We start from the raw sequence: 114,726 nt of genomic DNA, 5'->3' as shown, positions 1-114,726 counted from the left end.
GATCCGCGGATGGCGCTGGCGGTATGCGCCGACGGCGGCGGGTATGAGCCGGTAGGCCGCCGTAGGCGTGAACCCGATGCGCAGCAGGCCCGCGTCTCCCGTCGCGACGCGCAGGGTCGCGGCCACGGCCGCCTCCCCGTCTTCCATCATTTGTTCCATGGCCTCGCGCAGCAGCGCTCCGGCCGGAGTCAGCCGCACCGTGCGTGTCGAACGCTCAATCAGGGGCGCGCCGATGCGCTCTTCGAACAGGCGCACTTGCTGGCTGAGGGGCGGCTGTGTCATGTGCAGACGCTTTGCTGCGCGGCCAAAATGAAGTTCCTGCGCGACGGCCATGAAGGCGAGCAGTTGTCTTGAATACAGCGCCATATGTTCCGATTAGGTCGATTATCGTATTTATCCTTGCTGAATTTTATATTGGATGGATTGAATCCGACAGCCTAAGATTGATCATGCATATGTCGCAAGCCATGGCCGAGTGGCTTGGCAATACCAGTATTGCCGACGACACCATTATTTTTCAGGAAACATTCATGAACATTCAAGCCCGTGGTTTTGCAGCCCTTGCCGCTGCCCTGACCCTGGCAGTCGCCATAGTGCCCACAGCGCTTGGCCAGACGGCTGCCTACCCCACCAAACCCATACGCCTGATCGTGCCATTCGGCGCCGGCAGCGTGACCGACCAATTGGCGCGTACCGTCGGCGCCGGCCTGGCCGAGGCCCTTGGTCAATCGGTCGTTGTGGAGAACAAATCAGGCGCGGGAGGCAATATCGGCGCCGGCTATGTGGCCGCCGCAGAGCCTGATGGCTATACCTTGCTGATGGGTGCGGCCAGCACCAACGCAATCAACCCCAGCCTGTACACCAACCTGAAGTACGATCCGCTGAAGGACTTTGCGCCGGTGGCCAACTTCGCTTCGGTGACCAATGTGCTGGTGGTCAACCCCGAGGTCAAGGCCCGTTCCGTGCCGGAACTGATCGAGGCGCTCAAGAAGAGCGATGCATATAGCTACGCATCGGGCGGCGCCGGAGGCAGTCAACATCTGTCGGCCGAGCTGTTCAAGTCGATGTCCTCGACCGACATGCTGCACATTCCCTACAAGGGCGGCAGCGAGCCGCTACCCGATCTGATCGCCAACCGCGTGCAAGTGATGTTCTGCAATCTGCCCGTCTGCCTGCCTCACATCAAGTCCGGCAAGCTGGTGGCGCTGGGCGTAACCTCCAGCAAGCGCTCGCCTCTGTTGCCGGAAGTGCCGACGATCTCCGAATCCGGCCTGCCCGGCTATTCGGTCGAAGGCTGGTTTGCGTTGTTCGCCCCAGCTAAGGTGCCGGCCGAAATCCTTGACCGCCTTCATGACGAGACAGCGAAGCTGCTCGCCAAGCCCGAGGTGCAGGAACTGATTCGTCGTCAGGGCGCGGAGCCGAACGGCGGCACTCGGGAAGAGTTCGCGCGCTTCGTGCAGGCCGAGCACGACAAATGGGCAAAAGTCATCCAGGATGCCAACATCCGTATCGAGTAAGCGATCATGCATTCAGGTACTTCGCTTCCCTCGATTGCCCAGGCTTTGAGAGACATCGAGACAGGCGCATTGCGCGCACGTGATTTGGCTGAGCATTGCCTGGCGCGCATCAGCGCACGCAATCCAGAGGTCCAGGCCTTCCTCGCCAGCGATGCCGGACACGTCCGTGCCCAGGCCGACGCGGTGGACGCCGGCTTGCGGCGGGGCGTGCTGCGCGGCATACCGTATGCTGTGAAAGACGTGATCGAAACCGCCGCCTATCCCACGACGTATGGCTCGCCCATCTACTCGGGCCATACCACTGGTCGCGATGCCGCGTGTGTGGCATTGTCCCACGAGCAAGGCGCCGTCCTGCTGGGCAAGGTGGCAACCAGCGAGTTTGCCACGCAGACGCCCGGCCGGGTGCGCAATCCGCTCAATCTTGCGCATACTCCTGGCGGCTCTTCCAGCGGCTCGGCCGCCGCGGTCGCCGACGGCATGGCCATGGCTGCCTGGGGCACGCAGACGACGGGCTCGATCACTCGGCCCGCTGTTTACTGCGGCGTAGTGGGTTACAAGCCAAGCTTCGGGTTTGTCTCGACGGCAGGAGTCGGTGTGCTAAGCCCCTCGCAGGACACGGTGGGCGTTCTGGCCCGAAATGTGGCCGACGCCGCTGCGGTCGTGCTGGGCACCCACGGCCAACGCTACCATGCCCCGTCAGGCGACCTGCGCTACACGGTCGGCATTTGCCTGTCGGCGCAGTGGCGGCACGCCAGCGCCCAGGCGCTCGAGGCGCTCCGAAGCTGGACCGCCAGGCTTGCCGCCGCGGGGATCGGTGTCAAAGAGCTGACGCTGCCGGCTGAATACGAATCCTTGATCGAAGACCAGAGCCGACTGGTCGCCTACGAAGCCCGCCACGCGCTGACGCACGAGCGCATGACGGCCGCGTCGAAGCTCAGTCCCCGGCTGGTCGAGCGTTTGGCGGGGGGTGGCGAGATTGGCCTGGATGAGTATCTTGCCATGCAGCGGCGCGCTTTCAAACTGCGCCACGAGGCCGAAACCCTGTTCGCCGACGTCGATGCGCTGGTTTATCCCGCCTCCGATGACGAGGCGGAAAAAGGCCTGGCCAACTCGGGATCCCCGCGCTTTGGGGCGCTCTGGACCTTGCTTCATCTGCCTACGGTGGCCATTCCGCTGGATGCGGGCCGAGGCGGGTTGCCGTTGGGGGCGCAAATGATAGGGCGGGTCGGCAGTGACGTGGCGCTTTTGCAGATGGCGGAGCACGCGTCGGCGCATAGTCGCTGGCTGAGCGGAACTTAAGGGTTCTCGCGCCCTCGGGGCTCCGGGTTTTCGTGCCGGCTATTGCGCAAGCGTAAATCCGCGGGCTAAGCTAGCGCATGTGGCCATGCCGCCGGCGAGGTTTTGCCCGCACAGGCGGATCGGGGCACGCTCGTTCAAGAACCAGCCTAAAGGTGACTGCTGTGGAACTCAAAAATTCGGGCATTGCACCGGTGACATTCATAGGTTCCGCAGTCATTGCGCTGGGCTTGATCGCCTATGCCTCCTTTGCTCCCGAATCGGCCGCGGCGTTGTTTTCCGGCGCCAACGCATGGATCATTGCGGAAGCGGGCTGGTTTTATATGCTGGTGGTGGGCTTCTTCGTGCTCTTCCTGCTGGGCCTGGCAATGAGTTCGCTGGGCAAGGTCAAGCTGGGGCCTGACGATTCCGTGCCCGACTACAACTTTGGCACTTGGGTTGCCATGCTGTTCAGCGCGGGCATGGGCATAGGCATAGTGTTCTATGGCGTGGCCGAGCCCATCATGCACTTTGCGCAACCGCCCGATGCCGTGCCCCGGTCGGCGCAGGCGGCCCGCGATGCCATGGGAATCACCTTCTTTCATTGGGGTGTCCATGCCTGGGCCATTTACGCAGTCCTGGGCCTGGCCCTGGCTTACTTCGGGTATCGGCGCAACCAGCCCTTGGCCATCCGGTCCGCTTTCCATCCCATCGTGGGTGATCGCATCCACGGTCCCCTGGGCGATTTCATCGATATTTTCGCAGTGGTGGGCACGCTGGCCGGGTTGGCGACTTCGCTGGGTCTGGGCGTGTCGCAGTTGAACGCCAGCATGAGCTATTTGTTTGGCATACCGCAGGACCTGTACACACAACTCATCCTGATAGCGATCGTGACGGCGCTGGCCACCATGACGGTGGCAACCGGGCTGGATAACGGTATCCGGCGCCTGAGCGAATTGATCATCATCGTGTCGTTTGTCCTGATGCTGCTGATCCTGGTCCTTGGCCCGACCCGGTTCCTGTTAAGCGCCCTGGTTGAAAATATTGGCCTTTATCTACACGCGTTTGTGCGCCGCACCTTCCACGTCTATGCCTATGAACCCACGGAATGGGTGGGAACGTGGACCATCTTTTATTGGGGGTGGTGGATATCCTGGGCGCCTTTTGTCGGCATGTTCATTGCGCGCATATCGCGCGGCCGCACCATACGCCAGTTTTTGCTGGGCGTGCTGTTCGCGCCGGCCGGCTTCAGCTTCATCTGGTTCACGGTTTTTGGCGACTTGGCCATTTGGCTGGACATGTTCGTTGCAAAAGGCAAGATTGCCGAGACGGTTTCCAGCAATTTGCCCATCGCGCTGTTTACCGTTTTCGATTACATGCCCTGGTCGCGGACGCTTGCCTGGATTACGGGCTTGCTGGTTGCCGTCTATTTTGTGACGGCCTCGGATGCCGGCGCGCTGGTGGTGTCCATGATTACCTCGAAGGGCGACGAAGAGCCTCCCCTGTGGCTGCGTATTTTCTGGGCGCTCGCCTGCGGCGGCGTGGCGGGCTGCCTGCTGTTGGCCGGAGGGCTGGAGGCCGTGCAGGCGGCGGCGGTGATTGCCGCCTTTCCGCTAAGCATACTCATGCTGTTGATGTGCTATGGAATCTTGAAGGGCCTGCGCGACGAGGTGGCCCTTCAGGCCAGCCGCAACCTGCCCATTGCGCCATTGATGGCCGGCCAGGGCGGGATGTCGTTAAGGCAGCGCCTGAACAATATCGTGACGCATCCGACCAGGGCGCGTGCCGCCGCCTTTATCGGCAAGGAAGTGATGGCGGCGTTCGAGCTGGTGGCTTCCGAGCTGCAAAAACGCGATATTGTCGCAGACATCACGCAACTGGACGATGGCGCGCAACTGGTTGTGCATCATGGCGACGAAGCGGAGAACTTCATTTATGCGGTGCGGCTGGTCAGCCAGCCCATTCCCGCATTTGCTTTATCCGACGCCGCCCGGCGCGAGGGTGAAAAAAGGCGCTTTTATCGCACCGAGGTTTTTCTGAACAACGGCGGACGCGGCTACGATATTTATGGGTATAGCGGGGAACAGGTGGCAGCCGATATCATCAACCACTATGACCGGTTCCGCCATTATCTGTATGTGCTGGATCCGCACACGACCATGTAGCTGTTCAGGTGAACATGCCGCAGTCATGCCATCGCAAGGATCGTGGGACGACCAGCAAGGCGAAGTGCATTGACAGTTGATAAGCGCCCGCTTACTCTGTCCGCCTGCATAGCAGGGCGATCAGCCATCAGAAAGATTCCAGGAGAACGTAATGAAAATGACCCGCTTGTTGAAATCGTTGGCGATTGCGGCCGCGCTGTGTGCAGGAGCGGCGCATGCCCAGGTCAGCGTGATGCTGCCGGCCAATCCGGGCGGCGGCTGGGATTCCACGGGACGGCAGGCCTTCCAGGCCATGAATCAAGCGGGCATCTACAAAGGCACCGTGAATTTCACGAACAAGGGCGGGGCGGGTGGCACGATCGGCCTGTCGGATTTCCAGCGCTCGCAGAAGGGCAAGGCGGATGCGCTGGCGGTTTTCGGCGCCATCACAGTGGGCGCCATCACGCTGAACAAGTCGCCGGTCGACCTGAGCAAATTCAAGCCCGTGGCGCGCTTGACCGCCGAGTATCTGGTGCTGGCGGTCAAGGCCGATTCTCCGTATAAAACCCTGGGTGATTTCGTCGCTGCGCTCAAGAGCGATCCCGGCGCGACAGCGGTTGGCGGAGGCTCCGCCGGCGGCGTCGACCATATCGCCCTGGCGCTGCTGGCGCAAAGCGCCAATGTGCCCGTGCCATCCTTGAACTACATTCCGCAGGCCGGCGGGGCGGACACAGTCATCGGCATCATCAACGGAACACTGAAGGCGGGCATCTCGGGCATTTCCGAATTTCAACAATTTGCGCAAGATGGCCGGATACGTATTTTGGGCATTACCACCGCCGAGCGCATGAAGAATCTGCCAGACGTTCCCACGTTCAAGGAAGCCGGGTTCGACGTGGAAATCGCCAACTGGCGCGGCATTCTGGGTTCGGTCGACATGCCCGAGGCCAATCACAAGGAATGGGTGGAGCGCTTCACCAAACTGAGCGAAAGCAAGGAATGGCAGGCGGTGCTTCAGAAGCAGGGCTGGGATGCTTATTTCCTGCCGGGCGATGAATTCGCCGCCTTCATCCAGAGCGAAAGCAGCCGCATCAATAAAATCCTGAAAGACGCCGGACTGAGCAAGTAATTGCGCGGCACCCGTGAAGGAATGGCGATGACATTGCTGCGCAAGGGACCCTGGTGGCTGGGGCTGGCCGTGATTTTCATGGGGGCGGTCTGTTTCTATGCCTCGACCGAGCTGGCGGCAACCGCGCAATATGCCGCCATTGGCCCCGGCTTGTTCGTTGCCGCTATTGGCCTGGGCCTGATGGGCCTGGGCGTGTTGCTGCTGATCCAGATCGCCCGCGGCGAAGTATTCGAGCCCGACGAGGCGGAGAATGCGGCGCCAGGCCAGCCGATGGACAAGCGTGCTTTTTTCACGGCATTGCTGGCCGCCATCGTGCCTGCGCTGACTATTGAAACACTGGGGCTGCCGGCAACGGCCATGTTGTCATTCATGCTGGTGGCGCGTGCGTTTGGCTCCAAGCGCCTTGTGGCCGATCTGATCGCGGGACTTGTGCTGGGCGGCATAAGCTGGTTCGTGTTCGGCTGGCTGGGGCTGCAGCTGGGCGGCTTCTTTCCCTTGGCGGGTGTGTAATGGATACCTTGGCGCTACTGCTGCACGGCTTCGATGTCGCGCTCACCCCCACCAACCTTATGTGGGCCCTGGTCGGATCGATTTTGGGTACGGCCATCGGCATTCTTCCGGGCATCGGACCCGCGTTGACCATCGCCCTGTTATTGCCGGTGACGGTCTCGGTGGGGCCGGTATCGGCCTTCATCATGTTTGCCGGCGTGCTGTACGGCGCCATGTACGGCGGTTCGACAACCTCCATCCTTATCAACACGCCCGGCGAGGCGGGGTCGATGATGACCGCGCTCGAGGGCAACAAAATGGCGCGTGCCGGCCGCGGCGCGGCGGCGCTGGCCACGGCCGCCATCGGATCGTTTGTCGCGGGCACCATCGCGACCCTGTTGCTGACGTTTGCGGCGCCCGTGGTTGCGGAATTGGCGTTCCTGCTTAAGCCGGCGGATTATTTTGCGTTGACCATACTTGCCTTTACTTCGGTGGCGGTGGTCATGGGCGCATCTCGCGTTCGCGGGTTCGTGTCCCTGTTCATCGGCCTGGCGCTGGGCGTGATCGGCATCGATGCCATGACCGGCCAGCCGCGCATGACATTCGGTATTGCCGCCTTGCTGGACGGTGTGGAATTGACGGTGGTGCTGGTGTCCTTGTTTGCGGTCGGCGAAATCCTGTATGTGGCCAGCCGCTACACCTATGGGCAGGACGAGATCATCCCCATCAAGGGTAAAGCCTTCATGACGCGCGAGGACTGGCGCCGTTCCTGGAAACCCTGGCTGCGCGGCACCGCGATTGGTTTTCCGATAGGCACGATTCCCGGCGGCGGGTCCGAGATTCCAACCATGCTGTCCTATACGCTTGAAAAAAAGCTGGCGCGGCACAGGGACGAGTTCGGCAAAGGGGCCATCGAGGGCGTCGCGGGGCCGGAGGCGGCAAACAATGCCTCCGCGGCCGGGATATTGGTGCCGCTGCTTACGCTGGGGCTGCCCACTTCGGCCACGGCGGCCATCTTGCTGGCGGCATTCCAAAACTACGGTCTGCAGCCAGGCCCCTTTTTATTCACCAGCAATCCGGAACTGGTCTGGGGCCTGATCGCGTCGCTGTACATCGGCAACGCCATGCTGCTGGTGCTGAACCTGCCTTTGGTAGGCATGTGGGTGAAGCTGTTGCAGATTCCCCGACCGCAGTTGTACGCCGGTATTCTGGTTTTTGCCGTCATGGGAATCTGGGGCGTATCGGGTTCGGTGTTCGAGCTGGGCCTGATGGCCGCACTGGGCGTGGTCGGCTATGCGATGCGGGTATACGGCTTTCCCATCCCACCGCTGTTGATCGGCCTGATTCTGGTGCCGCTGGCTGAAACGCAGCTTCGGACCGCTTTGGCGGCGGGTCAGGGCCGTTTGTCCGTCCTGTTCGAGACGCCCATCTCGGTGACCTTCCTGCTGCTGGCTTTCCTGTTTCTGTTCGTGCCTGTGCTGCTGAAGCGTTTGAAGGTGGCCGCATAGCGCGGCCGGCCTGGTTTTGACTTTGCGTCAGATACGAATATACTTACGCCCATCAAGGGGAGTAGCTTTCTTCCGCAGCATCGTCATTACGGCTGTCTTGCAAGGTTTTGCAAGCTCCCGGTGCTCGGGCAACATCGCAATGTTGCAAGCAAGACCTTGCCATTAAGGGCAAGGTCTGTACTCCAGCGATAGCTGTGGCCTGTGTCCTTATGGATCAGGCCATTTTTGCTTTATCCAGCGCCCACCTTGACGACATCCCATGTCACTCAAGCAAGCCGGCCATTGCAAGCGGCTCGATCCGTTTCTTTCGCAACTCTTACTGTTGGCATTTAACGGGTGACTTATGCTTGAATTTTTACAAACACTGAGCTGGGCAGCGGTCTTTCAGATTATTCTGATCGATATTCTTCTTGGCGGCGATAACGCCGTGGTCATAGCGCTGGCTTGCCGGAATCTTCCGCGCAAGCAGCGCATGCAGGGAATCTTATGGGGAACCGCGGGCGCCATCGGCCTGCGTGTAGGTTTGATCGCCTTTGCCCTGACCTTGCTCAGCGTACCCTTCCTTAAGATAATTGGTGCATTGCTACTGGTTTGGGTCGGCGTCAAACTGCTGATTCCGGACGAGGACGCGCACGGCAAGGTCAATGGCGGCACATCCATCATGTCTGCCGTCAAAACAATTATCGTGGCTGATTTCGTGATGAGCCTGGACAATGTCATCGCCATTGCCGGCGCTGCCCAGGGAGCCAACCCCGATCATCAAATGGGCCTGGTCATATTCGGCCTGGTGATCAGCGTGCCTATCATTATCTGGGGCAGCACCCTGGTGCTGAAGCTGATCGACCGCTACCCCAGCGTCGTTACGTTCGGCGCGGCCCTGCTGGGCTGGATTGCCGGCGGGATGCTGGTTACCGACATCGTCATTGTCGAGCAGTTCGGCGAGCCTTCCGGCATGGTCAAGCTGGCGGCCGAAGTGGTGGGCGCCTTGTTCATCGTGGTGATCGGCCGTTGGTGCGCGCAGCGCAAGCGTGCCGCCACGGCCAGCGCATAAGCGGAAAGCCGCGGGCGACAGTAAGGCGAGGGGAGAGTCCCCTCGCCTTTTTTAATACAGTCCCAGGTCTTTCCTGGGCGCAGCGGCGGGGATGGTGAAGTCCAGCCCCTTCACCGCTTCGTCGATGCCGACCCCGCCATTTATGCGCACCCATACCGTACTTAAAAGCGGATCCATAAATGGCTTGAGGCGCAGGTTGATGATTACGCCGATATCTTTGGTGATGGCGGAAAAGAGGTCTTTCAGCGTACCCTCGCTGGGAATGAATTCATCAATGACCAGATAGGCGGGATAGCCGTGCAGAGCCAGGGGAATTTCCAGCAAAGAGACGCCGGGAAAGGCCTGCACGCCGCGGATCTCCATGAACGCCACAGGAAGAGAGCGGTGCGAAAACCAGGCGAGTTTCATCGTGCCGAGTACGCGCATGGCTTTGCTATCGGGATACAGATGCTTTTCGAGATCGAAATAGTAAACACGGCGCTGGGGGCGATTGGATTGCGAATCCAATGAAAACGCCGGGACCTCCGGCAGGGCCAGTGCGGGCCGGTTGCTTAACAAGGGGGTTTCAGGCGCGGTTTCTTCAGTCATTGGAGTAATACGATGTGGGCTGGAGAAGATTATAGGTCAGCCATGCGTAAAAACAGGCAAGCGCGGCCATGCTGGATATTTTTTATAGATAGAAAAAAATAATTTTTGGCCTTCCAAAAAGCGAACTTTGGGATGATGAACATGCAGCTGCGACCGAACATTGATAATTCTTATTAAAGGGACAAGCATGTTACGTAAACCATTCCATCTGAAGCCGGCATTGCTGGCCAGCGGATTTTCCTTGGCCGCCCTGGTGTTGGCCCTGCCTTTGGCCAGCGTATCCCAGGCCGCGGAATCCTATCCCCAGAAGCCCATACGTCTGATCATTCCCTATCCTCCCGGCGGCGCAACCGATGTCATAGGCCGTATCGTGGGCAAGAATCTAAGCGACGAGATCGGCGAGCAGGTCGTCATTGAAAACCGTGGCGGTGCGGGCGGCAATATCGGCGCGGGGGAAGTTGCGCGCGCCAAGCCGGACGGCTACACCCTGTTGATGGGCGCGCTGACCTCGCATTCGGTGATGGCGACGCTGGAAAAGGGCAAGCTGCAGTACGATCTTCGGAAGGACCTGACGCCGGTGGGTATTGCGGGCTCGGTGCCGCTGGTTGCCGTGGTCAATCCTTCCTTGCCGATCAAGTCGCTGAACGAGCTGGTTTCCTATGCCAAAGAAAACCCGGGAAAACTGAACTTCGCCTCGTCGGGCGCCGGAGCGCCGCAGCGCATGGCGATGGAACTGTTCAAACAGATAGCCGGCGTCAATATCGTGCATGTGGCCTACCGTGGCAGCGGTCCGGCCATGACGGACCTGGTGGGCGGACAAGTGGAGACCATGACGGAAACCGTGCCGGCGGCCATCGGCTTCATCAAGGGTGGCCAATTGCGTCCCCTGGCGGTCCTGACGCCCGAACGGATTTCGATGCTGCCCGATGTTCCCACAGCCCAGGAACAGGGCCTGACCGGCTTCAACGTCAGTTCATTGTTTGGCGTCATGGCGCCGACCGGCACGCCTCCCGCCATTGTGCAAAAGCTTAATGCGGCCCTGGTCAAGGCGTTGTCGAAAGAAGAAGTAAAAGCGCAGCTGCTGGAGCAGGGGGTTTATGCAAGCCCCATGGACATCGCAAAGTCGCAAAAGCGGCTGGTCGCCGAGATCGATCAATGGGCCAAGGTTATTCACGACGGTAAGATAACCGTCAACTAATGCAGAAGAGAAGAGCAGGCTATGTCCAAAAGCAAATCGTCCACTCCCGCCACTGATGCCGCCGGCTTGCGCAAGGGTTTGACAAGTTATGGCGATAACGGTTTTTCGCTGTTTTTAAGAAAGGCCTTCATCAAGGGGGCGGGCTATTCCGATTCGGCGCTGGACCGGCCGGTCATAGGCATCGCCAATACCGGCAGCGCCTACAACCCCTGCCATGGCAATGCGCCTCAGCTGATGGAGGCGGTAAAAAGGGGGATTATGCTGGCGGGCGGCCTGCCCATGGACTTTCCCACGATTTCCATACACGAGAGCTTCGCCTATCCGACCAGCATGTACCTGCGCAACCTCATGTCCATGGACACCGAGGAAATGATCAGGGCGCAGCCCATGGATGCCGTGGTTCTGATCGGCGGTTGCGACAAGACGGTGCCCGCCCAGTTGATGGGAGCCGCCTCCGCGGGCATACCGGCGATCCAGCTTATCACCGGCTCCATGCTGACCGGCTCGCACCGGTCAGAGCGGGTGGGCGCATGCACCGATTGCCGCCGCTACTGGGGCAAGTACAGGGCCGAGGAAATCGACGATCAGGAGATTGCCGATGTCAACAACCAATTGGTCGCCAGCGTGGGCACCTGTTCGGTAATGGGAACCGCCAGCACGATGGCCTGTATTGCCGAGGCCCTGGGCATGACGGTTCCCGGCGGTGCGACGCCGCCGGCGGTGACCGCGGACCGCATGCGCATTGCCGAGTTGACCGGGGCGCAGGCGGTCAGTCTGGCGCGGTCGGGATTGACGATAGACAAGATCCTGACGGCCGATGCGCTTGAAAATGCCATGAGGGTCTTGCTGGCCATAGGCGGATCGACCAATGGCATCGTCCACCTGGCCGCCATTGCGGGAAGGCTGGGTATAGATATTGACTTGAAGGCCCTGGATCGCATGGGCAGGGAAACGCCGGTGCTGCTGGACCTAAAGCCTTCCGGCCAGCACTATATGGAGGATTTCCACAAGGCGGGCGGCATGGCGACCTTGCTGCGCGAGCTCAAGCCCTTGCTTAAGCTGAATGCTCTGACGGTGACCGGCCGCAGCTTGGGAGAAGAAATAGACCTGGCCGGGCCGGGCTTTGGGCAGGACGTCGTCAGGCCGGTGGCCGACCCCATCTATCCGCAGGGCGGCATCGCCGTGCTGGAAGGCAATCTGGCGCCCGGCGGAGCGATCATCAAGCAGTCATCGGCCGATCCGGGCCTGATGGAGCACGAGGGCCGGGCGGTGGTTTTTGAAAATGCCGCGGACCTGGCCAATCGGATCGACGCCGACGATCTGGACGTCAACGCCGACGATATCCTGGTGCTCAAGAATATCGGTCCGAAAGGCGCGCCCGGCATGCCCGAAGCGGGCTACATTCCGATACCCAAGAAACTGGCCATCAAGGGGGTGAAGGACATCGTCCGCATTTCGGACGGGCGCATGAGCGGCACGGCGTTCGGCACGATAGTCCTGCACGTTACACCCGAGTCGGCGATAGGCGGCCCCTTGGCCTATGTCCGGAACGGCGACCGCATACGCCTGAGCGTCAAGAATCGCGAGATCTCCCTGCTGGTGGCCGAAAGCGAGATGGCGCGTCGGCATGCGGCCATGCCCATTGTGCCGCCCACGGCCGAGCGGGGCTACAAGAAGCTCTTCCTGCAGTCGGTAACGCAGGCGGACAAGGGCGTGGATTTTGACTTCCTGCGCGCACCCGAAGCGAACGGCAAGACATCCGGGTAAAACTTGTTCATTCCGCGCCGCCGCGAGGGCGGGGGCGCGGCTCAGGCGCTGAATACGGCCTTGGCCTGCTGGTAGATGAATTCGGACATCTTGGCATGATGTCCTTGCGTGTTCCAGATCAACCCGTTTCTTCTGACGGGCGCCCTTTCCGGCAAGGGTATGCGCGTGATCGACATGGACTGCCACATGGACGACCAATCGGGTATGAGCGATACGCCCAGGCCTTCGTGAACCAGCGCGGCGATGGGCAGGATGCCGTCGATTTCCAGCCTTTGCCTTGGATGAAGCTGATGGTCCCGCAGATAGCGGTCGGCGAGCTGGCCGCCGTATATGTTCCGGTCGTAGCGGATGAACGGTTGCGTTTGCAACAAATGGTGGGCGTCCTGCCCTTTCAGGCTGCTGTGTGCGATGACGACCAGGGGCTCTTCCATTAACGGTTGCCAGCGACAGTTCTTTGGAATGCTGAATTGCGGTTCCACCACGACGGCTGCATCCAGCTCTCCGCTGGCCACCTTGTGGCAAAGCTCGACAGAGGCGCCCGGCGTTACAAAAATGGAGATATCGGGGTGCGGATCGTAGACCCGTTTCAGCAGCGGCGGCAGCACGTTGGTCAGGGCAGACACGAAGCAGCCTATCCGGAACTCGCCCAGTTCGTTGCCGTTGGCCGCCATGGCGCGCAGGCCCCGGATATCGCGTATGACCGCTTTTGCGCCTTCAAGAATGCGGACGCCGTTTTCGGTGGGCTTGACCGAGCGGCCCGATCGCTTGACCAGGGTCACCCCAAGGTCGTTTTCGAGGGCCTTGATGCGTGCCGCGATGGCCGCCGATGTCAGGTCAAGTCGCCGGGCGGCCTCCGCGAACGACCCGGCCTCGACGACGGCGACGAAGCTTTGCATGTATTTCGTATCCATGGAACTTAGTGTCCGCGCGGTTGAAGCAAAAAATAACTTTGCTATGAATCAAGCCCGATCTACTTTAACGTAAAAGCGGATTCAGCAATACTTTCCAATTGCCAGATATCAATCCAGAGGAGCAAGCTCATGGCCGGTAAAAAGCTATCCGGGGTGCTGACGCCCGTACTGACGCCTTTCAATGGCGACTATTCCGTCTCCAGGCCGCGCTTCTTGAAGCACTGCCGCGCCTTGATCGAACAGGACGTGGGCCTGGCGGTGTTCGGGACCAATTCCGAAGCGAATTCCCTGTCTGTTGCCGAGAAGCGGCAATTGTTGGACTTGCTGGCGGACGAAGGACTTCCCGTCAGCAGAATGATGCCCGGCACGGGGTGTTGCGCCATCACGGAGTCCATCGAGCTGACCCGGCATGCCGTGAGACTGGGCTGTGCCGGTGTGCTGATGCTGCCGCCGTTCTACTACAAGGGCGTGAGCGACGAAGGGCTGTACAGGAACTATGCCACCATCATCGATGAAATCGGCGATGACCGGCTCAAGATTTATCTTTATCACATCCCCCCGGTTTCGCAGGTGGGCATCAGCCTGAACCTGATCGAACGCTTGCTGAAGGACTACCCCGGCGCGATCGCGGGGATCAAGGACAGCTCGGGCGACTGGAACAATACGGCGGCGATGCTCAAGGAATTCCAGCCCGTGGGGTTCGACGTCTTTGCGGGCAGCGAGGTATTCCTTTTAAGAACATTGCGCCATGGCGGTGCGGGCTGCATCACCGCGACTGGCAATGTGAATGCGGCCGCGATTGCGCGCCTGGCCGCGACCTGGCGGGACGGCGATGCCGCCGCTGACGCGCAGCAATCGGCCCTCGATGGCGTACGGGGCATCTTCCAGAAATACCCCATGATTCCCGCCATGAAATCGGCCATTGCCGGGCAGGCGCAAGACCCGGCCTGGGCGGTGTTGAGGCCGCCGCTGGTGGAATTGACGGCGGATCAAGCCCAGGCGCTGCGCCAGGATCTTTCCGCCGCCGGTTTCCAGATACAGGATGCGCAGGCCCTGGCGCATACCGATGCCTAGTGTCGCCGCGTCCTTCCTGTTGACGCTGGCAGGCCCGGGCGGCGACAGGCCATGATTGCGCCATCGCGGTTTCCGCCGCTGCTCAAGGTCGGCGTATTTCCGGATCCGGTCGAGCAGGCGCTGCGCGACGTGTTTACGCTGGTCGAGCTGGATGAACTGGGGCTTGCGGGCAGGCCCGGGCACGATGAAATTGCCGGAATCGTCACGCGCTCGAATTACCGCATCAGCCGGGAGCTGATCGATCAACTGCCCGGCTTGCGCATCATAAGCACAAATGGAGTGGGCTATGACGGGATCCCGCTGGACTATGCCAGGCGGAAGGGGGTCATTGTTACCAACACCCCGGAAGTGCTCAACGAGGCGGTGGCCGAAATGGCGGTCGGCCTGCTTCTTGCCTTGTTGCGGCATATTCCCCGGGCGGACGCGTTCGTGAAGGAGGGGGCGTGGACGACCATGCCTTTCCCCTTGGGCACGACGCTTGCGGGCAAGAAGGTGGGGATTGTCGGCCTGGGCAGGATAGGGAAGGAAATCGTCAAGCGCCTGCTGCCGTTCCGGGTCGAAGTGGCCTATTTCGGCAGGTCCAGGCAGGACGCCGAATGGATGTATTTCGACGATGTAAACCGCCTGGCGGCGCATGCGGATATTCTGATTCTGTGCTGTCCTGGCGGGCCGGAAACCTATGGAATGATCGATGCCGGGGTGTTGCGGTCGCTGGGGCCCAGTGGCTTTCTGGTCAACATCGCCCGAGGCAGTGTCGTGAATGAGTCCGACCTTTACCGGGCCCTGGCCGACAGAACCGTTGCGGGCGCGGCGCTTGATGTGTTCAATCACGAGCCGCTGGATGCAAGCCCGTTGCGCCGCCTGGACAATGTGGTGCTGGCGCCGCATGTCGGGAGCGCCACGCGAGAGACCCGGATGCAAATGGCCGCGCTGGCCATAGACAATCTATGCCGATTTTTTGATACCGGCAGTGCCGTGACGCCTGTTCCATAAGCCTCTAATCGTCGAAAACGAAGTCGCCCCGCATGGGCGACCAGACCTGTACCTCGCGGGCATTTTCCAGCAAATCCGGTAGAGCGGACCAGAAGGCCTGCCGGTAAGAGCGATGCACCTGGATGTCCGCCACGTCCTGCGCATCGGCCCATGATTCGTACAGCATGTATCGGTTCGATGCGGCCGGGTCGCGATGCAGAACCGCATTGCGGAACGAGAGTTCGTGGCGCATGGCATTCAACACGGGATGCAGCAATTGAAGAAAGGCTTCCTCCTTGCCGTTGCGGATTGTGAAGAATATGAGGTAGGTCACGTCCTGCCGGCTTTCATGGGTGACGCGGCAAGCCTGCCTGGATGGGGAAAGGGGTGCGGCGGTGTTGGAAAGAGGATTTGCGATGGCCATGAATTTGCTCCCAAGAAGGTATGCCGGCGTATCCGGCAATCGAACTATCGCTTCCGGAACGGCATGGTGTCGATTACCTGACAGGTAATGGACGCCGATTCCTCAACCCGGTATTGTTGCGCCATGACCCATATCCCATCCCCCGTCGGCGAGCATTTGCGCTTGTGGCGCCAGCGCCGCCGCCTAAGCCAGCTCGATCTGGCCTGCAATGCCGAAATCTCCACGCGGCACCTGAGCTTTATCGAGACAGGGCGGTCCCTGCCCAGCAGGGAAATGCTTTTGCGGCTTGCCGAACAGCTTGATGTTCCGCTGCGCGCGCGCAATGAACTGATGCTGGCGGCGGGATATGCTCCGCATTTCGCCGAACACGCGCTGGCCGATCCAGCCATGGGCGACGCACTCATGGCGATTGAGCGTTTATTGGCCGCGCACGAGCCCTTCCCGGCTTTAGCCGTCGATAGGCACTGGAATATGCTGCATGCCAACAAGACCGTAGCTCTGTTGCTGGAGGGTGTTGCGCCCGGGCTTCTGGAGTTCCCCGTGAACGTGCTTCGCCTGAGCCTGCACCCTGAAGGACTGGCGCCAAGAATACTGAACCTGGCTGAATGGCGCGCGCATCTGTTGCACCGGTTGCTTCGGCAATACGAACAAACCGCCGATCCCTATCTGGCGGACCTGCTCGCAGAACTGCGGGGATATCCTGTGCCTTGTGCCGATGCGCTGCCGGCAGACGCCAACGCCATCGCCGTTCCCTTGCGGCTCCAAACCGGGGAGGGCGTGCTGTCCTTGCTTAGCGCAACAATGATTTTCGGTACGCCGCTCGACGTGACCTTGTCCGAACTTGCGCTGGAAACCTTTCTTCCCGCCGATGGCGCAACGGCGGCCTTGCTGCGCCGCCTGGCCCCAGGCCATTCGTGACCCGGAGATGTCGTTGCGCTCCACTGTTCTGCATGAACAGGGCGCATCGTTTTATGAGCCTGTTTAAAATAAAGCTTGCATTTAAATAGCGCACTATTTAATATTGCACATATGAAATCGAAACCCGCTAAAAACCAGGCACCGGGATTGCTGCTGGACGAGCAATTATGCTTCGCCCTGTATTCCACAGGCCTGGCCATGACCAAGGTGTATCGCAAGCTGTTGCGCGAGCTGGAACTTACCTACCCGCAATACCTGGTCATGCTGGTGTTGTGGGAGCGCGACGAATTGACTGTCTCGGAAATCGGGGAACGGCTTTTCCTGGATTCGGCCACCTTGACGCCCTTGCTGAAGCGACTGGAGGCGGCGGGCTTGCTGCAGCGGGCGCGGGCCCTTGATGACGAGCGCCAGGTAATTGTTTCGCTTTCCGCAGCGGGGCGTGCGCTTCAGGCCAGAGCCAGGAGCGTGCCGGAATCGGTGATGTGCGCGGCGCAATGCTCGCCCGAAGAAGCGGCGATAACCAAGAAGTCGCTTGAGAAGTTGCGGAAACGCTTGATGAAGAATGTTTGAGTGCCCGGGAAGCCGGGCATATGATGATGTCTATTAAATAGCGTGCTATTTAATAGTGTATATTAATGTAAGCATGCCGGTGTCGGCGGACCGGCTTTCCAAAGATCCGCCGATGTTTCGTCCATTTCATTTGTCAGGAGATTTATCATGTCCATAGAAAAAGTGCTGTACCGTGCCCAAGCCACTGCAAGCGGAGGCCGCGACGGCCGTGCCGTATCGTCGGACGGCGTTCTGGACGTCAAGCTGGTCACGCCTAAAGATCTAGGCGGCGCCGGAGGAGAGGGAACCAACCCCGAACAATTGTTCGCGGCTGGCTATTCGGCGTGCTTTCTTGGCGCCCTGAAGCTGGTGGCTTCCCGTGAAAAGGTGGCTTTGCCGGCCGAAACGAATATACAGGGCACGGTGGGTATCGGTCCTATTCCCACGGGCTTCGGCATTGAGGTTGAATTGAAGATATCGGTGCCAGGCCTGCCGCGCGACCAGGTTCAGGCTCTGGTCGACAAGGCGCATATCGTGTGCCCGTACTCGAACGCCACAAGGGGAAATATCGACGTTACCCTGACCTTGGTGTAAACGACATCAGCCCGGGCTTCCGCCTGGGCTGGATAGCGAGGCCAATTCCGCATGCCGGAAGCAATCGGTGGTGTGATCCATGATGCAGCCGACCGCTTGCAGGTAGGATTGGCAGATCGTTGGTCCAACGAAGGTAAACCCCGCCTTTTTCAAGCTGCGGCTCATGTGCTCGGCTTCGGGGGTGATCAGCGGTATGTCTTGATGGCGCGCGTAATGGTTGATTTTTGGCTTGCCGCCCACGAACGACCAGATCAGCTCCACCGGATCGGCCTGCGCCAGCCAGGCATTGGCGTTCTGGCGGGTGGCGCGCAGCTTCAGGCGATTCCGGATGATACCGCTGTCCTGCATCAGGACCTCGATATAGTCGTCGCTAAGGTTCGCAAGCTGTTCGACGTCAAAATTGAAAAGCACTTCGCGAAAGCGGGGGCGTTTTTTCAGGACGGTAATCCAGGAAAGCCCGGCCTGAAAGCCCTCCAGGATCAGTTTTTCGAACAGATGCCGGGGGTCGCGCGAAGGCACACCCCACTCGGTATCGTGGTAGGCCATATAGATGGGGTCGCTGGAGCACCAGTAGCATCGTTGCATGCTGGAATTCTACAGCGCTTCAGCCCCCGCAGCCTCCGCAGCATGCGCCATCCTCGCCATGAACAGGTTTGGCGATCTGGTAGCCGGCATCTTCAACGGCGACTTTCAGGCGTTGGGTCGAGACCAGCGATTCGTCGAACGACACCGTAGCCTTGCTTTGGTCAAACGATACTTGCGCATCTTCGACGCCGTTAACCGCGTTCAGCGCCTGGGCCAGTTTGGCCGCGCAGTGTTCGTCGCGCATGCCGGCGAGCTTGAGCATACCAATTTGCATCTTCTTTCCTTTCAATGGTGAGGAAAGGCGAAAGCCAGTGTTTCGCCCTTAAAGATGCATATTAAATATATCTTTATTTTCTGGCAAGTGCCCACCAGCTTTTTACGCAGGGGCGATCGGATTGCCTATCCACATATTTCCTGATTTTCTCGGGGACGGGGTCGCCATTGGCGCACAGGCGGTTCAGCATGACCGAAAAATCGACATCGGCAATGGACCACGAGCCGAACAGGTTATTACCCTGCGCGTCGATCAGGGTATCGGCAACGGACAGCAGCTTGTCGGCGGCCCGCTGACCGGCGGCGGACAGGGGCTGAGGATTTCTTTCGCCAAAGATGACAGTGGTCTGCCGTTCTTCGCGCAGTACCCCCAGATCGCTGCGCACCCAGGCTTGAATCTGCCGGGCCCTTGCACGTTCCTCAAGACCTCGGGGATAGACCGACGGAAAGTCGGGCAGGGCGAAAGCATCTTCGAGGTACTCGACGATGGCGGAGGACTCGGACAGCGAAAACTCGCCATGGACAAGGGTGGGCACGCGCGAGGTCAGGGAAATGCGCTGATACTCGGGCTGAAGATTCTCTTGGGTCCCGAGATCGATGGATTTGAGCTCGAAGGGCAGGCCTTTCTCGACCAGGGTGGCGTAGACCGAAAGGACATAGGGACTGGAGTATTCGCGATTGGTGTACAGGATGATGTTTGAGGCCATGCTGTTTCCTGGGGTAGAAAGTTGGGAGGGCCGCGCATTGGCGGTCCAGCCAGTTTATATCGCCCGGGCGAACGGCATGCCTGTCGAGGTGTTGGCTACATCGATTTGCCTGTGCGTCACAGCCTCGCCGAGCACGATGACCGCCGGGCTGCCCAAGCCCCGGTTTCGAACGTCGGAATCCAGGTTCTCCAGCGTCGTGACGGCATGCCGCTGGCTCGCGCAGGACACGCGCTGGACGATGGCGACAGGCAGGCCGGCGGGAAAGCCGGCGGCCAACAGCTCCTTGCCAAGTTGACCTACGCTGCTCATGCCCATGTAGCACACGATCGTCAGCCCGCTCTGCGCCAACGCTTTCCAATTGGGCGGCACGCCGTCGGCGGTGTGCGCGGTGACCAGGGTTACGCCGCGCGATACGGCGCGGTGCGTGAGCGGCAGGCCCAATGCGCTGCCCACGGCCAGGCCGGCGGTGATTCCGCCGACGCTATCGACGGCGATGCCGCGCTCGCGCAGCCAGGCCATCTCTTCCCCGCCGCGTCCGAAGATGAAGGGATCTCCGCCCTTAAGGCGCGCCACATGGTGGCCTTGGCGCGCATAGCGGGCCATGAGCCGCAGGATGAATGCCTGCGAGGTGGACACGCAGCCGCCGCGCTTGCCCACCTTGACGATACGCGTTGTGTCTGACGCCAGATCAAGCACTTCGGAACCGACCAGGTCATCGACCAGCCAGATCCGGCATTCCTTAAGAATGCGCACGGCTTTCAGTGTCAGCAGTTCGGGGTCGCCGGGCCCGGCGCCCACCAGCCAGACTTTGCCGGCCGCAGGGGTGGCGACGTTCATGCGTGAACCTCCTTGAGATGGCTGTCTTGAATCATGCGTTTGATCTGCGGCAGGCAGGAGCCGCAGGTAACGCCGCAGTGCAGGACGGCCTTCAACTGCTCAAGGTCGTGGCCCGCATCGATTGCGGATTGAATGGAGGCGGCGCTTACGCTTTCACAGCTGCACACGATGCGGGTCCTGGCGACAGGCCCGGCCCGGCCCATGAGCGCATGCCCAATGTTCTCCGGAGCCTGTCCCGTATCGGCCCAATGCAGCAGCGTGTCGCCGGCCCGGGTGTCGCCGGCCAGCAGGAAGGCTCTGATGCGGCCATCCCGTCGCTGGATGCGCCGAAGCACGCCGCGCGCGGGATCATCGAAGGCCAGGTCGGCGCCATCTAGGCCAAGATCCCGGGCCAACTCGGCCAGAAGCTCCGCATCTGGCCGAGTTGGCCCGGCAAGGCGCAGCCTTACCCCCTCGCCGCCGATGGCGGTAGGAACGAGCATGGCATAGGGAAACCGCGTGAGCCAGGGCCCAAGCTTGGTTCGCAAGGCGGGAGAGGAGCCCTGCATCCAGGCACTGGCATGCCATTCGTACTTCAGCACATCGATGCCGGCGGCGCTGTGCTTGAGTTCGGGCTGGTGGGAAATGGGGTCGCGCGCGCTGTTGGCCAGGACGTTCACGCCCCCACCGGCCAGGAAACCGCTGCCCCAGTGCATGGGAAGGAAAGCATGACCGGGCTTCAGGCCGGAGTCGCCCTGGGCGGGCACGACGATATGCCCCCGCTTGGTCCTGACCTTGACCAAGGCGCCGTCCTGGAGCCTGTAACGCTGCATATCTTGCGGGTGCAGATGAATGAAAGGCTCCTCCGCATGGCGGGTCAAGGCGGGCACCAGGCCCGTCCTGCCCAGGGTATGCCAATGGTCGCGCAGGCGTCCGGTCGTCAGGCGCAAGGGGTAATGCGCCGACACGCTCTCGGCGACCGGTGTGTAGCCGGTGTCGAAAAAACGCGCCCGGCCGCTGGGCGTGGGAAAGAGGCCATCCGCATACAGGCGCACAGGCGCGCGGGTGGGTGAGCGGTAAGGCCATTGCTGAGGGCCCGCCGCATCGAGGACGGCATGGTCCAGGGCGCTGTAGTCCAGGTCGCGTCCCATGGTGCAAAGAACATGCTCCTTGAATATTCCGGCTTCGTCCTGATAGTCGAACAGCTTGCGTTTCTCGGGCGCGATGCGGTCCGCAAGCTTACGGGCAATGGCGCAGGTCAATTTCCAATCGGGCTGGGCGTCGCCCGGCGGCAGAATGGCGACGCGCACACGGCTGATGCGCCGTTCAGAATTCGTGACGGTGCCGTTTTTTTCGGGCCAGGTCGCCGCGGGCAAGACCAGATCGGCATAGGCCAGGGTTTCGGTGTTTGCAAAGGCTTCCTGGACGATGACCAGCTCCGCTTTCCGCAGAGCAGCCCTGACCTTGGCCTGGTCGGGCATGGACTGAGCCGGATTGGTGGCCGCAATCCACAGGATCTTTATCTTGCCTTGCAGCACGGCGTCGAACATATCCACGGCGGTAAACCCTGGAGCATCGGGCAGGGATTCCACCTGCCATAGCTTGGCGACTTCGGCGCGGTGGGTGGCGTCGGCCGGATCGCGATGGCCTGGAAGCAGGTTGGCCATGCCGCCGGCTTCCCGCCCGCCCATGGCATTGGGCTGGCCGGTCAGCGAGAAAGGGCCGGAGCCGGGGCGGCCGATCTGGCCTGTGGCCAGGTGCAGATGGATGAGCGCGGCGTTCTTGGCGGTGCCGCTGCTGGATTGGTTCAGGCCCATGGTGTACAGGGACAGTGCCGACTTTGCCTTGCCGAACCAATGTGCGCATTGGACGATGTCGGCGGCGGGAACTCCGCAAACATCCTGCGCGGCGCGGGGTGTAAATTCGTGTATGCGCTGCTTCAGCTTGTCGAAGCCCTCGGTATGGCGCTCGATATAGTCCGGATCGACCAGGCCGTCCCAGACCATGACATTGAGCATGGCATGGAACAGCGCCACATCGCTGCCGGGCGCGATGGCCAGGTGCAGGTCCGCGATGCCGCAAGTGTCGCTGCGGCGAGGATCGATCACGATGATCTTCATGTCCGGCCGCCTGGCCTTGGCCTCTTCCAGGCGGCGAAACAGCACCGGATGCGCATAGGCCATGTTTGAACCGGCAATCAATACTGTGTCGGCATGATCCAGATCCTCGTAACAGGCGGGCGGCGCATCGGCGCCCAGCGTAAGCTTGTATCCCGCGACGGCGCTGGACATGCACAGGCGCGAATTGGTATCGATGTTATTGGTGCCCACCAAGGCTCGGGCAAGCTTGTTGAATACGGCGTAGTCTTCAGTAAGCAATTGTCCCGACAGATAGAAGCCCACCGCATCGGGGCCATGCATGGCGATGGTTTCAGCCAGCTTGCCGGCGGCGATGTCCAGGGCGTCTTCCAGTGCAATATCGCGGCGCGGCTGGCTTCTTTCCCTGCGCCATTGCGCCCGAAGTACCCTGCTGTGGCTATCCTGGCGCACCGTTTGGGCCAGTGTCCTGCCCTTGTTGCATAGCTTGCCCAGCGACGATGGATGCCCGGGGTCGCCGGCGACGTCCAGGACGCGCTGGCCGATGCTGCTGATCCGCAGGCCGCAACCGGTCCCGCAATAGCAGCATATCGATGCCGTAATTTTTGGCGGTCCGGCAGGTTCGGCGGCCGGGGCGATGGAGTCCATGATTCACCCCTTTTCCGGCAGGCCCAGGAAGACCTGGCCGGCCTCTACCTTGACGTCCACTTTATGGGCGCAGCCCACGTCGGGAGCCTGTGCCTGGCCGTCTTCAAGGCAGATGGTCCAGTTGTGCAGCGGGCAGGTGACGGCATGACCGTGAACCAGGCCAGCGGACAGCGGCCCGCCTTTATGGGGGCAGCGGTCGATCACGGCGAAGACATGATCGTCCGAGGCGCGGAATACGGCGATGGCTTCATGCCCCTGATGACGCACCACGCGCGAGCCCTGTTGCGGAATGTCGTCGATGCGGCAGATGGAAATCCATTCATGTTGGAGGCAGGAGGTGTTCATGGTGTTCTTCATGCGGTAAGGGATTCGAATTCCCGGCGCACGGACGTTTGTTCCACACGTTCGGCCCAGGGGTCTTTTTCGAAGGAGATCGCGAACTTCAGCCTGGCATACAGCTCTGCGCGATTAGCGGCGTCATCCACGACGCGCGCCTTGGCATGCTCAAGCCCGACCCGCGCCAGATAGTGGCAAGTGCGCTCCAGGTAGAACGCTTCTTCGCGATACAGCTGCAGGAAGGCGCCGGTGTACTCCAGCACGTCATCGTGGGTCTGCACCTTCACGAAAAACTGGGCGACTTCGGTCTTGATGCCGCCATTGCCGCCCACATACAGCTCCCATCCCGAATCCACCGCGATAATTCCGATGTCCTTGATGCCGGACTCGGCGCAGTTGCGCGGGCAGCCCGAAACGGCCAGCTTCACTTTGTGCGGACTCCACATGCCCACCAGGTCTTTTTCCAGCGCGATGCCCATCCCGGTGGAATCTTGCGTGCCGAAGCGGCAGAATTCCTTGCCGACGCAGGTCTTGACGGTGCGCAGGCTCTTCCCATAGGCATGGCCGGAAGGCATGTCCAGGTCTTTCCAGACGGCGGGCAGATCCTCTTTCTTGATGCCCAGCAGATCGATGCGCTGTCCGCCTGTGACCTTCACCATGGGCACATGGTATTTGTCAGCCACGTCGGCAATGCGGCGCAGTTCTGAAGGGTTGGTGACGCCGCCCCACATCCGGGGAACAACGGAGTAGGTGCCGTCTTTCTGAATGTTGGCGTGCACACGTTCGTTGATCAGGCGCGATTGCGCATCGTCGCGTGCCTCGCCGGGCCAGGTCGACATCAGGTAGTAGTTCAATGCGGGACGGCAGGTGGCGCAGCCGTCGGGGCTGCGCCATTCCAGGAAACGCATGGTTTCGGGGATACTGGTCAGGTGCTGTTCGCGGATTGCCTTGCGCAGCTCGCCATGGGTGTAGTCCGCGCAGGCGCATATCGCCTTTTCAGACTTGGGCTTTATGTCGGCCGCGCCGCCTATGCAATTGATCAGTATCTGCTCGACCAGGCCGGTGCATGAACCGCAAGAGCTGGCCGCCTTGGTGTGTTTCTTGATTTCGTCGACGGTGAACAGGCCTTTTTCCCTGATCGCCTTGACGATGGTGCCTTTGCAGACGCCATTGCAGCCGCAGATTTCGGTGGAATCGGGCATGCCGGCGATGCTGTTCTCGCCCGAATGCCCGGTATCGCCAATGGAGCCTTCGCCGAACATCAGATTCTCGCGAAGCTCTCCTATGGATTTGCCCTCTCGTATCAGGCGGAAATACCAGGCGCCGTCAACCGTGTCGCCATACAGACAGGCGCCTATCAGCTTGTCATCGCGGATGACAAGCTTCTTGTATACGCCACCCGTGGGGTCGGCCAGCGTAATGGCTTCGGTGCCGGTGCCGCCCATGAATTCACCGGCCGAGAACACATCTATGCCGGTTACCTTGAGCTTGGTCGATGTGGTGCTGCCCGCGTAGCGTCCTATGCCGTGCAGCGCCAAGTGATTGGCGGCAACCTTGGCCTGTTCGAATAGGGGAGCGACCAGGCCGTAGGCCATGCCTCGATGGCTGACACATTCGCCGACCGCATAGATGCTGGGATCGTAGGTCTGCAATGTATCGTTCACGACGATGCCGCGGTCGGTGTAGATGCCGGCGGCATCGGCCAGGTCGGTATTGGGCCGTATGCCGACGGCCATGACGACCAGGTCCGTCGCCAGCTCGCCGCCGTCCTTGAACCGTATGCCGCACACGGCGCCTTGTCCGTTTCCAAGTATGGCTTCGGTCTGGCGCTCCATCAGAAAATCCAGGCCGCGGCTGCGCAGGCTGGCTTGCAGCAATGCGGCGGCGGGACCGTCCAGTTGGCGATCGAGCAGCGCAGAGCCCAGATGCACGACGCTGACCTGCATGCCGCGCGAGGCCAGCCCATTGGCCGCCTCCAGCCCCAGCAGGCCGCCGCCGATGACCACGGCATTCCTGAGCCTGCCTGCCGCTTCTATCATCAGGTTCACATCGCGGATGTCGCGGAAGGTGATGACGCCCTCCAGGTCCGCGCCCGGCACCGGCAGCATGAAAGGCTTGGATCCGGTGGCCAGCAGCAGGCGGTCGTAGCTGGCGGTTTTGCCATCGTCCGTGGTGACTTCCTTGCGCGCCCGATTGATTTGAGTCACCGTACTGCCGGTATGCAGCGTAATGCCATGCTCTTCATACCAGCCGCGATCATTGAGAATGATGTCTTGCAGAGTCTGTTCGCCGGTCAGGACGGGCGAGAGCAGGATGCGGTTGTAGTTGGGATGGGGTTCGGAACCGAATACGGTGATGTCATACAGCCCGCGATCCAGCTTCAGGAGTTCTTCGATGGTACGGATGCCGGCCATGCCGTTGCCGACGACGACGAGTTTCATTTTTTTCATGATGCGACGATGGTTTCGGGTTGCTCGGATTGCTTTTCGGCATGAGGTGCTACAGAGCCTTGGCCGTCAGCGGCCGGACGCCTGTGGCGCTGGTGCAGGAAACCCAGTACGGCCGCACGGCAGGCCGCATAGCGCGGGTCGGACAACAAGGCGATGCGGTTGCGCGGGCGAGGCAGTTCGACGGACAGGATTTCTCCTATGGTGGCGGCGGGGCCGTTCGTCAGCATAACGATGCGGTCCGACAGCAATACGGCCTCGTCCACGTCATGCGTCACCATGATCGCCGTCGTTTTGGTGGCCGACACGATGCGCAGCAACTCATCCTGCAAGTGCGCGCGGGTAAGAGAATCCAGGGCGCCGAAAGGCTCATCAAGCAGCAGGACTTTGGGCTCGATGGCCAGCGCCCGGGCTATGCCGACGCGCTGCTTCATGCCGCCCGATATTTCCTTGGGCAACTTATGCATGGCATGGCGCAGGCCCACCAGATTCAAGGCGGATGCCGTCCGGGCTTTCAGTTCACCGGGCGTTTCGCTGGCTCCGAACACTCGTTCGACAGCCAGGTACACGTTCTGCTGGCAGGTCAGCCAGGGCAGCAGGCTATGGTTCTGAAAGACCACGGCTCGGTCGGGTCCGGGGCCTGTGATCTCCTTTTCGGCGCATAGCAGAACGCCGTCCGTAGGCCTGGCGAGGCCGGCGATCAGATTGAGCAAGGTGGATTTCCCGCAGCCTGAATGCCCAATGAGCGAGATGAACTCGCCCCGCGCGATGTCCAGATTGATATTGCGCAGGGCGACAAAGGGACCGCTGCGGGTGTCGAAACGCTGCCCGACATACTCTATCCGTACGAACTTTTCCATGGTCTAGGCCTCGCTGTAGTCAAGGCGCTTGGCCAGCGCCAAAAGGATAAGGTCCAGCAGCAGGCCGACGATGCCGATGACCAGCACGGCGATCAGTATGTTCTGGACGTTCAGGTTGTTCCATTCATCCCAAAGCCAGAATCCCAGGCCGGTGCCCCCGGTCAGCATTTCGGCCGCCACGATGACCAGCCAGGCGGTGCCGATGGACAGGCGCACCCCTGTCATCATGTAGGGCAGGACCGACGGGAACAGTATTCGGGTGAATACCTTCCACTCCGACAGGTTCAGCACGCGGGCCACGTTCAGATAGTCCGGGGGGACTCGTTTGACGCCGTCGGCGGTATTGATGATCATCGGCCAGATCGAGCAGATGAAGATGGCCCAGATGGCGGCCGGATTGGCCGCCTTGAACAGCAACAGGCCCAAGGGCAGCCAGGCCAGCGGCGAGACGGGCCGCAGCAGGCTGATGATGGGCGAGAAAATGGCGTTCATTACCGGCACGCGGCCAATAAGAAAGCCCAGGGGTATGCCCACTGCGGCCGCCAGGAGGAAGCCCAGCGCCACACGGCCCAGCGAAGCCAGGATGTTCCAGCCTATCCCCACATCGTTGGGGCCGTTGTCATAGAAAGGGTTCTTGAACAGTTCGTAGGCGGCCAGCAGCGTGGTTTCAGGCGCGGGAATATCGCCTATGCGCAGGGAAATGATTTTCCAGACAAGCAGCAGCAGCGCGAAGCCGGTGACGGGGCCCGCGGATGCGCCGGCCAGTCGTTCAGCCCCCGCTCGCCAACGGCTGTTGCGGATCATCAGGGAGAGTCGTGTTGCCGGGTTCATGCCGCTGTCCTCATGCCGTCTTGATGGCGAAGCCGTCCGCGTACGCGGCGGGATTGCCGGCATCCCATGCCACTCCGTCAAACAGTTTGCTTGAACGGGACGTACTGGATGGAAGCGCCGTTCCCGTCGCGGCCGCGGCCTGTTTGTAGATGTCGATACGATTGACCTGGTCGGCTATGGCGGCGTAGTCGGGATGTTCCTTCAATAGGCCCCAGCGCTTGTGCTGGGTCAGGAACCACATGCCGTCGCTCAGATAGGGGAAGTTGACGGCGCCGTCGCCATGAAAGCGCATGGGATGCTTATCGGTCCACGATCTGCCCAGGCCGTTGGTGTAGCGGCCTTGCATGCGGTCGATGATGGTGGCGGCGTCTGTGTTGACGTAGGATTTGGCGGCGATGGTTTCCGCGGTCTTGCGGATGTTTTCCGGAGAACTGTCTATCCAGCGCGCCGCCTCCAGGATGGCGGCGGTAACGGCGCGCGCCGTGTTGGGGTGCCGTTGCACGAATTCCGAACGGGTGCCCAGCACTTTCTCCGGATGGTCCGGCCAGATATCCTGGGACGTGGCCGCGCTGAAGCCCAGTTTATCGATAATGGCGCGCGCGTTCCACGGCTCGCCCACGCAATAGCCGTCGACATTGCCGATGCGCATGTTGGCCACCATTTGCGGCGGCGGTACGGTGACGCAGCGCGTTGCCGCCGGGTCGATGCCGTGGCCGGCCAGCCAGTAGTACAGCCACATGGCATGCGTACCCGTGGGAAAGGTGTGTGCGAAGGTGTACTGGCGCGGGTCGGCGGCCATTTTCTTTTGCAGCGATTCGCCATCGGTCACGCCGGCTTCGCGCAATTGGTTCGAGAGGGTAATGCCCTGGCCATTCTGGTTCAGGCCCATCAGCACGGCCATGTCCTGCCGGGCGCCGGCAATGCCCAGTTGCATGCCATAAATCATGCCGTACAGGACATGGGCGAAATCCAGGTCGCCGTTGGACAGCTTTTCGCGCACACCGGCCCATGATGCTTCCTTGCTTGGAATGATCTTCACGCCGTGCTTCTTGTCGAAGCCCATGACCGAGGCCATGACGACCGAGGCGCAATCGGTCAGCGGAATAAAGCCGATTTTCACTTCGGCTTTTTCCGGCGCATCGGAGCCGGCCGCCCAGGCGGCGGATCGTATCAAGGGGTCGGCCAGCGCAAGGATGCCCAGACTGGCGGTCGCCCTGACGGTATTTCCCAGCCATGCCCGGCGCCGCGTATCGGCCGGTGCACTGGCGTTGACAGAGGGAATGGAAGAAGGCTTGCGGGCATCGGTCATTGGCGATCCATGGAAGTTGCGGGACTTCCTGGATTACGCAAATCCCATGCCAGCTTTCTGGTCAGGGGCGGCCCTAAGGCACGCTGGGCAGGCTTTGTACGGGCGTTGATCGCCGTATGATCAGCGCACTGCAATTGTGCATTGCAGCGAGCAATAGCGCACCGGATATGTGCCGGACGATGCCGCCACGGCGATCAACGCCGGAAGCCGATCTGTGCTCAGCGACTGTTGAGGCTTTCCCGCTGCTTCACCAAAGCCGTCAGTACCTCGTTCACGGGTGCGCGCATTTCACATTTGCGGGCTTCCCGCGGTACGGCCCCGTTGATGAACTCCACTTCGCTCTTTCGCCCGCGTTCCAGATCCAGCAGCACGGAAGGCTTGGCATCGGGAATGCGAGCCGCAAAGGCGCGTACATGCGCCACGGGATCCTGGACGTTGATCGAGATGCCCAGGGCGCGCGCGATCTCCCAAGCTTCAATGGCCGCGGCTTGGCTGACCACCGACATTTCCGGGTCGTCCATGACTTGACCAACCGTCAGGCCGGTGATGGCGCAAGGCGCGCTGTAAGCGACATTGCAGATCAGTTTTTCCCATTGCATGCCCGCGACGTCAGGCACTGTTTCCGCATTGAATCCGGCGTCGCGCCATGCGGCGGCCACCGCTTCCAGCCGGTCGGCGTCCAGACCGCCATAGGCGCCCATCCGGACCGCCGCCATGCCGTTGTGATGGGCATGCCCGGCCTCGGGAAGCGACGCTCCGAACGCGGCGGCAATGCCGACAGCCAGGCGATCTTCGCCCACGGCCGCAGCCACGTCCTGGGCGCTGCCCAGACCGTTCTGGATGGCCAACACAACGGTGTGGCCGCCCAGCATGCAGCGGGCGTGCTGAGCCGCTACGCCGGCTTGCGCCGCCTTTACAGCGATGATTACCAAGTCGACGGTTTCATTGGGCGGGTCGACATATGCGCGGACGCGCGCCATGCGGTCTCCGCTGGCGCCTTCGAGGCGCAGCCCTTTCTGGTTGATCGCATCTATGTGTTCCCGCCATCGGTCGATGGCGATCACATCATGCCCGCAGGCGGCAAGCAGGCCGGCATACACGGACCCCATGGCCCCGCATCCTACGATGGCGATTTTCATTGTGCGATTCTTCCATATTCAATAAGCGATTTGAGCAGGGGAGCAAGCTCGGCTTTTTGTTCCAGCCCGAATCCGGGGGCGTCGGTGGGGCAGACCCTGCCGTCTCCAAGAGTGCAGGCATCGGCGTATCCGCCAAATGGCTGGAAGACGCCCGGATAGGCTTCGCAACCGCCCAGCCCCAAGCCCGATGCGATATGCAGGTTGATCAAGTGGCCGCCATGTGGGTGCATATTGCTTCGGTCGAAGCCGGCTGCTTCCAGGGCGGCAATCATGCGCAGGTATTCAGTAAGCCCATAAGCCAGCCCCGGATCCATCTGGAAGACATCGCGCTCCGGACGCATGCCGCCATAGCGCAGCAGGTTGTCCAGGTCCTGGACGGAGAACAGGTTCTCGCCGGTGGCGAGCCGTCCCTCGTAAGCCTGGGCCAAGTGATGGTTTGCGTGATAGTTCAAGGGATCGCATGCTTCCTCGAACCAGCGCAATCCGTATGGCTCGATGGCTTTCCCGTACTTCAGCGCGGTCGGAAGATCGAAGCAGCCGTTGGCGTCCACGGCCAGATTGGCCCCGTCGCCCGCGACGGCCAATGCCGACTCGATTCTCGTCAGATCGACGGCAAGCGCGGCACCGCCGATCTTCATTTTGAACTTGCTGAAACCGGAGTCCCGGTAACGGCGAAACTCGTCCTGGAGGCGTCCGATGTTGTCTCCTTCATAGTAGTAGCCTCCGGCCGCATAGACCGGGACGCTGGGCGAAGCAGAGTCCCGGCCGACCTGGCGTGCAATGTGCCGGTAGGCCGGCTCATCATTGAGCTTGGCGTTCAGGTCCCAGAACGCGAGTTCCAGCGCCCCCGCTGCCGCTGCCCGGTCGCCGTGGCCGCCCGGCTTTTCATTGCGCATCATTATTGCCAACGCCCTGCCCGGGTCGAAAGCGCTTCCGGTTCCGTTGAGCAGGCTGTCGGGCGGCGCCGCCAAAAGACGAGGGATCATTCTGTCGCGAAGGATGCCCGATTGTGCAAAGCGGCCGATCGAGTCGAATGCGAACCCGGTCAGCGGCTTGCCGTTACGGACCACATCGCTGACGATCGCGACAAGCGAAACGGTATGTTCCGCGAAGTTTACGAGCGAATTTGAAATGCTGCCTCTCAGGGGCACAGCCGTTTCGAAGATGTTGATGATGCGCATGAGTGTTGCTCTGTATCGAAAGAAACTACTGAAGGGTGATGTTGGCGGTCTTGATGATTTTTGCCCAGGCATCGATATCGTTCTTGATGCGGGCTGAAAATTCACTTCGGCTGTCCACCACGGGAATGGCGCCCAACCGCTCCATGTGCGCCGCCATCTCGGGCGTGGTCAGTACTTTTTTCAAAGTCTGATGCAGCTTGTCCAGCACGGCATCGGGAGTGCCCGCGGGAGCCAGCAGCCCGTACCAGCTGGGCGAATCGAAGTCCGCCACGCCGCTTTCAGCGATGGTGGGGATGGCCGGGGCGCCGGAGAATCGTTTGCCCGACGTGACGGCAATAGCCTTGAGTTTGCCGTCCGCCAGGAAGGGGCCGGCAACCGGCAAGGCCGTCATGAGCATCTGAATCTGGCCGGATACGACATCGGTGACGGCCTGGCCGCCGCTTTTGTATGGAATGTGCTGCATTTTGATGCCCGTTTCGTGCTTCAGCAGCTCGCCCGTTAGATGTCCCATGCTTCCCATGCCGGCCGAACCGAAATCAAGCGTCTGCCCGCCTTTTTTGCTTAGATTTATCAATTCGCCAACCGTATCGGCTTTGACAGATGGATTTGCCACCAGCACAAGCGGTACGACGACAACCCGTGAAATCGGCGCGAAGTCGGTACGGGGATTGAACGGGAGATCGGTATACAGGTTGGGATTGATGACCATCGTGCCGTCCGCCGCCAGCAGCAGCGTGTACCCGTCGGCCTGCGCTCTGGCGACGGCGTTGCTGCCGATATTGCCATTGGCGCCCGGACGGTTCTCCACCACGATGGTCTGGCCAAGGGCTGTTGCCAGGGCCGCGCCTACCGTTCGGCCAAGAATGTCGCTGGTGCCGCCGGCGCCGAAGGGAACGATTAAACGGATGGGTTTATCGGGGTACTCGGCGGCGGCGATCGGGACAACCATCAACCCGCAAGCCGACAGGGCGGCCGCGGCTGCCAGGCGGCGGATGCCGCCGGGGTGCGAAAGCCGCAGAATATTTTTAAACATAGTGTCTCCTTGTTCCTGCTTTTATGATTTCGTGCACACGTTTGCACTAAATAAACTATAATAGCGGTTGAATTTGCTTGTCAACCATAATTTACTTGGTTATTTTTATTTCATTTATAAAATGCACGTGTGCGCCATTGCCTGGCTTTTGCGTCCGGCAAGGGCCTGGCCGGCCAGGCATATTTCCTTATCAGGGGATTCAATTGGGAAGCATCCGAACGTTGTTTGACAAGATATGGGAAAGCCATCACGTGGCGACGCTTCCCGATGGCCGGCATTTGATCCATATAGATCGGCACCTTGTGCATGACTTGTCCAGCCCACAGGCGTTTTCAGGGTTGAGGGAGCAGGGCAGAGGGCTTGTCAGTCCGCAGCGCACAGTGGCTGTCGCCGATCACATGGTGCCGACCCATTCTGGACGGACCGAGGCATCCGCGGTGGCTGGCGGCGCGGAGATGATCAAGGCGCTTGAGGACAACGCCCGCGAGTTTGGCATTGTTCATTACGGCATGGCGCACGAGCGGCAGGGAATCGTCCATGTTGTTGCGCCGGAGCTTGGCATGGTGGTGCCGGGGATGACCGTGGTCTGCGGCGACAGCCACACATGTACGCTGGGTGCGCTGGGAGCATGGGCGTGGGGCATAGGAACGTCCGAGGTCGAGCATGTGCTTGCCACCCAGACACTCGTCATGCATCGTCCGAGCGCCGCCCGCTTGACCCTGTCGGGCGTAATGCAACGGGATCTGTCCGCGAAGGACCTGGCGCTGCATGTGCTGCGTCAGATCGGCGTGCATGGAACGATGGGGTTTCTGGAATTGGCGGGAGAATTGCCGCGCAGCCTTTCAATGGAAGGCCGGCTGACGCTATGCAATCTAGGCATTGAGGCAGGTGCGCGGGCCGCCGTGATTGCGCCGGACGATGTCACCTTTGCCTACCTGTCCGCCACCCGGCCGCACTTGTGCGGTTCGGGCGAAGCGCTTGCGGCCATGCGCCGCTTGCGATCCGATGATGGCGCGCGCTATGAGCGCGAGCTCTCCCTCGATGTGGCTTTGGACTCTCCCCAGATGACATGGGGCACCAGTCCCAGCCAGGTGGTGGGTGTGCACGAGCCGCTTCCGGCGATCGAAACCGCACAAGAGGGCCACATGCGTGAACGACTGAAGGCGGCGTATCGCTATATGGGCCTGGAGCCGGGGCGGCCCTTGGCCGGAACCCCCGTTCAGCGCGTGTTCATCGGCTCGTGCACCAATGGCCGGCTATCCGATCTGGAGGATGCGGCGCGCCTGATTGCCGGCCGAAAAATAGCGCCGTCCGTGCAGGCGCTGGTTGTCCCGGGCTCGAAAACCGTCAAGCGCGCGGCGGAACAACAAGGCCTGGATAAGCTGTTCCGCGATGCCGGATTCAGGTGGGGCGAACCTGGATGCTCGATGTGCGTCGGCATGAATGGCGACTATGTGTCGCCGGGTGAACGAAGCGTATCGACTACAAATCGCAACTTCGAAGGGCGGCAGGGTCCAGGGGCGCGTACCCACCTGGCAAGCCCGGCCAGCGCCGCGGCGGCGGCTCTGACCGGCGTGATAACCGATCACAGGGAGCTGATATGAAGCCCTTCAGTGAAGTTTCAGGCATCGTCTTGCCGGTGGATCAAGACAATGTCGATACCGATGCCATCATTCCCCAGCGGTGGCTGATCACCGTATCGCGCAGTGGCTTGGGCAAGGGGCTGTTCGGCGGCTGGAGGTATGACGGCGAAGGCCGGCCGCGGCCCGGCTTCGTCATGAATCTTGATGCTTTTCAGAATGCCAGCATCATTCTCAGCCGCTCCAACTACGGTTGCGGCTCATCGCGGGAACATGCTGTTTGGGCTCATCTGGATTATGGCATCCGTGTGGTGATCGCTTCCAGCTTCGGGCCGATTTTCTACGACAACGCACTGAAGAACGGACTTCTTCCCGTGGTGCTGCCTCCGGAGCAAGTGGCCGGGCTCATGGGGCAGATACACGAATCGCCCGGCGCTGCATGCCTGGTAAGTTTGACGGATAATACGGTCACAGGTCCCGATGGGCGCGGCTATCCCTTTGCACTGGATGCCGGTCGACGAGATTTGTTGCTTGCGGGGGCCGACGACATTGCCATCACCCTGCAAATGAGAGACCACATTGAAAGGTTCCAGGAATGTCAGCGCCTAACGAGTCCGTGGCTGGAATAGCCGCCCGGCCCAGTGTCACGATCAAGGATATCGCGAAGGCGCTGAATCTATCGCATACAACGATATCCCGCGCTTTGGCGGATCACCCGAAAATCAGCGAGGCCACCAAGGCCAGCGTGCGGCAGATGGCCCAGCAGATGGGCTATGTCGCAAACGGCCTGGCGCGCAATATCCGGGGCATGAACAGTCTGGTGATCGGCTTGATCATCCCGGACATCCAGAACGATTTTTATGCATCCATAGCGAAGATCGTGGCTGACGCGGCCACCGGCCAAGGCTTCCAGCTGGCGCTCAGCATCACCGAGGATAATTCCGAGCGCGAGCTGAAAGACCTGCGCGCCTTCATCGTTTCCCGGGCCGCGGGCATCATTGTCACGCCAACGTCGGAGCCCAAGGCCGAGACCTTGGCCTTGCTGCAGGGGGTGCCTGCCGTTCAATTGGTCCGCCAGGTGCCCGACATTCACAAAGAAGTCGTCGCCATTGACGACGAGGCGGCGGTACGTGCGGCCACCATGCACCTGATCAACTACGGGCATCGCCGTATCGCCTACGTGGGAACAACCACGGACTTCAGCTGTGGCATAGACCGCCTTGCCGGCTTTGATTCCGCCATGCGGGAGAACGCGCTGGATCCGAAGCTTGCTGTCGTCGGTTTGCCGCGGCCGGAGTTCGCGCAGCATGCGGTGCATCGCCTCATGACGCTGGCCGAACCGCCCACGGGGCTTGTCATAGGCAGTTCGAGCCTGACCATCGGCGCCCTTAAGGCATTGCGCAGCATACGGCTGTCATGCCCTGGCGATGTGTCCGTGGTGGGCTATGGCGACCCCGATTGGTTCGGTCTCGTGGGCGAGGGACTGACCACGGTTTCCCTGCCTGTACAGGCTATGGGCAACTATCTGATCAGCCTGCTGCTTGCGAAAATCAAGGACAACCAGCCGTCCGAATCCATATCGAGGGTGGCGTCGCGCTTTCCAGCGACGCTAACGATACGGGGCTCGACGAAGCTGCTGGCTTGAGGCAGCCGGACGGGTGGGCGATGCCGGATGCATATGAAAAGGCATCCCTTCATGCGCCGCGGTCTGTCTTATAATCCGCTGTGTATTTATACAGCCTGCCGTCATGGAATCCCCGCTGCCTTCCGCTTCCGCCGCGCGCCGCATCGCCCATCTTGATATGGATGCGTTCTACGCCTCTGTAGAGCTTTTGCGTTATCCCGAATTGCGCGGCCTGCCCGTCGTCATCGGGGCGGGCAGCGATGCGCAGCCCACGATGCTGCCGGACGGCACGCGAGCGTTTTCGCGCTTGCGCGGTTACGCCGGGCGCGGGGTGGTGACGACATCCACCTACGAGGCGCGCGCCTTGGGCGTCTTTTCGGCGATGGGCATGATGAAGGCGGCGCAGTTGGCGCCTGACGCCGTGCTGCTGCCGGTGGACTTTGCAACCTACCGGCACTATTCCCGCCTGTTCAAGGCCGCTGTGGCCGGCATCGCGCCGCATATCGAAGATCGCGGCATAGACGAAATCTATATTGACCTGAGCGCGCATCCGGAGGACGCGCTGGTGCTTGCCAAGCGCATCAAGGCGGCTGTCAGGGACGCCACGGGCCTGTCCTGTTCCATCGGTATTTCGCCCAACAAGCTCTTGTCCAAGATTGCCTCCGAACTGGACAAGCCCGATGGAATCACGATTATCGGTCCGGGCGACTTGCAGCGCCGGATATGGCCCCTGCCGGTCGGCAAGGTCAATGGCATAGGGCCCAAGGCCAACGCCAAGCTGTCGGGCCTGGGCATAAACACGATCGAGCAGTTGGCGGGGACGCCGCCCGATCTCTTGCAAAGCCACTTCGGCCTGAGCTATGCGCGTTGGCTGACAGAGGTGGCGCATGGCATCGACGAACGGCCCGTGGTTACGCATTCCGAACCCAAATCGATCAGCCGCGAAACGACGTTCGGCCGCGACCTTCATGTACTGCGCGACCGCGCGGCCCTATCGGAGGTCTTCGTGAAATTATGCGAGCAGCTGCAAGGCGATTTGCTGCGCAAAGGCTATGTTGGGCGTACCATAGGCATCAAGCTGCGCTTCGACAATTTTCGCACGGTAACCCGTGACCTGACTTTGCCTTATCCCACCGCGGACGCGGCAGCCATCCACCGCGCCGCCGGCCAGTGCCTGAAGCGCATTCCTCTGGAACACCGCATACGCTTGCTGGGCGTACGCATCAGCGGCCTGCAGGCGCAGTCCGCAACGCAGGCCCCGCTGGACGGGCAGCCCGTCCAGCTCAGTCTTTATTGATGGAAGCCAGGCCGAGTTTTAATAATAAAATTGCCTTATATGCTTGTTCTATATTTCCGTTTGGAATATATAAGTAATTATCCTGTAGTTATAAAACGGCGTGAAGCTTGTTAGCATCACAGACTCAGGCGGACAAGACTCTCGGTCCCGCGGCTTATCGTATTGGCCCGCTTTCACTGGATTAAGGCAGGAAGAACATGAAGATTTCTCGTTTTGTGCGCGGCGTGCTCGCCGCAGGTGTGACGGCAGTCTCGGCAATGGCCGCCAGCGGCGCCTACGCCGCCGATTTGCTCGACACGGTAAAAGAACGCGGCACCTTGATTGTGGGCGTGGAGGGCACATATCCCCCGTTCAATTATGTGGATACCAAGACTGGGCAGCTTGAAGGCTTCGATATCGAAGTGGCCAAGCTGGTCGGCGATAAGCTTGGCGTGAAGACGCAGTTCGTCAAGACGGAATGGAGCGCCATCCTGGCGGGCCTCAGCTCCGGGAAGTTCGACGTTATCGTGAACCAGGTGGGCATTACGCCGGAACGCCAGAAGGCCTTCGACTTCTCGGTGCCCTACGTGGCGTCCAGCCCCCAGCTTATTTTGCGCAAGAGCGACGATAGCGGCTACAAGAGCTTTGCCGACCTGAAAGGCAAGAAGCTGGGCGTTTCGCAAGGCAGCAACTACGAGGCCCTGGCCAAGGCGCAAGAGGGCGTGACCGTAAAAAGCTATCCGGGCGCGCCCGAGTATCTATCGGACCTGGTCAGCAAGCGCGTCGATGCCGCCCTCAATGATCAACTGATGACGGCGTACCTGGTCAAGACGTCCAATATCCCCATCAAGGGCGGCGCTATCGTGGGCGAGCCCAAGTTCAACGGCATTCCGTTCAGGAAGGGCAATCCCAAGTTCGAAGCGGCCGTGAACAAGGCGCTGGAAGACTCATTCGCCAGCGGCGAGTTCGCCAAGATTTCCACGAAATGGTTCGGCATCGACGTCAGCAAGGTCAGAAAGCCCGAATAGGCTGGAAACAAAAATAGACCATGGATTTCGTCGAACTGATGGCCCTGGCCGGGCCTATACTCCTGAAGGGGACCGGCTACACGCTGATTTTTGCCTTTTCCGCCATGTTCGGCGGACTCCTGGTGGGTTTTGTGCTGGCCGTGGCGCGTATCGTCCCCAGCCGCTGGAGCCAGGTGCCGGCCACGGTCTATGTCAGCATGATGCGCGGTACGCCGCTGCTGGTGCAGGTCTTCATTATTTATTACGGCCTGCCCAGCATCGGTATTTCCTTCGAGCCTCTTACGGCCGGTGTGCTTGCGCTAAGCCTGAACGCCGGTGCGTATATTTCCGAAAGCCTGCGCGGCGCCATCGTGGGCATTACGCGCGGCCAATGGTCGGCGGGCTACAGCCTGGGCCTGACCTACTCGCAGAACCTGTACTACGTCGTTTTGCCGCAAGCATTGCGCCTGGCGGTTCCGTCCATGAGCAATACGCTGATCAGCCTGATCAAGGATACCTCGCTGGTCTCCGTGATAACGGTCACCGAGCTGCTGCTGGCCACCAAGGACGTCATCGCCACGACGTTCCAGCCCTTGCCTTTGTACCTGGCGGCTGCCGGCATCTACTGGATTCTGAGCATCTGCCTGGAGCATGTCCAGGTCCGGCTGGAAAAATACTTCGGACGCAGCACGCGCAGCGCTTAGACGTCGAATTCGGGTTCGATCCGCTCGCCCACACGCAGGGTGGCGCCCAAGCCGGCGCCGGCCACCACGGCATTCACGCCGAACAGCACGCCTTCTGGGAATAAACGGTGTTCAGCCAAGGTAAGGCCCGGCTCGCTGGCCGACAGGGCGGTGGCCTGGTCTATGTTGGGTATGGGACAGCGGGCGCAGCGCTTCACGAAGGCAAAGTGCATGCCGCCGCCCAGGCGCATGCCCGATAGATAGTCCTCTTCGTAGGGATCCAGCCCCTGCACGACAATGTTTGGACGGAAGCGGTTCATGGGCACGGCTTGCTGCCCCTTGGCGTGCAGGCGGCGGTTCAGTTCGTCCAGGGAGCCTTGGTTGGCGACCAGGAAGGGAAAGCCGTCGGCGAAGCCGAACCGGTGCTTGACCGGGAAATCGGCCGCCGTATCGTAATGCTTCAAACGCCAGTCCTGGACATGCTGGGGACTGGCAATCCGTTCGGCTTCCGGATGGACGCGCAACAGACGGCAGGTCACGCCAAGGAAAGCGGAAAGCCAGGCCGCGACTTCATCGCCTTCATCGAATCCCAGGGTGTCCGATCGCCAGATCCGAACCGGCACTTGCGCCGGTTCGGAGGTTTCGATCAGCCATGGAACCGTGATGACGGGCATGCCGGGGGCATGGAGCGTCAGGTCGCCGGCCTGGAAGCCGGGCTGTATCAAGGCCATCCGGGCGTACTGGCGCTGTGTCATGAACAGGCCCTTGCCATCGACAATGACCCATTGCCTGTCCAGTAGCAGTCCGCTTTGACTGATGCTTGCCTGGGCATGGTCGATGCCGGCGCAGGATTTGACCGGGTAGCTGTGCAAGCTAAGGATGGATGCTGTCATGGCATTGTCGAGGGTTGTCGGTGGCTATCGGAAGGGTGCTGCGCCATAGCGCATAATACCGCTTTCATAAAAGCATCCGCGAAGGATTTGCATGCCTTTGAAAGATTGGCTGGCGGCGTTGATTGTGGTCACGGCCTGGGGTTTGAATTTCGTGGTCATCAAGATCGGCCTGGGCGAAGTGCCGCCGCTGCTGCTGGGCGCCTTGCGGTTCATTGTTGTGGCGTTTCCCGCCATTTTCTTCATCCGACGCCCGCAACTGCCCTGGCGCACCATTGTGCTCTATGGCCTGACGATCAGCCTGGGCCAATTCGTCTTTCTGTTCACGGCCATGCATGTGGGCATGCCGGCGGGGCTGGCCTCGCTGGTCCTGCAATCGCAGGCCTTCTTTACCGTGCTGATCGCCGCAGTGCTGCTGGGCGAGGGCGTGCGCTGGCCCAATGTGCTGGGGATGGCCGTGGCGGTCGCCGGACTGGTCCTGATCGAGCGGGGCGCCGCGCCCGGATCGATGCCGGTCCTGGGCTTTGTGCTGACACTGGCGGCCGCATTGAGCTGGGCGGCGGGCAATATCGTGGCCAAGAGCGCCGGCAAGGTCGATATGCTGAGCCTGGTGGTATGGGGCGCCCTGATCCCGCCCCTGCCTTTTCTTGCCTTGTCCTGGCTCGTGGAAGGTCCGGACGTCATACGGGACAGCCTGGCGGGCATCAGCCATGTGGGCATCCTGTCGGTGATCTACCTGGCTTTGGTGGCGACGATTGTGGGCTACGTGCTGTGGGGACGCTTGCTGGTCCGCCATCCGGCCAGCAAAGTGGCTCCCTTGAGCTTGCTTGTGCCATTGGTCGGCTTGCTGTCGTCGGCCTGGTTCCTGGATGAGCGCCTGGCGGCGGTGCAGTGGCTGGGCGGCCTGATCGTCATGCTGGGGCTTGCTGTCAATGTGTTCGGCCAGCGTTTTGCGCGGGCTCTGAAGGGCGCCGCCGGGGCACTGCGTTAAAATCCGCTATGGCAGGGCTTGCTGCCATTATTTCCTTTTCTTGATTACAGGATGGCAAAATGAAATTTGATCGGTCGGGCGTGGACGCGCTGATGGAAATAACCAAGCGTCCCGAGCTGGTTTTTGTGCGCGGGCAAGGCTCGTGGCTGGAAGACCACAACGGCAAGCGATACCTGGATTTCGTCCAGGGCTGGGCGGTGAACTGCCTGGGGCATTGTCCTGCCGGCGTCGTCAAGGCCATCAACGAACAATCCGCGCTGCTGATCAACCCGTCGCCGGCTTTCTATAACAAGCCTTCGATGGATCTGGCGCAACGCCTGACTGCCGCATCCTGTTTCGATCGTATTTTCTTTGCCAACAGCGGCGCCGAGGCCAACGAAGGCGCCATCAAGCTGGCGCGCAAATGGGGACAGTTGCACCGCAACGGGGCCTACAAGATCATTACCTTCGACCATAGCTTCCATGGCCGTACGCTGGCAACCATGTCGGCATCGGGCAAGCCGGGCTGGGACACCATTTTCGCGCCCCAGGTCGACGGTTTCCCCAAGGCCCGCCTGAACGATATCGAGTCGGTGCGCGCATTGGTCGACGACAAGACGGTCGCCATCATGCTGGAACCCGTACAAGGCGAAGCGGGCGTCATTCCGGCAACCGCCGAGTTCATGCAGGCCTTGCGCAAGCTTGCCGATGACCAGGGCCTATTGCTGATCGTGGACGAGGTCCAGACCGGCCTGGGCCGCTGCGGCAAGCTATTCGCCTACGAGCTTTCCGGCGTAACGCCCGACATCATGACCCTGGGCAAGGGCATAGGCGGAGGCGTGCCCCTGGCGGCCTTGTGCGCCCGCGAGGAAGTATCGGTTTTTGCGCATGGCGACCAGGGCGGCACCTATAACGGCAATCCCTTGATGACGGCGGCCGGAGTGGCGGTCTTCGACATCCTGACCGCGCCCGGCTTCCTGGATTCAGTCAACGCGCGCGCGTCCCAACTGTCCGAAGGCCTGCTGGATTTATCGAAGAAGTGGGGCATGAAGGGCGAGCGCGGCGAAGGCCTGCTGCGCGCCTTGATCCTCGATCGTGACGATGGCGGCACCATTGTCGACACCGCCCGCGACTGGGCTCCCGAAGGCATGCTGTTGAATGCGCCGCGTCCCAATCTGCTGCGCTTCATGCCGGCACTGAACGTCACAGCCGAAGAGATTGATCTGATGCTGGCTCGGCTGGATGAGGTGGTGGCCAAGGTGCGAGCTTAGCTGTCGGGGAGGTTCCGCAAGTAAAAAAAGCAGCCGCGGCTGCTTTTTTTATGCCGAACCGCTACGGCGGCTACGCCACATTTGGCGTAGCCGCATTCCAGCCTATTGAGCCTTGACGACTTGCCGCCATTGATGCAGCAAAGGCTCGGTATAGCCATTGGGCTGCTCCAATCCCTTAAATACCAGGTCGCAGGCGGCCTTGTAAGCCGCCGAGGTATCGAAGTGGCCGGCCATGGGGCGGTACAGGGGATCGCCGGCATTCTGGCCATCGACCACGGCCGCCATGCGCTGCATGGTTTCCGTTATTTGCTCTTTGCTGACGACGCCATGGCGCAGCCAGTTGGCCATGTGCTGGCTGGAGATGCGCAAGGTTGCGCGGTCTTCCATCAGGCCCACGTCATGGATGTCGGGTACCTTGGAGCAGCCTATGCCCTGGTCGATCCAGCGCACCACATAGCCCAGGATGCCCTGCGCGTTGTTATCCAGCTCTTCCTGGATTTCCTGCGCCGACCAGTTGGTGTCCGCCGCCACGGGGATGGTCAGTATCTTGTCGAGCAGGGGCTCGGATTTGCCTTCCATGCCGCGCTGGATTTCCTGCACGTCGACCTGATGGTAATGAAGGGCATGCAGCGTGGCCGCTGTGGGCGAGGGCACCCAGGCGGTATTGCCGCCGGCTTTCAGGTGGCCGATTTTCTGTACCAGCATGTCGGCCATCAGGTCGGGCATGGCCCACATGCCTTTGCCGATCTGGGCCTGGCCCCGCAGGCCGCATTCCAGGCCTGTTTGTACATTATTGCGTTCGTAGGCGTCGATCCAGACGCTGCGTTTCATGTCGCCCTTGCGCACCATGGGGCCGGCCTCCATGGAGGTGTGCATTTCATCGCCGGTGCGATCCAGGAAGCCGGTATTGATGAAGGCGACGCGTTCGCGTGCCTGGGCGATGCATGCCTTCAAGTTGGCGCTGGTGCGGCGCTCTTCGTCCATGATGCCCATCTTGATGGTGTTGGGCGCCAGGCCCAGCAAGGCCTCGGTGCGCGAGAACAGTTCGCTGGCGAAGGCGACTTCGTCGGGACCGTGCATTTTGGGCTTGACGATGTAAACGGAACCGCTGCGCGAATTGCCGCCCCGCTTCAGGTCGTGCATGGCGATCAGCGAAGTGAACACCGCGTCCAGTATGCCTTCCGGAACTTCCTTGCCTTGCTCGTCGAGCACCGCCGGATTGGTCATGAGGTGGCCCACGTTGCGGATGAACATCAGCGAACGGCCATGCAGGGACTGGGTATCGCCGTTGGCATCGGTGTACTGGCGATCGGGATTCAGGGCGCGGGTGAAGGTCTTGCAGCCCTTGCTGACTTCCTCGGTCAGCTTGCCGGTCATCAAGCCCAGCCAATTGCGGTAGGCGCAGACTTTGTCTTCGGCATCGACGGCTGCGATGGAGTCCTCGCAATCCATGATGGTGGTAATGGCCGATTCCAGCAGTACGTCTTTGACGCCGGCCTGGTCCTGTTGGCCTATGGGGTGGTTTTTGTCGATCTGGATCTCGAAATGCAGGCCATTGTGCTTGAACACCAGCGCCTCCGGCGCGGCGGCGTCGCCGCGATAGCCCAGGAACAGGGCGGGCTGCGCCAGGCCCGTCTGTTGGCCGGATTTCAGCGATACCTGGACCTGGCCATTGGCGACGGCATAGGCGGTCGCGTCGTTGTGCGAGCCCTGGGCCAGCGGAATGCTGTCGTCCAGGAAGCGGCGCGCGAACGCAATGACCTTGGCCCCGCGCACAGGGTTGTAGCCGCCCGCGCGCTCGGCGCCGTCGGCTTCGGGGATGGCGTCGGTACCGTAGAGTGCGTCGTAGAGGCTGCCCCAGCGCGCATTGGCGGCATTCAGCGCATAGCGCGCATTGGTGATCGGCACCACCAGTTGCGGCCCGGCCTGCTGGGTGATTTCCGTGTCCACCTTGCTGGTTTTGACGGCGACCGATGCAGGGGCGTCCTGCAGGTAGCCGATCTTGCGCAGGAAAGCCTGGTAGGCGCCGGCATCCTTGATGGGGCCCGGGTTCTGGCGATACCAGTTGTCCAATTCGGCCTGGAGGCGATCGCGCTCGGCAAGCAGCGCTCGGTTCCTGGGTGCCAGGTCGTGAACAAGTTTGTCGAAGCCGGACCAGAACGCATCGGAAGCGACACCTGTGCCGGGAAGGGCCTCGCGCTCGACAAATTGATAAAGCTCGGTGGCAACCTGAAGCCGCTTGCAGGATGTTCGTTCGGTCATCGCAGTTCCTTTGAAGAGGATTGATAAAAGAATTCGGGCGCGCAAAGTGCCGCCAGGGGCTGGGCCTGTATAGGCTTTGTAACCTGGAGCGAGTAGACTGTTATCAGGTCTCGCGCGGGCATTGCCATGTGTGGGCCGGCGTTGTTTCGTTTTTTTGCTGCAAATAATGGCGGCAGCCCATATACGAACGGCGCAGGCCTATTATGGACTGGACCGTAAAAGTACTCAACATCATCCAAAGTCAAAGGACTTGCTACTAAAAGTTCCTTATCTGGCACCGAATGCATCGCATCGCGGTGTGACCGCGCATTTCTTTCTGACTACCCCGGACACAGGAGAACATCATGAAGAATCAACTGAAATTGATCGGCGCGCCATCGGCTTTGCTGCTGCTGGAGGGCTGGTCGGCAATAGAAGGGCGCGACGCCATTCACAAAACCTTCATTTTCAAGAATTTCAATGAAGCATTCGGCTTCATGACCCAGGCGGCCATGCAGGCTGAAAAGCTGGATCACCATCCCGAATGGACGAATGTCTATAACCGGGTCAGCGTGACATTGACCACCCACGATGCCAAAGGGGTGACGGAGCGAGATATCGCTTTGGCCGCGTTCATGGACCAGCTTGTCTGAACGCGGGGGAATATTCGCGGCGCTAGCCGGCGCCGCCGGGCAGCCAGGCCACCAGCACGGACACCGTCGCCAGCGAAAGAATGGTCGATAGCAGAATGGCCCGCGACGTAATCGCGGGTTCGCGCTCGTACAGCTTGGCCAGCATGAAGGGACCGGTTCCCACAGGCAGGGCGGCCAGCAGCACAGCCGTGGCGGCCCACAAGGGCGGCATATCGAATACCCAGTACACCAGCGCAAAGGCGATGATAGGGTGCAGCAGCAGCTTCAGGGCCACAATGCGCCAGACGGCGCCGTGATGCTCGGTGGGCTGGCCCTGTGCCAGGAAAAGTCCTATGGTGATTAGCGCGCAGGGGCTGGCGGCGGCGCCCAGCAAGGTCGTGAACTGCTCCACGGCATAGGGCAGGGGCCATTCAAGAATCGCAACCAGCGTGCCCAGCAGCGGCGCGGCCACCAATGGATTGCGCGCCAGGGAAACAGCCACTTTACCCACGGTACGCAGCACATTGGGCGAGCCCAGCAGATCGATCTCGATCAGGACGATGGAGAAGGCGAACAGCACGCAGGCGGTCAGCAGGGTGGTGATGATGACCGGCGGCAGGCTGGCTTCGCCGAACAGCATCAGGCATAGCGGGATGCCCATGAACCCGGCGTTGGAATACGATGCGGCCAGCCCTTCTATGCTGGCATCGGCCAGCCTTCCGCGGCGTTGGCGATCCATCATGTAGGACACCAGGAACACCGCCGCGATGGCCAGGCTGGAGGCGGCAACGAAGCCGGGCTGGTTGACTTGTTCCCAGGTGATTTTCGCCATGGCCTGGAACAGCAGGGCGGGCAGGGCCAGCCACACCACGAATTTATTCAGGCTATCGACGGCGCCCGGCCCCAGCAGCCGCCTGCGGGCGCTGATGTAGCCGAGCAGTATGAGCGCGAACAGGGGAAAGACGGCATTGACGATGACGCTCAAGGTAGGTTCCGGCCGGTGACTCCATTTTTAAATCAACCGTGAACGGTGTGGGCTTCGCTTGCCGTACAAATGTACTGTTTGCGCTACGCCTTCGTGTTCACAATTGATCTGGAAACGGAATAAGTTCAGTTCGAGCGTATTAAAGCAAATATTTGCCGGACGCGGTTGCATTGCACCCATTCAACATATAGTGTCATAGTAGATTTATATCCTGTTATTTTTTGTGGGTAGTGCATTATGTTTGACTCTTCGGATTCCATCGACTCCACCGTCCTGCCCCCCGCGATCCATTTCAAGAGCTTCACGGACGCCCGGGCGGCGGTGGAGCGGCTGGTGGAAATCTATGAACGCAACACGGCATTCATCCGCGATCAGTTCGCCGACTATGCCAAAGGTGGCTGGAGCGGCAGGCAGCGGGTCCGCGCCTACTATCCCGCCATACGGATCAAGGTGGATACCTATCAGGAGGTCGACAGCCGCCTGTCTTATGGCCATGTGGTGGAGCCCGGCGGCTACATGACCACGGTGACCCAGCCTGCGCTGTATTTCGATTACTTGCTGGAGCAGATCGGCCTGCTGATCAAGAATCACGGGGTGCCGGTGGAAATCGGCGAATCCGATATGCCCATTCCCCTGCATTTTTCCTTCGGCGACGGGCAGTATGTCGAGGGGGTGTATTCCGACAAGCTGCTGGGCGATTCCCTGCGCGATCGCTTCGACGTTCCCGAACTGGCCGTCACGGACGACGCCATCGTGAATGGCACCTGGCTGGGCAAATTGGGCGAGCCCTTGCCGCTGGCCCCGTTCACCGCGCCCCGAGTGGACTATTCCCTGCATCGCCTGCAGCATTACACCGCGACCGCCCCCCAGCACTTCCAGAATTTTGTGCTGTTCACCAACTACCAGTTCTATGTCGATGAGTTCTGCCAATGGGCCAAGGAAACCCTGGCCCAGGGCGAGGGCGGCTATACGGCGCTGGTGGAGCCGGGCAACGTCATCACCCGCGCGGGCGCGGACATGGAGCGCGTCGGCCTGCCGCTGATGCGCATGCCGCAAATGCCGTCCTATCACCTGGTGCGCGACAAGCACATGGGGATCACGCTGATCAACATCGGCGTGGGGCCGTCCAATGCCAAGACCATAACCGATCACGTAGCGGTGCTGCGTCCTTCCGCATGGCTGATGCTGGGCCACTGCGCGGGCTTGCGCACCACGCAGCGCCTGGGCGACTATGTCCTGGCGCATGGCTATGTGCGGCAGGACCATGTGCTGGACGACGACCTGCCCATCTGGGTGCCGGTGCCGCCGCTGGCGGAGATACAGATTGCACTGGAGCAGGCGGTGGCCGATGTCTCGGGCCTGTCGGGCTGGGAATTGAAGAAAATCATGCGCACCGGCACGGTGGCATCCATCGACAACCGCAATTGGGAATTGCGGGATCACCACGAGCCCGTCCAACGCTTGTCGCAGTCGCGCGCGATCGCGCTCGATATGGAATCGGCAACCATTGCCGCCAACGGCTTCCGCTTCCGGGTCCCATACGGCACCTTGCTGTGCGTTTCCGACAAACCCTTGCATGGTGAGCTGAAGCTGCCCGGCATGGCCAGCGACTTCTATCGCACACAAGTCGGCCAGCATTTGCATATAGGCATACGGGCGCTGGAGCTCTTGCGCGATATGCCGCGCGAACGGCTGCATTCGCGCAAGCTGCGTAGCTTCATCGAAACGGCATTCAAGTAAGGCAGGGCCGCCGTTCCTTTATCGGAGGCGCGGCCGGCCTTGCACGGGAGAGGATATGAAATCAGTTTATCTGGCGGGCTTCGACGTGTTCCGCCCCGATGCCCGGGAATGGGGCGAGACCCTGAAGGACCTGTGCAGCAAATACGGTTTCAACGGTTTGTATCCGCTGGACAACGAGGCGCCCCGCAGCCTGACCGGAGCCGAACTGGCTTTATGGATATACCGGGCAAATATTGCCTTGATTCACAAAGCCGACATGATGGCGGCCAACATGAATGCCTTTCGCGGCGCCGAGCCGGATTCGGGCACAGCCTTCGAAGTCGGCTATGCCGTGGCGCTGGGCAAGCCGGTCTGGGCCTATACCGACGACTCCCGGCCGCTGGTCCAGCAAATTCCGGGCATCCGGCAGCCGGGCGGCCCCGCGTATACCGACACTCAGGGCTACACCATAGAAGACTTCGGCCTTAACCTGAACCTGATGATTGCTTGCAGCAGCCAGGTGATCATCGGCACGGTGGAGGATTGCCTGGGCGAGATGGCCGCTCACGCCTGAGCATTTCGCAATGCGGGCCATAGGTCGGGCGTAAGGTGTTTTTCCGCGCACTTGCACGGCGGGAAGCCATGCATCGCTTCCCGCCGGTTGCGGGGAGCGATGCGATGATGGCAATTACTTCTTGCGGGCCGCAATATCCTTTTGCGCCTGATTGACCAGGTCTTCGCCTATGGTCTTTTTCCATTTGTCGAACACGGGCTTGGTTGCCTTGACGAAGGCATCGTGCTGTTCGGGCGTCAGGCTGGTGACGGTGACGCCATGGCTTTCGATGTCTTTCAGCATGGAAGGATCTTCAGGCGTCACGCCTTTGCGGGCAATGACGATTTCCTGCTTGGCGGCTTCGATGGCGGCATCGCGCACAATCTTGCGGTCGGCCTCGGTCCAGGATTCCCAGACCTGCTTGTTCACCACGAATACGAGCGGATCGGCTACGTAATTCCACAAGGTCAGGTGCTTTTGAGCCACGTCGTACAGCTTGGCGCCGGCATAAATGGACAAGGGGTTTTCCTGGCCGTCGACCGCGCCGGTGGCCAGTGCGGGCTGCGCATCGGCCCAGCTCATCTGGGTGGGATTGGCCCCCAGGGCGGTGAAGGTGTCGATGTACAGCGGCGATCCGACCACGCGCAGCTTCATGCCTTTCAGGTCTTCAGGCATCTTGACATCGCGTTTGGAATTGCTGAGCTGGCGATAGCCGTTCTCGCCCCAGGCCAGCGGCACGACCCCGGACTTTTCGATGTCCTTGAACAGCTTCTTGCCCACTTCGCCATGGATCAACGCGTCGATGGCGGCGTAATCCGGCATCAGGAAGGGCAGGGAGAACAGGTTCAGTTGCTTGATCTGCGGGGACCAATTGATGGTCGAACCGATGGCCATGTCGATGATGCCTTGGCGGATGGCGGTGAATTCGCGCGTCTGGTCGCCTTGCACCAGAGACGTGCCGGGATAAATCTTGATATTGATGCGGCCTTCGGTGCGTTCCTTGACCAGCTTGGACCAGATTTCGGCGCCCTGGCCCCATGGGAAAGTGGTGCCGACGACGATGGACAGCTTGTATTCGGATTTATAGTTGGCCGCATGGGCGGTGGACGTTGCGGCCAGCGCCGCCACCGCGCACGTGATGGCGCCAAGCAATGAACGGATTTTCATGAAGTCTCCTCTCGGGGTGTGTCAATGCACGGGAAAGCCAGGGGCGCTATGCCGCTGGCGGATAAGGTTGCGGCTTCTAGAAGCCAAGATAGCGAGGCAGCCACAGGGCCAGCTCCGGGAACACGATAACCAGTACAAGCACGGAAAGCATCGATGCCAGCAGCCAGCCCACCCAGCGCACCGTGCTTTCCATGGGAACCTTGGCAATGCGGCAGGACACCATCAGGTTCACGGCCAGCGGCGGGGTGAACTGCCCCACCGCCACCATCAGCGTCAGGATCACTCCGAACCATACCGCGTCCCACTGATAGGTGTTGGCGATGGGCATGAGCAGCGGCACGAAAATCAGGAAGATGGATATGCCGTCCAGGAACATGCCCAGGACGATCAGCAGCAGGATCAGCAGCGTCAGTACGCCGTATTCCCCAAGCCCCGAGTTGACGATGGCGCGGGTGATGGGATCGATCACGCTCAATGTGGACAGTGCCCAGGCGAAGATGCCGGCCAGCGTCACCACCAGCATGATGACGGCCGAGAGCTCGGCGGCTTCGCGCAATATTGTGAACAGATCGCGTATCTTGATGGTGCGATGGATGCACATGCCTACGAAAAGGCCGTAGAAGACGGCAACGACAGCCGCTTCGGTGGGCGTGAAATAGCCCATGCGCATGCCGCCAAGGATAATGACCGGCGCAATCAGCCCCCAGGCCGCTTCGTACAGGCTGGCCCAGAACGGCGGACGCGGCAGGCTGCTTTCCAGGCTTCCCATCTTGTGGCGCCTGGCCAGCCAGACGGACGGCACGATCAGCGCAATGCCCGCCATGATGCCCGGCACCATGCCGGCCGCAAACAGGGCGGGCACCGATGCCTGCGGCACCAGGATGGAATAGACGATGAAGGCGATGGAAGGCGGAATCAGGATGTCGGTCGAGGCGCCGGCCGCCACGATGCTGGCCGAGAAAGGTTTGGGATAACCCGCGCGGGTCATCGCGCCTATCATCACGGCGCCGACCGCCGCGGCGCAGGCCGGGCCCGAGCCCGAAATGCCCCCCAGGAACATGGCCACGGCAATCGCCACGAGCGGCAGCATGCCGGGGCCGCGGCCGACGATGGCGATGGCGAAATTGACCAGGCGGCTGGCCACGCCCGAACGGTCGAAAATCGATCCGACCAGCACGAACATGGGAATGGCCAGCAGCGGATACTTGGCCAGCCCCGCGTAGAAGCTTTGCGGCACGGCCAGCAGGCCGAACCACTGCGTGTCCAGGTTGGACATCACGATGGCCAGGGTGCCGGCGATGCCCAGCGCCACCCCGACCGGCATGCCAATGACCATCAGCACGACAAAGACGATGAACAGCGTGGTGACGATCATGGGGCGCCCCGCAGCAAGCGGCGCAGCATGCCGGCGATGCGCAAGGTGATCGCGAAGGACAGCACCGGCATCCAGATCGAATACCACCAGGTGGGCACGCCGATGGCCGGCGAGGTGTCGCCCCAGTTGTATTCATCGAGCGCCATGCGCGCGGACAGGATGGTGAGCAACACGAAGAAGGCCAGGACCAGCGAATAGCTGACCAGCGCCAGCGTGCGCCGCCGCGCCGGCGTGCCGCCGTCGGCGAAGAGTTCAATGCGTATGTGCTGGTTGCGCACGAAGGCCGTCGCGCCGGCCGTCATGGTCAACACGATAAGCAGGAATACGGAGATTTCTTCCGTCCAGGCAAAGGAACTGTCGGTAAGGTAGCGGATCAGCACGTTGGCAAAGGTGATGATCGCCAGGGCGGCCATGATGAGCACCGAGATCCAGTCTTCGATTTTAAGCGGTACTTTGACGGGAGGGTCCGCCGTCTCGGGCAAAATGGGTTCGATGGGTTCGTCGGCGTGATTCGGGGAAGACATGGGATGCAATGATATACAGCTGTTTTTATGTGATAGCCGACATGCTAACGCGCCACGCCGTTTTTGATAGCCCGGGGTTTCCCGTGTTTGGATACGTAAAAAGGGCGACTTATGCGCAAGCCGCCCCCCAATATCCGCTCAGGCCTCTTTGCCGCGCGGCTTCTTTTTCTTTGCCCCTTCCTTGTCTTTCCCGGCTTTTACCGACTTCTTCTTCGGCAGGGCCAGCATGGTGCCGCGGCAGTCTTTCTTTCCGCAAAGACATTGGTATTGGCGGCGCAAGGTCTTGGTGATGCGCCCTTCCATGATCAAGCCGTAGTCGTAGAAAAGCTCATCGCCGGCAGGGATGTCGTGCAATGCGACGATATAGACCTTTTTGCCGCTGGCATTTTCCTGGGCTTCGCAATTCGGTCCGCAGGAGTGGTTGATCCACCGCGCGTCATTGCCCTTTTCGCCGCCGTCGATGATCTTGCCGCTGCTGAGCGAAAAGAAAAAGGTATGGAAGGGGTCGTCGGGATTCACCGGATGCTTGGCGTCGGCCTGCTCCGCGGTGATGCGCTTGCCTTTGTATTCGATGATTTGCGTGCCCGCCGGAATGTCGCGGGCGGCGAATACGCCTGTGCCGTGCAAGGTCGATTGCTTGACCAGATGCCAGGATTCGGATGCTTGAGTCATAAAGGGGATATCTGAAGCCGTAGGGAAAAGAGAATAAACTTCTGCAATACCGATATCTTATGCAATAAAGCGCCATACCGTGAATACTTCTACAGAAACCAGCAGCCGAAACGGCGCGCAAGCCTTGCTTGAGACCTTGATCGCGCATGGCGTGGACACCATTTTCGGCTATCCGGGCGGTGCCGTGCTGCCTTTGTACGATGCCTTGTACTCGGAGCCGCGCATACGCCACGTACTGGTCAGGCACGAACAAGGCGCCATGCATGCCGCCGAAGGCTATGCCCGGTCCACCGGCAAGCCGGGCGTGGTCGTGGTGACCTCGGGTCCGGGCATGGCCAATACCGCATCGGGGCTGCTTGATGCCATGTGCGATTCGATACCTGTGCTGTGCATCAGCGGCCAGGTGGCCACCAGCGCGATAGGCACCGATGCCTTCCAGGAGTGCGATGCCATCGGTATTTCGCGCCCCGTCACCAAGTGGAATGCGCAAATTCGCCGTACCGAAGACGTGGCCGGCATGGCGGGCAAGGCGTATCGCCTGACCACCTCGCGCCGCCCCGGTCCGGTGCTGCTGGACTTTCCCAAGGACATGCAGATAGGACTGGTACCCGAGGCGGCTGCCGCCGAACCGGCCGATGCCGAGCCGGGCATCGAGACAGCCAGCCCGGCCACCGAGGCGGCCATCAAGCGCGCCGCCGCGCTGATCGCCAATGCCAAGCGCCCGGTTTTTTATGGCGGCGGCGGCCTGATCAATTCAGGCCTGGACGCCTGCCACGCCTACACGGCCCTGGTGCAGGACATGGGCGCCCCATGCACCTTGACCTTGATGGGCTTGGGCGCCTTTCCGGCCGACGATCCTCTGTTCCTGGGCATGCTGGGCATGCACGGAACGCTGGAGGCCAATCTGGCCATGCATCACGCCGACCTGATCATCTGCGTGGGCGCGCGCTTCGATGATCGTATAACCGGACGGCTCTCGGACTTTTGCCCGCACGCCAGCAAGATTCATCTGGACATCGATCCGGCATCCATCAACAAGGTGGTGCGCGCCGACGTTGCGCTGGTGGGCGATTGCTATCCAATGCTGCGAGCCTTGCGTAAAGAACTTGCGCAAATTCAATTGGAGGCCAGCCGGCTGGATGCCTGGTGGCAGCGTATAGCGGTGTGGCGCGCCAAGGACTGCCTGAAGGTCGAGCCCTCGCATGAGCATATCCTTCCCCAGCATTTGATGCGCAAGCTGGATCAAGTGCTGACCGGCACCGATGCCATCATCTCCACCGACGTGGGACAGCATCAGATGTGGGCCGCGCAATACATCAAGTTCAACCGCCCCAATCGTTGGCTGACCTCCGGCGGCGCAGGCACCATGGGCTATGGCTTGCCCGCCGCCATCGGCGCGCAGATAGCGCATCCCGGCAAGACTGTCGTATGCGTCAGCGGCGACGCGTCGGTGCTGATGAATATCCAGGAACTGGCCACCGCGACCCAGCATCAGACGCCCGTCAAGCTGGTGTTGTGCAACAACGGCCACATGGGCATGGTGCGCCAATGGCAGGAACTGATACACGACGGCCGCTACAGCCATAGCTACAACGCTTCGTTGCCGGATTTCGTGGCGCTGGCCAAGGCCTTCGGCTGGGGCGCCGCGCGTGTGGAGAACCCGGCCGAGCTGGATGCCGCGCTGGCCGAGTGCATGGCGTACGACGGTCCATTCTTCCTGGATGTGGTGGTGCTGTCCCAGGAAAACTGCTTCCCCATGATGCCGGCCGGATATGGCCATCAGCAAGTCATGCTGTCCGAAGACAATTGGTACGTCGAGGACTAAGCAGGCGGTCCCGGGAATGGACACCTAGAAAACCCCAATATTCCTTGAGCGGCGATTCAGGTACAACTCTGGGCTCTGTGTCACATTAATGAGTGTTGGGGAAAAAATGCGTAAATCCGGTTTATTCAGGTGCTTGCTTGCCGTATCCGTGGCTGGTGTGTTTGCCGCCGCGCCGGCTCTGGCCGAAACAACGTTGAAAATGGCCTATGCCCTATCGACGAATTCGCACTATGGCGCGGGCGCCGACGCATTCGCCAAAGCCATCGAAGGCGGCAGCAAAGGCCAGTTCAAGATTCAGCAATTTCCCAACAGTGCCCTGGGCGGAGAGCGCGAGGTCATCGAAGGCCTGCAACTGGGAACCATCGACCTGGCCATCGTTTCCACCGGCGCCACCTTGAACTTCGTGCCCAAGACCGGCGTGTTCGACATTCCTTTCCTGTTCCGCGACCTGGCGCATGCGCGCAAGGTGCTTGACGGCGATATCGGCCAGCAGATGCTTGCCGAATTTCCCAAGCGCGGCCTGGTGGCCCTGGCCTGGGGCGAGCAGGGCTTCCGGCAACTGACCAACAATGTGCGTCCGGTCGCCAAGCCCGAGGACGCCAAGGGCCTGAAGATCCGCACCACCGAGAACCCCATACACATTGCCGCTTTCCGGCAGTTGGGCGTGCTGGCCACGCCGATGGCATGGCCGGAAGTTGCCACGGCCTTGCAGCAGGGCACGATAGACGGTCAGGAAAATCCGCTATCCGTCATTGTGTCGGCCAAATTGCCTCAACTGCAAAAATACCTGTCCCTGACGGCCCACGTATACGGTCCGGCGCTGGTGCTGATGTCGCCCAATGCCTACGACGGGCTGTCCGACGCCGACAAGGTCGCCTTCAAGGCTGCCGGGCATGACGCGGCGGTGGCCATGCGCAACTACGTCGACGCGGTTGAAAAGAGCGGCATCGAGGAAGTCAAGAAGCAGGGCATGCAGGTCAATACCGTGGATCACGCCGCCTTCGTCAAGGCAGTCCAGCCTGTGTACCCGCAGTATTACAAGCAGTTCGGCAAAGAGTTGGTCGAGTCCATACAGAACACAAAGTAAGTCATGGGCATCAAGCGCTGATACCGGGGCTGGCCTGCGCCAGCCCTTGTCTTTCTTCCGGCAAATTGCGTTTTAAGCGCTTGGCGCGGCACATACAGGACAAGGCAGTGACATTCATTCGCTCTCTGGATCGTTCCCTCTTCCGGCTGGTTTCGATCATTACCCAGTTGCTTATTCTTTCCGCCGTCGCGGCCGGCTTCTATCAGGTTATTTCACGGTTCGTCCTGGAATCCCCGGCGGACTGGAGCGAAGCCTGGACACGCGCCTCGCTGATCTGGACAGTCATGCTTGGAGTGGCCCTGGCCTTCAGGCAGGGCGCCATGCTTAGCGTCGAGATGCTGCACAGTTTCCTGGCGCCGCGCAACAAACGCTGGCTGGAGCACTTGATCCTGGTCATATGCCTGGGCTTTCTGGGCTTCATGGCCTGGGTGGGCGGGCAAATGTCGTGGCGCGTACGCTTCCAAACCATGCCCAGCCTCGAAGTATCGATTTCGTGGGTATATCTTGCCATCCCCGTCGGCATGACGCTGGCCATATTGGCCGTCCTGGCTCATTGGGCCGAAGGGCCGCGCAAGGCAATCGTCGATGACACGGTCATCTGATGCGCAGCGCGCGGCCGACTCTTAACTTGTTAACGGATTGAACCGGGTGACACCATGCCGCAGTTGATGGTTGTTTCAATGTTGCTGTTTTTTGCGCTGTCGGTGCCGGTGGCGGTGTCCATCGGCCTGGCCAGCATGCTGGGCGTGGCGTACGACGGCATGACCTGGCTGGTGATCGCGCAGCAGATCTACGCCGCGCTGGATAAATATCCGCTGGTGGCGGTGCCGTTTTTCATCCTGGCCGGCAATCTGATGGAAGCGGGCGGCATCTCCGAGCGCATGGTCGACTTTGCCAAGAGCGTGGTGGGTGGCATGCAAGGCGGCCTGGCCTGCAGCTGCGTCTTGACCTGCATGATCTTCGCGGCCGTGGCCGGTTCCAGCGTGGCCACCACCTTTGCTGTGGGCGCCATCCTGATCCCGGCCATGGTCAAGCATGGCTATCCCAAGCCCTTTGCCGCCTCGCTGCAGGCGTCGGCCGCCGAGCTGGGCGTCATCATTCCGCCTTCCATCCCCATGATCCTGTTCGCGGTTTCCACCGATACCTCGGTGGGCGAACTGTTCATCGCCGGTATCGGACCGGGCATCTTGATCGCAGGCGCCCTGATGGTCTATGTATGGCTATATGCCCGCCGGCATGGCTACGGCAAGCAGGATGGCGCGGACCGGCTGGCGTTGTGGCCGGCTCTCAAGCGCGCCTGGCTGGCCTTGCTGATGCCCGGCATCATCCTGGGCGGCATCTACGGCGGCGTGTTCACGCCCACCGAGGCCTCGGCGGTTGCCGTGGTTTATGCACTGGTGGTGGGAATATTCATCTATCGCCGATTGACGCTGGCGACCTTGTCGAAAACCTTGCACCGTTCGGTGGTCTCCACCGCCGTCATCATGTTCGTGATCGCCAATGCCGGCGTATTCGGCTTCCTGCTGAACCGCGCCGGGATACCGGCGGCGCTGGGCCAGTGGCTGGGCCATATCTTCAGCAATGAATACACCTTCCTCATGGGCGTGAACGTGGCGCTTTTCATCATCGGCATGTTCATCGAGACATCGGCTTCCATCGTTGTCCTGGCCCCTTTGCTGCTGCCCGTGGCGATGCAGTTCGGGGTGGACCCGGCCCATTTCGGCGTGATCATGGTGGTGAACCTGGCGCTGGGCATGGTGACTCCGCCGTTCGGCGTGAACCTGTTCGCCGCATGCGCGGTGGCCAATCTTCCCATAGAGCGATTGGTGCGTTCGCTGCTGCCTTTTGTGGGGGTCGTGGTGGCCTGCCTGATGCTGATTACCTATGTGCCCGAAATCTCCTTGTTCTTCAAGGATCTGGCATATGGCTAAGAGCTGCGCTTATTGATTTCAAGTTAAAAGGGCCGGGCCTCATTTGATATGAAACCCAGCCCTTGCTCGAAGGCCATGGCAATCGATGCCGCGGCTGTCCAGGGCCGGCGGATGCCGGCCTTTTTTCTACCTTGTATCAGGCGCCTTTCTTGCGCAGGCCGGCCAGTTGGTCCTGCACGGCCTGCCAAATTTCGGTGCCGACTTCCTTCTTGATCTGTTCATTGACTGGCGCAATCGTTGCACGCATCTTATCCACATTTTCCGGCGTCGCCACATTGACCTGCATGCCGTGTTCCTTCAACGCGGCAAGGGCCTTGTCGGCTTCCTGGCGTGTGTCTTTACGTTCGTAGTCGCGGCTGGCTTCGGCTGCTTTCAGCAGCACATCCTGCTCGGCCGCGCTCAGGCCGTCCCACCATTTCTTGCTGGCTGTGACGATCCACGGGCTGTATACATGATTGGTGACGCTCAGGTACTTCTGCACTTCGTAGAACTTGCTGGACAAAATGGTGTTGAAGGGATTTTCCTGGCCGTCCACCGTCTTGGTTTCCAATGCCGTGAACAATTCCGAGAAGGGCAGCGGTATGGCGTTGGCGCCCAGCTTCTTGAAGGTCTCCAGGAACACGTTGTTCTGCATGACGCGCAGCTTCAGGCCCTGAAAATCCGCGCCGGTCTGCACGGGCTTCTGACTGTTGGTCAGATTGCGAAAGCCGTTTTCCCAGTACACCAGCCCGACCAGGCCTTTTTCCTGAAGCTTGTCCTTGATCAGGGTGCCGGTCTTGCCGTCCAGAACCTGGTCGGCCTCTGCGCCGCTGTTGAACAGGAAGGGCGTGTCCCAGATGGCCATTTCCTTGGTAATGCCCACCAGGGTGGCGGTCGAGCCCACCATCATTTCCTGTGCGCCGCCTATCAGCGCCTGCTGCATCTGTATGTCGGAGCCCAGCGCGGCGGCGCCGATGGCCCGGACTTTCATCTTGCCGCCCGACAGCTTCTCGACCTGATCGGCGAAGACCTTGGCGGCCCGCCCCTGGTTCGAATCCTGGTTCAGGCCATAGCCGAAGCGGATCAGCCGGGACTGGATATCGGCCGCCTGCGCGGTCAGCGCGTGGGAGCCGGCCAGCAGGCTGGCGGCGAGGAATAAGGCTTTCAATTTCATGGTGTCTCTCCTTGTGTCAATAAGGCGGTGGCATGGGCGGCCGTCGACATCGACGCCGCCTGCCGTGTCGTTGCGGTTAATGAAGCCAGCGTGCCGGCGCGATGATCAATTGCGGAAAAATGACGAACAGAATAAGCAGGGCGGCATACACCGCCAGGAAGGGCGTGACGCCCTTGATGACGGACTCCATCCTGATCCGGCCGACCCCGGCCACCACGTTCAGCACCGTACCCACGGGCGGTGTGATCAGGCCCAGGCAGCCCACGTAGACAAACATGAAGCCGAAATAGATGGGGTCGATTTGCGCTTTCAGGGCCAGCGGCAGGCACACGGGGGCGAAAATAAGGATGGTCGGCGTCAGGTCCATGGCCGTGCCCACGAACAGCAGGAACAGCATCATGAGCGCCATGAATAGCATGGGCTTGTCCATGATGGGTTCGAACAGCATGGCAAGCTGGTTGGGAAGGTCGGCCAGCGTGATCATGTAGGCGGCCACGGTGGCGGCGCCGCACAGGAACATCACGATGGCGGTCGTGCTGCTGGTTGAGACCAGCACCCGGTAGCAGTCGGCCCATGTCATGGCGCGGTAAATGAACTTGGCCACGAAGAAGGCGTAGACGGCGGCCACCACGGCGGCTTCCGTGGGCGTGAAGATGCCCAGCCGGATGCCGCCCAGGATGATGATGGGCATGACGATGGCCCAGGTGCCGTTGGCCAGCGCCTTCCTGCGGTCGGCACCGCTGGTTTTCTGCAATGCGGGCAGCTTGTGCTTGTGCGCGATCGAACGCCAGGCCAGCAGCAGCGCCGCGCCCATCAGTATGCCGGGGAACACGCCGCTGATGAATAATTGGCTGATGGATGTATTGGTGGTGACGCCGTAGATGATGAAGGGCAGCGACGGCGGGATGATGGGGGCGATGATGCCCCCGGAGCTCAGCAAGCCGGCGCTGTAGGCTTCCGGATAATTGTGCTGGCGCATCATGGGCAGCAATATGGTGGACAGCGCCGCCGTGTCGGCGATTGCCGAGCCGCTCATCGAGGCCAGCAGCACCGAGGCGAAGACGGCCACGTAGCCCAGACCGCCCGGTATGTGGCCCACGAAAGCGCGGGCCATGTCGATGATGCGCTGGCTCAGTCCGCCGGCGTTCATCAGCTCGCCGGCCAGGATGAAGAAAGGCACGGCCAGCAGCGGGAAATTGTCGAAGCCGGCCTGCAGGTTCTGCGCCAGCAACTGGGTGTTGAAGAAATCCAGTTGCCACATCAAGGCCACGGCCGACAGCACCAGCGACAAGGCGATGGACATGCCTATGGCCATGCCGGCGAACAGGACACCAAGAAATATAAGGGTGGATTCCATGGCGTTCAGCACCCTTTCCGTGTCGATGGTCGGTCGATGAGGACTTCTTTGAATAGCAGCAACTCCATGACGCAGGCCATGAAGAGCGTCGCGGCCGCGGCCAGCGCCAGCGGATAGCCCATGACCGGGCTGAAGCTTTGCATGCCGGCCAGCACCTGATCCCATGATCCTTTGATGACCATGCCCAGGATGACGGCGCCGATAAGATGGGCCAGGTAGTACAAGGCGCTGCGGGTTCGCGGGCCGACGCGATCGATCACCAGAGTGAAGTTCAAATGCTTGTTTTCGTAGGCGGCCAGGGCCGTGCCCACGCAGACCAGCCATACGAACAGCAGGCGGGACAGTTCTTCGTACAGCACGAAGCCCGTGTCGAAGGCATAGCGCAGCACCACATTGCTGAATACGGCAATGACCATGATGGTCAGGGTGGCCGCCAGGAATATTTCGGCGGCTTTATGCAGCGCCGGTTTGGGCCTTTCCCCTTGCGGGATTTCTTCAGATGTCTTCATGGGGTCTCGCCTGTAGCCAGCGGGTGGCTGTTTGGATAATGTCTGGAAGAGGAATATCGCCGGCGATGCGCAGCAGGCCGGGTTCATCGACGGGCGGTTCGAGAGCCTGGAATTGGCTGTCTATGAGAGTGGCGGGAAAGAAATGCGCGGCGCCGCGCCCCGCCACGCGGGCGGCCGCCATATCGCGGTTCACGTCCAGCCAGATGAAGCGCAGCCCCGGGACGCAGCCGCGCAATCGCTCGCGGTAGTTCAGCTTCAGCGCGGAACAACTGAGCAGGACGCCTTCTTCCACAGCCAAAGCCAACTGTGCGCCCAGCGCATCCAGCCACGATGCGCGGTCCGCATCGGTCAGCGGAATGCCGGCCTGCATCTTGGCGTGATTGACCGCGCTATGGAAGGCGTCGCCTTCGATGAATTGCCATCCCAATGCTTGCGCCAGCGCTTCGGCGACCGTGGATTTGCCGCTGCCCGAGACGCCCATGACGACGACGGCCAGCCGGCCGCCCATGCCTGTTCCGCTGGAGATTGCCATTAGTTGAGGTAGCGCTATCTTTGGCATTGAAAAAAAAGGAAACTTCCGTAAAATGAGTGTTTCAGCCAAAATCGGCCAAGGCGCAAGATAGCGCTATCTAATGGCGAAGCACAAGCTAGGGATTACGCTAATGACCCAATCTCCTCCGTCTGCCAAGGGCGTGGCGCCTCCAGCAAAAAAGATGCGGTCGCGCAGCCGGGCCACCGGCCGGGTCACCCTTTCGGATGTGGCCGCCATTGCGGGAGTCAGCCCCATCACCGCCTCGCGTGTGGTCAGCGGAAAGACCAGCGTCGATTCGGAGCTCGCCGCTCGCGTGCGCTCCGCGGTCGACAAGCTGGGCTATCGGCCCGACCCGTCTGCGCGCGCGCTGGCGTCCGCCAAGAGCACTCATGTGGTGGTGCTGATACCCATGCTGTCAAATACCTTGTTCACCGATTTGCTGGAGGCGGTGCAGGAATCCATGTGGGAGGCGGGATACCAGGTCTTTGTGGGCATCACGCGCTATCAGCCCGAGCGCGAAGCGGCATTGCTGGAAAGCTATCTTTCCCACCGCCCCGCGGGCATCATCCTTACCGGCCTGGATCGCAGCGATAGCCAGCGCAAAATGGTCAGGGACAGCCGCACGCCTTGCGTGCATGTCATGGAGCTCAGCGCGGATCCATCGCTGCACTGCGTGGGGTTTTCGCAAGACGAGGCCGCCAGGCGGGTCGTAGGGCATCTGCTGGAGCGCGGCCGCAAGAAGATCGCGTTCGTGGGCGCCCAGCTGGATCCGCGCACGATGGAGCGCGCTCAAGGCTTCAGGGCCGCCCTGCGGAAAGCCGGCCGCTACGATCCCGAGCTGGAAATCCTCAAGGCCGAACCCTCGTCCCTGGCCCTGGGAGCGGAAACATTCAGGCAGTTGCTGACGCGGCATCCCGACATCGACGGCATTTTCTATTGCAATGACGACCTGGCCCACGGCGGCTTGCTGGAAGCCTTGCGCATGGGTATTCCGGTGCCGGATCGATTAAGCGTCGTAGGCTTCAACGACCTGCCCGGAAATGAACAGATGCTGCCCGCGCTGACCAGCCTGCGCACACCCCGGCGCGAAATAGGTTTGAAGGCGGCTCAGATGCTGCTGCGCCTGATGCGCAATGAACCCATACCTGAAACGACGGTGGATCTGGGTTTTGAATTGATGGTGCGCGCAAGCAGTTGACCTGGTTGCGGCACTCTTGCGTTCAACTCAGATACTTCCTCTGGACCGAACCGATGTGCTCTTTCATTTGAGAGATGGCGGCTTCCTTGTCGCCACGCTTGATGGATTCGGCAAGTTCGGCCAGCTCCGCCACGTTCGGCTTGCCTCCATCCGGAGCAGCGGGGCGGAACCAGAGCCTCATGGAGCGATCGAGCAACTGCAGCGCAAATTCCGCCAACAGGCTGTTGCCAGCGGATTCGTATATCGTTTGATGAAAAATACGGTCCGTTTCCATGCTGCCCAGCCGGTCTTGCGCATGGAACCTTTCCCATCCCTGATCCAGTATTTCCTGCAGCCTGGCCATCAATTCAGGTGTGGCCCGTTCCACCGCCAACCCCGTAAGATAGGGCTCGATCAGTTGGCGCGATTCGATCAGTTCAAGGAAACTGTCGAGTGTCTCGGCCTTGATCAGAATGCCCTTGCGAGGGAGGATGGCGACCAGGCCTTCGCGGTCCAGTCGATGGATGGCAAGATGTATGGGGTTTCTTCCCAGCTCGAGATGAGTGCTGAGTTGAGCCACGTTCACCTGATCGCCGGGTTTGAGCTCCCGGGTGAGGATCAAGCGTTTTATAGCTACATAAGCCTGTTCGCCCAAAGAGGAAGCCGGTCCCGTGGTGGTGCTGTTCTTCTTTCGGGAGGGTTTCGGGTTCGCTGAGGCTTTTGACATAGAGTAAAAGAAAAAACGCCTGAAGCCGGGCGTGCCGCAAGTGGTATGCGCTTCATTATAGACGCCGGCCTTCAGGCCGGCGTACGGGTCATCAATCTATACGCGCATTGGACTCTTGTATTGCGGTCTTGTACTTGGCGCCTTCCGAAGCCATGAATGCCTTGAACGCTTCGGGACTGGACGGCCGCGCCTGCATCCCTTGTTGAGCCAGTATGGCCTGAACTTCGGGCTGTTGCAGCGCGGAAACGAAAAGCTCGTTAAGGCGTTGTACACGTTCGGCGGGTACGCCGGAGCTGACCAGCAAGCCCATCCATGTTTGCGAGGAGTAACCCTTCAGGCCGCTTTCGTCAAAGGTGGGCACGTTCGGCAAGCCGGGTGAACGCTCTGTGCCGGTGATTGCAATGGCTTTCAGCTTTCCGCCCAGGATGTGCGGCATGACCACGCCCACATCGCCCAGCGTGGCGTCGACTTCGCCGCTTAGAACGGCCATGGTGGCGGGGGCGGATCCCTTGTAAGGAACGTGCAGCATATCCAGGCCCGCGTGCTTCTTCAGCAGTTCGAAGCCTAGATGCCCCGATGAACCATTGCCGAAGGAGGAAAAGGAACCCTTGGTTTCCGGCTTCTTGGCCCAGGCCAGAAACTCGGAAAGATTGTTCGCCGGAACATTGGGGCTAACCACCAAAACATGCGGATTCGAAGCCAGCTGGGTAACCGCCTGGAAATCCCTCTCGCTGTCGTAGGGCAGCTTGTTCAGCAGATAGGGGTTGATGACGAAGCTGGCCGCAATCAGCAAAGCGGCGTGGCCGTCGTCCGGTTTGGACAGCAAGCCTTGCGCCCCGATCACGGTGCTGCCGCCGGGCCGGTTCTCGATGACAACGCTCTGGCCGGTCTGCTTGCTGACGGATTGGCCCAATGCGCGAGCCAGTGCATCGGATGACCCGCCCGCGGTGTAAGGCACGATCAAGGTCAAAGGCTTGGAAGGAAACGTTTCGGCTGTTGCGCCGAAGCAGCTCAATGCAAGACCCAAAGTAAGAATTAGCTTTTTCATGTTTTGTCCTGATGTTCAGTTGAATATGCAACGGGGGTTTTTCGCGGCATGCGCTTCGCTGCGGTTCAGAGCGTTGATTGCATGAGATTGCGCAGAACGCCGATTTTCTCGATGCCGCATTCGACGATGTCGCCATCCTTCAAGAAAATTGGCGGGGTCCGGGCGGCCCCGATGCCTTCAGGGGTGCCGGTAAGGATAAGGTCTCCGGGAAGCAGCGTAAGTCCGGCCGAAAGCTCTGCAATCACACGGGCCACTGTGAAAATCTGGCGGCCCGTATGACCGGACTGCATCAGCTTGCCATTGACATGGCAGGTGATCTCCAGGTTCTGAGGGTCGCCAAGCTCGTCGGCGGTGACGAGAACAGGCCCCAAAGGGCAGGTCAGGTCCAGGCTTTTACCTTTGAACCATTGCCCGCCATGGGCTCTTTGCAGATCCCGTGCGCTGATGTCATTGGCTACGGTATAGCCGAATACATGCTTCAGCGCGTCCTTTTCCTTGATATCCCGCCCGCCTTTTCCTATTACCACCGCCAGTTCGACCTCCCAATCCAGCTTGGCCGTATATGCCTGATGCAAGGGCAACGCATCGTTGGGCCCGGCAATGGTGGTGGGGAGCTTGCTGAAAAACGTGGGATGGTCGGGAAGGTCGACTTCCTGGCCTTCGCGCTTGCCGATGCTTTCGTTGAAATGCTTCAGGTAGTTCCATCCTACGCATATGACATTGCGTGGCGGGCTGGCTGGAGCAAGCAAGGCAAGGTCTTCGACCTTCAGGCCCGACCCCGGCGTTGGCTCGTCAAGGGTTCCTTTCGCCGCATGGCGCTCCCAGTTGCCGATGAGGGCTGACAGGTCGTCCAGCGTGGCCAGCGAGACGACGAGATCATCGTGGACCTGGCCTATTCGGATGCGGTCGCCATGTTGGAAGCGAACGAGCTTCATACGCCGGCAGCCTTCTTCAAGCGAGCTTGACCCTGGATCTCCACCAGGATTTCAGGCTTGGCCAGGGCGGCTACACCCACCAGCGCACACGCGGGGAAATCCCCGGTAAAGAATTCGCGGCGCGCCTTCCAGACGCCTTGGTTGTGCTTCATATCGGTGACATATACGGTCAATGTGACGATGTCATCCATTTCTCCGCCGGCCGCTTCGATAAGGTGCTTCATCTTCGAGAAAATGGCTTTTCCTTGCTCGTAGGAGTCATCGCCATGAATGGTTTCGCCATCGTTGGCGCGGGAAGTCAGGCCGGAGAAATATACCGAGTCGTCAACCACCAGGCAGTTGGACCATAAGCCGGGCGCCGCTTCGGCTACATGAGGACTGGTAATACGGATCTTGCGGGTCATGATTGCTCCAAATGAAAAGTGTGATCTTCCTACAGAAATAACAGTGATATTTCACTGTTATTTCTGTAATGCTAGAGAACGCATGGAAAAAAGTCAATCCGTTCCTGTGTATCGTCAAAGCCAAAAAAAAGCCCGATGAGGTATTCATCGGGCTTTTCAGGCAAGGGACGGGCTTCTTAAAACGGCGGATCGTCATCCCCCGTATCTGGCGGGAGCGCGACTGCCTTGACTGCTTTCTTTGCCGCAACCTTGCGGGCCGCCTTCTTGGCCGGAGCCTTGCTTGCTGCCTTGGCTGCGGTTTTGTCGGCGGTGGTTTTCTTGGCTGCCGTCTTCGTGGCTTTCTTTGCCGCTGTCTTGGAAGCCGCTTTTGCCGTCGTTTTACCGGCGGTCTTGGCGGCCGTTTTGCGTCCGGGCTTTTCGGGCCGCGGCTCGAACTCGAAACCGATCTTGCCGTTCTCCTGCTTGGCCAAATAGGCCTTGAACTTGCGATTGGTGCGGCTGGAAACGAAACCGTCCAGCAGATCGGTTTTGCCTTCGGTCAGCAGCTTGTGAACCTGCTCGGCCGAAATTTCCTGCTGCAGTATCATTTTTCCGGTGCGGAAATCGCAGGTCTTCTCCGGCCCCACGGATTTCTCGCAGACATAATTCATGCCGTACTCGAACACCTTATTGCCGCATTTCGGGCAGTTGCCCACAGGAGTGTGTCCGGAAAAGTCCACGGGTTCGGTGTCTTCGTCGTCCTTCTGGCCGAAGTCGAATTCAAGCTTGTATTCGTCGGTAATGCGCAGCAGCGCAGCGAAGGGCCGGCCCATTTTGCTGATGAAGCCGGGCAGCGGGCCGAGTTCGCGTTTGGTCAATAGCTCTTCGACCTCCGGAATCTCGAAAGTGCGGCCGCCCGGGTGCTTGCCTATGGAAAAATCGCAGTTGGTGCAGGCATAACGGCGGTAGTTCTCCTTTACGACGCCGCCGCATTTGGGGCAGGGTGTGCTCAGGGTGGCGTAGTCGCCCGGCACGGTATCGCGCTCGTATTCTTTGGCGCGCTTGACGATAACCTGGGTCATCTGGGCGATCTCGCGCATGAATTCGTCGCGATCCAGTTGGCGCTGCTCAATCTGCTTGAGGCGGTGCTCCCATTCGCCGGTGAGCTCGGGCGATGTCAGTTCATTGACGCCCAGGCCTGACAGCAGGGTCATCAACTGACGGGCTTTGGCGCTGGGTATCAGGTCGCGGCCTTCCCGCCGCAGATAGCCTTCGTTGAGCAGGCCTTCGATGATGGCCGCCCGCGTGGCCGGAGTGCCCAGGCCGCGCTCGGACATGGCTTCGCGCAGCGCCTCGTCGTCGACCAGCTTGCCGGCGCCTTCCATGGCGGACAGCAAGGTGGCTTCGGTGAAGTGCGCCGGCGGCTTGGTGGCCAGGCCCTTGGCTTCGACTTCGTCGGTTTTTACTTTCTCGCCGTCGGACACGGCAACCAGGTTGGTATCGTCGCCTTGCGCTTCGCGCCCGTAGATGGCCAGCCAACCCGGCGCCACCAGCACCTTGCCCTCGGTCTTGAAATGATGCCCCGAGACTTCGGTAACGCGGGTAGTCAGGCGAAACTCGGCGGCGGGAAAGAAAACCGACAGGAAGCGCTTTGCCACCAGATCGTAGATTTTGCCTTCCGCTTCGCTCAGTTCGCGCGGAATCTGCATGGTTGGAATGATGGCGAAGTGATCGGATACTTTCTTATTATCGAAAATACGCCGATTGGGCTTGACCCACTTCTGCTTGCATATCGTGTCGGCGAAAGGACGCAGGCCGGCAGCCGCGCTGGAGCCGCCTTCGGAGAGCGCTTCCATGGTCTGCTGAACGGTATGCACATAATCTTCGGGCAGATAGCGCGAATCGGTACGCGGATAGGTCAGGGCCTTGTGCCGCTCGTACAGCGTTTGCGCCAGGGCCAAGGTGGTCTTGGCCGAGAAGCCGAAGCGCGAGTTGGCTTCGCGCTGCAGCGAGGTCAGATCGAAAAGCGCCGGCGACATCTGGGTGGACGGCTTGGACTCTTCGGTGACTCTGCCGGGCTGGTCGCGGCAGGCCGTGACGATGGTTTGCGCGGCCGGCAAGGACCACAGCCGGGAGTCGCGCTGTTCGGGGTCGCGCTCGTCGCGGACGAACTTGGGATCGAACCAGCGGCCGTTGTAGAAACCCGCCGCGGCAACGAAAGTGGCATGCACTTCCCAGTAATCGCGCGAGACGAACTTGCGTATGCGCTCTTCGCGTTCAGCCACAATGGCCAGCGTGGGTGTCTGGACCCGGCCCACCGGCGTCTTGAAAAAGCCGCCGTCCTTGCTGTTGAAGGCCGTCATGGCGCGTGTGCCGTTGATGCCAACCAGCCAGTCGGCCTCGGCGCGCGACCGTGCGGCGGCTTCCAGGGGCTTCATGGTGTCGTCGTCGCGCAGATTGGCGAACGCCTCGCGTATGGCGGCCTGGGTCATGGATCGCAGCCACAAACGCGTGACGGGTTTCTTAACGCCCGAAAATTGCACGATGTAGCGGAAGATGAGTTCGCCCTCGCGGCCCGCGTCGCAGGCGTTGATGATGGCATCGACATCCTTGCGCTTGAGCAGCTTGACCAGCAGTTTCAACCGTTCAGCCGAGCGCTTGTCGGTGGGGCCCAGCTCGAACTGCGGCGGAATGACCGGCAGATGGGCAAAGCTCCATTTTCCGCGCACGGGATCATTGGGGGCGACCAGGCTGAGCAGGTGGCCTATGCTGGAGGCCAGTACATACTGCTCGCTTTCAAAATAGTCGCCCTCCCGGGTAAAGCCCCCCAGGGCGCGGGAAATATCCAGAGCTACCGAGGGTTTCTCGGCAATAATGAGCGTTTTATTCATGAGTTTCCAATTACTGCGTTTCAGCAGCGATAGCGCGGATAATACGAGGTGGGAATCGCACTATGCAAGTCGAGGGTCATAAAAACAGCTCCATGCCCGCTAAGGGCTGGGCCGGTTTTTTGCGTAAATCGGCTCTTGCGCTAGCCTGCCTGCTGCTTGCCAGCTCTGTTATTTGCTGGGTAGCCGCCAACTGGGAGTATGCCAGCATTCTTCAGAAACTGGCTGGCGGCCAGTTGGCGCTGGCCGTCCTGGTTGCGGCTGCCTGGCTGCTGGGCAATAGGCCCGATATCGGCAAAAACCGTAATTTCTCGGTTTCCGCGCATTTTGCCGGCCTGGCCGCCTTGGCGCTGGGGGCGCTGCTTGCGCTGATTGGCCAAATATATCAAACCGGCGCGGATGCCTGGACGCTGTTTCTCTGGTGGCTGGTGCTATTGCTTCCCTGGCTGCTTGTCGTGCGCACGGTGTTTCTGGGCCTGCTATGCGCGGCATTGCTCAATCTGGGTGTGGCGTCCTACCTGGATGCCATGGGCGGTTGGGCGATGTTCGGTGCGTCGGCGATTTGGCTGGAGGCCGGCGTCCTGCTGGCCCTGGCCAATGCAGCCATGGTGTTTGCCTGGGAGCGCTGCATCCGTCATCTGGACGATACGTGGCGTATCGGGCCGCGGGTGCTGGCCTGCGCCGCCGCCGGATGGCTATTGATCGCGGCATTGGCTTGCCTGGATTCGGAAACAGGCCCTGTGCTTGTCGTTGTTCCTGGCCTGATGGCTTGCGCCTTGCTGTACAAAATATATACCGGCCGGTGGACGGACCTGGCCATGGCCAGCCTGCTTGCGGTGACCGCCTTGCTATTGGTGGCGATCCTGCTGTTTCCCTGGATAGAGTCGGAAGCGGCCCTGCTGGCCGTCATCGTCGTGTTGTTGGCGCTGACGGGGCTGTTCCTGCACCGTTTGCGCGGACTGATGCCCGTGCGGGCATCGAATCACGAGGCGGCGGAACGGGAAGGGCCCTGGTTCATCGTTTTATTCCGGCTGGCCGCGATGGGCATGACGGCGTTGCTGATGATCGCCTTCCTCGTCCTGGTGCTGGAGCTCGACATGGAGCAGTTGTGGATCTCGGGCCTGCTTGCCGGTTCCGGGGGGCTATTGATACGGCGGGCCGTCCCGGGGCGGTATACCGATGAGCTGGGTCTGGCGCTGGCCGCCGCCGGTCTGATCATGACCGGCATCGGCGTGTATGCCATGGACGATTTTTCGCCTTTTGCCCGGGCATGGATTCTGTTGGCTCTGGGCGGGCTGCTGTACCGCTGGTCAGGCAATACCGCCTTGCGTTTTCTGACCGCGTTCATCGTATTGGCAATGGCCTCATTGCTGACATGGCCCGAATCGAGCCGTTACGATCTGCTGAATGTTTCAGGCAGCGGTCGGGTATGGGCGTATTTCCCGGCCTATCTGCGCTTGTGGTGGCTGGCGGTGGCTGCAATTTTGGCGGTGGCCGTGGGAAGCCGTCGCCGCGATCCGGACTTTTGGTCGCCTCTGGCCTGGGCGCTCGTGTGTCTGACGCAGTTGATTGCATGGCTGGCTCCGGCGCCGGCGCTTCAAGGGGTGGCTGCGGCATGGTTGCAGGCACCTGGTTTGGTGATCTTATGGCTGGCTTGCGCGGCGCTGCCCGTGCTTGCCTTGGGCGCCTTGTTATGGCGCGCGCGTCACACGCCCGACAGCGTGCGCCTGGGCGCACCGATTGCATTAGCGGTGGCCAGCCTGGGCTGGATGGGGGCGCCGGGAGTTTCGATGGCGCTGCTCTGGCTGATCCTGGGCTATGCGCTGACACAGCGCGCATTGCTGGTTTTCGGGGTGCTGGCCTTGCTGGCCTATCTGGGCCGTTTTTATTATCAGTTGGATTCCACCTTGCTGCACAAGTCGCTGGTACTGGGCCTGACGGGGACATGGCTGCTGGGGTCCTGGTATGTTTTGGGTCGATTGACCGGCCCTCATCCTGCGCCGGAATCGCCTGCCCAGGCTTCATCCGGCGGCTTTTCGCCGCGCATCCGCGCGCTCGGCCTGATGGCTGGCCTGGTCGCCGCCCTGGGGCTGGCCAATACGGAAATCTACCGGAATGAGCAAATACTGACCAGAGGCCAGCGGGTGGTGCTGGCTCTGGCCCCGGTAGACCCGCGCTCCTTGATGCAAGGGGACTATATGGATTTGCGCTACGACGTTGCCGGTCAGGTACCGCAGGTACTGGACAAGGCGTCTCCAGCGGTGGCGCGGGCCATCGAAGCGCAGCGCGGCGGCTATCTGCTGCTGGAACCCGACAGGGGCGGAGTGCATCGCCTGGCGGCTGTCCTGGCCGATCCCGATCTTCAAGAAAGCGGCAGCTTGGTCCCGCGCGGGCCAGCAGGCGGCGAGCCCGCAACAGCCGCCGCTATCCTGGCATTCCGCCTGCGCCATGATGCCGCGCTCATAGGGACGAATGCCTGGTTCTTCCCCGAAGGGCAGGCACAGCGCTACGCCGGGGCGCGATTCGGCGAGTTCCGCGTCGACCGGCATGGGACGGGCCGGCTGCTGCGCCTGCTCGACGAGCAGCTAAGGCCCTTGCCTTGACTCAGGATTGATGCATGCCGTAGCGGGCGGCCCATTGATTCAGTGCCGCTTGCCAGAACTCAGGCGCGCTGGCGGCATTCACGGTATCGAACCCCAGCGCCTGCCAGGCCCGGTTCAGTGTGTGCACCGGCTTGGACAGATCCATGGCGGCCGCATGATTCTGCTTGGACAGCTTGCGGCCCGCTTCGTCCCGAAGCAGGGGCACGTGCATGACCTGCGGATAGGGAATGCCCAATTGCCGCGCCAGTACCCTTTGCCTGGCGGTCGAGTCAAGCAAGTCCGCACCCCGCACGATGTGCGTAATGCCCTGCTCCCCATCGTCGACGACGACGACCAGCTGATACGCCCATAGGCCGTCGGCCCGCTTGACGATGAAGTCGCCCGTTACGGCGGCCACGTCTTGTTCCTGCGGCCCGTGCCATCGATCCTGGAAGCGCTCTATGCCTGGGGGAACCCTTAAACGCCATGCGCGAGCAGTCTTGCCGGGCGGCAAGCCGTGCCGGCATGTGCCGGGATAAGCGCCTTCCGGCGGAAGTTCCTGGCGCGTACAGGCGCAGCCGTACACCTGGTCCCTGGCGGCCAGCGACTCGAACGCGGAACGGTATAGCGCCAGGCGCTGAGACTGCCATATGGGCGGGGCATCCCACTGCATGTCCAGTGCCTTCAACTGCTGCATGATGATTCTGTCGGCGCCCGGCACGACTCTTGGCGTATCGATATCTTCGATGCGCAGCAGCCACTCGCCGCGGTGAACCCGGGCGTCCAGGAAACTTGCCATGGCCGCCAGCAGCGACCCGTTATGCAAGGGACCGCTGGGACTGGGGGCGAACCGCCCCCGATAGCGCCCTTCGCTGCCTTGGAAATGCGACATCATGCAGCCGGGAACCTTGCTTAATGCGATAAGCGGGTGTGGTCGTCGGCCAGAAGCTCTTCGAATACCAGGTGATCGACCTCGGCTTCCTGGCTCCAGAGGACCATCAGGGCGATGATCTTGATCTTGGCCAGCGAGATGGGCGATTCGTTGGTGGCTTCGGCCCGCTCGATGAGGATTTCGCGCAATACAGTGGGCAGCACGCCTGAGTTTTCCAGGAAGGTGATGAAGCCTATGGCTTGCGTGCCCAGTGTCTGGTATTCGTGGTCGGTGAAGACGCGCCGGCTATCGCCTTGCGGATTTTGCGCAAGCTGGCCGCATTGTTCGGTGGTTTGAGCCAAACCGTGCAACCAGCCCAGGGCATCGTTAATGTCTTCGTGCTCGAAGCCTACGGCGGCCAGTTTGTGCGCAAGTACATCCGCTTCGGGACACGCTTGCGGTGTATAGTAGGTTTCGAATAAATAAACCAAAATATCGAACATATGGATGCGATTCCGGTTGCCGTGTGTGAAAGTCAGTAAATAAGAAGGTTAACCGAAAGTTATAAACGACTTTACGCCGATTTGTTCCTAGCGGCAACCGGGCCATGTTGTTGCAAACATACGCTTGGCAAGCCGCCAGCTACGCCCAGCGTCCGAGTGTAGTTACATCCACGAATTGGGGTGACCATGGAAGAGGTACAGCTGCAGGAGCGCTACGCGGATCCGGTTCCAGAAGCGCTTTGCATCGCTCCGGCGGCAAAGGTGGGCGACGTGTCGGACGCCATCGACACACCCAGCCTGGTGCTCGATCTGGATGCGTTCGAAGACAATTTGCGCACAATGCAGGTCCTGGCCGAGCGGCATGGCGTGGCCCTGCGGCCTCATGCCAAGGCGCATCGCTGTCCGGAAATCGCGCTGCGCCAGGTGGCGCTGGGCGCTGTGGGGATTTGTTGCCAGAAAGTAACCGAGGCGGTGCCTTTTGTGCAGGCGGGGCTGCGCGACATACATATCAGCAACGAGATCGTGGGAGAGCCCAAGCTGCGGTTGCTGGCGCAACTGGCCAGGAAGGCGCATATCACCGTTTGCGCTGACCATGCCGTGGCGCTCAGGGCGCTTTCGGCCGCCATGGCCGGGCATGGCGCCTCCGTGGGCGTGATGGTGGATGTCGATGTGGGGCAAAAGCGTTGCGGGGTCCAGACGCCCGGCGAGGCCGTTGAACTGGCCAAGCTGGCGCGGGCGCTGCCGGGTATCAGCTTCGCCGGCATCCAGGCTTATCATGGGGGCTTGCAGCACAAGCGGTCCCTGGACCAGCGGCAGAAGGCCTGCGACAAGGCGGCGCGTCTTGTCCGCCGCTACGTGGATGCCCTGGAACAGGCGGGCATCGCTTGCCCTGTGGTGACGGGGGGCGGCACGGGAACGGCGGTGTTCGATGTGGCCAGCCAGCTGTATACGGAAATCCAATCGGGGACCTATGCGTTCATGGATACGGATTACGGGGGCATAGACTGGGGCGAGGCGCTGGCCTTTCGGCACAGTCTGTTCCTGTTGGGTACGGTGATGAGCACTCCGGCTGCGGACCGCGCGATCATGGATTTCGGCCTTAAGTCGACCAGCGCTGAAAGCGGCGCGCCGCGTCCGGTGGGTTGGCCGGGACTGCGGTGTGTGGCGGTGCATGACGAGCACAGTATCCTGCAGGCGGATGACGCGAAGAATATGCCTGCGCTGGGCGACAAGATTCGCTTGATACCGGGACATTGCGATCCTACGTTCAATCTGCACGACAGCGTGGTGGCATTGCGGGGAGATCGGGTCGAGGCGATATGGGCGATCAGTGCCCGGGGGCTTAGCCGGTAACCGGTGCGGCTTTTTGCCAAACCGGCTTAGGGTTTGGTTTTTGTATTGGTTCTGTGCGTTTGGCTGGGCGCTTGCATCTGTCCTTGAGTCAGGTGCGCTGGCGCAGGCCGGGGCCTGCTCACCGTCCGCGGTCCCGTTCCGGGACTATTCGCGTTTCTGGCTCCTGGCGGGGCGGCCGTGAAACTCGCAACGTTGGCAGCCCCCAGGGCTGCCAACACCCTTGTTGCTCGAGCAATCACGGCCTTGCATCCCCGCCAGGAGCCAGAAACGCGACGCTCCCGAATTCGCCAGCCCCAGCCTACGCCAGCGCACCTTGGCATCAGCGGCTGATGGTTGAACAGGCCGAACGATAGATCTTGATGGGGCAATGATGCCCACGTGGCATCACTTCGGGGTATGGCCAATTCTGATTGAAACGAGATCGGACTGAAATGAGCGTAAGTTCCATCCACATGCCTCTGGAAGACGCCATCGCGAATCCAATAGTCTCCGCTTCCCAAGACTTCGTCCGATCATCTTCTTCAAAGGCGTGGTGGGCTGGCCTGGGCCGGGCGGAGTTTGAGCGCGCTGCGCGGCCGGACTGGATCGGGGGCGTAAGAGGGCGCGCATGTTTGAGCACAAAATCAGCCCGGGGGGCTGATTTTTGCGAGTTCGCGCCCGACCCCGAATCCAGGCTGGTTGCGCGGGAAATCCCGGCGTAGCCGGGATCGCAGCGAGGCGAAGCACGGTCCAGGCCAGCCCACCGCGCCGTTTATAGAGCTCGATATTGGGCAACACGGCAATACCAAGATAACGCGGGCAGTTGAACGACACCGACCGATAGGCCATGGATGCCAACCGGCATACTGACACGGCCGATGATTGAGACCGACCGCGCACAACAAGCGCAGTCGTACCCGCCATCATTCCCCGATGGCGATCAGCTCCGCCCCATCCGTCACCTGGTCGCCAACATCAAAGAAGACCTCTTCAACCGTGCCGTCCGACGGAGCCGTGATCGTGTGCTCCATCTTCATGGCCTCCATGACCAGCAGCGTATCTCCCCCCTTCACCTTGTCGCCCGCCTTCACCGATATGGCAATGATCTTGCCGGGCATAGGCGCCGTCAGGCCGCCGTGATGGCCGCCTCCATCGTCCTCGGCATGAGCGACCGCATCATGCATATGCAGCACCTGCACGCCGCCCTCGCTGAAGACGTGAATGGCTTCGTGGTCCAGGACCACCGTTCCCGACGCATCCGTGCCGTCCAGACGGATGCGGACGCTGTAGCGTCCAGCAGCGCAAGCCTGGGCGTCCCACTCGAACGATCCTTCGGTGTTGCCGGAATACTTCCAGTCATTGCCATCGCGCTCGACCTGCACTTCGCGCAGCGTGTCCTGGTCCAATAGATCGAAGGTTTGCCGATAGCGTCCGGTGATCCGCCATCCGTCGGCCTGCGCCCAAGGATCGACATGAGCCTTGTTCTTGAGCAATGACGAATGGGGCAGGCCCCGGCTGGCCAGCAGGGCCGCAATCGCCAGCGCCAGGGTGCTGTCCGAAGCGTCGCTTGCCGGCGGAAAAAGACTGTCGTGCTGCCGCTCGATCAGGCCGGTATCCAGATCGGCCTGCGCGAATGCCGAATCAAGCATAAGGCGGCGCAGGAAAGCAATATTGGTCTGTACGCCCACGCTCTGGATTTCGCCCAGAGCCTGCACCATGCGTGCGCGGGCCTGTTCGCGGTCGGCCCCTCGCACTATCAGCTTTGCGATCATCGGATCGTAGAAGGGAGTAATGGCATCGCCGGCGCGAACGCCGCCATCGACCCGTATATCTCCATTCTGGAACGCGGCATGCGGCGGGAAGGCCAGCGTGTTCAGGGTGCCGATGGAAGGCAGAAAGCCTTTTTCGGGATTTTCCGCATAAATGCGCGCTTCGATCGCGTGTCCGGTGATGGCCAGTTCCTCTTGGCTTAGCGGCAGCGGCTCGCCCGCGGCGACCCGTAGCTGCCATTCCACCAGATCATGCCCGGTAATCATCTCGGTAACCGGGTGCTCCACCTGAAGGCGCGTATTCATCTCCATGAAATAGAATCGGCCGTCGGGTTCGGCAATGAACTCCACGGTGCCCGCGCCCACATAGTTGACGGCGCGGGCTGCCGCGACGGCGGCCTCGCCCATGGCGCGGCGGCGCTCTTCGGTCATGCCGGGGGCGGGCGCTTCCTCGATGACCTTCTGGTGACGGCGTTGCACCGAACAGTCGCGCTCGAACAAATAGACGCAGTTGCCGTGAGTATCGGCGAATACCTGGATCTCGATGTGGCGCGGCTTTTGCAGATAGCGCTCGATCAATACCTTGTCGTCGCCGAAGCTGCTGGCCGCTTCGCGCTTGCATGATGCCAATGCTTCGGCGAACGCCTCGCTGGCCTGGACGATGCGCATGCCCTTGCCGCCCCCGCCCGCGCTGGCCTTGATCAGCACGGGGTAGCCCATGGCGTCGGCCTGCGCTTGCAGGAAGCCAGGGTCCTGATTGGCGCCATGGTAGCCGGGCACCAGCGGTACGCCGGCCTTGTCCATCAGCGTCTTGGCCGCGGACTTGCTGCCCATGGAGGCGATTGCGCTATTGGGCGGCCCCACGAACACGATGCCGGCGTCGGCGCAGGCCTGGGCGAAGGCCTCGTTCTCGGACAGGAAACCGTAGCCCGGGTGTATGGCCTGGGCGCCCGTCCGGCGGGCGGCCTCCAGGATGGCGTCGCCGCGCAGATAGCTGGCGCGCGGTTCGGAGCCGCCGATATGGACGGCTGTGTCGCAGGCCGCCACGTGGCGCGCGTTGGCATCGGCGTCCGAATAGACGGCCACGGTGCGCAAGCCCATGCGATGCGCCGTTGCGGCTATGCGGCACGCGATTTCGCCGCGGTTGGCGATCAGTAAAGTGGTGAACACATCGACTCCTTGGGATTACATGCGGAACACGCCGAAGCGCGTGTCTTCGATAGGCGCATTGAGCGCGGCCGACAGGCCCAGCGCCAGCACGCGGCGGGTATCGGCCGGCATGATGATGCCGTCGTCCCACAGCCTTGCGGTGGCGTAATAGGGATGCCCTTCTTTTTCGTATTGTTCGCGTATGGGCGCCTTGAAGGCCTCTTCCTCGTCGCGGCTCCAGTTGCCTCCCTTGGCCTCGATGCCGTCGCGGCGCACTGTGGCCAGCACGCTGGCGGCCTGTTCGCCGCCCATGACCGAAATGCGCGCATTGGGCCACAAGAACAACAGGCGTGGACTGAACGCCCTGCCGCACATGCCGTAATTGCCGGCCCCGAAGGACCCGCCGATAAGGACGGTGAACTTGGGCACCGATGCGGTGGATACCGCGGTGACCATCTTGGCGCCGTGGCGGGCGATGCCCTCGTTCTCGTATTTGCGGCCGACCATGAAGCCGGTGATGTTTTGCAGGAAGACCAGCGGAATCTTGCGCTGGCAGCACAGCTCAATGAAGTGAGTGCCTTTTTGCGCCGCCTCGGAAAACAGGATGCCGTTGTTGGCGATGATGCCAACCGGCATACCGTGTATGTGGGCGAAGCCCGTGATCAGGGTCGTGCCGAAGCGTGCCTTGAATTCGTCGAATTCCGAGCCGTCGACAATGCGGGCAATGACTTCGCGCACGTCGTAAGGCTTGCGTGTGTCATTGGGAATAACGCCGTTCAGTTCCCGCGGATCGTAAAGCGGCTCGGCGTAGGCCTTGCGCTGCAGCTGGACGGGCTTGTGGTGGTTGAGCCGGCCGATGGCGTTGCGAGCCAGTTGAAGCGCATGCAAGTCGTTGTTGGCCAGATGGTCGGCCACGCCCGACAGTCGCGTATGCACATCGCCGCCGCCCAGGTCCTCCGCCGTGACTTCTTCGCCGGTGGCCGCCTTGACCAGCGGCGGACCGCCCAGAAAGATCGTTCCCTGGTTCTTGACGATGATGGATTCGTCGCTCATGGCGGGTACGTAGGCGCCGCCCGCGGTACATGAGCCCATGACCACGGCGATTTGCGCGATGCCCTGGGCCGACATGGTGGCCTGGTTGTAGAAAATGCGGCCGAAATGGTCGCGATCGGGAAAGACCTCGTCCTGGTTGGGCAGATTGGCGCCGCCGGAGTCGACCAGATACACGCAGGGCAACCGGTTCTGCTGCGCGATTTCCTGCGCCCGCAAGTGCTTCTTGACCGTCAGCGGATAATAGGTGCCGCCCTTTACCGTGGCATCGTTGCAGACGATCACGCATTCCGTGCCCGCAATGCGCCCGATGCCGGTGATGATGCCCGCGCCCGGCGCGTCGTTGTTGTAGACGCCATGCGCCGCCAGGGGCGAGAGCTCCAGGAAGGGCGTGCCTGGATCCAGCAGCCGTTCAACGCGATCGCGCGGCAGCAGCTTGCCGCGGGCCAGGTGTTTGGCGCGCGCGGACTCGCCGCCGCCTTGCGCTGTGGACAGCAGCTTTTCACGCAGGTCTTCGACCTGCTCCTGCATGGCGCGGGCATTGTCGATGAAGGCCTGCGAACGGGGATTGATGCGGGATACGATGACGGGCATTGCATTTCCTGGATGAATAGAAAAGGGCGCCGGCCGCCGAAGGCGCGGCGCTAGGGAGCCTCTGGATCAGGGGCTCCCCGAGCGGCTTCAAGCCATTTCGATGGCCAGGGCAACGGCCTCGCCCCCGCCTATGCACAGAGATGCGATGCCCCGCTTGCCGCCCGTCTTGCGCAGCGCGCCCACCAGCGTGGTCAGCAGTCGGGCTCCCGATGCGCCGATGGGGTGGCCCAGCGCCGTGGCGCCGCCGTGGATATTGACCTTTTCATGGGACAGCTTCAGTTCGACCATGGCGGCCATCGTCACGACGGCAAAGGCTTCGTTGATTTCGTACAGATCCACGTCGTCGGCCGACCAGCCGGTCTTGGCAAAAAGCTTCTGTATTGCGCCGACCGGGGCGGTCGTGAACCAGCCGGGCTCTTGCGAATGCTGGGTATGCCCGACAATGCGGGCCAATGGCGTTGCGCCCAGTTTCTTCGCTGTCGATTCGCGCATCAGCACCATGGCCGCGGCGCCGTCCGAGATCGACGAGGAGTTGGCGGCGGTGACGGTGCCGTCCTTCTTGAAGGCGGGCTTGAGCGTGGGGATTTTCTCGGGCATGGCCTTGGTGGGGGCTTCGTCGGTATCGATCACGGTATCGCCCTTGCGGCCGGCCACGGTAACGGGGGTTATTTCCCATTTGAAGCTGCCGTCTTCCGTGGCGGCGCGGGCGCGGCGCAGGGATTCCAGCGAGAAGGCGTCCTGCTGCTCGCGCGTAAACGTATACTTGGCCGCGCAGTCCTCAGCGAACACGCCCATGGCCGTGCCGCGCTGGTAGGCGTCTTCCAGGCCGTCGAGCGCCATGTGGTCGTAGACGGTCGAGTGGCCGTAGCGATAGCCTTGACGGCCGCGCAGCAGCAGGTAGGGTGCATTGCTCATGCTTTCCTGCCCGCCCGCTACCACCACGTCGGCGCTGCCCGCAGCGATGATGTCGTGGCCGAACATCGCCGCCTTCAGGCCGGAGCCGCAGACTTTATGGATGGTTGTGCAGCCTACGCCCAGCGGCAGGCCCGCGCCCAGGGCAGCCTGGCGTGCCGGAGCCTGGCCTTGGCCGGCCTGCAGGACATTGCCCATGATGACTTCATCGACGGCCTTGCCGTCGATGCCGGCGCGCTCGATGGCGGCCTTGATGACAATGGATCCCAGCTCGTGCGCGGACAAGCCGGACAGGCTGCCCATCATGCCGCCCATGGGCGTGCGGGCAACGGAAACGAGAACAATAGGGTCAGACATGGTGTGCTCCTGAAAGCTGCGTTGAATAAGTGGCGCCCGTTAGCTGCCGGGCGGCTGAAACGTGAAGGCGGCGATCATCTTCATAAGGGAAGATGTCTTCGATCCGGCCTTGGGCCGCTCGCTCGCGGCAGGCCTGCCACCAGTGTACGTCCAGCAGGTCGGCATGGTGTCGCAGGAAAGCGGCCCGCACGCGCGGGTCGCCCAGTAAGAAGGTGCCGAATTCCTCGGGGAAGACATCGTTCGCTCCCACGGGGTACCAGGGTTCGCCCGACAGCTCGGCCTCGGGGTAGGGCGCGGGCGGGATCCGGCGAAAGTTCATTTCCGTCATGCGCTGGATTTCGTCGTAATCGTAGAACACGACCCGGCCCAGGCGGGTCACGCCGAAATTCTTGAACAGCATGTCGCCGGGAAATATATTGGCGGCGGCCAGCTCCCGGATGGCGTCGCCGTAGCGCTTGACGGCGCGCTCCAGCACGGCGTCCGAGGCGCGGGCCAGGAACAGGTTAAGCGGGGTCATGCGCCGTTCGATATACACATGGCGCAGGACGATGACTTCGCCGCTTTCTTCGAGCAGGCTGGGAATCTGATCGCGCAGTTCGTTCAGCAGCCTGTCGGAGAAACGTGCGCGCGGCAGCGCGACCTGCGAGTATTCCCAGGTATCGGCCATGCGGCCGACGCGATCATGTTTCTTCACCAATTGATACTTGCGCCGCACGGTGGCGTGATCCATGCCGTCCTTGGCGATGCGGTCGCGTATAAGCTTGAAGACGTAGGGATAGGACGGCAGCGTGAAGACCGTCATGACCAGCCCTTTGATGCCGGGCGCGATGTCGAACGCATCGCGCGAATGCGCAAGGTGATGCAGGAAATCGCGGTAGAAAAGCGTCTTGCCCTGTTTTTGCAGGCCTATGGTCGTATAGATTTCCGCCTTGGGCTTGCGCGGCAGCAGGGTGTTCAGGAAATGCACATAGGCCGCCGGGGTTTCCATGTCGACCAGGAAGTAGGCGCGGGTAAAGCTGAACAGCGTGCTCAGGTCGTCGGAGGTATGCAGCAGGGCGTCCAGCCGGATATGGCTGGAAGGCGTGTGCAAAAGAGCGATGGCAAAGGGGTGGATCGTGCCTTGATTGATCAGGCGGCCGACAATGTAGGCGCCCTTGTTGCGAAAGAACAGCGAATTCAGGACATGGATCTGGCAATCCGGCGCGATCCGCTGGCCCGTGCCGCGGGGCAGTACGCGGCACAACTGGCGCAGTGCCATGCGCGCCAGCTTGCGGGCGTCGGCAGGCAAGTCGGCAAAGGGCGCGGCCAGGCCAAAATCGGCCACCATCTTGATCAGCGATTGTTCCAGTCCTTCGGTGGTGGGGTAATACACCCGATACGAAGGCAGCCTGCTATCCAGGTACTCGGTGGCGATGGCCGGCCGCACGAACAGGAAGTCGTTGTGGAAATAATCGCGATGCAGAATGCGGCAGGAAACGGAATTGAAGAAGGTTTCGGCGCATTCCGGCTGCCGGTGCCCCGATAGCAGCAAGACGTATTCAGACTTCACGGCCTGCCAGAACACCAATTGCGCCGGTGTCAGGCTTTGCAGGGCCGATGCGCCCGTCGGGCTGGCGTCGCTGCCCTTCAGCGCATTGGCCAATAGTGCGGAGCATTCGCTAACACGCGTGTCGTAGTACTCGATGCGCTCCTGGGAAAGCTGCTGGATGCCGCGCCAGTTCCCCGATTCGAACAGCGACTTGGCGCGCTGGGCGCCATAGCGGAACAGGGCGTAATGACGATTGAAACCATCCAGCACGGCTTGTGCGACAGCCTGCGGCGCCAGGCCGGCGGGCTGTATGGGTTCGATGCGCTGATGGTCTCCCACGAAAATCATGGTCAGGCTCTTCGATTACGCGGTCCAGGACAACGACACATTAACACTGGCGCGGCGCTCAGGCGGTTTCGTTGAACAGCTCGCGGCCGATCAGCATGCGCCGGATTTCGCTGGTGCCGGCGCCGATCTCGTACAGCTTGGCGTCGCGCCACAGGCGGCCGGTGGGGTACTCATTGATATAGCCGTTGCCGCCCAGTATCTGTATGCCTTCGCCGGCCATCCAGGTGGCTTTTTCCGCGCAATACAGAATGACGGCGGCGCAGTCCTTGCGCACTTCGCGCACATGGCCCGAACCGAGCCTGTCCAGGTTCTTGCCCACCGCGTAGCAGAAGGCGCGGCTGGCCTGCAAAGTGGTGTACAGGTCGGCGACTTTGCCTTGTATCAATTGGAATTCGCCGATGGCCTGGCCGAACTGCTTGCGATCGTGGATATAGGGAACCACCACGTCCATGACGGCCTGCATGATGCCCAGCGGACCGCCGGCCAGGACGGCGCGCTCGTAATCCAGGCCGCTCATCAGGACCTTGACCCCGCCATTGAGCTCGCCCAGTATGTTCTCTTCGGGTATTTCGCAATCCTGGAACACCAGCTCGCCGGTATGGCTGCCGCGCATACCCAGCTTGTCAAGCTTTTGCGCCACCGAAAAACCCTTGTATCCTTTTTCGACGATGAAGGCCGTGATGCCGCGCTGCTTGGCGGCGGGATCGGTCTTGGCATAAACGACCAGCGTGTCCGCGTCGGGACCGTTGGTGATCCACATTTTGGTGCCGTTCAACACATAGCGGTCGCCTTTTTTCTCGGCACGCAGTTTCATGCTGACCACGTCCGAGCCGGCGCCCGGCTCGCTCATGGCAAGGGCTCCAACGTGCTCCCCGCTGATCAGTTTGGGCAGGTATTTGCGCTTTTGCGCTTCCGTGCCATTGCGGTGCAATTGGTTGACGCACAGATTGGAATGGGCGCCGTAGGACAGGGCCACCGAGGCGCTGGCGCGGGAAATCTCTTCCATGGCGATCATGTGCGCCAGGTAGCCCATGTTGGCGCCGCCGTATGCTTCGTCCACCGTCATGCCCAGCAGGCCCAGGTCGCCGAATTTGCGCCATAAATCCATGGGGAACTGGTCGCTGCCGTCGATCTCGGCCGCTCGTGGAGCGATCTCGGCTTGAGCAAAATCGTGAACGGCATCGCGCAGCATGTCCAGGTCGGAGCCCAGATCAAAGTTCAAGCCGGGAAGATTCATCGTCATCTCCAGTGTCGGTTCTGAGAGCGGCCGTCCAGACATAGGCGCGGCTGACTGTACAGAGAGGAAAAGTATATTTATATTACGTTTACGTAAACGTCAACTAGAAGGGTTTTCCCGAATCGACAAGAATCGAGCCCCATCGAGTCCATGAAAGCGTCGATGCGTAAAGGGTTATCTTGCCGTTCGCCGGGCCAGCAAGGCCTCGCACTCTTTTTGCTGAACATCGATTTCCTTGAGCGTTTCCTCCAGGTCGCGGCGTTGCTGTTCCAGGACATCGCGATGCTTGGCCAGCACCGTCATGTAGTGGCGCAACTGCGCAGTGGTGTCGCCGGGTCCGTCGTACATATCGATAAGGCTGAGGATCTCGCTTAATTGCAGTCCCAGTCTTTTTCCACGCAGGGCCAGCTTCAGGCGGGTGCGGTCGCGTGCCTGGTACACCCGGTTGCGGCCGTCCCGGCTGGGACTCACGATGCCCTGGTCTTCGTAAAAGCGTATTGTGCGGGGAGTGATGGAGAACTCCTGCGCAAGCTCGGAAATAGTCCAGGTGGTGTCTGTCATGGCTAGGGAATTGGCAGTTTACGTTAACGTAAACTATGATGCCATATTATGTGAAGAAGGCATATCGCGTAATACACGGAGACACGATGAACCCGAACGAAAAGAAGCTTGATTACCCCTGGGGCGACCTGCTGCCCGAACCTGGCCAGACTCGAACGGTCGCGGACGGCTTGCGGTGGATACGCATGCCCCTGCCTTTTGCGCTGGATCACATCAACCTGTGGCTGTTGCGCGATGAGATCGATGGCCGCCAGGGATGGACCATCGTGGATTGCGGCGTGTCGCGCGACGAGGTCAAGGCCTTATGGGAGGAGGTGTTCGAGAACGCGCTGGAAGGCCTGCCCGTGCTGCGCGTCATCGTTACCCATATGCATCCCGACCACGTGGGCCTGGCGCATTGGCTTTGCGAGCGCTGGAATGCCCCCTTATGGATGACCGCCACCGATTTCATGACGGCGCGGCTCTGGTCCAGGCCGGCCGTGAATGGCACGAATGCCGGCGGACCCAACGGCCAGTCGGCGGTCGAGCACTTCATCCGCCATGGCTTGGCCGATCCGGAAGCGCAAGAGAAGATCCGGCAGCGCAGCAGCTATTACCCCAGCCTGGTCCCCGATGTCCCGGCCCGTTTTCATCGCATCATGGATGGCGACCGCATCACAATAGGCGGCCGCGAGTGGCGCGTTATCGTGGGCTATGGGCATGCGCCCGAACATGCTTCGCTGTACTGCGACACGTTGCAAGTGCTGATCTCCGGCGACATGGTGCTGCCGCGCATATCCACCAACATCAGCGTGTTCGACTTCGAGCCCGACGCCAATCCCTTGCCGCTGTACTTGAACTCATTGCGCGCGTACGACAGCCTGCCCGAAGGCACCCTGGTGCTGCCGTCCCATGGCCGGCCGTTCCGCGGATTGCATGAGCGCATCGGGCAGCAGCATGCGCATCATGCCGAGCGCCTGCAAGAAGTGCTTGACGCCTGTGTCCAGCCGCAAAGCGTCACGGACATCGTCCCGATAATGTTCAGGCGCCAGTTGGACCTGCACCAGCTCACCTTCGCCATGGGCGAGGCGTTGGCGCATTTGCATGCCTTGTATTTCGAAGGGAAGTTGAACCGATCCACAGGCAGAGATGGCGTAGTACGGTTTCTGCGGGCTGGCGCCGTTACCTAGAAAAATCCCGGGTACTTTGCCGCTACCTTCCTTTATGCGCCGGACCGGCGCATTTTTATTGCGCGCAACATGGCTATTCAGGTCTTGCGGCTGTTATGAAAATTTGCGGGAAGGGCGCTGATCCGGCCGATAATCGGCGCGTCCCAGACGCAGGGAAAAAGCGGCATTTATTCTGTGGGAAAACATGATCAACTAAATGGTAGATGATTTTGTTGACAATTTTGTAATTTGAATTGTATATTTAACGTACTCTCAAGGAGAGCAGCATGAACTCTAGAACGAACAAGGCATCGGACGATGCGGGCGGTTCCGGTCCGAGCATGGAAGAAATCGTGGAGATTCTGCGTAAGCGGATTGTGGATCACGACTTGCCGCCGGGATCCAAATTGCGGGAAACGGTACTGACGGAAGAGTTCAAGGTTTCAAGGCCAAGGCTTAGAGAAGCGTTCGGCGTGCTTGAGGACCGCGGGCTGATCGAGCGGATACCCAACCGGGGCGCCGTGGTGACGCGGTTGGAAGCGGACGAGGTATTTGCCCTGTTCGAGGTGCGGGAGGTATTGGAAGCGTTGGCGGTGCGGCTGGCTACGGAGAAGGCGGACCCCGACTCATGGAAGGATCTGGCCAAGCGTTTCGGAAAGCCGGCTGAAGCTGCGCTGGAAAAAGGCGATCTGGATTTTTACGTTGATTGTGTGACGACATTCCGGGACAGGGCGATAGAAGCGGCCGGCAACCGGATTCTTGCGGCGCAGCTGGAAAGCCTCTATGACCGTACCAAGGTATTGATCAGGCGGCTGGTCCTGGTTCCGGGGCGTGCGGCGGAAGGGCTGAAGCAGCATCAGGAAGTTTTAAAAGCGATGTTGGCCGGAGATGCCGAACTGGCGGAGCAACTGAAGCGGAAGAATATCCGCAGTGCGCGCGACAGCTTCTCCAGCTATAGCAAATACCTGCTGTAACCGAGAGGTCGGCGGCAGGCCTATGGAGGTAGACAGGTGATAGGCGACAAGAAGGGTGAGGGTCAGGCTGCCGTCGGGCCGTTGGCAGGCTGCCGTGTTATTGAACTGGGGTCGACCGTGGCGGGCCCATTCTGCGCGAGGCTGCTTGCGGATTTCGGCGCGGACGTAATCAAGATCGAGCAAAAAGAAGGCGATGCCGTCCGCTCCATGGGCAAGATAAAAAGCGGCCGGTCCCTGTACGGCGCATCTATCCTGCGGAACAAGCGCATTGCATCGATCGATCTGCGTACTCCCGAGGGCCGATCCCTGGTCCGGCGCTTATGCGAGAAGGCGGATATCGTCATCGAGAACTTCCGCCCCGGAACGCTGGAGCGATGGGGCCTGGGCTACGACGAGCTGGCCAAGGTCAATCCGGGTTTGATTCTTGTGCGGATCAGCGGCTATGGACAGGATGGCCCCTACAGTCAGCGTCCGGGCTACGGAGTGGTCTGCGAAGCGTTCAGCGGAATACGCGAAGTGACAGGGGACCCCGACCGGCCTCCCGCCCGAGTCGCGGTATCGATGACGGACTATATCACCGGCTTATACGGGGCTTTCGGGGCCGCGATGGCCATGATCGACCGCAATCGGACGGGGCAGGGACAAGTGATCGACTCCGCGCTATATGAAGCGGCTTTCAGTTTCATGGAGCCGCATATCCCCGCCTTCCAGCAATTGGGCGTCATCGCCCGGCGTTCGGGACCGAGGCTGCCCAACCATACACCCAATTCCCTGTATACCAGCGAAGAGGGCCGCTATATTCATATCACGGCGGGTTCCCAGCCGGTGTTCAAGCGTCTTGCGCAGGTGATGAATCGCCCCGACCTGCTCGCCGATCCGCGATTCTCCACGCCCGTCGCGCGCTCCCAGAATGAAGATGACATGGACGCCATGGTGGATGCCTGGACCAGGACCTTGCCTCTGGAAACACTGGAGCGGCTGCTGGATGAAGCCGGCGTGCCGGCATCCCGAATTTTCAATCTGGAAGACATCTTCGCCGATCCCCATTACCGCGCCCGCAGCATGCTTGTCGAACCGGAAGACCCAGTCCTGGGTCCGGTGGCGATGGCCAATGTGGTGCCGCGCCTGTCACGGACGCCGGGGGCTGTGCGGTGGGCCGGCCACGACATCGGCCAGGACACCACCGCGATACTTGCCCAGGAGCTGGGCTTGACCGGCGCGGAGATCGAAGCGTTGTCCAGGGCGGAAATCATCCATGGCGCCGCGGTGCCTTCCGAAACCAATACTCTCGAGGCCTGAATGATGGGTGCCAACGAATTTAAAGAAGACTCCGTGCTGAACGACGCAGGCCCTTCGGAGCTTGATCGACGCGTCGAAAAGGCCCTGGCCATGGGCGGGCCGGAAAAGCTTGGCCGGCGCCGCGCCTCGGGTTTGCTGAATGCCCGGGAGCGCATCGACTATTTCGTGGACAAGGGCAGCTATATCGAGACAGGCATGTTCGGGGTGTCGTCGGTGGTGCCCGAAGATAGGGAAAGCACGCCCGCCGATGGCAAGGTGGCGGGGTTCGCGAAAGTGGACCAACGCCCCGTAGGCGTCGTGTCCAACGACTTTACGGTCAAGGGCGCATCAAGCAGCCTGACCAACATGAAGAAAATCGGCCACGTCAAGCGTGTGGCGACTGAACGCGGCTTTCCCCTTGTCTTCTTTGGCGAGTCGTCGGGTGCGCGGATGCCCGACAATATGGGTTCGCGCGGGATGGGCACCCTGCTTGGCAACGATCCCCATCAGTATGTACGGCATCGCGAAAGCCCCTGGGCTTCCGCCATACTCGGCCAATGCTATGGATCGTCGGCCTGGTATGCCTGCCTGTCGGACTTCACGGTCATGCGCAAGGGGTCCACATTGGCGGTGGCCAGCCCCGTCCTGGCTTCGTTGGCCATCGGCCAGAAAGTGGATGCCGAGGAACTGGGGGGCTGGAAGCTTCACAGCGAGGTCACAGGCCTGGTGGACTGCGTGGCGGAAACCGACGAGGAAGCCATCGATCTGGTGCGCCGCTTCCTGTCTTATCTGCCATCCCACAACCGCGAGGTGCCGCCTCGCGTCCCGGTTCCCGACGGGTCGGATAGCGCCGCTGCCAAATTGCCCGATATCGTGCCGGACAATCGCAGGCGCGTCTACGAAGTACGCAAGGTGATCAATGCCATTGTCGACAAAGACAGCTTTTTCGAGCTGAAGCCGCGCTTCGGACGCACGGCGGTCACAGGCCTGGCGCGCATGGACGGCAATACGGTGGGCATCGTCGCCAACAACCCGATGGGCAAGGCGGGGGCCATGGACGTACCCGCCTGCGAAAAAATCACCCGCTTCCTGGTCATGTGCGATTCCTTCAATATTCCGATCATCATGCTGGTCGACACGCCGGGATTCGTCATCGGGATCGAAGGCGAGCGCATGAAGGCACCGGGCAAGATCATGAATTTCATGACCGCGCTGCAAATGTGCAGCGTACCCAAACTGTCGGTGATCATGCGCAAGAGCTATGGCCAGGCCTACCTGAATATGGGCGGAGGCCGCAATTCGGACGACGTCGCCGCCTGGCCTTCCGCGGAAGTCAGCTTCATGGATCCCGCCTACTCCGTCCAGGTGGTCACATGGGGCCGCGAGGTCGATGAGGAAACCCAGGACGCGCTGCGTGCGCAAATGGAGCGCGACAGCGACGTATGGGGCATAGCCGAGATGTATGGCGTACAGGCTGTCATACCTCCGGAACAAACCCGGGACTACCTGCTGCGGATGCTCGAGGTGCATACCTTGCGGCGCAGCGGAGGTATCGGCAAGCATCAGTTGGCCGCCTGGCCCACCACCTATTAACAGCAAACAGAACAATCAGAGGAGACCCGCAATGTCCAGAACCGAATTGAACTCACCCGTTACCGGCACCGTATGGAAAGTCGAATACAGCGTCGGCGATACGGTGCAAGAGGGGGATGTGATCATGATTCTCGAATCCATGAAGATGGAAATCCCCCTTGAGGCCACCACTGGCGGTGTAGTCGCTGAATTGACTGTCGAGCCCGGTGTCCCGGTCGAGGAGGATCAGGTCCTATGCGTGATCGAGTCATGAATATGCCAGCCGACACCGGAGTAGCCGCCGAGGTGGCGCAAAAAGATCTTGAGCTTGAAGAGTTGGCATTCCGCCGCGGCCAGGCGGTGGAAATGGGCGGACCCGAAGCCATAGAGCGTCAGCACAAGGCGGGCCGGCTTACCGTGCGCGAGCGTATCGCTCTGTTGGCCGACGAAAACAGCTTCCGCGAGATCGGGACACTGGCGGGCACGGGCAGGTACGACGATAACAATCGGCTTACCGGCGTTACTCCGGCGCCTTATGTGGCCGGCCTGGCCCGGATAGACGGACGTCCGGTTGCACTGGGCGGAGAAGACTTTACGGTGCGCGGCGGCACCACATTCGGCAGCTCGCGGCGTAAAGGCGGCCAGGGCGGGCTCATCGAAGATCTGGCCCATCATTACCGCATCCCCCTGGTCAACTTGATCGACGGCGCCGGTGGCAGCGTGACATCCATCAAGCGGCGGGGGCATAGCGTATTCCCCGGCGTTCATGGCTTCGAGCGGTCGGTGGGACTGTTGGGAATGGTGCCGGTGGTATCCGCGGTGCTGGGCACGGCGGCCGGCGGCCCCGCGGGCAGGGCGATACTTTCTCATTTCTCGGTCATGGTCAGGGAAACCAGCCAGATCTTTGCGGCGGGCCCTCCCGTCGTTAAGCGTTCGCTCGGTCAGGTCATCGATAAGGATGCGCTGGGCGGCGCCAAGATCGCCGTCGATAAGGCGGGCACGGTCCACAATGCGGCGCTCAATGAAGAAGATGCCCTGCAGCAGATCCGGCGCTTCCTTAGCTTCATGCCGGCCAATGTCTGGGAGATGCCGCCCGCGCCCGCTTCGCTTGACCCGGTGGACCGCTGCGACGAGCGGCTGGCCAGCATCGTTCCTCAAAAACGGACGCAGGCCTACAACATGCACAGGCTGGTGCGCATGGTGGTCGACAGTGGTTCGGAATTCGAGATCCAGCCTACCTACGGCAAGTCGGTGATTACCATGCTGGCCCGCCTGGACGGCCGTCCGGTGGGCATCGTCGCCAACAACCCCATGGTCTATGGGGGCGCGATGGACGTACATTCCGCCCGCAAGCAGATTCATTTCATGGAGCTGTGTGACACATTCCACATACCGTTGGTATTTTTCGTTGACGTTCCCGGATTCATGGTCGGCTTGAAGGCGGAAGAAGAAGGAACGTTGCGGGAAGGGATGCGAGCAGTCTATATCGCAGGCAATTTGAAAGTGCCCACCATCACGCTGGTCATCCGCAAGTGCTACGGAATGGCGGGCATGGCCACTTGCAACAAGAATGGCGCGGACCTGAAGCTGGCGTGGCCTTCCGCCGAATGGGGCTCCTTGCCTGTCGAAGGCGGCGTCGCGGCCGCATTCCGCCGCGAGATCATGTCCGCCCCAGATCCGGCGGCCAAGGAAAAGGAAATCGAAGCCGAGCTCAAGCCGTATGCGTCGCCATTCCGGACGGCCGAGGCGTTCGCGGTCGAGGAAATCATCGATCCGCGTGAGACGCGTCCCGTCCTATGTGAATTCATCGCCTTGGCGGAGCAGCGCCTGCGCGCCGAACTTGGCCCCAAGGCGCGTAGCGGCGTTCAACCATAACGCCGGCGCTAACGCGCTCTCTTGTTCTGATACGGATGGGATGCTGGTATGACACAGAAATTATTGATTGCCAATCGCGGCGAGATCGCTTGCCGTATTATCCGCAGCTGTAAAGCGCTGGGCCTGAAAACCGTTGCGGTTTATTCCGAAGCCGACCGCGATGCCCTGCATGCGCAATTGGCGGATGAGGCGTTCGAGGTGGGACCCGCGCCGGCGCGCGAGAGCTACCTCAAATCCGAAGTGATCCTGGATGTGGCGGTTCGGGCGGGCGTTAGCGCCATTCACCCCGGATACGGCTTCTTGTCGGAGAATGCCCGATTCGCCCAAGCCGTCATGGATGCGGGCATGATTTGGGTAGGACCCTCGCCGGCCTCCATCGTGGATATGGGCGACAAGGAGCGCGCCCGGGAAATTGCAAGGCAGGCCGGTGTGCCCATTCTTCCGGGCAGCATGCGATTCAGCGAAGGCCAGATTCAAGGGTTGGCGAATGCCGCGCGCGCGGTCGGATTTCCCCTGCTGGTCAAGGCGGCGGCGGGCGGCGGAGGCATAGGCATGCGGCGGGTAGATGCGCTCGATCAGCTCGAGTCCGTAGTGCAGGCGACCCAATCCATGGCGGGCAAGGCCTTTGGCGACTCCAGTGTTTATCTGGAACGCTATGTGGGTTCGGCGCGGCATATCGAAGTTCAGGTTTTTGGCTTCGGCGACGGGGGCGGCGTGCATTTGTACGATCGGGACTGCTCTGTACAGCGCCGGTTCCAGAAAATCATCGAAGAGGCGCCTGCGCCCGATGTCCCTGAAGCCGTCCGCAGGGAGCTTTATCGGGCGGCCCTGGCCTTGGTCGCACATCAGAAATACAGCGGAGCGGGAACGGTCGAGTTCATTTATGACAGCGAACGCGAATGTGCCTATTTCCTGGAAATGAATACCCGGATACAGGTCGAGCATGCCACCACCGAAATGGTGACGGGCATCGACCTTGTCGCGTGGCAGATTCGCCAGGCGCTGGGCCAACTGCCGCCGGTCGATCAAAACGGCATCGTGCTTGCCGGGCACTCGATCGAATGCCGTTTATATGCGGAGCGCCCCGAGAAAAATTTCCTGCCTTCCCCTGGAACCATCGGGCATTTGCGGTGGCCGGCCCGGTCGGACCACTTGCGGATCGATACCGGCGTTCGTGCCGGCGACAAGGTAACGCCGTATTACGACCCCATGGTTGCCAAGCTGATCAGCCTGGGCAGCGATCGCCGGGAAGCCATTGATCGTCTGCGGACGGGATTGGGCGGCTTGGAAATTGATGGACTGTCCACGAATGCGCGCTTCCTTGATGACGTCCTGGGCGACTCCTCTTTCCAGGAAGGGGCGGTGACGACGGCCTATGTTTCGGAGTTCATGTCGAAAGCGGTTGAACTGGAAAAAAAGGCCGGCTAGCGCCCGGTACTCATTGTGGCGTTTGTTTTTACATGCGGGGTTTTTTATTTGACCGTAAATCAGTCATCTAATTGGGCTGCGGATTCATATGCAACTGCTCATGCAAAATAGTTGATAAAATTGAAGCCTAATCACCGGGTCAAGTGCATGGAGACAGAATAAACATCAATATGACAGCCATTGCAAAAAAACAGAACCCGGGCAAGAAGGGCGTAAAACGGGTATCCGCCGGCGAGGAGGTGCTGGGCATCCTGCGCGAGCGTATCGCCCGCTATGAGCTGCCGCCCGGCACCAAACTGAACGAATACGAACTGGCGAAAGAGTTTGATGTGCCTCGCACGCGGATTCGCGATGTCTTTACCGCGCTGGAGCAGCGTGGACTGATCGAGCGCATTCCCAATCGCGGCGCCATGGTCGCCCGCCTGGAGCCCGAGCAGGTTTTCCATATCTATGACATGCGGGAGGTCCTGGAGGGTCTTTGCGCCCGCCTGGCGTGCCAGAACGCACAGCCTGAGTCCTGGCAAGACCTGCTGGATCAGTTCTCGGGGCCGGTTGAGGCCGCGGTGAAGAACGGAGATTTCGACGTCTATACAGAAATCTACGACCAATTCCGGCGCCGCTGCATCAAGGCGGCCGACAATCCGGTGCTTGCCCAGGCATTGGACAATATTTATGAAAAAACGCAGGTATTGATTCGTCGCATCATCATCCTTCCCGGCCGCGGGGAGATCGGCGTGCGCGAGCATAGAGCAGTGCTTGAAGCGATGCGGCGGGGCGATGCCGACGCGGCCGAACGTTTACGCAGGGAAAACATTCGCAACGCGAAGGCATTCCTGACCCGGTACATGAAGTACGTCCTTTAATCATTGATCGACACAGGTCAGGACGCCTCGGGCCAGCTTAGCCGTGGTAGGTGATGACGGTTTTCAGCTGGGTGTAGTCATGCAATGCGGCCAGGCCTTTCTCGCGTCCATAGCCGCTGTTCTTGTATCCGCCGAAGGGCGCTTCCACGCCGATGGGTTGATAGTCGTTGATGTAGACCTGGCCAGCCTGCAATCCGTTCGCGCAGCGGTGGGCGCGGGCGATATCGGATGTCCAGATTGCAGAGGCAAGTCCGTACTCGCTATCGTTGGCGATGGCGACGGCCTCTTCTTCAGTATCGAAAGGAATGATCACGCCGACCGGCCCGAAGATTTCTTCACGGGCAATGCGCATCTGATTGTTGACCTGAGTGAACAGCGTGGGCTGGATGAAGTAGCCGCCTTGGGGGGCTAGATCCGGCCGGCCGCCTCCGAATGCCAGGATGGCGCCTTCGCGATTGCCGATGTCCACGTACTCCCGCACCCGGTTCAACTGTTCGCAGGAAATGACCGGCCCGATATCCTTGTCTTCGATGCCGGCCCCGATGGATACCTTGCGCAGTTCTTCCACCAATTGCTTCGTAAATTTATCGACGACGTTGCGCTGCACGAGCAGACGGGTGCCGGCGGAGCAGATCTGCCCGCTATTGAAGACGAAAGCCTTGCGGGCCAATTGGGCAGCGCGAGAAATGTCCGCGTCTTCGAAGACAATGAAGGGCGATTTGCCTCCTAGCTCGACCGTGGCCGGAATGATGCGATCAGCCGCTTGGTGCAGCACTGCGCGGCCGGTCTGGACGGATCCGGTGAAGCTGATCCGCCTGACGTCCGGATGATCGACCAGTGCTCTGCCGGCTTCCGGCCCATAGCCGGTGATGACGTTGAGCACCCCTGCCGGAAAGCCGGCTTCCATTGCCATTAATGCCAGTTCCAGCGTCGTGGCCGGAGTTTGTTCCGCGGGTTTCAAAATGGCCGAATTGCCGGCGCAAAGCGCGGGAGCCGCGCCGCGGCCGGCCTGGGTGATGGGGCCATTCCAGGGAATGATATGCCCGGTGACACCGTAAGGCTCGCGTACGCTGTACATGAAATGTTCATTGGTGGCGGGAATGACCTCTCCGTGCAATTTGTCGGCCACGCCGCTGAAAAACTCGAAGTAGCGCGCGCAGGTAAGGACGTCGCCGAGCGCGACTTTCAGCGGTTTGCCGGTATCGAGGCTTTCCATCCTTGCAAGTTCTTCGGAGCGCGCTTCGATCAGCGCGGAGAGCCGGGCCATCTTGCGGGCCCGTTCAACGGGTTGCAATGCGCGCCAGGCGTGGAAGCCTTCTTGCCCCGATTGCACGGCAGCCGCAATATCCGCGGCATCGCCGCGAGCGCATGAGCTGAATACCCTGCCTGACGATGGATCGATGACATCGATGTATTGCCCGGCCTTCGGCTTGCGCCACTGCCCGCCATAGAAATGGTCCAGTCTGCGCGGATTTTCGTTCGGTGTGCCGGCGGGGCGAGGGGCTTGCGTCATGTCTCTTCCTGGAGTGGGTATGCTGCAGATATCGTTTTGGGACCGCGTTGTATCTTTGCTTATGATATATAGATGCCATTTAAGTCGTCAATCATGTCACATTATATATAAATAATTATGTTGACATTTTAGTAAACAAATATAAACTGATTCTAATTTCAGAGATTCCCACGGTACTTCAGTAAAACGATGGTGGAGGCTATGCAAGAACACAAACTGGAAGGCAGTGGTGCGCTGTGCGTGGCACAAGCGCTGCATGCTCATGGGATAGAGCATGTCTACGGAGTGTGCGGCGACCATATCAATGCGCTTTATGCCGCGTTGTACCAGGTCGGTATCAAGCTGATCGGAATGCGCAGTGAATCGGCGGCGGTGCAGATGGCCGATGGCTACGCCCGCGCCACGGGGCGTCCCGCAGTGGCGATGGTTACCGGTGGTCCAGGGCATACCAATGCCATTACAGGCTTGGCGGTGGCACATGCGGCCGCATCGCCAGTCATTCTGATTTCGGGGCTTACTCCGGTCGTCCAGCGGCATCGAGGCGGGCAGCAAGTCATGGAGCAGGCGCGCATTGCCGCCCCTGTCACGAAACAAGCCCGCGAGCTGTTGCATGGTGATCACTTGTGGGAAGACATCGCGTTGGCGATACGGGTGGCGCTATCCGGCACGCCCGGACCGGTCAGTTTGTCCATTCCCGTAGACGTGCTGACCGGCCCGGCGCCGGTTCCGGCGCGCACCCATAGCCAGGCGCCTCACGGGAAGCCCTTGTCTTCCGGACAATTGGACGCCGGCGTTCTGGAGCGGATCCGTACACTCATTGGCGAGGCCAGAAAGCCCGCCGTCATCCTGGGCGCCCAGGCCTGGCGCCCGGCATTGCCTCCGGGCTTGCTGCCTGCATTGCAGGAGTGGAATATTCCCGTGTTCACCGTCGAACAGGCGCAGGGCATGGTGCCGGACGAGGGCGGACCGGGCTTCGGCTATGCGGATCCTTTCTTCAACGCGACATTCCGGGAACTGCGCCAGGCGGACCTGGTGATTCTTGCCGGAGCCCATATCGATTTTCACTCCTGCTTCGGCGGACCTCAGTTGCTGGATCCCACTGCGAAGATTTTGCAGATCCATCCCGACGCGGCGCGGCTGGAAGTTTGCCTTCCGGCTGATATCGCGGTATGTGCGGACCCGGCGCAGGCCCTGATGCTGCTTGCCAAGAAAGCGCCCGCTCATCCCGAAGCCGCCGAATGGATGGCCTCTCTCATGAAGCGGCATGCAAGCAAGGCATCCTATTGGCGGGAGATGCTGGATTCACTGCCGAAGACGCCCGGTAGTGTCCATCCGCTAGAGCTTTGCTTGGCGCTTTCCCGTCATGCGACGCCTCGAACCGGCATCGTGGTGGATGCGGGCGATTTCGTCCACTGGCCGCGTACGTTCTTTACAGCGAGAGCGCCCGGCCATTGGATGGATGCCTCTCTCATGGGCAATCTGGGCGGCTCATTACCGTTGGCGATGGGAATGCAACAGGCCTTTCCCGACGATCCGGTCTGGGCGTTCGTCGGTGACGGCGGTTTCGGGTTCTATTCCTGGGATCTGGCAACGGCGGTGGAGCTGAAGCTGCCGATCAAGGTAATCGTGGGTAACGACCGTGCGTGGGGCATAGAAAAGCGCCTTCAGTTGGCGGACTACGGCCACGATACGGGTTGCGATCTTCCGGATATCCGCTATGACCAATATGCCGAGCTTGTCGGCGCAAGCGGCTTTCATGTGAATGATCGCGACACGCTCGACGATGTGGTGGCGTCTTTCGTGGCAACCCCGGGACCGGCCTTGCTGAATGTGGACATCCCCCAATTGGCGGGTCGACCGCTGGGAGATTTCAAGCGTTACTGAGCTTAAGATCGCAATTGCATCAAACTAAAAAATAGACAGGAGACAAGCCCTTGAAACTACGAGCATTTCTATCATATGCAACGTTGGCCCTGGCAGTGATTGGTGCCTCTTCTTCCTGGCAGGCAAGCGCCGCGACCGCCAATGCTGCCGAAAACTTCCCGAATAAACCCATTTCGTTCATCGTGCCATTCCCGGCGGGCAATGTGTCGGACTCGATGGTACGCATCATTTCCGAGGAGCTGACCAAGATTCTGGGTCAGTCCATCATCGTCGAGAATAGGGTGGGGGGCAGCGGTTCCATTGGGCTGGTAGCGGCTGCCCGCGCGCCGGCGGATGGCTACACATGGGTGATCGGTACGGGAGGCGCTCTCATTACGGCCCCCTTGATGCAGAAGAGCCCGGCTTTCGATCCTTTGAAGGATTTCACGCCGATCACGATGATGGCGCCGCTGCCGATGATCATGGTCGCACGTCCGGATCTTCCTGCGAACACGCTGGGCGAACTGTTGGCGCTGGCTCGCGACAATCCGGGCAAGTACGACTATGCATCGTTGGGCATGGGGTCATTGCCCCACCTGGCCGGCGAGCTGCTGTCCAGTCAGGCGGGCGTGGATATGCTGCACGTTCCGTATAAAGGTAGCTCGCAGGCCGTGACCGATCTGCTGGGAGGAAGGGTGGCGTTGATGTTCGATACGGTGCCGCCGGCCATGGCGCAGATTCGCGCCGGCAAGCTAAAGGCGCTGGCCATTACAAGCGCTCAACCCACGGAAGTGGCGCCCGGAATCCCGCCTGTGGCCGCAACGCCGGAGTTGAAGGGCTATGAAGCGATTTCATGGACCGGCCTGCTGGCGCCGGCCAACACGCCGCCCGCGATCGTGCAGAAGGTCCACGATGCCGTGGCGCGGGTGCTGGCCATGCCGGCCATCAAGAAACGTTTTTTTGACATGGGTTTGGAACTGCAAAGCAGCTCGCCGGAAGATTTCCGCAGCTTCATCGCCTCGGAGCATCAGAAGTGGGCGAAGATCATCAAGCAGGCGGATGTGGCGCTGCAATAGCCGGATCCATCGATACATCTTCCCGCTATTGATGACTATCTTTATGCGGGTGATGTAGCCGGCGTCCTTGCCATCCGGAAGGCGATGGCGCCGGACATGAAGTACGTCCTTTAGTCATTGATCGGTACAGATCAAGACGGCGGACGATAAGAACAAAAGCCGTGTCGGTACTGCACGGCAGCCGCCGGCCGGCGGCTTAAACCATCCAAAGGAGAGACCTATGAAGACAAAGCGATTAATGAAGTTCGTCATGGCGGCGGCATGCGGCGCAATCATGGCCGGCGCGGTCCACGCCGAAACTGCCGAGGTAACCTTGGCGCGCCAATTCGGCATTGGCTATCTGCCGCTGACTGTGATGAACGTTAATGGGCTGGTTCAAAAGCACCTGAAGCAGTCCGGCTTGAACGACACCAAGGTGACCTGGTCCCGCTTCGGTTCAGGCTCGGCCGCCAACGACGCGCTGTTGTCCGGCAAGCTGGACTTTGCGGCGGGCGGTACAGGCCCGGCGATTATCCTGTGGGACAAGACACGCAACAATGCCAAGGTTCATGGCGTGGCCGCGCTAAGCTCCATGCCCAATCTGCTTGTCAGCGCCGCGCCGGAGATCAAGTCCCTGAAAGATTTCACCGACAAGGACAAGATCGCAATGGCGGGCGCGGGATCGTCCGTCCAGACGGTGTACCTTCAGATGGCTGTGGCCAAAGAATGGGGAATGGACAACTACAAAAAAATGAATCCCCATATGGTCAACCTTCCTCATCCGGAAGGTTTGAACGCCATGCTGTCGGGAGCCACCGGCATCCGATCCACCTTTACAACTCCGCCATTTCAATACATCGCCCTGGAGAAGCCGGGCGTCCACGTTGTATTGAACTCGTACGACGTGATGGGCGGGGCCAATACTTTCCTGATGGTGTGGGCCACCGACAAATTCCGGACGGAAAATCCCACGACATTCAAGGCGGTGCTGGGCGCGCTGAACGAAGCCACCGAATGGATCAACGCGAACCCCCGGAAAGCGGCGGAGCTGTATGTGAAGGACACAGGGGGCAAGGACTCGGTTGAGGAAATCGAAAAAATGATTCGCGACCCGCAAATCCATTACACGCTTGCCCCCGAACGGATACTGCCCTATGCGCAATTCATGAACGACGTCGGTACGATCAAGAACCGGCCGCAAGCCTGGAGCGATCTGTTCTTTCCTGAAATTCACGACCTGAAAGGAAGCTAAGTTTGCAGACGGGGCCACATCGTGGCCCGTCCCTTGCCAAGAGGTTTTATATGAATGAAGTCGATTCCGGTAATCCGTTGCTTGAAGTGGACGGCGTTACCCTGCAATACAAGACGATCGAGTATCTGATTACCGCCACTTACAAGGTAAGTTTCCAGGTTCAATCCGGCGATCGATTCGTTTTGCTGGGCCCTTCGGGCTGCGGCAAGTCGTCGTTGTTGAAAGCGGTCGGCGGCTATCTGACACCCACCGAGGGACGTATACGGCTAAAAGGCGTCGAGGTCCAGAAGCCGGGACCCGACCGCATGATGGTCTTCCAGGAATTCGATCAGTTATTGCCCTGGAAAACCATATGCGAAAACGTTGCATTCCCCTTGCATGCCAGCGGCAAGCTGAGCCGGCGCGAGGCGCGCGAAAAAGCCCTGGAATACATTGCCAAGGTCAATCTAAGCAAATTCGCCGACAGCCATCCGCATATGCTGTCGGGCGGGATGAAACAACGTGTGGCCATCGCCAGGGGCATGGCGATGGAGCCGGCGATTCTCTTGATGGACGAGCCTTTTGCCGCGCTCGATGCGCTGACTCGCCGCAAGATGCAGGATGAGCTGCTGCAGTTGTGGGACGAGACGAAGTTCACCGTCCTGTTCGTGACCCACTCGATTCCCGAGGCTATCCGGATCGGGAGCCGTATCCTGCTGCTCAGTCCGCACCCGGGCCAGGTCAAGGCCGAACTCAACAGCCTGCCCAGAGACGAGCAGGATCCCGCGCTTCATCAGGCTCTGGAAGAGAAAATCAACGGCATGCTGTTTGCAGACCGTGTTGAAGAAGTGATGGAGGTTCATCATGGCTGAATACCGCGAGATGGCTTATGCCCGTCCGGAAATCTATTGCGAGCCGGTGGCGTCGGAGTCCTTTGGCATTGTCGAAAAACCGTTGTCCTGGTGGGAGCGGCTGCTTAACATAGGCGGATTCCGGAAGCTGATGATCCTCGTCGTCCTGGCGGTGATCTGGGAGCTCTACGCCAGCAACCTGGACAATCCACTGATTTTTCCCACGTTTGTCGATACGGTCAGGGCGCTGATCGACGGGGTCGTGTCCGGCGGCCTGTTGCTGAAAGCGTGGACCTCCATCCGTGTCTTGCTATTAGGTTACGCCGCCGGCATAGCGTTGGCGGCGCTGCTGACTGTGCTGGCCATTACGACACGCATCGGTACGGACATCCTTGAAACGCTCACCGCGATGTTCAATCCCTTGCCCGCCATCGCCTTGCTGCCCCTGGCCTTGATCTGGTTCGGGCTGGGCGAGGGCAGTCTGATATTCGTGTTGATCCATTCCGTGCTGTGGGCCGTTTCGCTTAATACCCACTCGGGTTTCCTCTCGGTGTCGCCGACCTTGCGCATGGTGGGGCGCAACTATGGCTTGGTGGGCTTCGCCTACGTTTGGCAGATCCTCATCCCCGCCGCGTTCGCCAGCATCCTGTCAGGGCTGAAGATAGGTTGGGCTTTCGCCTGGCGAACGCTGATTGCGGCCGAGCTGGTTTTTGGCGTAAGCTCCGGGTCCGGAGGACTAGGATGGTTTATTTACGAAAACAAGAATATGCTGGAAATACCCAGCGTGTTCGCCGGCCTTTTCATGGTCATACTTATCGGCCTGTTTGTCGAGAACGTCATATTCAACACCCTGGAGAAATGCACGATACGGCGATGGGGAATGCAGAGCTAAGACGTTCATGATTCCCGATTGGGCGATGCAGGCCTTGCCCCCGCTACCGGTATTCGCGGTACTGGCGGGGGCCACTTTCGTGGGCGGCCTCATGCGGGGCTTTACCGGCTTCGGAGCCGGTTTGCTCATGGCTCCCGTCTTCAGCTTGCTGATGCCTCCCACCCATGTGCTGGTGGTGATTCTGCTGTTGAACCTGTTGACGACCATACAGATGCTGCCGGACGCCCTGCGCATCGTCGACTGGAAGCTGGTCCTGCGCCTGTTCCTGCCTTCCTTGCTGGGCCTGCCCGTGGGACTGGCCATGCTGCATATGGTGGACCCCGTCATCATGCGCAAGACAGTGGCGGTCGTCGTTACCACCGTCGCCGTGCTGATGCTGGCAGGCTGGTACTACAAGGGCCGAAGGGGCGTGCTGCAGGACACCCTGACGGGCGCTGTCAGCGGCTTCATGACGGCCATCGCCGGTATAGGCGGGCCGCCCATCATTCTTTATCTGCTTTCCATTCCCGGCCTGTCGTCCAGCGTGTTGCGGTCGGTCAGCCTGGTGTACTTCAGTTTTGCCCAGGTGGCCACCTTGACGCCATTGGCCATCGGCGGATCGCTTACCGTCGATCAGGCGGTGTACGTCGCGATCCTGCTGCCCGTGTCCGTCGTTGCCAGCGTGCTGGGCACATGGTTGCACCGGTGGTCGGTCGGACGGCAGCAAAATTACGTGCGTGTGGCGTCCTTGTATTTATTGCTGTTCACCGGCTTGGCCGCGTTCTTTCTGTAAAGGCGCCCGCCTTGGCGTCCCGAGGCGGGGCTTGTCCTAGCGGTTCGACAAGGCCAGCCTCACGGCCAGGCCCAGGAATACCGCGCCGGCAACGCGGTTCAGCAAACGCTGCGCGGTTTGCGCTCGTCGCATGCGCTGGCCCAGCGTTCCGGAAAACCAGGCAATCAGGCCAAATACCAATAACGTGGCGAGCATGAACAGCGCGCCCAGGCTTGCGGTTTGCACCGCCACCGAGCCGCGTTCAGGGCTGGTGAACTGCGGCAAAAAAGCCAGGAAAAACAGCGATACCTTGGGGTTGGTCAGGTTCATGACGATGCCGCGCCGATAAAGCTGGGCTTTGCCTTGCCGCAGCGGCTTTTCGTTGCCGGCGGCATCTGCGCCCTGGGCGTGGAAGGCGCCCCAGGCCAGATAAAGCAGGTATATCGCGCCGGCCAGCTTAAGCGCGGTGAAGGCGGCTTCGGATGCGGCAAAGACGGCCGCCAGGCCCACGGCGACCGCCAGCGTATGGCCGATCAGGCCGGTGCACAAGCCGAGCACGACGAGCATCCCGGACCTGCGGCCCCACATGGCCGACTGCATCAGCACGAACAGATTGTCCGGGCCCGGGGCCAAGGCCAGCAACACGGCAATGCCGAAGAAAGAAAGCGCTACATCGTAGGTCAGCATGATGGGCGGGGGCAAGATACATTATCATCGAGACTTGAAATTCTAACGCTCATTGACGATCAACCATGGCTAAAAACGCTACCGCACACCTGGATACCCTGTTACAGCACACCGGCATCGCCCAGTTCGACCCTTCGACCGGGTCGGCTCCCGTGGCGCTGCCTTCCATGCGAACCAGCACGGTACGCTTTCAGAATCTGGATGTGCTGGACCGGGCCCAGGCGGGCAAGGCCAAAGGCGAGCGTAGTGTCACCTACGGCCGTGTGGGGATGGATACCCATGCGGCCCTGGAAGAGGTTTTCTGCGAATTGGAAGGCGCAGAGCGGGCCTTCCTGGCTTCATCCGGAATGGGCGCCATCACCCTGGCGCTGCTGGGAGTCCTGAACGCCGGCGATCATGTGCTGATCGCCGACTGCGCCTATGGACCGGTGCGCTACCTGGACAAGACCGTATTGACGCGCATGAATATCGGCGTGTCCTACTGCCGCGCCATCGTGTCCGAACTGGAAGCGCAGCGGCGCCCGAACACCCGCGTCCTGTACATAGAATCGCCCGGATCGCTGCTGTTCGAGATGCTCGATATCCCCGCCTTGGCCGACTATGCCCGCAAGCACAATCTCATCCTGATCGCCGACAACACCTGGGGATCGGGCTATGTCTATCGGCCGCTGGACCTGGGGGCCGATATCTCGGTGGTGGCGGGCACCAAGTACGTGGGAGGCCACTCCGATCTCATGCTGGGCGCCGTCATGGCCAAGGATCCGGCCATCGTCAAGCGCATCAACGATACCCATTACGCCATGGGCTACTCCGTCAGCGCCGACGATGCCTGGCTGGCGATACGCGGCGCGCGCACCCTGCCCATCCGCATGCGCCAGAGCGCCGAAAACGCGCTGAAGGTCTGCGATTTCCTGGCTGGCCGCTCCGAAGTGGCGCGCATCTACCATCCCGCGCTGCCCAGCGACCCGGGCCATGCCATCTGGCAACGCGACTGCACCGGCTCCAACGGCATGCTGTCCGTGGAACTGAAGTTGAATCCATCCGCCGCCCGCCGCTTCGTCGACAGCCTGACCCTGTTCGGCATCGGTTTTTCATGGGGCGGCTTCGAAAGCCTGGTCCAGCTGGTCGACCACGGCGCATTGCAGCCCCACGGCTACTGGCAGCGCAGCGACAACGCCATCGTCCGCCTGCACATCGGCTTGGAATCCCCCGACGACCTGACCGCCGACATCGCCCAGGCTCTGGATAAAGCGCGGGCGTAACGGTAAGCAGCGCTGCATGCGACACGCCCGAAATACATCTATCGACGGTGTCTGGTTCAGGGTAGCCAGGATCGGTAGCGTCTAGCCCTGCCCGCCCTGAACCAGACACCGCTTAAGAATGAGGGCACCGAAGCCAAATATCAAACGAGCTAAAGAAGGAATAAAGACGCCCAATATCAAGGGCGCCGGAAGAACAAAGACGGAGCCTACTTATTCACCATCTCCACCAGCTTCTGGGCCTCTTCTATTGTCCCTTCATAACTGTTCGTCATCGTCGGCGACGTCACATACTTGCCGCCAACAGCAATGCTGGGCGTACCCTCAATCTTGTAAGCCTTGGCCAGTTCGTTCGCCCGCATCACCTTGGACTTGATGCCGAACGAATTGAAAACATCCATGAAGGCCTTGCGATCCACTCCTTGGCTGGCCACCCAATCGGCCATCGCATCCGCGTCATAGATGCGTTTGCGCTGAACATGTATCGCCTTGAAGACGTCATCGTGCAAATCCAGGCGATTCATCGCCTCCAGCGAATAATAGAGCTTCTGCAGATCTTCCATGCTGGCATTGAACGCCACCGGCACCGGGCGCAGCACCACGTTATCGGGCAGCGTCTTGGCCCATTTCTGGACCAGAGGCTCGATACTATTGCAATGCGGGCAGGTATAGGCGAAGAACTCCAGGACTTCGATTTTGCCGCTGGTATCCGACGGCTGGGCCGGATCCACCACGACATGGCGATCGGCGGCCTGGGCTTGCGTTGCGGGTAACAGCAGCGCCCCCGAACCTACAGCCAGCGTGGCAAGAGTGCGTAGAAGCAGATGTTTAAGCGACATAATGTTTTCCAGGAGAATCAAAAGTCATTAAGACTATAAACAAGGCGACAAGTTCAGCCGGCGCAAATCATTCAGGGCCGAACCACCGAGGAATCGATTTTCTCGGCCCCCAGCCGCGCGCGTGAGCGGTTCATTTCGTCTATCCCTTTGAAGGGCCCCACCCGTACGCGATTGACGGTTGAGCCGTTCACCTGGGCCTTCTGTACCTGAGCGGGCAGGCCAAGCAGCAGTATGCGCGCCTTGACCGCTTCGGCGTCGCTTTCCGACCGGAAGGCGCCCGCCTGCAAGTAATAGGTTGTCTGTGTGGCAGCCGGTGCCGGTTTGGCGGGCGGCTCGGTTCCCGGGGGAGGCTTGGTGGCCGCGGCGCTTGGGGCCGGAGCGGGCTGGCTTGCCGCGGGCTTGTCGGCATTGCCCAGACTGGCGATCAGGTTGCCGATGTTGTCTTGCGCGGGAGCCGCCGTTCCGGGCACGGTTGGCGCCGTACCCGGCAAAGGCACCGGGGCGGTCGCCGTCGGACCGGTGGGCTGCGGGCCAGCCGGGCCGTCCTTGCCATACAGGCCGAGATTGGGGTCGGGCGCCTGCCGGACGTCGGGCAACAGCGTCTTGGCCGGATCGCGGCTGGCCTTGTCCACGAAGGGCATGGGTACTTGCGTAACGAACAAGGCGACCGCGACGGCGGCGATCAGCCCGAAAATCAGGCCGATCAGTATTCCAAACAGCGTGCTGCCGCCCGATTTGGAGCTAGACGATTTTCGACTGTTGCGGGCCATAGAAGTGCTTACATCCTTTCAGGAGCGGAAACCCCGAGCAGTTCGAGGCCGTTGGCAATAACTTGCCTGGTAGCGCTGGCCAGGCGCAAACGCGCAAGCCGCAGTTCGGCGTCGTCGACCAGGACACGTTCGGCGTTATACCACGCATGGAAATCGGCGGCGCAGTCACGCAGCCAGAAAGCCAGGTGATGCGGAGCCAGTTCTTGCGTAGCCAATGCCAGGGTGCCGGGGTACTCGGCCAGGCGCTGCATCAGGGCGAACTCGGTCGGGGCAAGCAGCTTGTCGACGGCCGCGGCCGGTATCCGGTCGGCCAGCTCGGCCGACTGCGCCAGCATGGAACAAATACGCGCATGGGCGTACTGGATATAGTACACCGGGTTTTCTTCGCTTTTGGAAAGCGCCAGGTCAATGTCGAAGACGAATTCGGAGTCCGCCCGGCGCTGGATCAGGAAGAAGCGCACCGCATCCTGGCCCACCCATTCGATCAGGTCGCGCAAAGTGACATAGCTGCCCGCGCGCTTCGATATCTTCACTTCGGCGCCGTTGCGCACGACCTTGACCATTTTGTGCAGGATATAGGCGGGGAAATCCTTGGGGATGCCCAGCTCGAGCCCTTGCAGGCCGGCCCGCACGCGGGCGATGGTGCCGTGGTGGTCGGTGCCCTGGATGTTGATGGCGCGATGAAAGCCGCGCTCCCATTTGGCCACGTGGTAAGCGACATCGGGAACGAAATAGGTATAGCCGCCTTCGGACTTGCGCATGACGCGATCTTTGTCGTCGCCCGTGCCCAGTTCGGTGGTGCGCAACCACAGCGCGCCTTCGCTTTCGTAGGTATGCCCGGCCGCGATCAGCGCCTGCACGGTTTTTTCGACGCGGCCGCTGGTGTACAGCGAGCTTTCCAGGTAATAGTTGTCGAACTTCAGGCCGAAGGCCTGCAGGTCCAGATCCTGCTCGCGCCGCAGGTAGGCCACGGCGAAGAGCCGGATATCGTCCAGGCTGTCGATGTTTCCCGTGGCGGTGACCGCTGCGCTGTCCGAGGCCTGTACCGTCGCCTTGGCCTGGAAGTCGCGGGCGATGTCGACGATGTAATCGCCCTTGTAGCCGTCAGGCGGAAAATCGGGAGAGTCCGGAGCGATGCCTTTGGCGCGCGCCTGCACGCTGATGGCCAGGTTGTCGATCTGGTTGCCCGCGTCGTTGTAATAGAACTCGCGCGTTACGTCGAAGCCTTGGGCACTGAACAGGCGGCAAAGCGAATCGCCCAGGGCGGCCTGCCTGGCATGTCCGACATGCAGCGGGCCGGTGGGGTTGGCGGACACGAACTCGACCATCAGTTTATCCGCGCGTGCCGGTTGCCGGCCGTAGTGCGCGCCTTCCTGGGCGATCGCCAGCAGTACGGCCTGGCGCGCGGAGACGGCCAGCCGGAAATTGATGAAGCCAGGGCCGGCGATCTCGGCCGACGCCACCACTTCCCCAGTGGCCGGATCGGCCAGCAGGGTATCGACGATTTGTTGCGCCAGCTCGCGCGGATTGCGTCCGGCCGGTTTGGCCAGTTGCATGGCGACGTTGCAGGCAATGTCGCCATGGGCGGCGACTTTGGGGCGCTCAAGAAGGATGGTGGGTGTTGCCTGGGGCAGGAGCGCGCCGACGGCGGCCTGTATAAGCGAAATGAGCTGTTGTTGTTGCCCTGGAAGCATAAGATGAATAGATAAGCGAAAAGAGAAGCGTGGCCGGGCCCGGATGAATCTGGTGGGCCGTTGGGGTCGGCGCCCCTGTGCAAACGCCAAGAAGAGGTAAATGATAACGTTATTTGCGTCGTCATGGGCTGATCGGCCCTGGCCGCGCAAGGGAAGTGCGGGTCAGGCGGCCAAGGGGCGCCATCCCAATTCGTCATGCAGCCATTGGGCGTAGCCCGCCATATCGACCATGCCGACCTCGGAGCCGGCGCTGCCGCGCCAGTTCTCATGGCGTTCGATCAGGGCTTCGGTGCGCGCCCGGGCGTCGCGCCCCAGCAGCGGATGATCGTCCTGGTAGGCATGCCGGATGGAACCGCCGGCGGTGTCGACGCGGCGGTCGCCGTCTTGAGCCGATCGAAGCAGGGCGGACCGTTCGTCGTGCAGGATGGGCAGCGTGATTTCATGGTCGCTTTCCGGCAGGGGCTGGAACTTGACCGAGGCGGCGCCGGCCTGCCACAGCATCCAGTTCAGGGCCACATCGGACAGGTCGCCGCGCGTTTCGGCCTGGCCATCGGCTGCCCGCAGCGCGCCGCCGCCGATATCGGCGTGCGCACCGATGAAGGGTGCCTCGACGATGTTGTGGCCATCGGCGTCGGAGGCCAGGGTAAGCGGGAAAATCCAGCGGCGTTCGTGCAGCGCAACGGCGTGTGCAACCCATTGCCAGGCTTGGGCGATGGTCAGGTCGAAGTTGGGCCGACGCAGGCCGGCCGGCCCGAATTGCGCGACGGTATCGAACAAGCCCATGAAGCGCAGGTCGATGCAGGCGGAGATGTGGCCGCGCAATGTGTCGGCATACGAGAACAGGCCCTGCGCGGTGTGCTGGCTGATCAGATTGCCGAAATGCCTGGCCAGCGCCGCCCCGCGCGAGAATCCGATGATGTCGATGGGAATGGTGTCGTTCGGGCCGCCGGTCCGGCTTAGCGCGTTGAGCAGGGACTGCCACTGGTTTTCGATGATTTGTGCCGCCCTTCCCGCGGTGATGGCGTCCCAGTCCAGGTACAGGGAATTGCCCGGCCCTGAATGATAGAAGACCGGGCCGTCGCGATAAGCTTGGCTCATTTTCCATATATTGCTTTGCGTTGCAGGGCTGTGGCGTGTGCCGTCGAAAGCAAACAACAGCAGACCCAGCGGATCGGCATAGCGCCTGGGTTGTTGCGCGGCATAGCCCAGTGCCTGGTTGCCGGGCACGGGGCCTAAAGGATCGGGCTCGGCATACTGGCCCCACTGCGGTAAATAGGTGCGCAGCAGATTATCGTGCCAGCCGGTCGCGGCATCGAATACCTGTCCGGGCAGGCGTATGTCCAGGCTCATGTCGCCCGCGATGCGGGTGGCAAGGCCGGTGGGGCTGTAGCTGGCTTGCCACCGTATTTTTTGATATTGGTCGGTAAGCAGTCTTGCCGCGCCGACAAGGTCCGAATGCACCCAGTACAGCGCCGGCTGGGTGTAGTCGATCATGCCGACCAACACATGCTGGGCGTAGATATAGCGGCGGGTAAGCGTAAAGGCCGGGCTGGTGGTTTCTTGCGGGTGCCGCCGTTCGGCAACCAGCCGATTGTCCAGATAAAAGTAATCGGTGCCGGCCTGCGGGCTACGGCTGCTTATGCGATGGCCAAATGCGTTATGCGTATAGCTGGCCAGGAGCTTCCCTTGGGCGTGAACGCGGATCAGCCGGCGGTTGGGGCCGAAATCAAGCGTGTGTCCGCCGATAGCCAGCGGAAGCCCGGACGCGTCACGCCGCATGGAAGGTTTACGGGTGGATCCGTCAAGCCGCTTCGCGGCCATGGAGCCGTCGTCGTTCCAGGCATACCAGACTTGTTCCTGCTGGCGGGCCGCGTTTTCCGGGGTGTTTCCCGGGTGATTGCCAGTTCTTTTCGCGCCCACCAGCCTGGACCGGTCGTCGTAGGCATAGCGCCAGCTCTCGCTGAAGCCGCCGGCCGTATGTTGTTCCTGGCTTAGCCGGCCATGCTCGTCGTAATGGTGGCGCAGCAGCCAGATGGGATCGCCGTTGCGCGACAATGCCAGCAGGTCGGCCCGGCCCTGGCCATCCAGGGCGGTGGACAATTCCAGGCCGTTGCCATAGCGGTATCCCGGGATGCCCGGTTCGCTGTCGATGATGCTATGGGGCCGCCCTTGGGCATCGTGCCAAAGTATGGCGGCCAGGCGTCCCTGGCCGTTCCAGCGGTATTCCAGCGCACCGCCTTCGGGCAGGTGATGGCGGGTCAAGCGGTGCGCGGAGTCGTAGTCGAACGACTCGGTGTAGTGCAGCGGTTGCGGGCCGGCCGATGCTCGGCTTACCGTGCGTTGCCGCAGGCGTTTGTGTTCATCGTATTTGCGCGACTCGGTTTCTTGGGGATGGTCGATGCGGGTCAGCAGAGTCCCATGCCAGGAAAGCGTGGTGACTTGTTCCGCTTGGGCGTTTTTCTCGAGCAGCCGCAGGGGGCGGCCCAGCGCATCGTATTCATAACGGATGGTATCGCCGTTGGCGAAAAGCCGTAGCGCCGGCAGGCCTCCCGGGTTGTAGTGAATGTATTCCGTGCCGGTCAGCGATGAGCTCCAGGATGCACGCATTCCGTTGGCGTGGTAGCGCAGGGCAAGTCCCGGCCATCCCGGCATGCCGGGATGGACCTCGCGGACCGCGCCATGCCCGTCGCGCCGCAGGGTGGCGCCGTTCAGTTGCAGCAGGCGGCCGTCCTGATCGTATCGGGCCTGGCTGCCGGGAGCCGCGCAACCGGGGCAGGCGGCGCCGCTGACCTGGGTCAAAACATGGCGGCCGCCCAGCAGGGCGGTTTCGAACCGGGTTTCCTGGCCCCGGGCATTGCGCGCCACCGTCAGCCCGCTTTGGCGGGCCGTGGGCGGCCTGGTGTAGTGCAGCGCCACTTTGCCGGCTGCGCTGGCCGGTTCTCCGGAAATGGACAGAATGGCGCGGCCTTGTGCATCGTAGGCCCAGGTATTCAGTCTGAGCGTGTCCTGCCCGCTGGCGGAAAGGATTTCGATGCCGGTCAGGGCGAAGGCGTTTCCCGCCTGGCGTTCGGGCTCGTAAAGATAGCGCCGCTGCATGCCGTCGGGCCGAATGACGCCGGTCAGCCGCGTTAGCGCATCGTGCTGATAGTGGAAGCGGCCGCGAGCCGTATCGATGTGGCCAAGCTGGGCCTGGCCATTGACGATGCGGTAGCCAAAGCGCAGCGCCGTGCCGGTGTCGTTGTCGACGCGCTCGATGGCGTGAGCCAGAGGGCCGGATGGCGCGGCGCGATGCAAGTGGATGGCGCTGCCCGCATTGCTTTGGATACGGATCAGGTAGCCATGCTTGTCGAAGTGCAACTGCTTCCGGCCGGGCCAGGACCACACCCACTGATCGCCTTTGGCGGCAAGGGTGCCGTACGAACTGGCCAGCGGCTTGCCGGCGGCCCGGCCGAAGTCGATGCGGCTGCCATCGGCCTGTACGATTTGCCAGCGTCCGCCGGCGTGAAATAGCCGGATATCGTAGGACAAGGCCCAGCCTTGCCCCAGCGCGGACGGCCGGCGGTCGAACGCGTTGTAATGGCGCACGATTTCGATGTCGGGCGCCATGGGATGGGCGGGCAAGTCGGTTTCTTTTTGGTATTTGTTGCCAGTGACAAGGTGTATGGGATTACCCGCGGCCAGGTTCAGGCCGGGTTCGCTGTTTGGAGGGCCGGCGATACCCCCTTGGGCGCAAGGGGAGCCCAGTTGCGCCGGGCCGCAAGTGCCCTGCGCCCAAGCCTGTTGCGGCAGGCCCGCAAGGCATGCCAGCAGAAGAACGCGGAGCGTGCGCGACATGGCTTCCTCATACAAAGAAAACCCCAATATCTTGCCGCTTGGCAGCGCCCTTGAGATAGGGTAGTGTACTAATGTGTCTATTGAGGGAAACCGAAAATGCTAGTCGTCTTTCACTCTAAAGCAGCCGCCGAAGTGCTGATGTTCTCCAAGCACGCCTTGCCCATACTCAAGGCCGCCGGCAAGCCATACACCGATACCCTTCCAGAACGCGGCGTTATTACGCGCGATCAACTGGATGCCGCCATAAAGGGCATAGAACAGGCTATTTCCGCCGATACGGAATCCGAATTTCCCGACGATCATCAGGACGATAACGATTCCAGGACGCATCCCATCGCCCAGCCGGTCAGCTTTCGCCGCCGCGCCTTTCCGTTGCTGGCCATGCTGCGGCTGTCTCGCGAGCATAATGCCGATGTCATCTGGGAGCCCGCTCCGACATGGTAAAAAATCACCCGGCCCAGTGCCTGTACGGGAGCATGCATGCGTAGTGTGGTTACGATCGTTTTCAATAGCCGGCAGTCGCTGGAACTGAGCGTCGATGTGGATCCCGGCGGGCAGGCGCCGCTTGCCGCCCGGGACTGGTTCGACGCCACCTGGACCCGGCTGGGCTGCGAACCGCTGCGCCCGAGCGGCAAGGTATTGCTGCTGGACAAGATGCTGGGCGTGGCCGATGCCCTGGGCTATGCCAAGCTGGCGCAGGATGGCCAGTTGGCTCGCGAGTACGCCGAGCAGGCGGCGCTGGCGCTGGAAAAGCCGCGCATCACGGTGGATTTGCCGGGGCTGGTCGTGGGTTTCTGACCGAGGCAAGCGAACAGCGCGCTAGCGGATTCCCGCACGCATGAATGATTGCACGAACTGCCTCTGGAACAGCAGGAAGGCGATCAGCAGGGGCGCGGCGCTAAGCAGCGTAGCGGCGGTGATGACGGACCAATCTATTCCCTGATCCGTCGAGGCGAACACCTGCAGCCCCACCGTCAGCGGACGCGACTCCACCGAGTTGGTAATGATCAGAGGCCACAGGAAATTATTCCAGTGGTAGCTGACCGATACCAGTCCATAGGCCACGTATATGGGGCGGGCCAGCGGCACATAGACTTTCATCAGTATCTGCCAGCGGCTTGCGCCTTCGACGCGGGCCGCTTCCTCCAGCTCCAGGGGGACGGTCTTGAAGGTCTGGCGCAGCAGGAAGATGCCGAATGCCGAGGCGAAATAAGGCAGTCCCACCGCGAAGATCGTATCGCGCACGCCCAGCCAGGACATCAGGCGGTAGTTCTCGACGATCAGCACATCGGGCATGATCATCAGTTGCAGCAGCACCAGCAGGAAGACCAGGTCGCGCCCCTTGAATTCGAAACGCGTGAACGCATAAGCCGCCAGGGTCGACAAGACCAGTTGCGCCGCCAGCACCATGGTCACCAGAATGAAGGTGTTCAGAAAATACCGGGCAAAGGGCGCGGCATGCCAAGCCGCAATGAAATTGTCCAGCGTCAGTGGCGCGGTCAATTCGAAATTGGTCGCATAGGCGGAAGGGTGGAAGGCCGCCCACAGCGCATATGCCAGAGGAAGGAACCATAGTATGCCCAGCAGCCAGGCGCCCAGGGTATCGAGCTTATGCGTCATCGGTAGTGTGTCCTGCGGTCGAGCCAGCGGAACTTGATGAATGCCGTGATGGAAAGAATCAGCAGCAGCACGACCGACAGGGTCGCGGCGTATGAGGTGTCCCAGTAGCTGAATCCCACTTCATAAATATAGAACAGCAACAAGGTGCTGGCGTTGTCGGGTCCGCCCTTGGTCATCACCAGCACATGGTCCACCAGGCGGAAGGCGTTGATCAGCGCATTGATCAGCACGAACAGCGTGGTGGGCATGAGCAGCGGCAGCAGCACCCGCCGAAAGTATTGCCAGCGCGACGCGCCCTCCAGCAGGGCCGCTTCCCGCAGCGAAGGCGATATCTGCTGCAAGGCGGCCAGGTAGAAAATCATGAAGAAGCCGGACTCCTTCCAGATGGTGACCAGCATCAGCGCCGGCAGCGCCGTGCCGCGGTTGCCCAGCCAATTCATGCCCGGCAGATTGAACAGGTCGGCGATCTGGTCGATAAGGCCGTACTGCGGCGTATAAAAGAACAGCCAGATATTGGCCACGGCCACCATGGGCAGCACGGTCGGCGTGAAGTACGCCAGCCGCAGGAAGCCGCGCCCCGCCAGCTTGCGGTTGACCCATAGGGCCATGATCAGCGCGATTGCCACCGATACCGGAATGGTGATCAATGCATAGGCCAGGTTGTTCCACAAGGCCTGCCAGAAAACAGGATCGTCGCCCATGGCCGAGAAATTTTCCAGGCCCACGAACACCGCCGGACGATTGGCTTTCGGCGTTGAAAAGAAGCTGTGCCAAAGCGTGGCCAGGGCCGGATAATGGGTGAACGCGGCAAGCAGGGTGATGGCTGGCAGCAGGAGCAGCCAGCCATACACCGCGTTAAGCGACGAGGTCTTCATGCCTTTTGTTTACTTATAGGACCGCAGCAGCCGGTCGGCGTCGCGCTGGGCGTCTTTCATCGCCTGTTCCGCCGTTTTCGAATTGGTCAGGACGGCCTGGATGTTGTCGTTCAGCAGCTTGGTGATGCGCTGATTGTCGTGGGTGGAAAACTCGGCCACGCTGACTTCCAGCTGATCGCGCGCCACCAGGGCGGTCGGCACTTCCTTGACGTAGTCCTTCATCTTGTCGGTTTCCCAGGCAGCCGGGGTAACTGCGACATAGCCGGTATCAATGCTCCAGGCGGCTGCGTTTTCAGGCTTGGTCATCCATTTGACGAAAGCATAGGCCGCCTTCTGCTGCTCGGGCGTGGCCGATTTGAACAGGTAGAAGTTGCCGCCGCCGGTGGGGCTGCCGCCACGCTTGGCCTTGGGCATGGGCGCCACGCCGAAATCGAACTTGGCGTTCTTGCGCACATTGGTCAGATTGCCGGTGGTGGTCCACATCATGGCCGTCTTGCCGACCAGGAAATCCTTGGGTGTGGTGCCCCAGTCTATCGTGCCCGTGGGCATGACCTTGTGCTTGTAGGCAAGGTCATGCCAGAACTGCAGCGCTTCGATGACCGCGGGCTTGTCCAGGAACACCTGGTTGCCGGCCTCGTTCATCAGGATGGCGTCGTTCGGCGTGGTCAGCGCCTGGAAAAGCCAGTAGGCAAAGCTGCCGCCCGACGGGATCTCCAGGCCCCATTGCGACACCTGGCCCGATCCGTCCGTCTTGGTCAGTTTCTTTGCCTGGGCTACCAGTTCGTCCCAGGTGGCGGGAGGCGCGTTCGGGTCCAGGCCCGCCTCCTTGAAGAGGTCCTTGTTGTAATACATGACGATGGTCGAGCGCTGGAACGGAATGCCCCAGGTCTTTCCGCCGGTCTGGCTGTTGGCCATGAAACCCTTGTAGAAGCCATTCAGCCACTTCTTGTCTTCGTCCGACTGAACCAGGGGATCGAAGGGAACGATGGCGCCTTCGTCGATCAGCGTGAACATATCGGTGGACAACAACACCGCCAGCTGCGGGGCATGGCCGCCCTTGTGCGCGGTCAGCGCCTTGGCGACGGAATCCTGATAGGTGCCGGCGTAGATGGACTTGATCTTGATGTCGGGATGACTTTTCTCGAACTCGTCGACCATGCCGTCGACGATCTTGGTAATAGGGCCGCCGACGGCTACGGGGTAATAGAACTCGATTTCCACAGGCTGAGCCTGGGACCAGGCGGGAGCCGCGCAGAAGGCGCCCGCCAGGCTGAATGCAAGGGCTTTCAAGAAAGTGCGTCGCATGATTTTTTCCTATCAAGAATGAACGGGTGGGCGGCTGAGCGCCTTGCCCGAGGTGTCGAAGAAATGTTGCTGCGTGGGGCTCCAGCGGAGCGTGATTTTTTCGCCGGCCTGGGCGCGCAGGTGTCCGGAGGCGCGGACGGCGACGCCGGGATTGCTTCCCAGCGTGCACACCACGATGGAGTCGGCGCCGAAGTACTCGACGGTCTCGACGGTGGCGGCAACGCCGCCTGCGTTGTCTATGGCGATATGCTCTGGACGGATGCCCAGCTTGGCCGCCGCAGCGGGCATATGCTGGAGTTCTTCGCCCGCGCCGCCCAGGTGGCGGCGGGTTTGCGCGTCCAGGCTCAGCAGGTTCATGGGGGGCGTCCCGATGAAGCGGGCCGAAAACTCGGAGCTGGGAATGCCGTACAACCTGTCCGGCGTGTCGTTTTGTTCGACGTGTCCACCGTTCAATAGCACCACGCGATCGGCCATGCTCATGGCTTCGGTCTGATCATGGGTGACATACACCATGGTGATGCCGAGATTCTGCTGAAGCGCGCGGATTTCGCGGCGCATCTCATGCCGCAGTTGCGCATCCAGATTGGACAGAGGTTCGTCCATCAGGCATACCGGCGCTTCCGAAATAACGGCGCGGCCCAGCGCCACGCGCTGCTGCTGTCCACCCGACAATTGCGAGGGTTTGCGGTCCAGCAGCTTTTCCAGACCCAGCAGCGCGGCAACTTTTGCCAGGCGCGGCTTATGCTGCGCGGCGGGTTCTTTGCGCACCCTCAGGCCGAACAGTATGTTTTCCCTGACCGACAGATGCGGAAACAGCGCATACGACTGGAAGACCATGGATATCTTCCGCTTGGAGGGCGGCAGGTCGGTCACATCGTGCCCCCCTATGCGTATGCGGCCGGAGGTGGGTGTGTCCAGGCCCGCGATCATGCGCAGCGTGGTCGACTTCCCGCAACCCGAAGGGCCCAGCAGAACGGCGAACGTCCCGGCCTCGACCTCGAAACTGACACGGTCGACGGCCGGCGGGGCGCTGCCGAACTGTTTTGTGATGGAATCCAGAACAATGGTGGACATGGGCTACAGCCTGTTAGCGCTAGAACGGATAAGGGCCGGGAAAATTCCCGATCAGGGCATGATGCGTGACCAGCCCTTGCGGGCCCAGCCAGTGCAACTGGTAGCCCGGCGGTTCGAAATTGAAATTCAGCTCCTGCGCACCATCGTCCAAATCCAGCACGATCTGGTGTGCGGTGCCCGGGCAGGTCGATGCCATGGCGCCACCCACGCGGCACATGATGGTCCGATGCAGATGGCCGCACAGGATGCGCTCGATGTTGCGGTACGGGGCGATGATTTCGGCAAACGATTCGCGGCCTTTCAACAAGCCTAGATCGTCCATGAGCCTGATGCCGGTTTCAAAGGGCGGATGATGCATCAATATGACGGTGGGGCGGTCCGGCGCCTGCGCCAGGGCGTCGGCCAGCCATGCCAGGCGCATGGCGCAAAGCTCGCCCGCGCTGCTGCGCGGAACCGTGGTGTCCAGCGCAATGATGCGCAAAGGCCAGGTGTCGACGGTGTACTGCATGAAGGGAAAACCGGTATCCAGATAGCGGTGTTCGGGAAAGGCCGCTCGCAGCGCGGCGGGGCTGTCGTGGTTGCCGGGAATGAGCAGGAAAGGGATTTCCAGCTGTGCCAACAGGGGCTTGAGCATCTGGTATTCCTGGGCGCGGCCATGCTCGGTCAAGTCGCCGGTGGCCACGACAAGGTCGGGACGCGGATTCAGGCCGTTCAACGCATTCACGCAGGCGGCAAGGTGGCGCTCGGCCTGTATCAATTGGCTGTGCTTGCCGGCTTGCTGGATATGCAGATCACTGATTTGCGCGATAAGCATGGCTTTTCCTTTTTGAGGCCGGCTCCACAGCGGCGACGCTGGCGCCGGCGATCAGCCTGTGGGGCAACCGTTCGCTGCCCGCGCCGCGCTGCTCGATTTGTTGCAGCAGCAGATGGCAGGCCGCTTTGCCGATTTCGTATCCCGGCGCTTCGATGGTGGCCAGGCTGGGCGACATGAAGGCGCCATACCGGATGCCATCGAAACCCGCCACCGAAATGTCGCCCGGCACCGACCCGCCCAGTTCCTTGATGCTGGAAATGACAGCGGTGGCCAGCAGATCGTTGGAGCAGAAGAGCGCGCTGGGCCGCGTTGCGGATTGCAGGATGTCGCGGACGGTGGCGGTGTCCGAACCGGTGTGGCTGGGCATGACGACATGCTGTACGCGCTTCAATCCCCATTCACGGGCGCTATGCCGGGCGCCGGCCAGGCGTGATTTGGCGCGGTCCGACAGATTCAGCGGGCCGCTGACGAAGGCGATGTGCCGATGCCCCAGTTGCGCCAGGTGTGTAATCATGTCGGAGGCGGCGGCATAGTTGTCGACCGCGGCGCAGGGATGGCTGTCCGACTCGTTATAGGCCAGCACGTAGCTCATGCCGTGCCGCTTGAGCATCTTCAAGACCGAACTGGCGCGCGCATCGGCAACAGTCAGGATGATGCCGTCAAGCTGATGGTCGATAAGCCGGTGGACGGCATCGATCTCCAGTTCGGGATCGTAATGCGTGGCGGTCATCATGACGCTGTAGCCGGACTGACGGGCGCGCATCTCGGCGCCTTCGAA

General features: G+C 61.1%; 102 protein-coding genes (2 of these 102 only partly in view). 49 read left to right on the top strand and 53 right to left on the bottom strand.

Annotated elements, in window-relative coordinates:
- On the bottom strand, positions 1-366 hold the 5' portion of the coding sequence (locus tag V0R37_RS04010; RefSeq protein WP_420373283.1) for a LysR family transcriptional regulator. Its footprint begins 561 nt before the window's first position; 366 of the gene's 927 nt are visible here — the first part of the coding sequence; the start codon lies at positions 364-366; its stop codon lies off the left edge, out of view.
- An 83-nt stretch (positions 367-449) separates the two neighbouring features.
- On the opposite strand from V0R37_RS04010, the gene V0R37_RS04005 reads away from it, so the two are divergent.
- From V0R37_RS04005 to V0R37_RS03975, 7 genes are all read left to right on the top strand, one after another.
- Positions 450-1,517: a Bug family tripartite tricarboxylate transporter substrate binding protein gene (locus V0R37_RS04005; protein ID WP_420373282.1), complete on the top strand. Its 1,068-nt coding sequence runs from the start codon at positions 450-452 to the stop codon at positions 1,515-1,517.
- A 6-nt stretch (positions 1,518-1,523) separates the two neighbouring features.
- A complete protein-coding gene (locus V0R37_RS04000; protein WP_420373281.1) occupies positions 1,524-2,816 on the top strand; it encodes an amidase in 1,293 nt (430 codons plus the stop codon).
- 161 nt (positions 2,817-2,977) lie between these two features.
- Positions 2,978-4,957, top strand: a complete 1,980-nt coding sequence (locus V0R37_RS03995) for a BCCT family transporter (RefSeq protein ID WP_420373280.1) — start codon at positions 2,978-2,980, stop codon at positions 4,955-4,957.
- Positions 4,958-5,108: 151 nt separating this feature from the next.
- Positions 5,109-6,065 carry a Bug family tripartite tricarboxylate transporter substrate binding protein gene (locus V0R37_RS03990; protein WP_420373279.1) on the top strand — a complete coding sequence of 319 codons (957 nt, stop codon included), beginning with the start codon at positions 5,109-5,111 and terminating at the stop codon, positions 6,063-6,065.
- 27 nt (positions 6,066-6,092) lie between these two features.
- Positions 6,093-6,575 (top strand): tripartite tricarboxylate transporter TctB family protein, encoded by a 483-nt coding sequence (locus V0R37_RS03985; protein ID WP_420373278.1) that lies wholly within the window; start codon positions 6,093-6,095, stop codon positions 6,573-6,575.
- Positions 6,575-8,062 (top strand): tripartite tricarboxylate transporter permease, encoded by a 1,488-nt coding sequence (locus V0R37_RS03980; protein WP_420373277.1) that lies wholly within the window; start codon positions 6,575-6,577, stop codon positions 8,060-8,062. Before V0R37_RS03985 ends, V0R37_RS03980 begins: the two co-directional genes overlap by 1 nt.
- Positions 8,063-8,405: 343 nt before the next feature.
- A complete protein-coding gene (locus tag V0R37_RS03975) occupies positions 8,406-9,113 on the top strand; it encodes a TerC family protein (RefSeq protein WP_420373276.1) in 708 nt (235 codons plus the stop codon).
- 51 nt (positions 9,114-9,164) lie between these two features.
- Here V0R37_RS03975 and V0R37_RS03970 read toward each other — a convergent pair whose 3' ends face one another.
- Positions 9,165-9,701: a hypothetical protein gene (locus tag V0R37_RS03970; RefSeq protein WP_420373275.1), complete on the bottom strand. Its 537-nt coding sequence runs from the start codon at positions 9,699-9,701 to the stop codon at positions 9,165-9,167.
- Between the two features lie 187 nt (positions 9,702-9,888).
- Between V0R37_RS03970 and V0R37_RS03965 the strand changes: the two genes are divergently transcribed.
- A complete protein-coding gene (locus V0R37_RS03965) occupies positions 9,889-10,899 on the top strand; it encodes a Bug family tripartite tricarboxylate transporter substrate binding protein (protein WP_420373274.1) in 1,011 nt (336 codons plus the stop codon).
- A gap of 21 nt (positions 10,900-10,920) precedes the next feature.
- Positions 10,921-12,666 (top strand): IlvD/Edd family dehydratase, encoded by a 1,746-nt coding sequence (locus V0R37_RS03960; RefSeq protein WP_420373273.1) that lies wholly within the window; start codon positions 10,921-10,923, stop codon positions 12,664-12,666.
- A gap of 41 nt (positions 12,667-12,707) precedes the next feature.
- On the opposite strand, the gene V0R37_RS03955 is transcribed toward V0R37_RS03960, so the two are convergent.
- Positions 12,708-13,577, bottom strand: a complete 870-nt coding sequence (locus tag V0R37_RS03955; protein WP_420373272.1) for a LysR family transcriptional regulator — start codon at positions 13,575-13,577, stop codon at positions 12,708-12,710.
- 129 nt (positions 13,578-13,706) lie between these two features.
- On the opposite strand from V0R37_RS03955, the gene V0R37_RS03950 reads away from it, so the two are divergent.
- Together V0R37_RS03950 and V0R37_RS03945 are read left to right on the top strand one after the other, a co-directional pair.
- Positions 13,707-14,651, top strand: a complete 945-nt coding sequence (locus V0R37_RS03950; RefSeq protein WP_420373271.1) for a dihydrodipicolinate synthase family protein — start codon at positions 13,707-13,709, stop codon at positions 14,649-14,651.
- A 51-nt stretch (positions 14,652-14,702) separates the two neighbouring features.
- Positions 14,703-15,644: a 2-hydroxyacid dehydrogenase gene (locus V0R37_RS03945; RefSeq protein WP_420373270.1), complete on the top strand. Its 942-nt coding sequence runs from the start codon at positions 14,703-14,705 to the stop codon at positions 15,642-15,644.
- Between the two features lie 4 nt (positions 15,645-15,648).
- Here the strand turns inward: V0R37_RS03945 and V0R37_RS03940 are convergent, their stop codons facing one another.
- Positions 15,649-16,047: a putative quinol monooxygenase gene (locus V0R37_RS03940; RefSeq protein ID WP_420373269.1), complete on the bottom strand. Its 399-nt coding sequence runs from the start codon at positions 16,045-16,047 to the stop codon at positions 15,649-15,651.
- 123 nt (positions 16,048-16,170) lie between these two features.
- On the opposite strand from V0R37_RS03940, the gene V0R37_RS03935 reads away from it, so the two are divergent.
- The 3 genes from V0R37_RS03935 (at position 16,171) to V0R37_RS03925 (ending at position 18,108) form a co-directional block, all read left to right on the top strand.
- Entirely contained in the window at positions 16,171-16,965 is a 795-nt protein-coding gene (locus V0R37_RS03935; protein WP_420373268.1) for a helix-turn-helix domain-containing protein, read from the top strand.
- A gap of 111 nt (positions 16,966-17,076) precedes the next feature.
- Positions 17,077-17,535 carry a MarR family winged helix-turn-helix transcriptional regulator gene (locus tag V0R37_RS03930; protein ID WP_420373267.1) on the top strand — a complete coding sequence of 153 codons (459 nt, stop codon included), beginning with the start codon at positions 17,077-17,079 and terminating at the stop codon, positions 17,533-17,535.
- Positions 17,536-17,682: 147 nt separating this feature from the next.
- A complete protein-coding gene (locus tag V0R37_RS03925; RefSeq protein WP_420373266.1) occupies positions 17,683-18,108 on the top strand; it encodes an organic hydroperoxide resistance protein in 426 nt (141 codons plus the stop codon).
- A gap of 6 nt (positions 18,109-18,114) precedes the next feature.
- On the opposite strand, the gene V0R37_RS03920 is transcribed toward V0R37_RS03925, so the two are convergent.
- The 13 genes from V0R37_RS03920 to V0R37_RS03860 form a co-directional block, all read right to left on the bottom strand.
- A complete protein-coding gene (locus tag V0R37_RS03920) occupies positions 18,115-18,693 on the bottom strand; it encodes a DNA-3-methyladenine glycosylase I (protein WP_420373265.1) in 579 nt (192 codons plus the stop codon).
- A 19-nt stretch (positions 18,694-18,712) separates the two neighbouring features.
- The gene (locus tag V0R37_RS03915; protein ID WP_420373264.1) at positions 18,713-18,967 is read right to left on the bottom strand and encodes a heavy-metal-associated domain-containing protein; all 255 of its coding nucleotides are present in this window, start codon (positions 18,965-18,967) and stop codon (positions 18,713-18,715) included.
- Between the two features lie 73 nt (positions 18,968-19,040).
- The gene (gene yfcF, locus V0R37_RS03910; protein WP_420373263.1) at positions 19,041-19,673 is read right to left on the bottom strand and encodes a glutathione transferase; all 633 of its coding nucleotides are present in this window, start codon (positions 19,671-19,673) and stop codon (positions 19,041-19,043) included.
- Between the two features lie 54 nt (positions 19,674-19,727).
- Positions 19,728-20,510: a uroporphyrinogen-III C-methyltransferase gene (cobA, locus tag V0R37_RS03905; RefSeq protein WP_420373262.1), complete on the bottom strand. Its 783-nt coding sequence runs from the start codon at positions 20,508-20,510 to the stop codon at positions 19,728-19,730.
- A complete protein-coding gene (locus V0R37_RS03900) occupies positions 20,507-23,233 on the bottom strand; it encodes a nitrate reductase (RefSeq protein WP_420373261.1) in 2,727 nt (908 codons plus the stop codon). Before V0R37_RS03900 ends, cobA begins: the two co-directional genes overlap by 4 nt.
- Positions 23,234-23,236: 3 nt before the next feature.
- Complete coding sequence (gene nirD, locus V0R37_RS03895; RefSeq protein WP_420373260.1) at positions 23,237-23,578, bottom strand: nitrite reductase small subunit NirD; 342 nt, start codon at positions 23,576-23,578, stop codon at positions 23,237-23,239.
- A gap of 8 nt (positions 23,579-23,586) precedes the next feature.
- Positions 23,587-26,019 carry a nitrite reductase large subunit NirB gene (gene nirB / locus V0R37_RS03890; protein WP_420373259.1) on the bottom strand — a complete coding sequence of 811 codons (2,433 nt, stop codon included), beginning with the start codon at positions 26,017-26,019 and terminating at the stop codon, positions 23,587-23,589.
- Positions 26,016-26,876, bottom strand: coding sequence for an ABC transporter ATP-binding protein (locus V0R37_RS03885; protein WP_420373258.1), 861 nt, complete (start codon positions 26,874-26,876; stop codon positions 26,016-26,018). The genes nirB and V0R37_RS03885 overlap by 4 nt, the downstream gene beginning before the upstream one ends.
- A 3-nt stretch (positions 26,877-26,879) precedes the next feature.
- Complete coding sequence (ntrB, locus tag V0R37_RS03880; RefSeq protein ID WP_420373631.1) at positions 26,880-27,680, bottom strand: nitrate ABC transporter permease; 801 nt, start codon at positions 27,678-27,680, stop codon at positions 26,880-26,882.
- Positions 27,681-27,717: 37 nt separating this feature from the next.
- On the bottom strand, positions 27,718-29,016 hold the full coding sequence (locus V0R37_RS03875) for a CmpA/NrtA family ABC transporter substrate-binding protein (protein ID WP_420373257.1): 1,299 nt from the start codon (positions 29,014-29,016) through the stop codon (positions 27,718-27,720).
- A 218-nt stretch (positions 29,017-29,234) separates the two neighbouring features.
- The gene (locus V0R37_RS03870) at positions 29,235-30,155 is read right to left on the bottom strand and encodes a ketopantoate reductase family protein (RefSeq protein WP_420373256.1); all 921 of its coding nucleotides are present in this window, start codon (positions 30,153-30,155) and stop codon (positions 29,235-29,237) included.
- Complete coding sequence (locus tag V0R37_RS03865) at positions 30,152-31,336, bottom strand: mandelate racemase/muconate lactonizing enzyme family protein (RefSeq protein WP_420373255.1); 1,185 nt, start codon at positions 31,334-31,336, stop codon at positions 30,152-30,154. Before V0R37_RS03865 ends, V0R37_RS03870 begins: the two co-directional genes overlap by 4 nt.
- Positions 31,337-31,361: 25 nt before the next feature.
- The gene (locus tag V0R37_RS03860; RefSeq protein WP_420373254.1) at positions 31,362-32,369 is read right to left on the bottom strand and encodes a Bug family tripartite tricarboxylate transporter substrate binding protein; all 1,008 of its coding nucleotides are present in this window, start codon (positions 32,367-32,369) and stop codon (positions 31,362-31,364) included.
- 212 nt (positions 32,370-32,581) lie between these two features.
- Between V0R37_RS03860 and V0R37_RS03855 the strand changes: the two genes are divergently transcribed.
- The 6 genes from V0R37_RS03855 (at position 32,582) to V0R37_RS03830 (ending at position 38,560) form a co-directional block, all read left to right on the top strand.
- Positions 32,582-33,973 carry a 3-isopropylmalate dehydratase large subunit gene (locus tag V0R37_RS03855; protein ID WP_420373630.1) on the top strand — a complete coding sequence of 464 codons (1,392 nt, stop codon included), beginning with the start codon at positions 32,582-32,584 and terminating at the stop codon, positions 33,971-33,973.
- Positions 33,970-34,578, top strand: coding sequence for a 3-isopropylmalate dehydratase small subunit (leuD, locus tag V0R37_RS03850; RefSeq protein WP_420373253.1), 609 nt, complete (start codon positions 33,970-33,972; stop codon positions 34,576-34,578). The genes V0R37_RS03855 and leuD overlap by 4 nt, the downstream gene beginning before the upstream one ends.
- Positions 34,545-35,594 carry a LacI family DNA-binding transcriptional regulator gene (locus V0R37_RS03845; protein ID WP_420373252.1) on the top strand — a complete coding sequence of 350 codons (1,050 nt, stop codon included), beginning with the start codon at positions 34,545-34,547 and terminating at the stop codon, positions 35,592-35,594. The genes leuD and V0R37_RS03845 overlap by 34 nt, the downstream gene beginning before the upstream one ends.
- 103 nt (positions 35,595-35,697) lie before the next feature.
- Complete coding sequence (dinB, locus tag V0R37_RS03840) at positions 35,698-36,870, top strand: DNA polymerase IV (protein WP_420373251.1); 1,173 nt, start codon at positions 35,698-35,700, stop codon at positions 36,868-36,870.
- 197 nt (positions 36,871-37,067) lie between these two features.
- Positions 37,068-37,877, top strand: a complete 810-nt coding sequence (locus V0R37_RS03835) for a transporter substrate-binding domain-containing protein (RefSeq protein WP_420373250.1) — start codon at positions 37,068-37,070, stop codon at positions 37,875-37,877.
- Between the two features lie 20 nt (positions 37,878-37,897).
- Entirely contained in the window at positions 37,898-38,560 is a 663-nt protein-coding gene (locus V0R37_RS03830; RefSeq protein ID WP_420373249.1) for an amino acid ABC transporter permease, read from the top strand.
- On the opposite strand, the gene V0R37_RS03825 is transcribed toward V0R37_RS03830, so the two are convergent.
- Positions 38,557-39,432 carry an MOSC domain-containing protein gene (locus tag V0R37_RS03825; protein ID WP_420373248.1) on the bottom strand — a complete coding sequence of 292 codons (876 nt, stop codon included), beginning with the start codon at positions 39,430-39,432 and terminating at the stop codon, positions 38,557-38,559. The two genes, V0R37_RS03830 and V0R37_RS03825, sit on opposite strands and share 4 nt — an antisense overlap.
- A 91-nt stretch (positions 39,433-39,523) precedes the next feature.
- On the opposite strand from V0R37_RS03825, the gene V0R37_RS03820 reads away from it, so the two are divergent.
- Positions 39,524-40,420 carry an EamA family transporter gene (locus tag V0R37_RS03820; protein WP_420373247.1) on the top strand — a complete coding sequence of 299 codons (897 nt, stop codon included), beginning with the start codon at positions 39,524-39,526 and terminating at the stop codon, positions 40,418-40,420.
- 59 nt (positions 40,421-40,479) lie between these two features.
- Positions 40,480-41,670, top strand: coding sequence for an acetylornithine transaminase (locus tag V0R37_RS03815; RefSeq protein WP_420373246.1), 1,191 nt, complete (start codon positions 40,480-40,482; stop codon positions 41,668-41,670).
- Positions 41,671-41,772: 102 nt separating this feature from the next.
- Here the strand turns inward: V0R37_RS03815 and V0R37_RS03810 are convergent, their stop codons facing one another.
- Positions 41,773-43,932 carry a malate synthase G gene (locus V0R37_RS03810; protein ID WP_420373245.1) on the bottom strand — a complete coding sequence of 720 codons (2,160 nt, stop codon included), beginning with the start codon at positions 43,930-43,932 and terminating at the stop codon, positions 41,773-41,775.
- Between the two features lie 344 nt (positions 43,933-44,276).
- Between V0R37_RS03810 and V0R37_RS03805 the strand changes: the two genes are divergently transcribed.
- Positions 44,277-44,564, top strand: coding sequence for a 4a-hydroxytetrahydrobiopterin dehydratase (locus tag V0R37_RS03805; RefSeq protein ID WP_420373244.1), 288 nt, complete (start codon positions 44,277-44,279; stop codon positions 44,562-44,564).
- A 22-nt stretch (positions 44,565-44,586) separates the two neighbouring features.
- Here V0R37_RS03805 and V0R37_RS03800 read toward each other — a convergent pair whose 3' ends face one another.
- Positions 44,587-45,528 carry an AEC family transporter gene (locus V0R37_RS03800; protein ID WP_420373243.1) on the bottom strand — a complete coding sequence of 314 codons (942 nt, stop codon included), beginning with the start codon at positions 45,526-45,528 and terminating at the stop codon, positions 44,587-44,589.
- A gap of 237 nt (positions 45,529-45,765) precedes the next feature.
- Between V0R37_RS03800 and V0R37_RS03795 the strand changes: the two genes are divergently transcribed.
- Together V0R37_RS03795 and V0R37_RS03790 are read left to right on the top strand one after the other, a co-directional pair.
- Positions 45,766-47,268, top strand: a complete 1,503-nt coding sequence (locus tag V0R37_RS03795) for an AMP nucleosidase (protein WP_420373242.1) — start codon at positions 45,766-45,768, stop codon at positions 47,266-47,268.
- Between the two features lie 55 nt (positions 47,269-47,323).
- The gene (locus tag V0R37_RS03790; protein WP_420373241.1) at positions 47,324-47,821 is read left to right on the top strand and encodes a nucleoside 2-deoxyribosyltransferase; all 498 of its coding nucleotides are present in this window, start codon (positions 47,324-47,326) and stop codon (positions 47,819-47,821) included.
- A 114-nt stretch (positions 47,822-47,935) separates the two neighbouring features.
- Here V0R37_RS03790 and V0R37_RS03785 read toward each other — a convergent pair whose 3' ends face one another.
- The 4 genes from V0R37_RS03785 to V0R37_RS03770 form a co-directional block, all read right to left on the bottom strand.
- Positions 47,936-48,967: a DctP family TRAP transporter solute-binding subunit gene (locus tag V0R37_RS03785; RefSeq protein WP_420373240.1), complete on the bottom strand. Its 1,032-nt coding sequence runs from the start codon at positions 48,965-48,967 to the stop codon at positions 47,936-47,938.
- A 76-nt stretch (positions 48,968-49,043) separates the two neighbouring features.
- On the bottom strand, positions 49,044-50,342 hold the full coding sequence (locus V0R37_RS03780) for a TRAP transporter large permease (protein ID WP_420373239.1): 1,299 nt from the start codon (positions 50,340-50,342) through the stop codon (positions 49,044-49,046).
- On the bottom strand, positions 50,339-50,866 hold the full coding sequence (locus V0R37_RS03775; RefSeq protein ID WP_420373238.1) for a TRAP transporter small permease: 528 nt from the start codon (positions 50,864-50,866) through the stop codon (positions 50,339-50,341). The genes V0R37_RS03780 and V0R37_RS03775 overlap by 4 nt, the downstream gene beginning before the upstream one ends.
- A gap of 138 nt (positions 50,867-51,004) precedes the next feature.
- The gene (locus V0R37_RS03770; RefSeq protein WP_420373237.1) at positions 51,005-51,538 is read right to left on the bottom strand and encodes an SET domain-containing protein; all 534 of its coding nucleotides are present in this window, start codon (positions 51,536-51,538) and stop codon (positions 51,005-51,007) included.
- A 79-nt stretch (positions 51,539-51,617) separates the two neighbouring features.
- Here V0R37_RS03770 and ilvB point away from each other — a divergent pair, with 79 nt between their 5' ends.
- From ilvB to V0R37_RS03750, 4 genes are all read left to right on the top strand, one after another.
- Positions 51,618-53,363, top strand: coding sequence for a biosynthetic-type acetolactate synthase large subunit (gene ilvB / locus V0R37_RS03765; protein WP_420373236.1), 1,746 nt, complete (start codon positions 51,618-51,620; stop codon positions 53,361-53,363).
- 106 nt (positions 53,364-53,469) lie between these two features.
- Positions 53,470-54,450: a TRAP transporter substrate-binding protein gene (locus V0R37_RS03760; RefSeq protein ID WP_420373235.1), complete on the top strand. Its 981-nt coding sequence runs from the start codon at positions 53,470-53,472 to the stop codon at positions 54,448-54,450.
- Positions 54,451-54,557: 107 nt separating this feature from the next.
- Positions 54,558-55,052, top strand: a complete 495-nt coding sequence (locus V0R37_RS03755; RefSeq protein WP_420373234.1) for a TRAP transporter small permease — start codon at positions 54,558-54,560, stop codon at positions 55,050-55,052.
- 54 nt (positions 55,053-55,106) lie between these two features.
- Positions 55,107-56,381: a TRAP transporter large permease gene (locus tag V0R37_RS03750; RefSeq protein WP_420373233.1), complete on the top strand. Its 1,275-nt coding sequence runs from the start codon at positions 55,107-55,109 to the stop codon at positions 56,379-56,381.
- Between the two features lie 136 nt (positions 56,382-56,517).
- On the opposite strand, the gene V0R37_RS03745 is transcribed toward V0R37_RS03750, so the two are convergent.
- The 4 genes from V0R37_RS03745 to V0R37_RS03730 all read right to left on the bottom strand — a co-directional run bounded on the left by V0R37_RS03745 (position 56,518) and on the right by V0R37_RS03730 (position 59,932).
- Positions 56,518-57,534 carry a TRAP transporter substrate-binding protein gene (locus V0R37_RS03745; RefSeq protein WP_420373232.1) on the bottom strand — a complete coding sequence of 339 codons (1,017 nt, stop codon included), beginning with the start codon at positions 57,532-57,534 and terminating at the stop codon, positions 56,518-56,520.
- A 76-nt stretch (positions 57,535-57,610) separates the two neighbouring features.
- On the bottom strand, positions 57,611-58,891 hold the full coding sequence (locus tag V0R37_RS03740; protein WP_420373231.1) for a TRAP transporter large permease: 1,281 nt from the start codon (positions 58,889-58,891) through the stop codon (positions 57,611-57,613).
- Between the two features lie 5 nt (positions 58,892-58,896).
- Positions 58,897-59,400 (bottom strand): TRAP transporter small permease, encoded by a 504-nt coding sequence (locus V0R37_RS03735; RefSeq protein WP_420373230.1) that lies wholly within the window; start codon positions 59,398-59,400, stop codon positions 58,897-58,899.
- The gene (locus V0R37_RS03730) at positions 59,387-59,932 is read right to left on the bottom strand and encodes a gluconokinase (RefSeq protein WP_420373229.1); all 546 of its coding nucleotides are present in this window, start codon (positions 59,930-59,932) and stop codon (positions 59,387-59,389) included. The genes V0R37_RS03735 and V0R37_RS03730 overlap by 14 nt, the downstream gene beginning before the upstream one ends.
- A 130-nt stretch (positions 59,933-60,062) precedes the next feature.
- Between V0R37_RS03730 and gntR the strand changes: the two genes are divergently transcribed.
- Positions 60,063-61,130: an HTH-type transcriptional regulator GntR gene (gene gntR, locus V0R37_RS03725; protein WP_420373228.1), complete on the top strand. Its 1,068-nt coding sequence runs from the start codon at positions 60,063-60,065 to the stop codon at positions 61,128-61,130.
- A gap of 22 nt (positions 61,131-61,152) precedes the next feature.
- Here gntR and V0R37_RS03720 read toward each other — a convergent pair whose 3' ends face one another.
- The 5 genes from V0R37_RS03720 to V0R37_RS03700 form a co-directional block, all read right to left on the bottom strand.
- Positions 61,153-61,836, bottom strand: a complete 684-nt coding sequence (locus tag V0R37_RS03720) for a GntR family transcriptional regulator (protein WP_420373227.1) — start codon at positions 61,834-61,836, stop codon at positions 61,153-61,155.
- A gap of 91 nt (positions 61,837-61,927) precedes the next feature.
- Positions 61,928-62,884, bottom strand: a complete 957-nt coding sequence (locus V0R37_RS03715) for a Bug family tripartite tricarboxylate transporter substrate binding protein (RefSeq protein ID WP_420373226.1) — start codon at positions 62,882-62,884, stop codon at positions 61,928-61,930.
- 65 nt (positions 62,885-62,949) lie between these two features.
- Positions 62,950-63,819: a fumarylacetoacetate hydrolase family protein gene (locus V0R37_RS03710; RefSeq protein WP_420373225.1), complete on the bottom strand. Its 870-nt coding sequence runs from the start codon at positions 63,817-63,819 to the stop codon at positions 62,950-62,952.
- Positions 63,816-64,223 (bottom strand): RidA family protein, encoded by a 408-nt coding sequence (locus V0R37_RS03705; RefSeq protein ID WP_420373224.1) that lies wholly within the window; start codon positions 64,221-64,223, stop codon positions 63,816-63,818. The genes V0R37_RS03710 and V0R37_RS03705 overlap by 4 nt, the downstream gene beginning before the upstream one ends.
- Positions 64,224-64,399: 176 nt before the next feature.
- Positions 64,400-67,093 carry a DNA topoisomerase III gene (locus tag V0R37_RS03700; RefSeq protein WP_420373223.1) on the bottom strand — a complete coding sequence of 898 codons (2,694 nt, stop codon included), beginning with the start codon at positions 67,091-67,093 and terminating at the stop codon, positions 64,400-64,402.
- Between the two features lie 62 nt (positions 67,094-67,155).
- Between V0R37_RS03700 and V0R37_RS03695 the strand changes: the two genes are divergently transcribed.
- The gene (locus V0R37_RS03695) at positions 67,156-69,693 is read left to right on the top strand and encodes a GDYXXLXY domain-containing protein (RefSeq protein WP_420373222.1); all 2,538 of its coding nucleotides are present in this window, start codon (positions 67,156-67,158) and stop codon (positions 69,691-69,693) included.
- Between the two features lies 1 nt (position 69,694).
- On the opposite strand, the gene gluQRS is transcribed toward V0R37_RS03695, so the two are convergent.
- Complete coding sequence (gluQRS, locus tag V0R37_RS03690; RefSeq protein ID WP_420373221.1) at positions 69,695-70,567, bottom strand: tRNA glutamyl-Q(34) synthetase GluQRS; 873 nt, start codon at positions 70,565-70,567, stop codon at positions 69,695-69,697.
- Positions 70,568-70,584: 17 nt separating this feature from the next.
- Positions 70,585-71,046: a Smg family protein gene (locus V0R37_RS03685; protein ID WP_420373220.1), complete on the bottom strand. Its 462-nt coding sequence runs from the start codon at positions 71,044-71,046 to the stop codon at positions 70,585-70,587.
- Between the two features lie 186 nt (positions 71,047-71,232).
- Between V0R37_RS03685 and V0R37_RS03680 the strand changes: the two genes are divergently transcribed.
- A complete protein-coding gene (locus tag V0R37_RS03680; RefSeq protein WP_420373219.1) occupies positions 71,233-72,399 on the top strand; it encodes a DSD1 family PLP-dependent enzyme in 1,167 nt (388 codons plus the stop codon).
- Positions 72,400-73,301: 902 nt separating this feature from the next.
- Here the strand turns inward: V0R37_RS03680 and V0R37_RS03675 are convergent.
- The 6 genes from V0R37_RS03675 to V0R37_RS03650 form a co-directional block, all read right to left on the bottom strand.
- A complete protein-coding gene (locus V0R37_RS03675) occupies positions 73,302-75,317 on the bottom strand; it encodes an acetyl/propionyl/methylcrotonyl-CoA carboxylase subunit alpha (RefSeq protein ID WP_420373218.1) in 2,016 nt (671 codons plus the stop codon).
- A 15-nt stretch (positions 75,318-75,332) separates the two neighbouring features.
- On the bottom strand, positions 75,333-76,940 hold the full coding sequence (locus tag V0R37_RS03670; protein WP_420373217.1) for a carboxyl transferase domain-containing protein: 1,608 nt from the start codon (positions 76,938-76,940) through the stop codon (positions 75,333-75,335).
- Between the two features lie 87 nt (positions 76,941-77,027).
- On the bottom strand, positions 77,028-78,209 hold the full coding sequence (locus V0R37_RS03665; RefSeq protein WP_420373216.1) for an acetyl-CoA C-acyltransferase: 1,182 nt from the start codon (positions 78,207-78,209) through the stop codon (positions 77,028-77,030).
- Positions 78,202-80,085, bottom strand: coding sequence for a bifunctional isocitrate dehydrogenase kinase/phosphatase (gene aceK / locus V0R37_RS03660; RefSeq protein ID WP_420373215.1), 1,884 nt, complete (start codon positions 80,083-80,085; stop codon positions 78,202-78,204). Before aceK ends, V0R37_RS03665 begins: the two co-directional genes overlap by 8 nt.
- 58 nt (positions 80,086-80,143) lie before the next feature.
- On the bottom strand, positions 80,144-81,322 hold the full coding sequence (locus V0R37_RS03655; RefSeq protein WP_420373214.1) for an isovaleryl-CoA dehydrogenase: 1,179 nt from the start codon (positions 81,320-81,322) through the stop codon (positions 80,144-80,146).
- Between the two features lie 174 nt (positions 81,323-81,496).
- The gene (locus V0R37_RS03650) at positions 81,497-81,883 is read right to left on the bottom strand and encodes a MerR family transcriptional regulator (RefSeq protein WP_420373213.1); all 387 of its coding nucleotides are present in this window, start codon (positions 81,881-81,883) and stop codon (positions 81,497-81,499) included.
- Between the two features lie 86 nt (positions 81,884-81,969).
- On the opposite strand from V0R37_RS03650, the gene V0R37_RS03645 reads away from it, so the two are divergent.
- From V0R37_RS03645 to V0R37_RS03610, 8 genes are all read left to right on the top strand, one after another.
- On the top strand, positions 81,970-83,052 hold the full coding sequence (locus tag V0R37_RS03645) for an MBL fold metallo-hydrolase (RefSeq protein ID WP_420373212.1): 1,083 nt from the start codon (positions 81,970-81,972) through the stop codon (positions 83,050-83,052).
- Between the two features lie 320 nt (positions 83,053-83,372).
- Entirely contained in the window at positions 83,373-84,005 is a 633-nt protein-coding gene (locus V0R37_RS03640; RefSeq protein WP_420373211.1) for a GntR family transcriptional regulator, read from the top strand.
- A 36-nt stretch (positions 84,006-84,041) separates the two neighbouring features.
- Positions 84,042-85,304 carry a CaiB/BaiF CoA transferase family protein gene (locus tag V0R37_RS03635; protein WP_420373210.1) on the top strand — a complete coding sequence of 421 codons (1,263 nt, stop codon included), beginning with the start codon at positions 84,042-84,044 and terminating at the stop codon, positions 85,302-85,304.
- Between the two features lie 33 nt (positions 85,305-85,337).
- Positions 85,338-86,876, top strand: coding sequence for an acyl-CoA carboxylase subunit beta (locus V0R37_RS03630; RefSeq protein ID WP_420373209.1), 1,539 nt, complete (start codon positions 85,338-85,340; stop codon positions 86,874-86,876).
- Between the two features lie 31 nt (positions 86,877-86,907).
- Complete coding sequence (locus V0R37_RS03625; RefSeq protein WP_420373208.1) at positions 86,908-87,129, top strand: acyl-CoA carboxylase biotin carboxyl carrier protein subunit; 222 nt, start codon at positions 86,908-86,910, stop codon at positions 87,127-87,129.
- A complete protein-coding gene (locus V0R37_RS03620) occupies positions 87,111-88,730 on the top strand; it encodes an acyl-CoA carboxylase subunit beta (protein WP_420373207.1) in 1,620 nt (539 codons plus the stop codon). Before V0R37_RS03625 ends, V0R37_RS03620 begins: the two co-directional genes overlap by 19 nt.
- Before the next feature lie 48 nt (positions 88,731-88,778).
- Positions 88,779-90,158 carry an acetyl-CoA carboxylase biotin carboxylase subunit gene (locus V0R37_RS03615; RefSeq protein ID WP_420373206.1) on the top strand — a complete coding sequence of 460 codons (1,380 nt, stop codon included), beginning with the start codon at positions 88,779-88,781 and terminating at the stop codon, positions 90,156-90,158.
- Positions 90,159-90,328: 170 nt separating this feature from the next.
- Entirely contained in the window at positions 90,329-91,021 is a 693-nt protein-coding gene (locus tag V0R37_RS03610; protein ID WP_420373205.1) for a GntR family transcriptional regulator, read from the top strand.
- 37 nt (positions 91,022-91,058) lie between these two features.
- Here the strand turns inward: V0R37_RS03610 and V0R37_RS03605 are convergent, their stop codons facing one another.
- Positions 91,059-92,534 carry an aldehyde dehydrogenase family protein gene (locus V0R37_RS03605; protein WP_420373204.1) on the bottom strand — a complete coding sequence of 492 codons (1,476 nt, stop codon included), beginning with the start codon at positions 92,532-92,534 and terminating at the stop codon, positions 91,059-91,061.
- A 201-nt stretch (positions 92,535-92,735) separates the two neighbouring features.
- Between V0R37_RS03605 and V0R37_RS03600 the strand changes: the two genes are divergently transcribed.
- The 6 genes from V0R37_RS03600 to V0R37_RS03575 all read left to right on the top strand — a co-directional run bounded on the left by V0R37_RS03600 (position 92,736) and on the right by V0R37_RS03575 (position 99,198).
- On the top strand, positions 92,736-94,418 hold the full coding sequence (locus V0R37_RS03600; RefSeq protein WP_420373203.1) for a thiamine pyrophosphate-binding protein: 1,683 nt from the start codon (positions 92,736-92,738) through the stop codon (positions 94,416-94,418).
- 50 nt (positions 94,419-94,468) lie between these two features.
- Positions 94,469-95,473: a Bug family tripartite tricarboxylate transporter substrate binding protein gene (locus V0R37_RS03595; protein WP_420373202.1), complete on the top strand. Its 1,005-nt coding sequence runs from the start codon at positions 94,469-94,471 to the stop codon at positions 95,471-95,473.
- Positions 95,474-95,693: 220 nt separating this feature from the next.
- On the top strand, positions 95,694-96,704 hold the full coding sequence (locus tag V0R37_RS03590; RefSeq protein ID WP_420373201.1) for an ABC transporter substrate-binding protein: 1,011 nt from the start codon (positions 95,694-95,696) through the stop codon (positions 96,702-96,704).
- Positions 96,705-96,754: 50 nt separating this feature from the next.
- Positions 96,755-97,555 (top strand): ABC transporter ATP-binding protein, encoded by an 801-nt coding sequence (locus V0R37_RS03585; protein ID WP_420373200.1) that lies wholly within the window; start codon positions 96,755-96,757, stop codon positions 97,553-97,555.
- On the top strand, positions 97,548-98,426 hold the full coding sequence (locus V0R37_RS03580; protein ID WP_420373199.1) for an ABC transporter permease: 879 nt from the start codon (positions 97,548-97,550) through the stop codon (positions 98,424-98,426). Before V0R37_RS03585 ends, V0R37_RS03580 begins: the two co-directional genes overlap by 8 nt.
- A 7-nt stretch (positions 98,427-98,433) precedes the next feature.
- A complete protein-coding gene (locus V0R37_RS03575; RefSeq protein ID WP_420373198.1) occupies positions 98,434-99,198 on the top strand; it encodes a TSUP family transporter in 765 nt (254 codons plus the stop codon).
- Positions 99,199-99,234: 36 nt separating this feature from the next.
- Here V0R37_RS03575 and V0R37_RS03570 read toward each other — a convergent pair whose 3' ends face one another.
- A complete protein-coding gene (locus tag V0R37_RS03570; protein WP_420373629.1) occupies positions 99,235-99,864 on the bottom strand; it encodes a LysE family translocator in 630 nt (209 codons plus the stop codon).
- Positions 99,865-99,929: 65 nt separating this feature from the next.
- Here V0R37_RS03570 and metC point away from each other — a divergent pair, with 65 nt between their 5' ends.
- Positions 99,930-101,126: a cystathionine beta-lyase gene (gene metC / locus V0R37_RS03565; RefSeq protein ID WP_420373197.1), complete on the top strand. Its 1,197-nt coding sequence runs from the start codon at positions 99,930-99,932 to the stop codon at positions 101,124-101,126.
- Positions 101,127-101,332: 206 nt separating this feature from the next.
- Here metC and V0R37_RS03560 read toward each other — a convergent pair whose 3' ends face one another.
- From V0R37_RS03560 to V0R37_RS03545, 4 genes are all read right to left on the bottom strand, one after another.
- Complete coding sequence (locus tag V0R37_RS03560; protein ID WP_420373196.1) at positions 101,333-101,962, bottom strand: thiol:disulfide interchange protein DsbA/DsbL; 630 nt, start codon at positions 101,960-101,962, stop codon at positions 101,333-101,335.
- Between the two features lie 71 nt (positions 101,963-102,033).
- Complete coding sequence (locus V0R37_RS03555) at positions 102,034-102,732, bottom strand: SPOR domain-containing protein (RefSeq protein WP_420373195.1); 699 nt, start codon at positions 102,730-102,732, stop codon at positions 102,034-102,036.
- Between the two features lie 8 nt (positions 102,733-102,740).
- Positions 102,741-104,426, bottom strand: a complete 1,686-nt coding sequence (gene argS, locus V0R37_RS03550) for an arginine--tRNA ligase (RefSeq protein ID WP_420373194.1) — start codon at positions 104,424-104,426, stop codon at positions 102,741-102,743.
- 162 nt (positions 104,427-104,588) lie between these two features.
- The gene (locus V0R37_RS03545) at positions 104,589-108,260 is read right to left on the bottom strand and encodes a phospholipase effector Tle1 domain-containing protein (RefSeq protein WP_420373193.1); all 3,672 of its coding nucleotides are present in this window, start codon (positions 108,258-108,260) and stop codon (positions 104,589-104,591) included.
- A 96-nt stretch (positions 108,261-108,356) separates the two neighbouring features.
- Here V0R37_RS03545 and V0R37_RS03540 point away from each other — a divergent pair, with 96 nt between their 5' ends.
- The gene (locus V0R37_RS03540) at positions 108,357-108,704 is read left to right on the top strand and encodes a DUF1840 domain-containing protein (protein ID WP_420373192.1); all 348 of its coding nucleotides are present in this window, start codon (positions 108,357-108,359) and stop codon (positions 108,702-108,704) included.
- A gap of 36 nt (positions 108,705-108,740) precedes the next feature.
- Positions 108,741-109,058: a hypothetical protein gene (locus V0R37_RS03535; RefSeq protein WP_420373191.1), complete on the top strand. Its 318-nt coding sequence runs from the start codon at positions 108,741-108,743 to the stop codon at positions 109,056-109,058.
- 21 nt (positions 109,059-109,079) lie between these two features.
- Here the strand turns inward: V0R37_RS03535 and V0R37_RS03530 are convergent, their stop codons facing one another.
- The 6 genes in view from V0R37_RS03530 to V0R37_RS03505 are tightly spaced (at most 19 nt apart) and all read right to left on the bottom strand, a layout consistent with a single transcriptional unit that may run on beyond the window.
- Positions 109,080-109,880: a carbohydrate ABC transporter permease gene (locus V0R37_RS03530; RefSeq protein ID WP_420373190.1), complete on the bottom strand. Its 801-nt coding sequence runs from the start codon at positions 109,878-109,880 to the stop codon at positions 109,080-109,082.
- Positions 109,877-110,755: a carbohydrate ABC transporter permease gene (locus tag V0R37_RS03525; protein ID WP_420373189.1), complete on the bottom strand. Its 879-nt coding sequence runs from the start codon at positions 110,753-110,755 to the stop codon at positions 109,877-109,879. The genes V0R37_RS03530 and V0R37_RS03525 overlap by 4 nt, the downstream gene beginning before the upstream one ends.
- 9 nt (positions 110,756-110,764) lie before the next feature.
- Complete coding sequence (locus V0R37_RS03520; RefSeq protein ID WP_420373188.1) at positions 110,765-112,060, bottom strand: ABC transporter substrate-binding protein; 1,296 nt, start codon at positions 112,058-112,060, stop codon at positions 110,765-110,767.
- Positions 112,061-112,072: 12 nt separating this feature from the next.
- Positions 112,073-113,134 (bottom strand): ABC transporter ATP-binding protein, encoded by a 1,062-nt coding sequence (locus V0R37_RS03515; protein ID WP_420373187.1) that lies wholly within the window; start codon positions 113,132-113,134, stop codon positions 112,073-112,075.
- Positions 113,135-113,153: 19 nt separating this feature from the next.
- Entirely contained in the window at positions 113,154-113,948 is a 795-nt protein-coding gene (locus V0R37_RS03510) for a phosphodiesterase (RefSeq protein WP_420373186.1), read from the bottom strand.
- Positions 113,926-114,726, bottom strand: the 3' portion of a protein-coding gene (locus V0R37_RS03505; protein ID WP_420373185.1) for a LacI family DNA-binding transcriptional regulator. Its footprint extends 255 nt past the window's final position; the window shows 801 of its 1,056 coding nt (coding positions 256-1,056); its start codon lies beyond the right edge, outside the window — the gene reads right to left on this strand; its stop codon occupies positions 113,926-113,928. The genes V0R37_RS03510 and V0R37_RS03505 overlap by 23 nt, the downstream gene beginning before the upstream one ends.

It is taken from the genome of Pollutimonas rozaliensis, assembly GCF_048751585.1.
Classification (GTDB): Bacteria; Pseudomonadota; Gammaproteobacteria; order Burkholderiales; family Burkholderiaceae_B.
This window is presented reverse-complemented; position numbering and strand designations above follow the sequence as displayed.

Excerpts from the sequence above, each read along its gene's own strand:
- V0R37_RS03885 (WP_420373258.1), bottom strand. The coding sequence starts at position 26,876 with ATGGAAAAGTTCGTACGGATAGAGTATGTCGGGCAGCGTTTCGACACC.
- V0R37_RS03535 (WP_420373191.1), top strand. The coding sequence starts at position 108,741 with ATGCGTAGTGTGGTTACGATCGTTTTCAATAGCCGGCAGTCGCTGGAA.
- V0R37_RS03960 (WP_420373273.1), top strand. The coding sequence starts at position 10,921 with ATGTCCAAAAGCAAATCGTCCACTCCCGCCACTGATGCCGCCGGCTTG.
- V0R37_RS03745 (WP_420373232.1), bottom strand. The coding sequence starts at position 57,534 with ATGAAATTGAAAGCCTTATTCCTCGCCGCCAGCCTGCTGGCCGGCTCC.
- V0R37_RS03845 (WP_420373252.1), top strand. The coding sequence starts at position 34,545 with ATGTCAGCGCCTAACGAGTCCGTGGCTGGAATAGCCGCCCGGCCCAGT.
- V0R37_RS03730 (WP_420373229.1), bottom strand. The coding sequence starts at position 59,932 with ATGGCAATCTCCAGCGGAACAGGCATGGGCGGCCGGCTGGCCGTCGTC.
- V0R37_RS03805 (WP_420373244.1), top strand. The coding sequence starts at position 44,277 with ATGAAGAATCAACTGAAATTGATCGGCGCGCCATCGGCTTTGCTGCTG.
- V0R37_RS03680 (WP_420373219.1), top strand. The coding sequence starts at position 71,233 with ATGGAAGAGGTACAGCTGCAGGAGCGCTACGCGGATCCGGTTCCAGAA.
- V0R37_RS03775 (WP_420373238.1), bottom strand. The coding sequence starts at position 50,866 with ATGTCTTCCCCGAATCACGCCGACGAACCCATCGAACCCATTTTGCCC.
- V0R37_RS03940 (WP_420373269.1), bottom strand. The coding sequence starts at position 16,047 with ATGGCCATCGCAAATCCTCTTTCCAACACCGCCGCACCCCTTTCCCCA.
- V0R37_RS03575 (WP_420373198.1), top strand. The coding sequence starts at position 98,434 with ATGATTCCCGATTGGGCGATGCAGGCCTTGCCCCCGCTACCGGTATTC.
- V0R37_RS03980 (WP_420373277.1), top strand. The coding sequence starts at position 6,575 with ATGGATACCTTGGCGCTACTGCTGCACGGCTTCGATGTCGCGCTCACC.
- V0R37_RS03670 (WP_420373217.1), bottom strand. The coding sequence starts at position 76,940 with ATGCCCGTCATCGTATCCCGCATCAATCCCCGTTCGCAGGCCTTCATC.
- V0R37_RS03685 (WP_420373220.1), bottom strand. The coding sequence starts at position 71,046 with ATGTTCGATATTTTGGTTTATTTATTCGAAACCTACTATACACCGCAA.
- V0R37_RS03930 (WP_420373267.1), top strand. The coding sequence starts at position 17,077 with ATGAAATCGAAACCCGCTAAAAACCAGGCACCGGGATTGCTGCTGGAC.
- V0R37_RS03695 (WP_420373222.1), top strand. The coding sequence starts at position 67,156 with ATGCAAGTCGAGGGTCATAAAAACAGCTCCATGCCCGCTAAGGGCTGG.
- V0R37_RS03770 (WP_420373237.1), bottom strand. The coding sequence starts at position 51,538 with ATGACTCAAGCATCCGAATCCTGGCATCTGGTCAAGCAATCGACCTTG.
- V0R37_RS03640 (WP_420373211.1), top strand. The coding sequence starts at position 83,373 with ATGGAAGAAATCGTGGAGATTCTGCGTAAGCGGATTGTGGATCACGAC.
- V0R37_RS03625 (WP_420373208.1), top strand. The coding sequence starts at position 86,908 with ATGTCCAGAACCGAATTGAACTCACCCGTTACCGGCACCGTATGGAAA.
- V0R37_RS04005 (WP_420373282.1), top strand. The coding sequence starts at position 450 with ATGCATATGTCGCAAGCCATGGCCGAGTGGCTTGGCAATACCAGTATT.
- gluQRS (WP_420373221.1), bottom strand. The coding sequence starts at position 70,567 with ATGATGTCGCATTTCCAAGGCAGCGAAGGGCGCTATCGGGGGCGGTTC.
- V0R37_RS03925 (WP_420373266.1), top strand. The coding sequence starts at position 17,683 with ATGTCCATAGAAAAAGTGCTGTACCGTGCCCAAGCCACTGCAAGCGGA.
- V0R37_RS03835 (WP_420373250.1), top strand. The coding sequence starts at position 37,068 with ATGAAGATTTCTCGTTTTGTGCGCGGCGTGCTCGCCGCAGGTGTGACG.
- V0R37_RS03715 (WP_420373226.1), bottom strand. The coding sequence starts at position 62,884 with ATGAAAAAGCTAATTCTTACTTTGGGTCTTGCATTGAGCTGCTTCGGC.
- V0R37_RS03710 (WP_420373225.1), bottom strand. The coding sequence starts at position 63,819 with ATGAAGCTCGTTCGCTTCCAACATGGCGACCGCATCCGAATAGGCCAG.
- V0R37_RS03650 (WP_420373213.1), bottom strand. The coding sequence starts at position 81,883 with ATGACAGACACCACCTGGACTATTTCCGAGCTTGCGCAGGAGTTCTCC.
- V0R37_RS03735 (WP_420373230.1), bottom strand. The coding sequence starts at position 59,400 with ATGAAGACATCTGAAGAAATCCCGCAAGGGGAAAGGCCCAAACCGGCG.
- V0R37_RS03560 (WP_420373196.1), bottom strand. The coding sequence starts at position 101,962 with ATGTCGCTTAAACATCTGCTTCTACGCACTCTTGCCACGCTGGCTGTA.
- aceK (WP_420373215.1), bottom strand. The coding sequence starts at position 80,085 with ATGATTTTCGTGGGAGACCATCAGCGCATCGAACCCATACAGCCCGCC.
- V0R37_RS03825 (WP_420373248.1), bottom strand. The coding sequence starts at position 39,432 with ATGACAGCATCCATCCTTAGCTTGCACAGCTACCCGGTCAAATCCTGC.
- V0R37_RS03820 (WP_420373247.1), top strand. The coding sequence starts at position 39,524 with ATGCCTTTGAAAGATTGGCTGGCGGCGTTGATTGTGGTCACGGCCTGG.
- V0R37_RS03545 (WP_420373193.1), bottom strand. The coding sequence starts at position 108,260 with ATGTCGCGCACGCTCCGCGTTCTTCTGCTGGCATGCCTTGCGGGCCTG.
- V0R37_RS03620 (WP_420373207.1), top strand. The coding sequence starts at position 87,111 with ATGCGTGATCGAGTCATGAATATGCCAGCCGACACCGGAGTAGCCGCC.
- V0R37_RS03720 (WP_420373227.1), bottom strand. The coding sequence starts at position 61,836 with ATGTCAAAAGCCTCAGCGAACCCGAAACCCTCCCGAAAGAAGAACAGC.
- V0R37_RS03990 (WP_420373279.1), top strand. The coding sequence starts at position 5,109 with ATGAAAATGACCCGCTTGTTGAAATCGTTGGCGATTGCGGCCGCGCTG.
- V0R37_RS03760 (WP_420373235.1), top strand. The coding sequence starts at position 53,470 with ATGCGTAAATCCGGTTTATTCAGGTGCTTGCTTGCCGTATCCGTGGCT.
- V0R37_RS03860 (WP_420373254.1), bottom strand. The coding sequence starts at position 32,369 with ATGTTTAAAAATATTCTGCGGCTTTCGCACCCCGGCGGCATCCGCCGC.
- V0R37_RS03700 (WP_420373223.1), bottom strand. The coding sequence starts at position 67,093 with ATGAATAAAACGCTCATTATTGCCGAGAAACCCTCGGTAGCTCTGGAT.
- V0R37_RS03645 (WP_420373212.1), top strand. The coding sequence starts at position 81,970 with ATGAACCCGAACGAAAAGAAGCTTGATTACCCCTGGGGCGACCTGCTG.
- V0R37_RS03875 (WP_420373257.1), bottom strand. The coding sequence starts at position 29,016 with ATGACCGATGCCCGCAAGCCTTCTTCCATTCCCTCTGTCAACGCCAGT.
- ntrB (WP_420373631.1), bottom strand. The coding sequence starts at position 27,680 with ATGATCCGCAACAGCCGTTGGCGAGCGGGGGCTGAACGACTGGCCGGC.
- V0R37_RS03590 (WP_420373201.1), top strand. The coding sequence starts at position 95,694 with ATGAAGACAAAGCGATTAATGAAGTTCGTCATGGCGGCGGCATGCGGC.
- V0R37_RS03585 (WP_420373200.1), top strand. The coding sequence starts at position 96,755 with ATGAATGAAGTCGATTCCGGTAATCCGTTGCTTGAAGTGGACGGCGTT.
- V0R37_RS03810 (WP_420373245.1), bottom strand. The coding sequence starts at position 43,932 with ATGACCGAACGAACATCCTGCAAGCGGCTTCAGGTTGCCACCGAGCTT.
- V0R37_RS03795 (WP_420373242.1), top strand. The coding sequence starts at position 45,766 with ATGTTTGACTCTTCGGATTCCATCGACTCCACCGTCCTGCCCCCCGCG.
- V0R37_RS03920 (WP_420373265.1), bottom strand. The coding sequence starts at position 18,693 with ATGCAACGATGCTACTGGTGCTCCAGCGACCCCATCTATATGGCCTAC.
- V0R37_RS04000 (WP_420373281.1), top strand. The coding sequence starts at position 1,524 with ATGCATTCAGGTACTTCGCTTCCCTCGATTGCCCAGGCTTTGAGAGAC.
- V0R37_RS03605 (WP_420373204.1), bottom strand. The coding sequence starts at position 92,534 with ATGACGCAAGCCCCTCGCCCCGCCGGCACACCGAACGAAAATCCGCGC.
- V0R37_RS03935 (WP_420373268.1), top strand. The coding sequence starts at position 16,171 with ATGACCCATATCCCATCCCCCGTCGGCGAGCATTTGCGCTTGTGGCGC.
- V0R37_RS03610 (WP_420373205.1), top strand. The coding sequence starts at position 90,329 with ATGACAGCCATTGCAAAAAAACAGAACCCGGGCAAGAAGGGCGTAAAA.
- V0R37_RS03665 (WP_420373216.1), bottom strand. The coding sequence starts at position 78,209 with ATGTCTGACCCTATTGTTCTCGTTTCCGTTGCCCGCACGCCCATGGGC.
- metC (WP_420373197.1), top strand. The coding sequence starts at position 99,930 with ATGGCTAAAAACGCTACCGCACACCTGGATACCCTGTTACAGCACACC.
- V0R37_RS03915 (WP_420373264.1), bottom strand. The coding sequence starts at position 18,967 with ATGCAAATTGGTATGCTCAAGCTCGCCGGCATGCGCGACGAACACTGC.
- V0R37_RS03865 (WP_420373255.1), bottom strand. The coding sequence starts at position 31,336 with ATGCGCATCATCAACATCTTCGAAACGGCTGTGCCCCTGAGAGGCAGC.
- V0R37_RS03580 (WP_420373199.1), top strand. The coding sequence starts at position 97,548 with ATGGCTGAATACCGCGAGATGGCTTATGCCCGTCCGGAAATCTATTGC.
- V0R37_RS03780 (WP_420373239.1), bottom strand. The coding sequence starts at position 50,342 with ATGATCGTCACCACGCTGTTCATCGTCTTTGTCGTGCTGATGGTCATT.
- V0R37_RS03750 (WP_420373233.1), top strand. The coding sequence starts at position 55,107 with ATGCCGCAGTTGATGGTTGTTTCAATGTTGCTGTTTTTTGCGCTGTCG.
- nirD (WP_420373260.1), bottom strand. The coding sequence starts at position 23,578 with ATGAACACCTCCTGCCTCCAACATGAATGGATTTCCATCTGCCGCATC.
- V0R37_RS03705 (WP_420373224.1), bottom strand. The coding sequence starts at position 64,223 with ATGACCCGCAAGATCCGTATTACCAGTCCTCATGTAGCCGAAGCGGCG.
- V0R37_RS03790 (WP_420373241.1), top strand. The coding sequence starts at position 47,324 with ATGAAATCAGTTTATCTGGCGGGCTTCGACGTGTTCCGCCCCGATGCC.
- V0R37_RS03975 (WP_420373276.1), top strand. The coding sequence starts at position 8,406 with ATGCTTGAATTTTTACAAACACTGAGCTGGGCAGCGGTCTTTCAGATT.
- V0R37_RS03570 (WP_420373629.1), bottom strand. The coding sequence starts at position 99,864 with ATGCTGACCTACGATGTAGCGCTTTCTTTCTTCGGCATTGCCGTGTTG.
- V0R37_RS03530 (WP_420373190.1), bottom strand. The coding sequence starts at position 109,880 with ATGACGCATAAGCTCGATACCCTGGGCGCCTGGCTGCTGGGCATACTA.
- V0R37_RS03785 (WP_420373240.1), bottom strand. The coding sequence starts at position 48,967 with ATGAAAATCCGTTCATTGCTTGGCGCCATCACGTGCGCGGTGGCGGCG.
- V0R37_RS03955 (WP_420373272.1), bottom strand. The coding sequence starts at position 13,577 with ATGGATACGAAATACATGCAAAGCTTCGTCGCCGTCGTCGAGGCCGGG.
- V0R37_RS03555 (WP_420373195.1), bottom strand. The coding sequence starts at position 102,732 with ATGGCCCGCAACAGTCGAAAATCGTCTAGCTCCAAATCGGGCGGCAGC.
- V0R37_RS03950 (WP_420373271.1), top strand. The coding sequence starts at position 13,707 with ATGGCCGGTAAAAAGCTATCCGGGGTGCTGACGCCCGTACTGACGCCT.
- V0R37_RS03965 (WP_420373274.1), top strand. The coding sequence starts at position 9,889 with ATGTTACGTAAACCATTCCATCTGAAGCCGGCATTGCTGGCCAGCGGA.
- leuD (WP_420373253.1), top strand. The coding sequence starts at position 33,970 with ATGAAGCCCTTCAGTGAAGTTTCAGGCATCGTCTTGCCGGTGGATCAA.
- V0R37_RS03900 (WP_420373261.1), bottom strand. The coding sequence starts at position 23,233 with ATGGACTCCATCGCCCCGGCCGCCGAACCTGCCGGACCGCCAAAAATT.
- V0R37_RS03520 (WP_420373188.1), bottom strand. The coding sequence starts at position 112,060 with ATGCGACGCACTTTCTTGAAAGCCCTTGCATTCAGCCTGGCGGGCGCC.
- dinB (WP_420373251.1), top strand. The coding sequence starts at position 35,698 with ATGGAATCCCCGCTGCCTTCCGCTTCCGCCGCGCGCCGCATCGCCCAT.
- V0R37_RS03615 (WP_420373206.1), top strand. The coding sequence starts at position 88,779 with ATGACACAGAAATTATTGATTGCCAATCGCGGCGAGATCGCTTGCCGT.
- V0R37_RS03870 (WP_420373256.1), bottom strand. The coding sequence starts at position 30,155 with ATGAAAATCGCCATCGTAGGATGCGGGGCCATGGGGTCCGTGTATGCC.
- V0R37_RS03970 (WP_420373275.1), bottom strand. The coding sequence starts at position 9,701 with ATGACTGAAGAAACCGCGCCTGAAACCCCCTTGTTAAGCAACCGGCCC.
- V0R37_RS03985 (WP_420373278.1), top strand. The coding sequence starts at position 6,093 with ATGACATTGCTGCGCAAGGGACCCTGGTGGCTGGGGCTGGCCGTGATT.
- V0R37_RS03510 (WP_420373186.1), bottom strand. The coding sequence starts at position 113,948 with ATGCTTATCGCGCAAATCAGTGATCTGCATATCCAGCAAGCCGGCAAG.
- gntR (WP_420373228.1), top strand. The coding sequence starts at position 60,063 with ATGACCCAATCTCCTCCGTCTGCCAAGGGCGTGGCGCCTCCAGCAAAA.
- V0R37_RS03600 (WP_420373203.1), top strand. The coding sequence starts at position 92,736 with ATGCAAGAACACAAACTGGAAGGCAGTGGTGCGCTGTGCGTGGCACAA.
- nirB (WP_420373259.1), bottom strand. The coding sequence starts at position 26,019 with ATGAAAAAAATGAAACTCGTCGTCGTCGGCAACGGCATGGCCGGCATC.
- yfcF (WP_420373263.1), bottom strand. The coding sequence starts at position 19,673 with ATGGCCTCAAACATCATCCTGTACACCAATCGCGAATACTCCAGTCCC.
- V0R37_RS03655 (WP_420373214.1), bottom strand. The coding sequence starts at position 81,322 with ATGAATCTTCCCGGCTTGAACTTTGATCTGGGCTCCGACCTGGACATG.
- V0R37_RS03740 (WP_420373231.1), bottom strand. The coding sequence starts at position 58,891 with ATGGAATCCACCCTTATATTTCTTGGTGTCCTGTTCGCCGGCATGGCC.
- argS (WP_420373194.1), bottom strand. The coding sequence starts at position 104,426 with ATGCTTCCAGGGCAACAACAACAGCTCATTTCGCTTATACAGGCCGCC.
- V0R37_RS03540 (WP_420373192.1), top strand. The coding sequence starts at position 108,357 with ATGCTAGTCGTCTTTCACTCTAAAGCAGCCGCCGAAGTGCTGATGTTC.
- V0R37_RS03815 (WP_420373246.1), top strand. The coding sequence starts at position 40,480 with ATGAAATTTGATCGGTCGGGCGTGGACGCGCTGATGGAAATAACCAAG.
- V0R37_RS03830 (WP_420373249.1), top strand. The coding sequence starts at position 37,898 with ATGGATTTCGTCGAACTGATGGCCCTGGCCGGGCCTATACTCCTGAAG.
- cobA (WP_420373262.1), bottom strand. The coding sequence starts at position 20,510 with ATGAACGTCGCCACCCCTGCGGCCGGCAAAGTCTGGCTGGTGGGCGCC.
- V0R37_RS03525 (WP_420373189.1), bottom strand. The coding sequence starts at position 110,755 with ATGAAGACCTCGTCGCTTAACGCGGTGTATGGCTGGCTGCTCCTGCTG.
- V0R37_RS03945 (WP_420373270.1), top strand. The coding sequence starts at position 14,703 with ATGATTGCGCCATCGCGGTTTCCGCCGCTGCTCAAGGTCGGCGTATTT.
- V0R37_RS03515 (WP_420373187.1), bottom strand. The coding sequence starts at position 113,134 with ATGTCCACCATTGTTCTGGATTCCATCACAAAACAGTTCGGCAGCGCC.